We start from the raw sequence: 98,758 nt of genomic DNA, 5'->3' as shown, positions 1-98,758 counted from the left end.
CCCAAAACATCCATAGAGCCATTTTCTTTTATACGCTGTTTTTTCTTTTGCTCTATCTCTTTTGCTAATGTTTTGGGCAATGACTTTTTTGACATATCGACGCCTGTAATAAGTTCCATATCAGCGATAATGTCTTGTTGGAAGTCTTTTTGAAACTCAAGTTCTTCAATCTTTTCCTTTAACTTTTTTATTTCATCGTTTTTACTCATACCTGTATTTTGTTGTACTAAGGTACTGTATTTTCTTAACCAATAGGTAATGGTTGTTCGAGGGACATCGTATTTTTTTGAAGCCTGGTTATTGGATAATTGTCCGCTAAGGATTTGGTCAACGACTAAAAGTTTGGTTTCTAAAGTTGCTTTTTGGTAGCTTTTTTTTCGCCAGTGTTCATTTTTTGTTTTCATAAGTGACTCTAATTAATGGTTTAATTTTTAGTCAACCTATTTCAGGAAAATTCATAGGTCAAAATTGTTTTTAAATAGAGGAAACAAGCCATAAAATAAGATGCCTAGACCTACTGCTAGAAAGATAAAACAGAAAAGAGCAGAACCAATAGAAGGTTTGTAAAGGTATTTAGAACCTGACTTTTTTATAAGTACATTAGTTTTAAAACTAGCTCCGCCTGGTTTTAAAGGTGAAACAGAAACTCTAGCTTTAATACTATCGTCGGTCTTGTCTGAAGTATTTTCTCTAGCTTCTATGACTTCATTACTAAATCCTTTAGGTAAATCCATTTTATAGTTTCTCTTCTAGATATTTTCCGGTTACGGAATTCTTATCTTTTGCAATCTCTTCGGGTGTTCCGGCAGAAACTAATTTCCCTCCATTTTTTCCTCCTTCAGGACCAAGATCAATAATATAATCGGCACATTTTATTAAATCTATATTATGCTCAATCACAATAATGGAATGTCCTTTTGTTATTAATGCTTGAAAAGATTTTAATAATTTTTTAATATCATGAAAATGAAGTCCTGTAGTTGGTTCATCAAAAATGAAAAGCGCATTATCGCTCTTGCTTCCTTTTCCTAAGAAGGTTGCTAACTTAATACGTTGTGCTTCACCACCAGAAAGGGTAGAAGAGGACTGCCCTAAAGTAACGTAGCCTAAACCAACATCTTGTAAAGGTTGAAGCTTGTTTTTTATTTTTGTTTGGTTATGAATTTCGAAAAATGCAATCGCATCATCAATGGTAAGATTTAAGACATCATCGATAGATTTTCCTTCAAACTTAACCTCTAAAACTTCCTTTTTAAAACGTTTACCGCCACAAGTATCGCAAGTTAAATGTACATCTGCCATAAACTGCATTTCAATAGTAACTTCACCTTCACCTTTACAGGTTTCACAACGTCCGGCATCAACATTAAAACTAAAATGTTTAGCGGCAAAATTTCTAATATTACTTAGTTTTTGAGATGCAAATAAAGAACGAATATCATCATAAGCCTTAATATAAGTCACAGGATTAGATCTTGATGAGCGACCAATAGGATTCTGATCTACAAATTCTACATGTTGTACATTGCTCATGTTTCCTTTCATTTCAGAGAATTGACCGGCTTTATCACTAAAACCTGTCAATTTTTTCTGTATTGCAGGAAAAAGAATCTTTTTAACTAAGGTACTTTTTCCACTTCCAGAAACGCCGGTGATAACAGTAAGCATCTCTAAAGGAAACGTAACATCTATGTTTTGAAGGTTGTTTTCGCGGGCACCAACAATTTCAATTTTGTATTTAGAAGTTCTTCGTTTTTTAGGCACTTCAATTTCTAAATCACCATTAAGATATTTAGCGGTTAAACTATCTGCAGCTAAAATCTCTTTAAAATTACCAACAGCAACAACTTCACCTCCTAAGGTTCCGGCTTCCGGTCCTATATCAATAATAGCATCAGCCGCTTTCATAATATCTTCGTCATGCTCAACAACGATCACTGTATTTCCTAAATCTCTTAACGATTTTAAAACCTCAATTAAGCGTTCTGTGTCTTTAGGGTGTAAACCAATACTGGGTTCATCTAAAATATACATAGATCCCACCAAACTACTACCTAAAGAAGTTGCTAGGTTAATACGTTGGCTTTCTCCACCGGATAGAGTGTTCGATTTTCTGTTTAAGGTAAGGTAATTTAGACCAACATTAGACAGGAATTCTAATCGTGTATTTATTTCTATAAGTAGACGTTTGGCTATTTGTGTATCGTATTCATTAAGTTTTAAACCTTTAAAGAATACGGCTAATTCATCTATTGGTAAATCCACTAGGTCTGTAATTGTAGCATCTTCAATTTTTACATAATTGGCTTCTTTACGCAAGCGTTTACCTTCACAAACACTACATTTTGTTTTACCTCGGTAGCGCGATAACATAACGCGATTCTGAATTTTATAAGCTTTAGATTCTAGTTCAGCAAAGAAATCATTTAAGCCTTCAAAATATTGATTTCCTTTCCAAATTAACGCTTTATCAGCATCACTTAATTTAAAATAAGGCTTATGAATAGGGAAATCAAATTGGTGTGAGTTATTAACTAATTGATCTCTGTACCAACCCATACTATCTCCTCGCCATGGAAAAATAGCATTTTCAAAAACAGATAAAGCTGTGTTGGGAATCACTAAATCGTCATCAATACCAATAACGTCGCCATAGCCTTCACATTTAGGACAAGCGCCATAAGGATTATTAAAGCTGAATAAATGCGCATTTGGTTCTAAAAAGGACATGCCATCCATTTCAAACTTATTATTGAAAAGCATTTGTTTATTGTCTGCTAAAGATTCTATGATACAAGTCCCAATGCCTTCATAAAAAGCAGTACCAACAGCATCGGCTAAACGGTTAAGAAAATCTTCATCATTTTTAAAAACAATTCTATCTACAACTAAAAATAAATCATCATCAGTAGTTATTTCTTGCTTTAAAGCATCGTCAATTCTAACAACCTCACCTTTAACCTTAATACGCGCATATCCTTGTTGTTGTAAGGTTTGAAGTTTGTTTTCTAACGTTCTGCCTTCTTCTAAAATAATAGGCGCTAAGAGTAATAGTTTAGAACGTTCTTCAAAGTTAGAGATGTAATTAATAACATCAGAAACTGTATGTTTTTTAACTTCATTACCAGAGATAGGTGAGTAGGTCTTACCAATTCTGGCAAAAAGTAATTTTAGATAATCATAAATTTCAGTGGTTGTACCCACTGTAGATCGTGGATTTGTAGAATTTACCTTTTGTTCAATAGCAATAGCAGGAGCAATTCCTTTAATATAATCTACTTTAGGTTTGTTCAGTCGGCCTAAAAACTGACGCGCATAACTACTCAAACTTTCTACGTAACGCCTTTGTCCTTCGGCATAAAGTGTATCGAAAGCTAAACTAGATTTACCAGAACCCGATAAACCTGTAATAACGACCAATTTATTTCTAGGAATAACAACATCAATATTTTTTAAATTATGAAGTTTAGCACCTTTAATAATGATGTTTTCTTTCGGATTAACGTCTAGGTTAGTAGTGTTCATAGGTTTTTTAGATATCTAAGTTTGCAAAGATACTACAATACCAAATAAACTTTAAAGTATGATTCATAATTCACGAGGATAAATCTGTTAAAAGAAAGCGATTTTACGGCGTTTTTATTGTTTTTAGCTACAAATAATGATACTAGTTTTACATTTATTTAATATTTAATTCATCTGTTTAAGTGAATTTTCATCAGATAAATAGTTAAATTTTAGTGTTATTTTTTGTTTATTAGACAGGAATGTTGTTATATTTGAAACTTATTCATTTAAAAAACCATCTGCTTATCGCATAATATTACTTTAAGAAAACAGCTATAAACCCCAACTTAGTAGGCTACTACTAAGGACTAAAGTAATAATTATGAAAAAAGGACTTATACAAGACTCAGCTCTGGTTACCAACTATATTAATGGTGATGAGAATGCGCTTTCAATTTTAATTCAGAGGCATAAGCAAAAAATCTATAGTTTTATTTATTCAAAAGTTTACGATAGAGATATTACTGAAGATGTTTTTCAGGATACCTTTATTAAGGTTATAAAAAATCTAAAACGTGGTAAGTATAATGAAGAAGGTAAGTTTTTACCTTGGGTTATGCGTATTGCTCACAATTTGGTAATCGATCATTTTAGAAAAAATAGTCGTATGCCTAAATTTGATAATACTGGTGAGTTTAGCATTTTTTCAGTATTAAGCGATTCTAGTTTAAATGCAGAAAAAGTTTTGATAAAAGATCAAGTAGAATCTGATGTACGACGTATCATTCAAGAATTACCAGAAGACCAAAAACAGGTATTGTTGATGCGTATGTATCAAGACATGAGTTTTAAGGAAATTTCTGAACGCACAGGTGTAAGTATAAATACGGCTTTGGGTAGAATGCGTTATGCACTTATAAATATGCGTAAGGTAATTGATCAAAATAATATCATTTTAACAAATTAATACAATAAAGTATTTAATAGTACGTTTTTGCTATATATAAACTCATAAATAGTGAAAATGGCAAAAATTTACTCTAATGCTTCTTCAAAACATAATAACCTACAACCTAAGGATGAAACAGTTCGTTTTATTTTGAATTATTCAAAAGCCTTGTGTGTTATAGATTATAATAACTTGGAGTTTGAAGCACTCTTAAATTAATTAAAACAAAAAATCCTGATATGAAAATATCAGGATTTTTTAGTTAAAAGTAATTCCTCATAGTTTTGAGTCGTAAGGTATTCTTGCTTTAAATCTTTTAAATATTGAATTGTTTTTTCTTTTAAAGGATGTTTGTCTACGAGGCAATTTTTGATGTCTTTGTCATAGATCGTTAAAATAATGTACCAATGGCCGGTTCGTGTTGCGTAATTACCTTCAAACAATCGCGAGTTACCATTTGGCATCAATTACAGCGAATGGTAAATTTACTTTTTCATCAGTACGCTCTGCTTCATGATAGGATAAATATAAAGTTTCATTTTTAAGTTGAAAGGGAACATTATAACCAACATCAACATGATTTAGTTGGTGTTTTTTATTGATATAATTATAGAACTCTTCTGCTTCTTTTGAATCTTTAAATATAAAAGAAGTTTCTCTTGGCATATCTTTATGAAACTTCTTTGCCAGCATTATTTTGTAATCTTGATTTTTAAAACGCGGCGCAATTTTAACAGGTATACAAGATGTAAAAGAAAATACGACAGCAATAGCTAAAAGTTTTTTCATCGATTGATGATTTTCTAAAATAAGTCTCAAAAATTGTTCTATTTCTTCTTTTTATAATAATCATCTAAGACCGTTTTACGACCTATGGTTTTTGTAATGATATCTTTTTCCATATCCCATCCACGAGCAGGTGAATACTCTCTACCATACCAAATCATTTGAAGGTGTAAATCATTCCAGAGTTCTTCTGGAAATATGCGTTTAGCATCTTTTTCGGTTTGTACCACGTTTTTACCATTAGTTAAATTCCAACGGTACATTAAACGATGAATATGGGTATCTACCGGAAATGCAGGTATACCGAATGCTTGAGATAATACAACGGCAGCTGTTTTATGTCCTACAGCAGGCAATTCTTCTAAACCTTCATAAGTTTGAGGTACTTCTCCATTATACTTATCAATTAAAATATGTGATAAACCATAAATTCCTTTACTTTTCATAGGTGATAATCCCACAGGTTTTATGATTTCTCTAATTTCTTCAACACTCAGCTTAATCATGTCATAAGGGTTATCTGCCCGTTCAAATAATAAGGGAGTAATTTGATTAACACGCACATCTGTACTCTGCGCAGACATCAATACAGCGATCAATAAAGTGTAAGGGTCTTTATGGTCTAATGGAATCGGGATTTCAGGATAGAGTCCTTTTAACGTATTTATAACAAAGTCTACCTTTTCTTGTTTAGTCATTTCATCGTATTTTTACAGAAAGACAAATTTAAGCATTATGACGCATTTAAAAGTAGGAGATAAGGCTCCAGATTTTTCAGCATTAGATGAACAAGGAAATACCATTTCACTTTCGGATTATAAAGGAAAGAAATTGGTTGTATTCTTTTATCCAAAAGCAAGTACACCAGGTTGTACCGCAGAAGCTTGTAATTTAAATGACAATTATGACCGTTTTAAAGCTCAAGGTTATGAGATTTTAGGTGTTAGTGCAGATAGTGCTAAAAGGCAAACTAATTTTAAAAATAAATACGATTTTCAATATCCTTTATTAGCCGATGAAGATAAAGCTGTTATTGAAGCATTTGGTGTTTGGGGACCTAAGAAATTTATGGGAAAAGAATATGATGGGATTCATAGAACAACCTTTATTATTGATGAAAACGGTGTGATAACAGATGTTATAGCTAAAGTGAAAACTAAAGCGCATACAGATCAAATATTAACGGAAGAATAATATTTTTTACAGTATAAAAAAAGCGACTATTCACTATGAATGGTCGCTTTTTACTTTTATATAATTTTGTTTTATCGCTTATGCATTACTTCTTCAGCTTCCCAGCCAAATAAGCTTTCTTCTTTTATTAGATCATCTACACCTTCAGGTAACATTGCTTCCCAACCATCTTCGTTATCTACAATCATTTTAAGGACTTTTCTAGAAAACACAGATAGATTTGAAGCGTCTACATCAGAAATGTCTACGACCTTACCATTGTATTTGAAGAATTTGAATAATTCCTTCATTCTTGGATGTACTTTAACGTTTTCGCTAGTTGTTAAGGTTCCATCCTCATTTTCCATAGGGTATAAGTAAACACGTAGGTCTTTGTAAAATAATTTTCCAAAGGCTTCTAAGATGCCACCACTTAAGTGACGGTAATATTTCTCATCAAAAATATCAACAAGGTTATTAACTCCCATTGCTAAGCCCATTCTGTTCTTAGTGTATTGAGAGAAATACTCAACTAATTTATAATATTCTTGGAAGTTTGAGATTAATACAGTTTGTCCTAACGAGCATAATAATTTTGCACGATCCATAAAATCTTGCTCATCAATTTTACCTTCAGCTCTCAAGTTAGACAAAGTGATTTCGAAAATAACTTGCGTTCTATCTTTTTCTACTTTATTTTCTTTAACAAACATTTCTAGAGACTTCTCTAGCATGTCCATATTTACTTTAGTAACAGGTCTAAAACTACCTCTTAGCGCTAAAATATTCTTTTTATAAAGCACACGAGCCGGTAAAACGTTATTACCATCTGGTGAAAACATTACAGCATCAGTCATACCATTTTTAACCAGTTGTAAACTCATTAAACGGTTATCTACATCTTTAAATACAGGTCCAGAGAAATTAATAGTATCAATTTCTAATTGATCTTTATCTAAGTGATCGTATAAGTAACGTAATAGTTTACGAGGCTGATTGTATTTGTAAAAAGCACCATAAATAAGGTTTGTTCCTAATTTACCTAGCGTTTCTTGTTGTAAACGAGCGTCTGTTTCTTTAAATCTAATATGAAGAACAATCTCATTATATTCTTGTCCAGAACCAACTTGATATTTTATTCCAACCCAACCATGACCTTTATATTGCTTAGCAAAATCTATAGTTGCAACGGTATTAGCATAAGAGAAAAATATTTTATTAGGATGTCTTTCTCTAGTAATGCGCTCCTCCATTATATTTACTTCGTGATTTAGCATTTTACGAAGTCTTGCCTCTGTTACGTAACGACGATCATCTTCAATACCATATATCGCATCACTAAAATCTTTGTCATAAGCAGACATCGCTTTAGCAATGGTTCCAGAAGCACCACCTGCTCTGAAAAAATGGCGAACCGTTTCTTGTCCAGCTCCTATTTCAGAAAATGTTCCATAAATATCAGCATTAAGATTGATGCGCAATGCTTTATCTTTAAGAGATGGAATATTTTCGAAATCAGTATCGCCTGTATACGTTATTTCCTTCATAGAGTTTAGGTTTCTGTCCTTTAAGCAAAGGTAAGGTTTTACTATTGCAAACAAAAAAATAAGCTTATTTTTGTCCTACCATTTACGACTTAAAATTATATGATAAAAAATAGGTGTGTTTTTTATTTTATCGTGAAATAATAAGTAAAAAATAACATTTTTATTGCGGTTTTTTTAATTCTAGATGGGTCTTACTAAATTGAAAAGGTTTGAAAATTACATTTTTAGGCACTGGTACTTCTCAGGGGATTCCCGTAATAGGAAGTGATCATCCTGTTTGTTTAAGTGAAAATTTTAAGGATCAACGCTTGCGAGTTTCTGTGTTGGTAGAGTGGGAAGATTATACTTTTGTAGTTGATTGTGGTCCCGATTTTAGACAACAAATGCTTAGGGCAAAAGTCTCTAAAATTGATGGGATTATTTTCACTCATGAGCATGCAGATCACACCATGGGGTTAGATGATATTCGTCCATTTTTCTTTAGGCAAGGTGATATTCCTCTATATGCCCATCAACGAGTTTTTAAAGCTTTAGAGCAACGTTTTGATTATATTTTTACAACAGAAAATAAATATCCAGGCGCTCCAAATGTGATAAAAAATATAGTAGAGAATCAGTCTTTTTTAGCAGGAAATATTAATGTAATGCCTATTGATGGTTTGCATAATAAACTTCAGGTTTTTGGATATCGATTTCGAAATTTCGCCTATTTAACGGATATGAAAACGATAGCAGATGAAGAAGTTGAAAAGCTTTATGGCTTAGAAGTTTTAGTCGTGAATGCTTTGCAGATAGAACCACATATGTCGCACTTTAATTTAGAAGAAGCACTCACTTTTATTGCGCGCGTAAAACCTAAACGCGCTTATCTTACACATATTAGTCCTTATTTAGGATTTCATGATGAAGTAGAGAAAAACTTACCAGAAAACGTTTATTTAGCATACGATAATTTAAAAATTACCATTTAGAGATGAAGAGCAAAATTTTAATGTATTTATTTATTTTTTCAGTATTATTATTAATATTTCAATATGTGAATTCAAAAAACATACTTGATAAATATGAGGCAGATATTGTTAAGGTAAAGGCTAAAGTTGTTGAGAAGAATAAAATTATAAAGTCTTTAGAAGATAAAAACTTTGAATTAAATTACTTTAATATTGAAGGAAATGAAGATGCTCTAGGTTATTTTGAAGCGTTTGGTTATGATACTGAAAAATTAATACCTGCTATCCGAGATGGTCTTTATAGTATGAATGATTACGAAGGTGACGAACATCCTATAGTACCATATGTATCGATGACGGATTCTAAATTATTGATTAATAAAGTTAGAATTTTAAATCACAAATGGATTATTGCCAATTTTACAGACGGCAAACATTGGGGTGAAATTTTGGTAAGCTATTCTATTGACGAAAACAATGATCTTAAATATAAATTAGTGGAATACTTAATGTATCCTACACTTAATTAAAGATGTGAAAGTTTTCAAACAGAAATCGTAACGACGGTTTCTGTTTGAAATTTCAATTTTTTAGATATGGTTTTCTAACCAAGCTTTTAAATCATGGAAATTTTGAGGCGCAACACCATGTCCTACAGGGTATTCTGTAAATACATTATCTATTCCTAAAGTTGTTAAGTATACAGGTGCTTTTTGTGCCCAATCTACAGGTATTACTTGATCTACTGATCCATGCGAGCAAAAGAAATTTAAGTGAGATATACGATCTTTATCAATCACTTCAGGTAACATATCTTCGCTGATATAACCACTTAAAGCAATTACATTTTTAACTTTTTCGGGATAAGTAAGTGATACCGCATAACTTAAAATTGTTCCTTGACTAAAACCTAAAAGGGTTACGTTTTTAGTGTCAACAGGGTAAGTCTTACAAGCGTAATCTATAAAATCAGAAATTAAACCGATAGACTCCTTAGCTTGTGGTACATCGTTCCATTTACCTCTTTCTGCATCAAAATTAATTGCATACCATGCATTTCCATAGGGTTGCATTGGGTGTGGTGCTCTCACAGAAATAATAAATAATTCTTCTGGTAACTCTGAAGCAAATGAGAATAAATCATTTTCATCACTTCCGTAACCGTGGCACATAATTAATAATGGTGCGTTTTCTTTTAAAGTTGAAGGTCTTGTAATGTAGTGTAGTTGAGACATATTATTTATTTTCCAAGTGATTTAAATTTGTTTTGAAAAAGGTCACCAAGTATTGGAATTTTGTTACATTTTCCTGTAATGGCTCCAAAAAGACCATAGAAATATAGTATTGAAAAGAAAATCCAGAAAGACATGCTAATCATCATGCTGTCTAAACTACTAATGACCATAGCAATTAGGATGTAAATTAAACCTAAGCCTAAACCTTGTCTTACATGAAAAGATGTAAATGGGTTTCGTTTTTCTTGGTTCATAAAAAAAGCAATCAAAGTACCAAATAATGTTAAGTAGGCTACTAATCCTAGCGTTTTTCCTTCGTTAATAGTATTTTGATCCATTATTTTAAGGCTATTTTATAATTAGCAATAATACCATAAGTTTCACCTTTAAGTTTTGAACCTAAAAACACACTGTTCTTAGATTTTGATGAAATATGAGTGTTATTGAATTCGTATTTTTTATCAGGATTAAACAATGTTAAATCCGCTATTTCACCTTCTTTTATCGATGATTCCGTAACACCAAATCTAGACTTTCCTTGCGTTAATAAACTAACTGTTTTTTTAGTCGTAAAGATGTTCTGTAATGCACCAAAAGCAGATTCTAAGCCAATGGTTCCGTATTTAGCAAAATCGAATTCAATTTTTTTATGTTCAATATCAATAGGGTTATGATCAGAAGTAACCATGTCAATAGTTCCATCTTTTAAGCCTTCTATTAAAGCATCACAATCGGTTTGTATTCTTAAAGGAGGAAGCACTTTAAAGGTGGTGTTAAAATCGTGTAAAACATCATCTGTAAACACTAAATTATGGATAGCAACACTACAAGTTACATTTAGATTCTTAGCTTTTGCAGCTCTAATTAACTCAACAGACTTTGCAGTAGAAATAGTTGGTATATGAAGTTTTCCTTCAGTGTATTCTAATATAAAGAGATCTCTAGCGACTTGTAACTCTTCAGCTAAAGCAGGGTTTCCTTTTAAGCCTAACTTAGTGCTGTTAATATGTTCATTTACAACACCAAGTCCAGAAATTTTAGACTCTTGAGGAAAAGAACAGATTAAACCGTTAAAATTACTAGCGTATTGCAAAGCAATTTTCATTAAATTAGGATTAGAAATAGGGTGTTGATAATCGTAAAAGGCAACAGCGCCAGCATTAGTCATATCATACAGTTCAGCTAAATCTTCACCTTTACTCATTTGGGTTAAAGCGCCAATAGGGTAGAGGTTAACTGCATTATCCTGAGCTTTTGATTTTACAAACGAAATATGAGAATAACTATCAATTACAGGATGCGAATTAGCATTGAGTGCAACAGAGGTAAAACCAGAATTTGCTGCCGTTTTTAAACCATTAACTATGGTTTCTCGATCTTCGTAACCCGGTTCTCCAAAAGAAACACTACTGTCAAACCAACCTTGTGAGACATGTAAATTGTCAAGTTTTATTTCTTGGTAATTATTAGGATTGTCAAGGTCTTTAGAAATCTTGGATATCAGACCTTTTTCAATTAAAATATCAACCGTTTCATTGTGAAAATCACTTTTAGAATCAACTATGGTTGCAGATTTTATGAGTGCGTTCATTTAAGATATTTTAGAAGTAACATTTCTACTATTAAAAATGCTAACGCAAAAATAATAAACCATTTCCATAGCGCATTAACATTTGTATTACTTTTTATATTATTAATTGTTGTTTCTAAGCTAGACTCAATATCTGTATTTTTTAAAGTGTTTAAGTCATAATAACTTAGGTTGCTTTCTGCTCTGTTATAATTAAAACTTAAATTTTGAAGTACTTGATTTTTGTTTTTTACATTTAAAATTCCGGCTGTATCAGGAAAATCTTCCGTTTCTAAAACCACAGATTTGCTATATGTTTTTTGAAGCGGAATGACAGAATTGTTCTCTTTATATAAAGTTAAAATGTCATCTTGACCAATTGATGTTTGTATGGCAATCTCATTTGGTTGCCCTATTGTGTAGTATAATTTTGAAAGTTTTAAGCTCTGTAATCCTAAATTATATAACACAGGAATTATTAATTGTGAGTTTCTAAAGTTTGAATTTTCTGAGTTTATTGCAGAAGAAAAAGCATAGGTATTTGCGTTTCCAACTAAGAAAGGAGAACCATCTTCGTAAGATAAAACACTATTAGAATTCGAATTAAATTGATAAGAGTTTTCTACTTTAGGATATTGAAAATTTGTTACTTTAGCATAGAATGCATTAGCTAAAAGTGGATGGTTATAGTTGATACTTGTAATGCGTTTTTGAATATTATTTATATTAGAGTAATAGTTTAGGTTTAGTTCTTTAAGTAATTGGTTATAAGAATTTAATTCAATTTTATTTTTAGGTATAACTAAAAGTTTTCCTCCGTCATTTTTAAATGTTTTTAAAGCAGTCTTCAATGCGTTTGATATCTCATTGAGTTCATTAAGTATAATAAGGTTTTGTTCTGTGATTAGGTTGAAATTAAGAGCATTTAATTTGTAACTTTTAAAGTCAAATTCATCATCTGTATAGATTCGTTTTAAAAATGAATCATCTGTAATTTCATTTATTACAAGAACCTTAATTTTTGGTTTCGAGTTGATATTAAAATAAAAAGTATTGTCGTATTGTAACCCAGAATCTTCAATCTGTAACTTCCCATTTATAACATTATTATTTGTAACGGTAAATGTATTTTCTACTTCTTTGTTAATATCAACCGCACTTTTAGTTAGCAATACATCGTTATTAAATAATGAAATAGTAACATTATCAAGAGGCTTTCCTTCGTTGCTTAATTTTACATTAAGGTCAAAAGTTTTAGATGTGGTATTAGAAACATAAATACTATCAATACTAATATTAGAAACTAAAGTAGATTTGGGTTGTACTAATTTTAATTGAATATCACTTTCATTTTCAAAACTTAATAAGTTATCTTTTTGTTGAAAATCAGAAACTATAATCAAATTCTTAGTTGCTTCATCTTTGTTTGAAAATAATTGTTTCCCTTTTAAAAAAACAGCCTCATAATTGAGTTGCTTTGGAGAATATGATAATTGTATTAAATCATTTTTTAAAGCTTTTACAGTTGTATTTCTAAAGCTTTTATCATTAGTAAATAAACTAATCGCTTCGTCTTCTGGTAAGTTGTTTATAAGATCTTGTATGGCTTCGTTTAGTAAGGTGCCATTACTTCCGTTAGCTTGCATACTAAAAGAATTATCTAAATAAATAACGGTTTCTTGGGACTCATTAAAATCTTTAGTGTTAGGAATAAAAGGTTGAGCAAAAGCAATGATAACACAAGCTAAAAGCAGTATTCTGGTTAGAAGTGTAATCCATTTTTTTAACTGTGAGCTTTTACGAGTTTGAAGTTTTACTGATTTTAAAAACTTAACGTTTGTAAACTGAACTTTCTGAAAACGACGTAATTGAAATAAATGTATAAGAATAGGAATAATCAGTAAAAAAAGGGCGTAAAGTAATTCGGGATTTTTAAACTGCATTCTTTATTTTATGTTTGCTGATTAAGATGTTAATTTGAACCTTTAAGTTAAGTCAAATACTCTTTTTTTATTAATTGCTAAAGAATTCCGACTGCGTTAAATGTGGCATTTATATATTTCAAATATAAGTAACGCTAAGTTATTACTTCGTTTCGCTTTTGAGAAATTTAACAGAAAAAGAAATAATCAATCATAGATTTCATTTTTTGTGTTTCAAAATAACTTGTAATCTCTTGCTGTGCTTCGGTATTAGCTACTGTTACAATACTTTGTGGATTGTTTAATTCTGCTAAATAATCAAAATTAAATAGCTTTTGACCATATATATGTTTCCCTATTTTTTTTGGGTTGTCGCAAATCCAATAAAAAGGGATGTTCTTTTTCAAAAGTATTTTGGCTAAAGTTTTGCCTTTTTTTCCTGCTCCCCAAATAGCTAAAGGTCTAGAAGCATCATAATTTAGTTCTAAAAAATAGTCAACTTTAAGATCTAAGAAAGAATTTTCAGCATAATGCTCGTGTGTTCGTGATGTTCTTGTACTGTAATCTCTCCAATGCAGTAATACTTTATCGCAAGGAATACATTTGTATTCAGTTTTATAAAACCGGAAAGCTAAATCATAGTCTTCTGGGTAGGTTTCTGAGTTAAAACCTCCGCAGGCATCAAAATCTTCACGGTGCAACATCCAACAAGGTGATGGAATTACACACTCTTTATAGATTTCAGAATAGTTGTTTCCTTTAACCGTTAATTTATTCAACCATTCTTCGTAACGTGCAAAGCCATCACTAAGTCCATCTGCTCTAAAATATTTTACTTGTCCAACAGCGAGGTGTTTTTTACCTTTATTCTCTAGACTCATAACCATGGTTTTAAGGCGTATCGGTATCATTAGGTCATCACTATCCATTCTAGTAATATAACTTCCATTGCTATGTTTGTAAGCTGTTTTTAAAGCTTCAATTATTCCATTGCCATTATTTCTGTATAATTTTATTCTAGAGTCACTTTTTCTATAATTTTCTACAATTCTGTACGATTTGTCTTTAGAATTATCATCTACAAAAATAGCTTCCCAATTACGATAAGTTTGGTTTAAAATAGACCTAATACACTCATTAATAAATGTGTCGGTGTTCTTAAATGGAATTACTATACTAACGAGTGGTTGTGGCATACTGCGAATTTAACAAAACCTTTAGGTTTTTAATAGTAACACATTGTAGATTTGTGAGACTATTATAAAAACAAAAACTTAAACATGAAGAATTATTTAGCCATTTTTGGACTAAGTGTCGTTTTGGTAGGTTGCGGATCAGCAAAACCAAACAGCGATGATTTAGCAGTAAGCAATCCTATTGAGACCGCTTTAGATTTAACAGCAGTTAATAACGATAGGGTTCCTGTAACTATTAATCCAGGTCGTTTTACTACTGAAACTGTAACATATAGGTTGCCAAGAGTTGTGCAAGGAACGTATTCGGTTAGTGATTTTGGTAAGTATATTGATGATTTAAAAGCTATTGATTATGATGGAAATGAATTATCGGTAACTAAAGTAGATGATAATACATGGACTATTACTGATGCAACTAAATTAGATAAGATTCAATATTACGTAAATGATACTTTCGATATTGAGCAAGTTGGAGGAATTGGAGGAGAACAACCTTTTTCACCTTCAGGTACAAATATTGAAGAAGATAATTACGTCTTAAATCTTCACGGATTTATTGGGTATTTCGATTCTTTAAAAAATAATCAATATGATGTAGCTGTTACTGCTCCAGCAGACTTTGTAAGAACTTCAGCTTTAGAGGTAACAGGAACAACAACTAGTGAAGATGGTAAATCTATAACAAGTAATTATTTTGCGCCGCGTTATTTTGATATTACTGATAATCCTATGATGTATGGAGATTTAGATGTTGAAGAATTTATGGTTGGTGACATTAAAATTGTTCTAAGTGTATATTCTCCAAATAAAGTACATACAGCAGCAAGTCAGAAAGAGACTGTGTTTAAAATGATGGAAGCTCAGAAAGCGTATTTAGGTGATGTAAATAGTACAAAACGTTATGATATTTATTTGTATTTAGCTGATGGAACTGAAACAGCACCAAAAGGTTTTGGAGCTTTAGAGCACCACACGTCTACCGTAGTTGTTTTACCAGAATCTTCTACTAAGGAAGGTTTAGCTGCATCGATTGTAGATGTTGTTGCACATGAATTTTTTCATATTGTAACTCCATTATCTGTACATTCTGCAGATGTTCATTATTTTGATTATAATAAACCTACATTTTCTAAACATTTATGGATGTATGAGGGTGTAACGGAATATTTTGCACAACATTTTCAGGTGTATGAAGGTTTAGTTGATTCTCAAACATTTTACAATACGGTGAATTCTAAAATTCAAATATCAAAACGTATGGATGATGCTATGAGTTTTACAATTATGAGTGAAAATGTATTAGAGGAACCTTATGCATCTAACTATTATAATGTCTATCAAAAAGGTGCTTTAATTGGTATGTGTATTGATATTTTAATGCGTAAAGAAAGTGATGGACAAAGAAGTATGTTATCTTTAATGAAGGAATTATCTGCAAAATATGGTGAGAATAAACCATTTGATGATGATACTATTATTGCAGAAATCACAGCTATGACCTATCCAAGTGTTGGTGAATTTCTAAAAACACACGTTGAAGGAGATTTACCTATTAACTATAATGAGTTCTTTACTATGGTTGGTTTAACACAAGGTGAAACGCTTTTAGAAACAAACTATATTTTTGCTGGAGGACAGAACATTATTTTTGATGCAGATCAAGAAAAAGGTGTGCTTTTCTTTTCTTCAATGGCTTTAAATAATTCATTTTGGAAAGAGCAAGGCATACAAGAAGGAGATATTATTAAAAGCGTAAATGGAGAAGCGTTAACTTTATTAAATGCAAATGAAGTAATACGTGGAATGTTTTCATGGCAAGAAGGTCAAGAAATTACTATGGATTTAGAGCGAAATGGTGAACCTGTTGAGATAAAAACAACTTTAACTAAAGCATACGCGTCGTCAGATAGTATTGTTGAAGATGAAAATGCAACAGATGCTCAAAAAGCTTTAAGAGCAGCTTGGTTAAAAGGATAATTAGCTTATAATGCTATAAAAAGTAAAAAGCTGATAAACAATTTATTTATCAGCTTTTTTTATTCAAAATATTTAGGCGATTGTAAAACTAAAAGTACTTCCTTTTCCTAATTCAGATGTAACAGATATTTTTCCGTTCAGCTTTTCTACTAAATTCTTTACTGTACTTAATCCAATACCAGTTCCAGTGTTGCTAAAACTATTTTTTACAGTTTTAAAAATTTCAAAAATTTGTTCTAATTCAGCTTCCGGAATACCAATACCATTGTCAGTTACACTAAATTTATGATGAGAATCTTGTTTCTCATAACTTATTTCAACGGTGCGGTTAAGTTTGTCATTGTATTTAAGTGAATTATCTGCCAAATTCATTAATATTTGAGTTACTGCAGCCTTATTTACTTTATGGATAACACTATCATTATATAGAATTTTCACATTATCAGCAACGTGAATTTGTTTAATTCCTTCTACAATAGATTTTAATTCAACATCTTCTTTTTTAGAGTTTAAAAGTTCATTTGCGGTATAATATAATAACATTCCGTCAATATAATCTTTTAAGATTGTTGTAGATTCTTCAATATATTCTAAATATTGAAGTGAATCTTTTGATAGATTATTTTGATTTTCTTCTTTAAGTAAATCTGTTAAAGATATGATATTAGATAAGGGTGATTTTAAATCGTGTGAAACTAAGCTAGCAAATGATTTTAGTTGATCGTTACGTTGCTCAAGTTCTTCTCTTATAGCATTTAAATTGTCATTCTTTTTTTTCAATTCAAACAAATTGATAACTTGTTTTCCAAGTGTCTTAAGTGTCTTTATTTGCGACGCATTTAATTTTTTGGGTTTAAAATCGTAAACGCAAATTGTACCTAACTTATATCCAGATTCATTTATTAAGGGTACGCCAGCGTAGAAACCAATATTATATTCCTTGGTTAAAGGATTATCAAAAAAGCGTTCATCTTTTGTGACATCTTCAACAATAAAAATATCATCTTCTAAAATTGCATGCCCACAAAATGATACATTTCGAGGTGTTTCGGTTAATTCTATACCATAATGCGATTTAAAAAAATTACGATTTTTATCTAAAATAGTAATAAGCGCAATGGGGGCATCACATATTGTGGCTGCTAATTCAGTTAGGTTATCATAGTCACGTTCAGGTGGGGTGTCTATGATATTGTATGAGTTTAGAGCAAGTAATCGCTCAGTTTCATTATTAGGGGATTGGGGACTTTTCATAAAAATTAAAATCAATCAGGCATAATATATACGTAATTTATTTAAGTAAGGTTTTGTTATTAAGCACAAAAATACATTAATATTTAGCTGATTTACCATTAGTTAATGAGATTTCGATGAAGTGCCTTAAATCATCATTGGCTTTAATTAGATCTTCATTTCGTAAATACATCATATGTCCGCTTCGGTAACCTTTAAAGAAAATACGATCTTTCATTTTTCCACTTGGGTCAATTTGTGATTGAGAATACTTCGCAGCAAAGTAGGTTGTTGCTCCGTCGTAATAACCAGACTGCGTTAATACTTTTAAATAAGGATTTTGTGCCATAGCTTGGCGTAAATTATCTCTTGTATTATCGTTGTCATTATCCCATCGGCCTGTGTTTCCAAAAACATTATACTTTACATCCGTTTTAAAACCTAATTCATTTTGAATGTAATAATTTATAGCTGGTGTAAAAGAATGAAGCCACGAGGTGAGTTCCGGGCTGTAATCGGGGCTTGTTCCTGTTTCAACTTTATCTAATCCAAGATATCTAGAATCTAATCTTCCTATCGTTTCTCCTGTTTTATCACGTAATAATTCTTTCCAGAAAAAACGAGTAGAGACATCTAGGTTTTGTTGCAAAATTACTTTTTTAGATAACCCGGAATAATAACTCATTTGCTTAGCAATCGCTTCTTTTTCTAATTCTGAAATAAAACCTCCTTTAGCTAGAGCAGGCATTAAATCGTTAATAGCAAAATGTTCTACTTCTGGTAATATATCTAATAAATCTTTATTTTGAAGTGCGTCAGGAAGCATTTTGTGATGCCAAGCTGTAGCTGTATAATAAGGTAAATTTAAGCTTGAAGCTAAAGGACCACCAACTCTTAAAATCTTATAATCTGCTGGTGAAACCATAATTACACCATTTAAGTACATCCATTGGTTATTTTGAAGCTCTAAGGATAACCCCATAACACGCGTTCCTCCATAGCTTTCTCCTATAATATATTTAGGGGATTGCCATCTGTTTTGTCTGGTTGTAAAAGTATTCATCCAACTTGCTAAATATTTAATATCAGCATTAATACCAAAAAACAATTTGTTGTCAGGCATTTTACCATCTTTATCAGCGACTTTTCTAGAGTAACCTGTGTTTACGGGATTGATAAATACAATATCTGCAACATCTAAGATAGAATTTGGATTGTCTTTTACGCCATAAGGTTGAATAGGGTACCCTTCGTCATCAATATTTAAAACTTTAGGTCCAGTATAAGCAATATGCATCCAAAGTGACGCTGATCCAGGTCCTCCATTAAAGGAATAAATTATAGGTCTATCGTTACCTTTTGGGTCATTAGTTCGTTTGTAGTAAGTGTAGTAAAGTGAAGCGATCATTTTACCATCATTATCCCAAACGGGTTGAAAACCTGTTTCTGCTTTATAATTGATTTGCTTACCTTTTATGGTCACAGAATTAGTGGTGACATAAGTAGTATCTAAAGGAATATTTAAATTTTGAGAAAAACTTATAGTGAAACAAGTTACTAATAAAAGGGTGAGTTTAAATTTCATTTATTTAAGGATTTAATAGTAAAAGATATAGTTTTTGTTTGTTTTAACTTCTAGATAACTTTAGATTTAAAAGGAGGATAATACTAGTTAAAGGTATAAAATAGTAAAAGAATTTTAAAACCCTTCAAAAACTCCAAGACCAAACAAGGCAAAATCATATTTAACAGGATCTTTTGCGTCTAACTTTCTTAAAGCTTTATCTAATTCGGCTAAAGCTTTACCGTCATTTTGTTTTCGTTTTAGTAAGTCTAATTTACGTGCTACATTTCCAGAATGCACGTCTAAAGGACAACTTAATGTTGAAGGAGCTATGGATTTCCAAATCCCGAAATCGACTCCATTATTATCATCTCTAATCATCCATCTTAGGTACATGTTAATACGTTTCGCTGCCGAATTTTTAAGTGGATCACTAATGTGTTTTTGTGTCCGTTCTAAATGCGGGATTTCAAAAAAGACTTTTTTAAATTCATGTATGCTTGTCTGAAGTGAATCTTTTTCGGCATGTTGTGAAAAAATAGTTTCTAAACCACCATGATTTTTATAAATATGCTTTAAACTTTTAATAAACTGCATAAAATCATAACCGTTAAAAGTTCTATGCACAAAAGGTTCTAAGCGTTCTAAATCTGTTTCTTTATGTTGCGTAATAAATTGAAAAGGGGAGTGGTCTAATAGCTCCATCATTTTATTAGCATTATTAATGATACTTTTTCGGTTTCCCCAAGCAATAGTAGCAGATAAAAATCCGGCAATCTCTATATCTTCTTTTTTTGAAAATTGATGTGGAATTTGAATAGGATCACTCTCAATAAACTTAGGATGATTATAGAGGTCAACCTTTTCGTCTAAAAAGTCTTTGAGTTCTGATTTTTTAAGTTTCAATATCTAATTATTATATTAAAATTAGTAATTAATTTGAAGGATTATTTTTTATTTACCTATTTATTATAAACTTGGTTTTCTTGCTCGGCCACACGAATAAAAGTAGTGCGTTTGGTTAATTCTTTTAAACGTTCAGCACCAACATAAGTACATGTACTTCGTAAGCCTCCTAAAATATCTTGCAAAGTGTCTTTAACATCACCTTTGTAAGGAACTTCTACCGTTTTTCCTTCGCTAGCTCTGTATTCTGCGACACCTCCAACATATTTATCCATTGCAGTTGCAGAACTCATACCGTAGAATTGTTTGTACTGTTCGTTATTTCGCGTAATAAGTTCTCCGCCACTTTCTGTATGACCTGCAAACATACCACCAAGCATTACAAAATCTGCACCAGCACCAAATGCTTTAGCAACATCTCCAGGTGTGGCACATCCACCATCACTAATAATTTGTCCACCTAAGCCGTGAGCCGCATCTGCACATTCTATAATAGCAGATAATTGAGGATAGCCTACGCCTGTTTTAACACGTGTTGTGCAAACGCTACCAGGCCCAATGCCTACTTTTACAATATCTGCCCCAGATAATAGGAGTTGTTCTACCATTTCTCCTGTAACAACATTGCCCGCAATAATAACTTTGTCGGGATAAGACTTACGTGTTTGCTGAAGAAATTCTACAAAATGCTCAGAATAACCATTAGCGACATCAATACATATAAACTTTAGTTCGGGATGATGTTTAAAAACTATTTTTAGTTTTTCAGAATCTTCTTCGCCAGTACCAGTACTAATAGCGATGTAATTTGTAATGTTTTTAGGAGACTTATTTAAAAAGGTAGTCCATTGTTTTGCTGAATAATGTTTATGGATAGCCGTAAAAAGCTTTTGTTCAGATAAGGTTAAAGCCATTTCAAAAGTACCAACAGTATCCATATTAGCTGCCATGATCGGAATTCCTGTCCAATCTTTTTTGCTATTAAGAAAGCTAAAATTTCGTTCTAATGAAACTTGAGACCTGCTTTTAAGAGTTGAACGCTTTGGGCGAATCATTACATCTTTAAAGCCTAATTTTATATCATTTTCAATGTGCATCTTTTGAAGTAAATTTGGTTACTTTCAAAAATACAAGTTATTTAAAAAAGTAACTTGTTAATTTTAAAGATGCTATATGGTTTTATTAACAATTGTTTATATAAAACCATATTTCATGAATATAAATCAATTATTTTACAGCAATCATACTAATTTCAACATTTACAAACTTAGGTAAATTTGCGACTTCAACAGTCTCTCTAGCTGGCGCTGTAGCTTCTTCAAAATAATTACCATAGACTTCATTAATTTGAGTGAAGTTATTCATGTCACTGATAAAAATTGAAGACTTTACTACGTTTTCAAACGTCATGTCAGCAGCTTCTAAAACAGCCTTCATGTTTTCCATAACTTGCTTTGTTTCTGTTTTAATATCATCTATAACTAACTCCATTGTTTCAGGATTTAAAGCTATTTGACCCGAAGTATATAAAGTATTTCCTGTTAAAACAGCTTGATTATATGGACCTATTGGAGCAGGAGCGTTAGTAGTGTTTATTATTTTTTTCATCTTAAGAAGTGTTTGTTTATTCCTCTTTGTGTAAAAAAGGTTTTTAATGATTGTATTATCATCTCAAATTTAATACAATATTATTAAGAAAATAATAGTAAACTGAAAGAAATTATAATAAAAATAGAATAGGGGTTTTTAATTATAATTGTTGGTCGGATTGCTTTTGTTTATCGTATTTTAAATCTTTAAGAAGGCTTGATTTTATACCAATAAAGAAATTCCAAGAGCTATTATCACTAAAAGGTATCCAAGAAAAATTCATACGCCAACTTAGTAAGTCGCGTTCAAAACGTAATTGTGTGTATGTAAATCCATCATTTACAAAATCGTAACCCGATGATGCACCAACACTCCATTTAGGTGAAATATCAATATCTCCTGAGAACATTAATGAATGTGATGATATTTGGTCTTGGCGTTGAGTATTGGTGTAATTAGCTGTATATGCTAGTCTTAAACTCCAGGGGAGTTTGAAATTATAGAATTCGTTATTTTCCTCTTCTTCCTCACCTTTATCATCTTGATCAGAGAGTCGAGTATTTGCAAAACTTTCAGATCTTCCAAATAAGTCATCAGTTCTACCTCCTGATCGTGCAGATTCTTGTGCGGAAGCATCTTTTTCATCATTATTAGCACCTTTTTTTCCTGAAAAAGTTTCGTTAGATAAGGTATAGCTCATGCTTGCGTTAGCTGATGTTAATCTAAATAAGCTTCCTCCGTTGTTTATGTTAAATGTATTTACAACTTGATTGTTGCTGTTTAGAGCATAAGGGTTTAAGGTCATCCCGAAGTTGATACTCATTTTGTTATTTAAAATTTGAGTTCCTCCTGTTAAATTAAGTGGGCTCCATTTTAATGAATCTGCAGCAATGTTGTAAGCGGTAGAAAAATTAAGACTATTTAGTAGTGTTATTTTTTCAGACTCTGTTTTTGTAGAATCTTTTGCTTGAATTTTAGCTTCAACATTATTACTTAAGCTAAGACCAATACTGCTTGAAAACGAATTGCCAGGTGCTCCGTATAGTGAATTTTCGAAACGAGAATATTCTACTTGATCTGAAGTTGTACCATCTGCATCAATAACATCATAGGTTTCATAATACTGATCAAAAGCTGGGCTAATAGTGTAACTAATAGAAGGGCGCATAACGTGGCGTATTGCTTTAATTTTTGCATCCTTAGCTTCGTTTTCAAAATCATACATACCGTATATTGTTGTCCCGATACTTGCTCCTGCATTATAAGTTAAGAAACGATCAAAACCATTTTGATTTACTGTAATAACTTCTTCGGAAGCTTGATCGTAATAACGACTTATAGTTTTTAACGTCCAGTTTTCTTGAAGACTGGCACTTGTGCTAACACTAAAATAATCAAATACTTTAAAATTTGTTGTAACAGGTATGCTGTGCGTCATTCCTATTTGAGCATCATCAAACATTTCACTTTTACCAAAAATAGAATCATTTGTTTGAATATTATATTCGCCTCTGGTGGTTAGTTGAAAATTAATATTTTGAATAATTCCTTTTTTAGTTCCATTTTTTGGAGCAAAAGGGTATACTCTTCCTACTGAAGCCTGAACTGTAGGTAGGGTTAAATTAATGTCACCTGTATTTGTATTTTGACTGTGTGTTGCTGTTAAACTTAGGTTTACCTGAGGATCACCTGCAAATGTCTTAGAATACGAAACTGAAGATGCTAAAGTATTATTTAAAAAATTCGATTGATTTAATTGATTAATGGATTCTTGATAATAAGAGCTACTTCCTAAGTTTACAGAAGCTGAAAAATAAGAGTTAGGGTTTGCTTTAGAGTCTCGACTGTGCGACCACTTTAAATTATAAATAGTGCTCTGACTAAAATCAGGAAATCCACGTTCTTCATTTAGTAAGTTCTCATACCTGAAGCTTACATTACCTTTGTATTTATAGCGGAGGGCATAATTGTTTTCAATACTAAAACCATAACTACCATTAGTATAGTAGTCTCCAAGTACTGCTAAGTCTAAATAGTCGCTAATAGCAAAATAATAACCCCCATTTTGTAAATTATAGCCTCTGTTACTATCTTCTCCAAAACTAGGAATAATTAACCCTGAAGTTTGTGTTTTTGTCATAGGAAAAAATGCAAAAGGTAAAGCAATTGGTGTTGGTACACCATAAATTTCCATGTATGTAGGTCCTACAATAACTTTTTTGTTGGGTACCAATTTCATCTTAGTTGTAACAAATTGGTATTCCGGATCTTCTTCATCTTCAGCCGTTGTAAAACGCCCTTTTTTCATGAAATAAACCGAATCATTTTCTTTTTTAGTAATAGGAGAATAAACCTTAAAGCCTTGTTGTTCAGTTCTAGAATTGAAAACTAATGCTTTTTTAGATTCTGTATTAAAAATGATAGAATCTGGTTCAATAACATTTTCTCCTTGAGTAAAAACAGGTCTTTGGCTGTAACCAGTTGAATCTTTTAGACGGCCAGCATAAACTAAATTTTTGCTGTAATCGATAACAATAACACCTGCTTTTATTTCCATATCTTGGTATAGAACTTCTGCTTCGTTATATAAATAGATTTTTTTCTTTTTCTGACTAAGAGAAACATAATCGGTAGCTGTATAAGTTACAGTTCCTTCTAGTAAGCCTTTTTGTTTTATGGAGTCTTTTTTTGTGGAGTCAATTTCTGTGATATTTACCTCTTGCTTAGCAATAGAGTCTAGAGAAATAGAAGTACTATCTCTCTCTTGCTCAACAGGAATAGTACCTTGTTTTTTAGGTAATTCTTGAGCGAAGCTTAATGTGTTAATAAACACTGTAAAACTAAGGGCGAAAAGTATGTATAAGCTTTTTGTCTGCAATGCTTTTAAATGTATTTTTGTAAAAGTATGGCTCGGTTTTTGAAATGCCAAAAGTACAGCTATTTTTTTGTGATTAATAGATTAAAGCTATAAAATGAAAAATGCTGTATTATCAATTGGTGCTTTATAATAAACCAAGTTTATAAACCGTTAAATTTAAATATGCAAACGACACAAAAACCAACAATAGTATTATTCATTCTTTTATTTATAACTTCTTTAACACCTTATGCTGCATTACATGCGCAAGAAGACAAGTTTGTAGTTGTTTTAGATGCAGGACATGGTGGCCATGATTCTGGGAATATAGGTAATGGTCATAGTGAAAAGAATATAGCACTTAAAGTGACTTTAGAAGTCGGTAAGGAGCTTGAGAAAAACCCAAACATAAAAGTGATCTACACACGTAAAACAGATGTGTTTGTAGAATTGCACGAGCGTGCAAATATTGCAAATAAGGCAGATGCAGATTTGTTTGTGTCTATACATTGTAACGCACACAGCTCTCAAGCAAGTGGTACAGAGACTTTTGTTTTAGGTGAAAAAAATACGGGTCGTAATTTTGAAGTAGCAAAGCGTGAAAATGAAGTTATATTTAAAGAAGAAAATTATGAAGATCATTATGAAGGGTTTAATCCAAGTTCACCAGAATCGAGTATTGCTATTGGTATAGAACAAGAAGTTTATGTAGAGCAAAGTATTGTTTTAGCACGTAAAATAGAAGATAACTTCATTAATAAAGCAAAACGTAAAAGTAGAGGTCTAAAACAGGCAAGTCTATTAGTTATTCGTAATACTTACATGCCAAGTGTTTTAGTAGAGGTTGGTTTTTTAACTAATAATAGTGAAGGAAAATACCTAAATACAAAAGCCGGTCAGCTAAAAATGGCAAATGCTATAAATGTTGCTATTTTAGATTATAAGAAAGAACTTGATCAAAATGTTGGTAGTCATATTCTGCAAGTAAATGCAGAAACGATGACAGAAGAAAAAGAAGAACCTAGAATTATTGAAGGTGTTATATTTAAAGTTCAAATTTCAGCGAGTTCAAGAGCTTTAGAAACTAAATCCTATAATTTTAAAGGACTTTCTAATATATCAAGAGAGAAATCTGGTGATATCTATAAATATTATAGTGGAGAAACATCTGATTATAATGAAGTTAAACAACTACAGAATAAAGCGAAATTAGCAGGGTATTCTGGTGCTTTTGTTGTAGCTTTTAAAGATGGAAAAAAGATAGATATTTCTGAAGCCTTAAAATCTGCTACGAATTAGAAACTTTATTAATATATTTATTCCTAATTTTGTTTGTAATCTAAATAAAGCCCATTGAAAATATCAAGAGAAATTAAGACCGCAATACTAGTCCTAGCTGGTATCGCTTTTTGCATATATTTATTCAACTTTCTTAAAGGTGAAGATTTATTTGAAAATTCAAACACCTACTATACAGAATTTGAGTATAATGCCTTAAGTATGTCATCTCCGGTGACAATTAAAGGTAATAAAATAGGGAAAATAGAAGAAATCATTTATGATTTCAAAACCGGAAAAACACGTATTTCGTTTACCGTTAACCCAAAATTAAAATTTTCTAAAAACAGTACTGTTAGACTTTATCAAGATGGTTTAATGGGCGGTAATGCATTATCTATTGTTGAAGGTAGTGGAGGAGAAAATGCTAAACCTGGTGATTTTATAGAATCGGAAGTGAAACCAGGAATGGTATCGTCTTTAGAGAAAAACTTTTCTGGAATTAGTGAAGATTTAGGATCAACACTTCGTTCTTCCGATAGTTTATTAGGGAATCTTAATTCTCTAGTAATGGATGATTCCGAGGATGGATTAAAGCAAACTATAGCAGAATTAAATTCTACATTAAAATCATTTAAAGGAGTTGCATTTGCGGCAAATAACTTAATTAGTAAAAATGACGAGAAAATAGCGTCATTATTAGAGAATTTTGACAAAACAAGTTCAGAGTTAACTATATTAATTAAAGATTTAAACGAAGCAAAGCTTTCTAATACAGTAGAGAATTTAAATGAAATGGTAGCTAAGTTAAATCAACTTGCTACAGGACTTGAAGCTGGTGAAGGCAGCATGGGTAAACTCTTAAAAGACGATTCACTCTATAATAATTTAGATAATGCATCTAAAGAATTAGAACTTCTGCTTTTAGATATTAAACTACATCCTGCAAGATATAGACGTATTTTGTCTAAAAAAGAGATTCCTTACGAGGAACCAACACAAGAGGAATTAAACAATAATTAGACTCATCAATTATGGAATACTTACCTAATATCATTTTTGCTGTTATCCTAATATTAGGTATTGGCTATTTTGCACGTAATGTTCAAAAATTGATTCGTAATATTAAACTAGGACAAGATGTTGATGTTAGTGAAAACAAATCTCAGCGTTGGAAAAATACTATAAACATAGCTTTAGGTCAGAGTAAGTTAGTAAAACGACCTGTTTCTGGATTTCTGCACGTTATTGTTTATGTCGGATTCATTATTATAAATATTGAAGTCTTAGAGATTATAATCGATGGCCTTTTTGGGACACATAGAATAGGACAAGAATTATTACCGGCAGCTTTATATGGTTTCCTTATTGGAACCTTCGAGGTTTTAGCAGTTTTAGTTTTAGTCTCTGTAACTGTGTTTTGGATACGAAGAAATGTAATTAAAATTAAACGTTTCTTAAGTTCAGAAATGAAAGGATGGCCAAAGAGTGATGGTAATATTATTCTTTATTTTGAAGTGGTATTAATGGGGTTATTCTTAATCATGAATGCAACCGATACTGTTTTTCAAGGTGCTAATTCCGGAAATGTTATTTCACAATTTATCGCACCGTTATTCAATGGTTTTTCTATTGAAGCGCTGCATACTGTAGAACGTATAGCATGGTGGTTACACATTGTTGGTATTTTAACTTTCTTAAATTATTTATATTTCTCCAAGCATTTACATATTCTATTGGCTTTCCCTAATGTTTATTATGGAAGTGTATCTCCAAAAGGGAAATTTAATAATCTAGATGCTGTTACGGCAGAAGTAAAATTAATGATGGATCCAAATGCAGATCCTTTTGCAGCACCACCTGAAGGAGCAGAAGATGAAGTACCTGCTAAGTTTGGAGCAAGTGATGTAATGGATTTAACAAAAGTTCAATTGCTTAACGCGTATACATGTACAGAATGTGGTCGTTGTACAAGCGAATGTCCTGCAAATCTTACCGGTAAAAAATTATCGCCTCGTAAGATTATGATGGACACACGAGATCGATTAGAAGAAGTAGGTAAAAATATTGACGCTAATAAAGGTGAGTTTAAAGATGATGGAAAACAACTTTTAGGAGATTACATCACAAACGAAGAACTTTGGGCATGTACAACATGTAATGCTTGTGTAGAAGCTTGTCCGGTGAGCATTAACCCTTTGTCAATTATTATGGATATGCGTCGTTATTTAGTTATGGAGCAAAGTGCTGCACCAACAGAACTGAATACTATGATGACTAATATAGAAAACAACGGAGCACCTTGGCCTTATAACCAAATGGACCGTTTAAATTGGAAAGATGAGTAATTTACTTGAGCGTTTAAGCCCTAAAACAAGATTGATATTAGGAATCTTAGGAGTTCCTATAGCTTTAGGTTTGTATTACATTATGGATAAATACGAAACCGGTGGATTTGTAGGGTTTTTATGTGGATTTATTTCAGCATTTTCTTTTGTTATGTTGGTAAGTTATAAGTCCAATGCAATTTTTAAGCGCAGATAAATTACTTTAAAATTTTTATGAAATCCTTGTAATGTTGAAAGGATTTATTTTTAAGATAGAAAAATTATGAGTGAAGAACCAAAAGTGCCAACCATGGCAGAGTATATGGCAGAAGGCAAACAACCAGAAATTTTATTTTGGGTGGGTTCTGCTGGTAGTTATGACGATAGAGCAAAGAAAATAACCAAAGCTTTTGTAAAGATTCTAAATAAAGCAAATGTAGATTTTGCTGTTTTAGGGACTGAAGAAAGTAATACTGGTGATGTTGCAAAACGTGCAGGAAATGAATTTTTATTTCAAATGCAAGCCGTTATGAATATTGAAGTTCTTAATGCTTACGAAGTAAAACGTATTGTAACTTGCGATCCACATTCTTTCAACTGTATTAAAAACGAATATCCAGGTCTTGGTGGTCATTACGAGGTAATTCATCATACGCAATTTATAGAGCAATTAATCGCTTCAGGTCGTTTAACATTAGACGGTGATGTCTATAAAGGAAAGCGTATAACATTTCATGATCCTTGCTATTTAGGAAGAGCAAATAGTGTTTACGATGCACCGAGAGATGTACTTAAAAAAACAAATGCGACTTTAATTGAAATGAAACGCCATAAAGGAACTGCTTTATGTTGTGGAGCAGGAGGAGCACAAATGTTTAAAGATGCAGAACCCGGGAATAAGGAAATTAATATCCTTAGAACTGAAGATGCTTTAGAAACCAAGCCAGAAATTATTGCAACAGGCTGTCCATATTGTAATACCATGATGACTGATGGTGTAAAATTTAAAGAAAAAGAAGCGGAAATTAAGGTTATGGACATTGCCGAGTTAATTGCAAATGCGTAATTATAAGTAACGATGGAAGAAAACAACATCAAGAAAATAACCATAAAAAAAAGGATTATCACAGGTGTTTTTAGTGGTGTTGTTTTTGCTATTTTTATGTCAGGTTTCGATTATTTTGATGGTACTGTATTTTCTTTACCTAAGTTTATATTTCATGCTTTGTTTTTTGGATTATTTATGGGTATTGCGCTTAAATACAAAGTTCCTAAGAAGAGAGATTAAGACCTAATTACATTTCTTTAAATAACCATTATAAACTAATGACCTTTACAAACCTTCAAATAGATACAGAAAGTATACCTAGCATTGATGATGTTGTTTTAAAACCAATTTCTAAAGCTTATTTAAAGATTATAGCGCTTAATAAGCTAATGATTTGTACGGTTTTAATAAGTGCTGTTTTTTTAGGAAAATATTTTATTGAAAAGAACGAAGAAAGTTTACCAATCAATTTTTGGTATGTTTTAGCTGCTGTCATTGTTTTTTGTATTGTAAATTTAATAGTCAGTTTTTTAGCATTTAAAAAACGTAAGTATGCCATTAGAGCGCATGATGTTATATATGCTAAGGGATTAATTGTTCACTCAATCGTTACGGTGCCCATGTCTCGGATTCAACATGTTGAAGAATCTAGAAGTTGGTTGGCCAGATCTTTTGGATTGGCAACACTCAATATTTATACAGCAGGAGAATCAGGTAGTGATTTAAGCATAAGAGGTCTGCCGTATTTAGAAGCTACACAAATTAAGGATATTATAAGTGCTAAGGTTAATGGAAATGACTGATTTTTCAAAACCAATAAGGCAGTCTTCAAAAGGTATTATTATAATTTTTGCATTTAATACAGTTAAATTCTTTAAGAAGTTTTTTGTAATACTTGTTGCTTCTGGTGTTTCTATTCTTAAAAGTAAATCTTTAGGAAACATAACACCAACCATGTTAATTTTGGGTGTTTTAGGTATATTAATTACCATTCTTGTTATTGCAATATTAAAATACCTCAATTTTAAATTTCATTTAAGTGAAGATGATTTTCATTTAGCTTCAGGTATTATTAATAGGGATAATACCATTATTCCAAAGTCTAAAATTCAGAATGTTTACATTAAACAAAATTTTTTACAGCAGATTATAAATGTTGTTTCTGTAAAAATAGAAACTGCAGGAGATAAAAAATCTGAAATTGAAATTAGTGCCTTAGATAAACCCACGGCTTTACTTTTAAAAGAAAAATTATTTTCTAAAAATATATTAGAGAACGAAATAAAAGAACCGGTTAACGAGCGTGATGTTTTTTTTAGTGTTTCTCCAAAACGATTACTGTTAGAAGGTTTGTCTCAAAATCATTTTAAAAGTTTTTTATTAATTACAACCTTTGTTTTTGGTTTATATAGTGAGTTTGAATCCTATTTAAAGGAACTAAAGTTAGATAAACAAATTGATGATTTTGTAAATCAAGAAGAATCTACAATCCTTAATTTATTGATTACAAATGCTATTATTGTTATTAATGTTGTATTAATTTCACTATTGTTTTCTGTAATAAAAACGTTTATAATTAATTTTAATCTCGAAGTTGTAGAGCATCAAAAAACTGTTGAAATTAATAAAGGACTTTTTAATAAAGTATCGCTGAGTTTAACTCCAAGTCGTATTCAGAATTTGGTGGTGACTACAAATCGTGTGAAGCAATATTTAGGTTTACATTCTTTATCAGTAAAACAAGCTATGGTTGATGCTAAGCAACAAAAGAACTTTAATATTGTTGCATTAGAAAAGGAACAACTTAATTATTTAATAGATAAGCTTTTATTAAATTACACAGAAGATCAAGGTGAACTAGCAAAACCGAATCGTTATTATATGCGGATTTCAGCTTTAGAAATTCTGTTATTTTTAATTATTGCAAATGGTTTATCCATTGCTGCATTCGGACTCGTAATGTTATGGATTAATACTGTTTTTGTTCCATTAGCTGTGCTATATGTTTATTTCGCTTACAAAAAAGCCTATTATAGAATTTCGGATGATTTTGTTACCATTGGGAGTGGAGTAATTGATACGACAACAAATATTCTTCAAATTCATAAAATTCAAAGTGTCAAAATAAAGCAGACTATTTTTCAGAAACCAAAATCTATAGCTTCGTTAGTGATTTCTACGGCTTCAAAGTCTGTTACAATTCCATATATCTCAAAACAGGACGCTATTTCTATTTATAATCTTTTGTTATATAAGGTAGAATCTCAAGATAGAGATTGGATGTAATATTGTATTTTTGTTTTCATAAAAAATAAAGATATGCTAGTCGATTTTAATACATTACCAGAAGAATCTAGAATTTGGATTTACCAAGCTAACCGTTCATTTTCAGACGAAGAATTAGAACAGTTAAAAGGACAATTAGATACGTTTATTGAAGCTTGGACGGCACACGGAAAAGATTTAAAAGCAGGCTATAAACTTGTTTATAAACGATTTATTGTTATTGCTATGGATCAAAGTTTAAATAGTGCTACAGGATGTTCAATTGATGCCTCTGTTACTTTTATTCAGCAATTAGAGCAACAATACAATGTAGATTTAATGGATAAAATGAATGTCTCTTATAAACAAGGTGAATTTATTGCTTATAAGCCATTAATCGATTTTAAAAAAATGGCACAACAAAAATCAGTATCAAAAAATACAATTGTATTTAATAACTTGGTAACTAATATTGCAGAATTCAATGAAAATTGGGAAGTTCCTGCAAGTGAAAGTTGGCATAATAGGTTTCTTAAATAACACTTCACATTAAAAACTTTCATATTTCAAATAGATTAGTCACTTTTACAATACATAATAAAGGACTAACGACAAAACTTACAAAGTGGCTACAGATATTTTCTTATTAAACATTTCAGGACAAGATAAACCAGGATTAACTTCAAGTTTAACAAGTGTATTAGCAGAGTACGATGCCAAGGTTTTAGATATCGGGCAAGCTAATATTCACGATACATTATCCTTAGGGATAATGTTCGAAATTAAATCGGGTAAAAAATCTGCAGCGGTCCTTAAGGATTTATTATTTAAGGCTTATGAGTTAGATCTTAGAGCAAAATTTTCACCAATATCACTTGAAGATTATGAAGATTGGGTGAGTCTGCAAGGAAAAGATCGTTATATCATTACTATTGTAGGAGAGAAATTAGCAGCCGTTCAAATTTCAGAAGTCACTAAAGTTATTTCAGAAAAAAACCTGAATATAGATTCTATAAAACGTTTAACAGGAAGAACTTCATTAGTTCATAAGGAAGAATATGCTAGAGCATCTATTCAACTTTCAATTAGAGGAAGAATAGAAGATAAGTCTGATTTTACGGAGAAAATGATGGCTATATCTAGAGAATTAGATGTAGATATCGCTTTTCAAGAAGATAATATTTTTAGGCGTAATAGACGTTTGGTTTGTTTTGATATGGATTCAACTTTAATTCAGACTGAAGTTATAGATGAATTAGCAGAATTAGCAGGTGTTGGAGCAGAAGTTAAGGCAATTACAGAAGCAGCAATGCATGGTGAAATTGATTTTAACGAAAGCTTTAAAAGACGCATGAAATTGTTAGAAGGTTTAAGCGAATCTGTTTTACAAGAAGTAGCAGAACGTTTACCAATAACTAAAGGTGCAAAGCGTCTGATTGATACATTACATTATTACGGATTTAAGACCGCTATTTTATCTGGTGGTTTTACTTATTTCGGAAAATATTTACAGAAAAAACTAGATATAGATTACGTTTATGCCAATCAATTAGAGATTAAAGATGGTGCTTTAACAGGCGGATATCTTGGTGATATTGTAGATGGGAATAAAAAAGCAGAATATCTTCAGTTACTTGCAGATGATATGAACATTGATATAAGTCAAACTATTGCTATCGGTGATGGTGCTAATGATTTACCTATGCTAAATTTAGCAGGTTTAGGGATTGCTTTTCATGCAAAACCTAAAGTAAAAGATAGTGCTCAAAGTTCTATTTCGAGTATTGGTCTCGATGGTGTGTTATATCTATTAGGTTACCATGATCGTCAAATAGATTTAGTTTCTTAAGTTTATATGTACCTTTTCATTTATAAATCTATCTTAAAGTCTATCAACTTCTTTTTTAATATGCTAATTTGGCACAATATTCGTTGTCATTTTGTGTACTAAACTTAAAAATCTATAAAGATTACTAATGCGTTATTTTTCCCTTATTTTTATTTGTGTTTGTTTTCAATTTAATTTTTCACAAAACATATCAGATCATCCACTTCAGTCTAAAGATTCAGTTCAGCAGCAAAAATGGGTCGATAGTTTATATACATCAATGTCCGTAGAAGAGCGCGTTGGTCAACTTTTTATGGTTCAAGTATTTTCAAATAAAGGAAAAGCATATGAAAATAAAATAGCTCATTTAATAAATCATCAACATATAGGTGGTTTAATTTATTCAAACGGCGGACCTGTACGTCAAGCTAAATTAAATAACGAATTACAAGCGGCTTCTAAAATTCCATTATTAATTGGTATGGATGCAGAATGGGGTTTAAGTATGCGCTTAGATTCTACTTATGCGTTTCCTTGGAATATGACACTTGGTGCTATTTCTGATAATAAATTAGTAGAACAAGCCGGAAGACAAATCGGAGAGCATTGTAAACGTTTAGGTGTGCATTTTAATTTTGCGCCAGCTGTAGATATTAATACCAATCCTAAAAATCCTATTATTGGTAACCGTTCTTTTGGTGAAGACAGAGACAATGTTACCGACAAAGGTTTAGCTTTTATGAAAGGAATGCAAAGTGCCGGAACATTGGCAAACGCAAAGCATTTTCCTGGTCATGGAGATACAGAGGAAGATTCACATTTAAAATTACCAACGATTAATTTTAGTGCAAAACGTATCGATTCTATTGAATTGTATCCCTACAAAAAACTTATAAAAGAAGGTTTAGCGAGTGTAATGGTAGCACATTTAAACGTGCCAAGTTTAGAGACTCGAAAAGATTTTCCTTCATCTTTATCTAAACATATTGTTACAGATATTTTAAAAAACAAATTAGGTTTTAATGGTTTAATATTTACTGATGCTTTAACCATGAAAGGCGCTGCTGATTATGTAGAAAATAATGTAAATAACTCTAAGAGTTTAATAAAAGGTGGTGAGATTGATTTAATGGCTTTTTTAGCAGGAAATGATGTAATGCTAATGTCTGAGGATCCTGAAGTTGGAATAGCAAAATTTGTAGAAGCTATTACGAATGGTGTCATTACAGAAGAGCGTTTAGCATATTCTGTAAAGAAAATATTAATGGCTAAATATAAAGTTGGACTTAATAATTATTCGCCAATAGGAATTTATGATTTAGAGAAAGACCTTAACAGATTAAAGGATGATCTCTTGTATGAAGAACTTATGGAAGGTGCAATTACGGTTGCAAAAAACACCAATTCTTTATTGCCTTTAAGGGATTTAGAAACTAAAAACATTGCTTATATCGCTTTAGGAGATGATAGTGGTTCTCCTTTTTTAGATGAATTAAAAAAATACACTAAAGTTCATGAGATAAAAGCAGATAAGCTTGATGAAGCTATTGATAAACTTCAAAACTATAATACTGTTGTCGTTGGTTTTCATAAATCTAATGCCAATCCTTGGAAAAGTTTTGAATTTACTCAACAAGAAATGGCTTGGTTGTATGAAATTGCTAGAACAAATACCGTTGTATTAGATGTTTTTGCAAGACCTTATGCTTTAAACGATTTACTGTCTGTAGAAAATATAGAAAGTGTAGTAGTAAGTTACCAGAACAGTAAAATAGCGCAAGAGAAATCTGCTCAGCTTATTTTTGGAGCTATTGAAGCTAAAGGGAAATTGCCTGTAACAGCAGGCCCATTTTTTCCGGTTGGTACAGGTGAAACTTATAATTCAATTATGAGTTTAAGTTATGGTTTACCAGAGCGTGTAGGGATGAGTTCTGATTTATTAAACAGAATAGATTCTATAGCAAATTATGCTGTTGATGGTAAAATGACACCAGGAATTCAATTAATTGTTGCCCGAAGAGGTAAGGTTGTTTATAATAAGAATTTTGGCTATCACACTTACCAAAAGAAAAACAAAGTAGATTTCGATGATATATACGATGTGGCTTCTTTAACTAAAATATTAGCAACACTTCCTGTTTTAATGGAGTTAGAAGAGCGTGGTTCTGTTTCGTTAGATGATAAGTTGAGTGATTTAATGCCAGAATATAAAAACACTAATAAAAAGAATATTACACTTAAAAAAATGTTGTCGCACTACGCACGTTTAAAGCCATGGGTACCTTTTTATTATGCGACGTTAGATTCTGTAACAAAATTACCAGATCCTAAGTATTATAGATATGAAAGTACTGAAGGGTTTAGAACAGAAGTTACTAGTACGCTTTTTATGCGTGATGATTACCAAGATTCGATTCAGAAAATTATTAGAGACAGTGATTTATTACCAAGTTTAAGATACCGTTACAGTGATTTACCATATTACATTCTGAAGAAATATCTTGAAGGTTTTTATGATAAGTCTTTAAGTGAAATTACTGAAGATCGATTTTATAAATCACTTGGAGCCAATTACACAACTTATAATCCACGAAAAAAATTCAGTCTAAAAGATATTGTTCCAACTGAAATAGACAACTACTACCGCTATAAAAAAGTACATGGTTATGTACATGATATGGGAGCAGCAATGCAAGGTGGTGTTGGCGGACATGCTGGTATTTTTAGTAATGCCAATGATGTTGCTAAAATAATGCAGATGTATTTGCAAAAAGGTTTCTATGGAGGAAAGCGTTACCTTAAAAGTGAAACGATAGATAAGTTTAATTACTGCTATTATTGCGGAAATAATAATAGAAGAGGTATTGGTTTCGATAAACCTCAGTTAGGTGAAGCAGGACCAACCTGTGGATGTTTATCTATGACAAGTTTTGGTCACTCAGGATTTACTGGGACTTATGCTTGGGCAGATCCAGAAGAAGAAATTGTATATGTCTTTTTAGCAAATAGAACATACCCAGAAGCTGGAAAAAACCTTTTGTTAAGAGAAAATATTAGAACTGAAATTCAACGTTTAATCTATGAAGCAATTATAGATTAACATTATAAATTATAAGCGTTGACGTCTTATTTTAATTTATTTTCTTAATTCGAAAGGATTAAAAAAATAGAACGACTATAGTCAAATAATAAACCATGGCACTTATAATTTTAAATATTTAAAACTAAAATGAAAATAGGAATAGTTTGTTACCCAACATTTGGAGGCAGTGGAGTTGTAGCTACAGAATTAGGTTTAGAACTTTCAAAACGTGGTCACGAGATTCATTTTATAACTTACAGTCAACCTGTAAGATTAGAATTGTTGAGTAATAATGTTCATTTTCATGAAGTTCATGTTCCTGAATATCCACTTTTCTTATATCAACCTTATGAGCTAGCATTGTCTAGTAAATTAGTGGATATGGTAAAGTTATATGGTATAGAGTTATTACATGTACACTATGCGATTCCTCATGCTTATGCCGCTTATATGGCACAGCAAATGTTAAAGGATGAAGGGATTTTTGTACCTATTGTAACTACATTACACGGTACGGATATCACCCTAGTAGGGAGTCATCCATTTTATAAACCTGCAGTAACATTTAGTATTAATAAATCTAATGCGGTAACTTCTGTTTCAGAAAGTTTAAAGAAGGATACTCAAAGATTATTCGACATTAAAAGGGAAATATCTGTTGTGCCTAATTTTATTGATCTCGAAAAGCACGAACATAAATTTACAGATTGTCAACGTGGTATGATGGCAGATGATGATGAGCGTATTGTAACACATATTAGTAATTTTAGAGAGGTAAAACGTATACCAGACGTTATAAAGATCTTTTATAATATTCAAAAAGAACTACCCGCAAAACTAATGATGGTAGGTGAAGGGCCAGAAAAAGAAGCAGCAGAACATTTAGTTGAAGAATTAGGAATTAGTGATCGTGTTATTTTCTTAGGAAATAGTAATGAAATAGATCGTATTTTATGTTTTAGTGATCTGTTTTTATTACCATCACAAACAGAAAGTTTTGGTCTGGCAGCACTTGAAGCTATGGCAAGTAGTGTTCCTGTTATTTCTACTAATTCAGGAGGGTTACCAGAAGTTAATGAAGATGGTTTTTCTGGGTATTTAAGTGATGTTAATGCCATTAAAGATATGTCTGTTAACGCTGTTAAAATCTTATCTGATATTAAAACATTAGAAAAATTTAAGGCGAATGCTAAAGTGCAATCTCAGAAATTCGATTTAAGAAATATTGTACCGATGTATGAGAAAATTTATGAAGAAACACTAAAAGAATTTTTAGTAACAGAATAAAATAGTTATTCATTTTCTTATCTAATTTTGAAAGTGATTAAACACAAAAAAGTCTTCCAAATTGGAAGACTTTTTTGTGTTTAAATAATATGATTTCTACCACATTTCACTTACTTCTTGCTTTATATAAGCCAAAGCAGCACTACTCGGAGCAGGGTTTTCCATTAGGTGAGTTAAAACAACTTCTCTAAGCTTATTCGCACTATCTGTTGTTTCTTTCATAGCGGCTTTTCTAATTAATTGAATTGTTGCATTTTTTGCAGCCAATGTAATAGACCAACATTGATCACTTACATAAATTTGTTGCGATATATTATGTTCTAATTCTTGTTCTATAGTTGCAATTAATAAACTTTCGTAATCTGTTTTATTAGAAGACGTAGGGTTAACTCTTGTTAAAAGTTTTGAAGGTGAAATTCGTTCTAAAAAAAGTGATAAACGCTCGTAAGCTTGTAAGCGTAAAGGGAAGCTTTCCTTTTGTAAATCTTTTTTCAATAAAAAATGTCTTCGTTTGTTTTCATTCTCTACATGTTCTCTAAAGAAATAATATGCAATTGCACCAACGATAGCAGCAGGTGCTATATTAAAAAGTAGTTCGATAATCTTATCAATATCCATGGCATAAATTTAGAATACAAACTTAAAACCTTTCAATCTATTGTACAAACAAAACCGTTAATTGAATGAGTGTTGTTTTTGGTTGAATGAAACTGCATCAAAATCTAATGGCTATATGTTAATTCTGCCTATTGGCTTAATTTTATAATACTATAAATTAGTGAGGGGAATAATCGTCAGTGGTTAGATTGTCAACTATACCACTGGCGATTTTCATTAAAATCTTAAATTAATTTCTTCTTAAATAGAATTTCAATTTATCTAGAAGTACATCATAAAATTTATAGTTCCCTTAGCTGATAAAAACATTACAAATAATATAGGTAATAATGTTAATGCACAAATTCATATCACATTTACGCAAGTAATTATATGTAACTAATACAAGTTGTAAATAAAAAAGCATTTATAGAGGTAACAATTTTATGAGTTATTTGATATAAGGGTGAGTATCGGTTTTCAAAGTGTAAAACTGATTTATAAAAATAGAATATTTCTTAAAATCAAATTTTAAACCTAAACGAATATGAAATTAAATTTTAAATTATTTGTATTGCTTTTTATGGCAATGACAATGTTTAACTGTGAAACAGATGATTCTGGAGATTATGGATCGTCACAAGGAATTAACCAAGAATTTGAATTTGGTGCTATAATCCAAAAAGACTTTATAGGAACTGTAGTTGACGAGTCTAACATAGCTATAAGTAATGCTACAGTTATTATAGGAGTAAAAACAGCGCAAACGGATTCTAATGGTGTCTTTATAATAGAAGATGCAGATGTACAAGAGAAGTTTGCCTATATACAAGTAACTAAAACAGGTTACTTAAATGGTATGAAATCTGTAGTGCCAACAGAAGGTGGTAATTCTGTTGCTATTATGCTTTTAACAGAAACAGTACAAGCATTAACAGCTAGTAATGAAATATTAATGCCTAATGGAACTAAAGTGACTTTTAACGGTGGTTTTGAAGATGCTGCGGGGAATTTATATTCAGGTTCTGTTCATTATTCTATTAATCATGTAGATCCTTCAAGTCCTACAATAGCCAAGGAAATGCCAGGAATGTTATTAGGGAAAACGACTTCAGATGAATTTGAAGTCTTAGAAACCTATGGAATGCTTCATGTAAGTTTAACAGATGCTTCTGGTAATGCCTTACAACTAGCAACAGGAAGTACAGCCGAAATTAGAATGCCAATTCCTACAGAATTAACTGGAGCTCCAGACACAATACCCTTATGGAGTTTTGATGAAGGTGCTGGTTATTGGGTAGAAGAGGGGTTTGCTACAAAAACAGGAAGCGAATATGTTGGTATGGTATCTCATTTTTCATGGTGGAATTGTGATGCGAGCTTTCCAACGACTGAGTTTTGTTTAAATGTTGAAGATGATAATGGAAATCCGTTAGCAAACGTACAAGTTAATTTAAGTTTCGGTATTAACCCTTTCCCTGTAGTAGGTGTTTCAAGTTCAGAAGGTCAAATTTGTGGGTTAATTCCTGTAGGTGAAACGATAACCTTAGTTGCTTATGATTACTGTGGTAATGAAATCTATACCAATTATATTAGTTCTAGTTTTACTGGCTCAAGTCAAACTATTGTAATTTCAGCAGGTAGTGCTCAACCAACAGTTATTACAGGTAACTTTTTAGATTGTGATTATAATCCTATTACAGAAGGTTACGTACAATTAAATTACGGAGCTCTTACAAGTTATACTGTAATTGAAAACGGAACCTTTGAAATTAGTACCTTAATCTGTAATTCAGATACTAGTATTTCTATTGAAGGGATTGATTACTTAACGACACAATCTACAGGAGAAATTCCATTTACATTAGCACAGCCAATTACTGATTTAGGAACTGTTATTTCTTGTAATGCGGTTGATGAATTTTTTACTTACCAAGTAGATGATGAAACACCTATAACATCCATAAACGTAATGGGGTATAGTGATACAGAAGGAGGGTTTAATATTAACGCAGTATCTGGAGCAGGAGAATTACATTTTAGTATTGATACTACAGTATTAGGGACGTATACTTTGGCTGATTTTGATGCCTTCTTGTACATCGCAGATATCAATTTAGATACAGATATAACTACAACATCAAATTTTCAATTTGTAATAACAGGTTACGATGCTATTGGAGGCTACATTAGTGTTACTTTTTCTGGTGATTATATAGATGATGCAGGTGTAACACATTCAATTTCTGGAACCATACATTCTAGGAGAGATTCTTAAAGCATAGAAAATTCAAAAATTAATTTAATCAAAACTCAAATTATTATGAAATCAATTTTAAAAACAATTTTATTACTAGCCATTACACTTACTCTATTTAACTGTGATAATGATGATGGTAATGCTCCAAACATAAGTGTTTGTAATTATGAAGGACTTACAGCAGACATACAAGGGACACTAACTTTAATACCTGAATCGGACTTAGTTACAGATTATTTTCCAGATAATGATGGGCCAGGTATTCCTGCTGTTGAGGTATATCACTCGGTCAATCCAGGAAGTACATTTGTAGTAACAAGAGCACTTACGGTGGGGGCTGTAGATTCAAATCCACAAATAGTAATCAATGGTACAAATCATTCAGGTGTGGTAACTTGTCAAAGAGCGGGAAGTGCAGTAGGAGATGAGCTTCGATTAGACATTGTACTAGCCTCAGGTGAAGAGGTAGAATTATGTGTTGTAATTGATTATGTAGCCCCTTAAAAAGCAAATTATGAAATCATTAATAAACAACGTATTGATGTCGGTTATAGTATTGACTTTTTTTAGCTGCGATAATAACGATGATGCGACGTCAGCAGCTTCAACAGATGGATTTACAATAAATTCAACATTTCACGAAACGGTAAATGCTATATATCTATTGATCAATCAGACAATAATGCAGATGGTTATCCTGATCACTATAATTTTATGTTTACAGATGGTAGAATCACGGATTCTTTTGGAGATGTAGGTGTCGGTTATGAATATGCTTATTCAGTTGATAGTACTTCAAAATTAGCATTAATAAAAGTTTTAGTAACTGATAATATTAATTTAGGTACTGGATTTATTTCAGCAGGAAACACTTATATAGGTTCTAGTATAAGTACTGGTACTCCTAATTTTTCAGCAGATTCTTTAATAGCTTATGATGGGGTCGTTTCAGCTTCCTTTGGAACAGAAAATGGAATTGAATATAGCAACCTTCCTGAAACCAGTGGGGTTTGGTATTATGTAGGAACTGTAGGTCCTACGGTGATAATAAATGCTATAAATATTGATTACAATACGCCTGCTAACAGCACTATCGATATTGATTATACTTTTTTAGCCTCAGATAGTACATCAATTACAGGGCATTATGAAGGTACTTTAGGTATCATATTAGATTAAATATTAATCTTTGAAGGCGTATTTTTCTAAAGACTAATTAATTCAAACATAAAATAAAAGACATGAAAATAATTAAAAAGTTAAGCATAATTGCTATAATTTGTTTGGGGTTGGTTTCGTGTGATAATGATGACGATAATGCAACTAATATTGCTGAGTGTAATTATGAGGGATTTTCTTATTATGACGCTAATAATGATGATCAGCTTATATTAGCAGAATCAGAATTAAATACGCAGTATTTTCCAAATGATAGTAACGGACCTTATGGTGCGTCAGGCATAGAAATAGCTTCTTTTACAAGTTCTCCTACTATATTTTTTACAACAAATGTGCTAATCGAAAATGAAACAGGTATAGGTTGGATTTCTGTAAATGGAAATCCAGATCAATTGGTAACTGTAACCTGCCAACGTACAGGGAGTGCTGTGGGTGATGAAATGAGATATGACGTTACCTATGGCAGTATAGAAGTTGAATTTTGCGTTGTAATAGATGAAGTTTTATAATAGTAAAAACTATAGAATGTATTTCTTACTGAAAAAGAACTAAAAACTAAATTTACGGCTATATTTAACTATAGTATTCGTAATAAATTAAGATCGCCAATTATATTGAAACAAAACAAACTCCATATCACAATTTATTTTCTTCTGATATGGAGTTTTTCATTCGCACAACAATATACCAATTACGCTACAAAGGACGGTTTACCTAGTAATCACGTCTATACTATTATGCAAGATGCTAAAGGCTTTATGTGGTTTTTAACAGATAAGGGGATGGTTAGGTATAATGGAAAAACATTTAAAACTTTTACAACCAAACAAGGTTTACCTAATAATGATGTATGGGATGCGTTTCCTACACCAGATGGTAAAATTTGGTACATGTCTAAATCCGCACGTTTAGGATATATAGAAAATGATAGTGTTTATTCTTTTCCGAGTAAAAATAGGGAAGAGACTTTAAATCCTATATACACTATTCAGTTGAATAATAATGTTTATCCTGGTGGGCCAAAAAATGTTTATCATTTAAAAGACAATGTTTGGCACAGTTATAAAAACACGCCTAAAGCCAATAAATATGAAGATTATACCAAAGTTTTTAATGACAAAGTAGCTTACTTAGGTGTAAGTTTTGAAGATGAAAGTCTGACTGTTTATGATAAAAAAAATAATCTATTAAGCAAGAGCTCTACTAAACATATTATCAATCAAAATAGTACTAAAGGTCAGATAGGTGATAGCTTATTTTTTTGGGTGTCTGAAAAATCATACAGCTTTTTAAATCTAAAAACATTCGTTTTAAAAAGTTTTAAATTCAAAGATGAAGTTGGTATAGAAACACTAAAATATCCTAGAATTAATTTAGTAGGAAATTCAATTCAAATCAGTGGAGACCGTTTTGTTGCGACATTAAATAAAGATCTTCATATTATAAATCCTTTTATTTTTCCTTTAGAATTGAATGTACATTTTGGATATATAGATAGGCAGAATACCATATGGCTATCTACATTTACAAATGGTGTTTATAAATTACCGCGTATAAAACAAAATATAGCTTATCGTTTTAATAATGAGAAAATTCAAGATTTAAAATTTATTGAAAGTCATCTGATTGCTAGTGTATACAATAAGGGATTCTTTAAATACAATGAGATTAATAAAACTTTTCAATCTTATATAGTGTCTAACGACTATAATTTTGGATCTGTGTATATAGATAGCCTCAAACGTACTTTCTTCTTAAAGAAGTCTGGTTTAATCTCTGAAAGTAACGGAAAAAGAGATATTATAAACTTTACCACAAGCGGAAAACAATCGTTGTATATTAACTCTTTAGTAAAGAAACTTACATTTTTTAACTCTAACTTATATGGGATTTATTCTTTCGGGATTTTTAAAATAGATTCTAAAACCTTTAATATTAAAAAAGATATTATTCTTAAAGGCTCTAATGACTTTTTAGTTTTTAAGTCACGTTTAATTATAGCAACTAATAATGGTTTAAAGGAATTAGAAGATGATACCATTAAAAAAGTAGATTTTAAAAATAAAAATTTCAATAAACCTATTTTAAGTATAAAACCACTTTCACAGACCGAAATATTAATTAACACAGATGGTTATGGAAGTTATATTTCAGATTTAAAAACAAATACAGCTTTAGATAATTCAGAGTTTTTAATTGTTCAAGATGCATTTATAAATGAAGATAATATTTGGTTAGCTACTAATTCAGGTGTTTTACGTTATCGTAAAATCAATGATAAGTATAAACTTATAAGGTATTACGATGTCAATGATGGTTTGCCAAATAATAATGTTAACACAGTTTATGCTACAGAAAAAGACTTAATTATTGGTACTAATAACGGATTAGCCATTATACCTATAAATCAGACAAGAAAAGATTTGTTAATTGATGTTTTTATAAATGAAGCAACCTATAATCAGCAGCAGATATCTAAAAGTAATTCCGTGTTTGATTATGTGAATAATAATACAATACAATTTAAATTTGAAAGTATTGATTTTTCTGAAGATAAGTTAAAGAATGCGGATTATTTATATAAGCTAGAACCATTGCAAACCAATTGGGAGAATACAGCAATTAACACCGTAAACTTTAATAATCTTAAACCAGGTGATTACACGTTTAATATTCACAATAAATCAATTTCTAAAAAAATAAGATTTAAAATAGAAGCCTTGTGGTGGCAAACCTTGTGGTTTAAAATCATAATTGTTGGAGTAAGTGTGTTTGTTGTTGCATTAATTTCAAGATTTTTTGTGAAGCGTTCTCAGTTTAAAAAGAATAAAAAGGTATTTGAAGATAAACGACTAATTGAATTACAGTTAAAAGCCTTACGTTCTCAAATGAACCCACATTTTGTGTTTAATTCTTTAGCAGCTATTCAGTTTTATATTAATGAAAATGATTTTGAAGCATCAGAAAGGTATTTGGTGAAATTCTCTAAACTAATAAGACAATTTTTCGAACTCTCTAAAGAAAACGAAATCTCATTAGCTTCAGAAATAAGCTTGCTTCAAAGTTATTTAGAAATAGAAAAACTACGTTTTAAGGAGAAATTGAATTTTGAAATTAATGTAGATAAAAATCTTTATATAGAAGATCTGAAAATTCCAACGATGACACTGCAACCTATTATTGAAAATGCTATAAACCATGGAATATTCAATAAAGAAGACAACGGAATAGTTACCGTTAATTTTAAAAAAGGAGAAGGAGATATTGTAATTGTTGAAATTATAGATGATGGTGTTGGATTTGTAAATACTAAAAAAGGTCATCGAAAAGGAGTGAAATCATCTAGTGTTTTAAAAGATAGACTTCATTTTTTAAATAACTCTAAAAAATGGAATATTTCATATACAGAAGAAGAATTACATCCTGAGCAATACGAAAAAGGGAATAAATCCACATTTATAATGCAAAAACTATGATAGAAGAATTAACAGCTATAATCGTTGACGATGAAATATCGAATATCAAAGGTTTGCAGAAAAAGCTTAAAAACTTATTTCCAAATATAACTATTGTTGGCAGTTACCAAAAACCAGAAGCCGCTATTGTGGCTATAAAAGAGTTGAAGCCACAATTGGTGTTTTTAGATATACAAATGCCTAGAATTAATGGTTTTGAGTTGTTAAAAGCTGTCGATGTGATCGATTTTCAGGTCATATTTGTAACAGCTTACAGCGAATATGCGATACAAGCATTTAAGCAAAATGCGATTGATTATATTCTAAAGCCGATTGACAACATAGAATTAAAGTTGGCCGTTGAGAAAGCGATTAAAAGCGTGGAAGCTCAAGAGAATGTAGAACTGAATTCAAAGTTGTTAAAGTTAATTTCAACTACAGTTACAGAAAATAATAAGCTGATTGTTCCTACCGTTAAGGGCTTATCCTTTATTCCTCAAGATGAAGTTTTACATATTGAAGGCTATGAAGGTTATACTAAAATCCATTTAGAAGATAATTCTACTTTAATGAGTTCTTACAACTTAGGGAAGTTTGAAAAAGTGGTGTCCTCTAATTTTTTTAAATGCCATAAATCGCATATTGTAAATCTTAATAAGGTGAGACATTTTGAAAACGAAGGGTATTTAGTATTAGAAAATAAACAACGTATTCCAATTTCTAGAGCCAATAAAAAAGCGTTTCTAGAGCTATTTAATTAAAGATGTACTTCAAAATATTATTAAAGCACAATACAATATAAAAGCGTTGATTATAAGGGTGTAATAATAAATTTTTTAAAAAATAGGGTAACAAATCGAAGCTTGTTTTGATATAAGGGTGATAATAAATTAACAACACTCTTAACTCAAAATAATATGAAAACAAGACAAATCATTTCAAGAATTTCACTAGCATTAGTTCTAGTGTTTAGTGTACTATTTACTTCCTGTGAAAAAGAGGAAGGTTTCAACGATACATCTTCTGGCAGTGACCATAATAACATAGGTGCTATAGATCAAGGCGCAAGTATTCAAAGGGACTTTATGGGTAAAATAATAGATGAATCTTCTATGCCTTTAAGTGATGTAAGCGTCGTAATAGGAAGCAAGATAGCGACAACGGACGCCAATGGTATTTTTATGATTAAAAATGCTTCTGTTAATGAGAGACAAGCTTATGTAACAGCAGAAAAAGCAGGTTTTATTACAGGCTTAAAAACCGTAGTACCTACAGAGGGTATAAGTAATGTGCGTATTATGCTTGTTTCTAAGGGTCTAACAGGTTCTGTGTCTTCAGGAACAAATAGTGAAGTGTCTCTAGGTAACGGTGCTAAAGTAAAGTTCGATGGTGCTTTTAAAGATGAAGATGGAAATGCGTACTCTGGTAATGTTGATGTGTATATGTATCATTTAGACCCTGCGCATGCTAATGTATATGATGTAATGCCTGGAAATTTACAAGCTATAAACAATGACGATGATGAGCAATTATTAGAAACGTATGGTATGTTAAACGTGGAATTAAAAGGTGATTCTGGTCAGAAATTAAACATAGCAGACGGTCATTTGGCTGAAATACATATGCCATTAGATCCTGCACAAAGTGGAGTAGCACCTTCAACAATTCCATTATGGCATTTTGATGAGGTCAATGGGTATTGGGTAGAAGATGGTGAAGCTCATTTAATAGGAGGGGTATATATTGGTGAGGTATCTCATTTTTCGTGGTGGAATTGTGATGCTCCTTTTCCAACGGTATCGTTTTGTTTAAATGTTGTAGATGATAATAATATGCCAATCTCTAATGTAAAAGTAACATTAGAAAGAGCAGGTGAAATCTATCCTAGATATGGGTTCTCAAATGCAAATGGTGAAATCTGTGGGTTAATTCCTGCAAACGAAACCATAACGTTAATGGCTTATGATCAGTGTGGAGCAGTCGTATTTTCAACACTTATAGGACCATTTTCTACAGATACTAATTATGGTGATATTGTGCTTTCAGGGGCTGTAACCGAAACAATATCAGGTAATTTAGTGAATTGTAGTAACGCTAATGTTACAGATGGTTATGTAAATTTAACTTACGGAAATCAAGATGCATCAGTTGAAGTTACTAATGGCGCTTTTGCAATGAATATTATTAAATGTGCTTCCATAAATACGTTTTCTTTAGAAGGAGTAGATTACGATGCGTTTCAATCAACAACCGTTTTACCTTTTAATTTAAGCACTCCTAACGTTGGTAGTATTATGGCTTGTAGTGCGGTTACTGAGTTTATATCTGTTCAAGTAAATAGTGATCCGGCAGAATATCATTTAATAAATATCTATGCGTATCAAGAAGGACCTGCAGGAGGTATGTTTGTGGTAGCTAGTCAAACTTCAGATGGTTCAATTGGAGCAGGTGGTAATACAACAACACCTGGAACCTACACAACTTCAGATTTTTGGTTTGAAACGTCTGACATTAATATGGATTATAATGCACCAGATACGTTACAATTTACCTTATCAAATTTTGGAGCCATAGGAGGTTATATCGATATGACTATAACTGGGACCTATACGGATACGAGCGGTGCCGTAAAAAACTTAGCAATCACTATTCATGTACTAAGAGATAGTTAATAGAAAAAGAAGAATAATACCTAAAGAGCCATTTCATATTTTGAAATGGCTCTTTTTGAGTTAACATAAATAGGGTATTGGTTAATAGTTTTAAAAGCGTTTAAGTAGATTCATCCATAATATTTCAGGACTGAATAAAATGACAAAACCAAAATATAAAAAAGCGATCATTGTAATAGCTATTGTTGTAATCGTTACTGTGCTACTATCATTCTTAGCAAATAGTTTTATTGAACAAAAAATAGGAGAGCAGCTTCATAATGTATCCGAATCCACTAAAATCGAATACACATCTATTAATGCTAATATATGGACAGGTCATGTTGAGGTGGAATCCCCAACAATCCTTGTCTCAGAAGAAACAACCAACAAAACCATTTTAGACGCAAAACTTAAATATATAGAAATCAATGATGTTGGCTATTGGGATTTACTTTTTAATGATAAAATAACAATAGAATCCCTTGTAATCGATGAGCTTATTGCAAAATACAAACATAATTCAGTCGTGAAGAATGAGGATTATCAAAGTAGTTTTCTAGATAAGATCAAACAAATTATTCATGCCGAAAAAATCGCAATTACTAAGGCCGATGTATTAATAACGAATTATGAAAGTGATTCTATAATTTTGAGTATTCCTAACTTTAATTTCGAAGTTCTCGACTTTCAAATAGATCCTGAGGCATCCACAGCAAACAAGAAAATTACGTATAATGATTTTGAATTAAAGGCTGAAAATCTAAAATGGGCAACCAATACTTGCGATGATATTTTAGTTGATGACATTCATTTCACTAATAACAGCGCAACACTTAAAGGTTTCAAATTAAAAACAAAATATTCAAAATCAGAATATTCTTCTATTTTAAATAAAGAACGAGATCATTTCAATATTACATTAGCAGAGTTGAGGTTAAATGATTTAAATTTTGGTATTGATAATGGCGAAAAGTTTTATTTCAATTCAGAAAAAGTACATCTAAAATCTCCTGCAGCAGAAATTTACAGAGATAAATTAGTTGCTGATGACACCTCAAGGAAATTATTATACGGAAGAATGATAAGGGAGTTAGATTTTAATTTAGGTTTAAAATCTCTAGAAATAGAAAATGGTAAAATTTCATACTTAGAAAAAGTAAAAGTAGGTGAAGAGACAGGCCGATTAGATTTTACAGAAATGAATGCTAAAATTTCAAATTTAGGAAACACGTTCGGAGATCAAGAAACTACAATCGCTATTCAAACTAAATTCATGAAAAATTCATCTTTAAAAGTCGATTGGAATTTTAAAGTTTCAGATACCACGGATCAATTTATGTTTAAAGCAAATCTTGGAACATTTAATGCAACTCAACTAGCACAGTTTACCAAGCCTAATTTAAATGTAGACTTAAATGGTGAATTAAATCAGACTTATTTTACAATAAGTGGAGATCCAAACACATCTCGAATAGATTTAAAAATTAAATATGATGATTTTGAAGTTTTAATTTTGAAAAAAGATGGGAGAGAGAAGAATAATTTTTTATCAACTTTAGTTAATTTATTTGTTTCAAAAGATAGTGATGAAGATAAACAGAATTTTAGGTATGGTCAATCAGATCAAGTCAATCGGGATGTTACAAAATCTGTTTTTAATTTTATTTGGTTAAATGTTAAGGATGGTTTATTGTCTGCAATAGCAGGTGATGGAGAAATGAGAACTAAATAAGTTATTGATTTTATAAGATTCTTAATAATTAATCTCAATTCATTGCAGAAAACTATGAGACAATCCGTAATTTTACATCTTCAAAAATTTTTAGATTGGAAAAGTATCTTAGTCAGCTTAATGAGGCTCAATTAGCGCCTACCATACAGATTGATGGACCAATGATTATCATTGCTGGTGCAGGATCTGGTAAAACACGTGTGCTTACATTTCGTATTGCTTATTTAATGAGTAAAGGTGTAGATGCCTTTAACATCTTAGCATTAACCTTTACAAATAAGGCTGCTAAAGAAATGAAAGGCAGAATTGCAGACATCGTTGGTGATAGTGAAGCTAAGAACCTTTGGATGGGAACTTTTCACTCAGTTTTTGCAAAAATTCTACGTTTTGAAGGTCATCATTTAGGGTTCCCAAGCAATTTTACAATTTACGATACACAAGATTCTCAAAAATTAATGGGTTCTATCATTAAGGAAATGGGGCTTGATAAAGATATTTATAAAACAAAACAGGTTTATAGCCGTATTTCATCTTACAAAAACAGTCTTGTAACTGTTAAAGCGTATTACAAAAACCCAGATTTAATGGAAGCAGATGCTATGGCGAGGCGTCCAAGAATAGGGGAGATTTATAAAGAATATGTAGATCGTTGTTTTAAAGCTGGTTGTATGGATTTTGATGATTTGTTGTTAAGAACCAATGAACTTTTAACACGTTTCCCAGCTGTTTTAGCACAATACCAAGATCGTTTTAGATATATATTAGTAGATGAGTATCAAGATACAAACCACTCTCAATATTTAATTGTACGTGCTTTAGCAGATCGTTTTCAAAATATCTGTGTGGTAGGTGATGATGCGCAAAGTATCTATGCTTTCCGTGGTGCAAACATTAGTAATATTTTAAATTTCCAAAAGGATTACGACGGTGTAAATATGTACCGCTTAGAGCAGAATTACCGTTCTACAAAATGTATTGTAGGTGCTGCAAACTCTGTAATAGAACATAACAAAACAAAATTAGATAAAATAGTTTGGACCTCTAATGATGTTGGAGAAAAGGTAAAAGTACACCGTGCTTTAACCGATGGTGATGAAGGTCGTTATGTAGCGAGTACTATTTGGGAAACCAAAATGAATGAGCAACTAAACAATAGTGATTTTGCTGTTTTATATCGTACCAACGCACAGTCTAGAGCTATTGAAGATGCTTTACGTAAGCGAGATATTCCTTACCGTATTTATGGTGGATTATCATTTTACCAACGTAAAGAGATTAAGGATTTAACGGCTTATTTACGTTTAATTTTAAATCCTTCGGATGAAGAAGCATTAAAACGTGTTATTAATTATCCAGCAAGAGGAATTGGTCAGACTACAGTAGATCGATTAATTGTAGCTGCTAATGGTTACGGTAAAACGATTTTTGAAGTTCTAAAAAACCTCGATAAAATTGATATTAATATCAATGGAGGAACAAAGAATAAATTAAGAGATTTTGTTACGCTTATTGAAAGTTATCAAGTAATGAATCAGACTGCAAATGCGTTTGATTTAGCAGAACATGTAACTAAAACAAGTGGATTAGTAAAAGAACTTAATAAAGATGCTACGCCTGAAGGTGTTGTAAAAATGGACAATGTCCAAGAATTATTAAATGGTATTAAAGATTTCGTTGAAGGTCAGTTAGAGTTGGCAGATGCAGGAGATTCTTTAGCTGAATTTTTAGAAGATATTGCTCTGGCAACAGATTTAGATGGAGACAAAGGTGATCCAGACCATGTAGCTTTAATGACCATTCACTTAGCTAAAGGATTAGAATTTGGACATGTCTTTATTGTTGGTATGGAAGAAGATTTATTTCCAAGTGGCATGAGCATGAATACGCGTAGTGAATTAGAAGAAGAGCGTCGTTTATTTTATGTAGCATTAACAAGAGCCGAAAAACAAGCCTATTTAACTTATACCTTATCGCGTTACCGATGGGGAAAATTAATAGATGCAGAACCAAGTCGATTTATTGAAGAAATTGATGAGGAATTTGTAAATATAGTAACACCCTTAAAACAACAACGTGTCAATCCAATGTTAGACAATTCTATATTTGGAGACATTGAACCAAATCGCATTCGTTTTGCGAAACCAAAAACAGCAAAAATTTTGAGAAAAGACTCTAAGAAGAAACCTGAGAAATTTCAAATTAGTACACCAAAGAAAATGAAACCTCTTGCAGAAACTGAAGATGCACCAAGCTCATTTGATACTAAATTAGTCGTAGGAAATACCGTAAATCATGATCGATTTGGTAGGGGACAAGTAATGAGCCTTGAAGGAACAGGTGCAGATGCTAAAGCTGAAATTAAGTTTCAGAATGGTGATGTTAAAAAATTACTATTGCGTTTTGCAAAACTTAATATATTAAGAACAAAAAATTAAGTTTAAACTGTATTTTAAAAAAGCAGTTTTATAACTTTAGAATTATATTATTCACAAATAACTTTAACCCAATTTATCTCCTTTTTAGGATATAAATTGGGTTCGTTTGTATTACTAATTTATTGATTTTTAACATTAACTGTTATATCTTTATACCTTGTAAGTGTTATTTAATAATATGAACTGAGATTTATGTTTTATCATAATTTCCAAGACTATTTTATATTTTGATCATTCATATTTAAAATAGAGTTACTTTATATTGCTTATTTGAAAGACTAATATTATGGCTGAATTTATTAAAATATATCCTGAAAATCCGAATCCAAAGGAAATTCAAAAAGTAGTTAAGGTGTTGAAAAATGGTGGATTAATTATCTACCCAACAGATACTGTTTATGGTTTAGGTTGCGATATTACTAATATGAGAGCCTTAGAGCGTATAGCACAAATTAAAGGTGTAAAGCTCGAAAAGTCTAATTTTTCATTTGTATGTGAAGACTTAAGTAACCTTAGCGACTATGTAAAACAAATTGACACAACCACTTTCAAGATTTTGAAACGTGCTTTACCAGGACCTTATACATTTATATTACCAGGTTCTAAAAATCTTCCAAACCCTTTCAAAAAACGAAAAACAGTAGGGATTAGAGTTCCTGATAATTCTATTGCTTTGGCTATTGTTGCAGCATTAGGTAATCCTATTGTTTCAACATCGATTAGAGATGAAGATGATGTTTTAGAATATACTACAGATCCCGAATTAATTCATGAAAAATGGGATAATCTAGTTGATCTTGTTATTGATGGTGGTTACGGTGATAATGAGGCTTCTACAGTTGTAGATTTATCAACAGATACTCCAGAAGTTATTAGAGAAGGAAAAGGTAGTATAGATATTTTTTAAAACTTTTATACTCTAACTCTTACCGGTTTTTTTACACTATAAAATAAAATTAAACCGATAATTCCTGTGATGAAAAAGCCTAAAAATAGCGGTAATACAGAGGTTTTAATAAAGCTACCAATAAAGTTAGCAATTGGTACAGCCATTACTGTAGATATAAATCCGTTTAATGCAGAACCAATTCCAGCAATGTGTCCCATTGGTTCCATAGCTAGTGCTCTGTAGTTTCCAAATAAGAAAGCAACACTAGCAAACTGAACCATTAAAAACCCTATTAAAACTCCGATAGGAGGGTTGACGCCTGACCAGAAAATAATGACATAAGTAAAAGAAGATATTATAAAAACGATGAGGGCAACGTGTACTAAATTCCACATACCAAATCGCATAACAATAGCACTATTTAAAAATGTAGATAAGCCAATGGTTACTGCTAAACTCGCAAAAATATAAGGGAAATATTCTCCCATATCATATTGCACTTGAAAAATTTGTTGAGACGTACTCAAATACACCATAAAAGAGCCTGTTACTAAACCAGATAGTAAAGTATAAACGACAGCTGATTTTATTCTAAAAAACGTAATAGATCCCGATTTAAATATAGAAAGGTGAAATGTTTTTTGATAAGATTTATGAAGTGTTTCTGGTTGCCGCTTCCAAAACCAAAATATCACTAAAGACCCAAAAATTAAATTGACGGTAAAAATTGATTCCCATCCAAAATGCATCAATAAGAATTGTCCTAACATCGGAGCTATAACAGGAACCAAAATAAATGTCATAGTAACAACAGAAAGTATTTTAGCCATATGATCTCCATTATATGAATCTCTAACGATGGCAATACTCATTGTTCTAGGTGAAGAAAGCCCTACACCTTGTAAGAAACGACCAAATAACATCATTTCAAAACTATCTGTAGTCATACAAATAATCGATGCAATTATAAATATTCCGAAACCAAAATAAACCATTGGTTTACGTCCAAAGCTATCCGAAAGTGGTCCAAAAAGAAGTTGTCCAAAGCCAATTCCTAAAAATATAGTCGTTATAAGTTTTTGATTTTCAGTATCTCCTGTGCTATTTAAATAACGACCCATTTCAGGTAAAGCCGGTAATACGGCGTCAATAGCAATCGCTACCATAGCCATTAATGCGGCCATTAGTGTTACAAATTCTAGTTGCGATCTTTTTTGATTTTGCATTGTGCAAAAGTAGTTTAATTCCTGACGAATTTTTAATAGCTAAGACACTAAAATAAGATTTTTGGTTTGTGCGATTAAATATGAACGCTCACTAAAAGATGAAACCCTTTATTATTCATTTAAAACAAATGACTAGAGCTTATATTTGCATAAAAATTAAGCGAAATGCAGCATTTTAAAGAAAGTTCTAAGAGTCCGAAAAATAAGAAACCTAAAGTAACAATGAAATCGGCTTTTAAAACCATTATTTGGCCAAGACGTAAATTGGTGTTCATAGGATTAATCCTTATTGTTATCCGTAGTTTATCGGGTTTTATTTTGCCTTGGCAAAGTAAAGTGCTCTTAGATGATGTGGTGCCAAACAAAGATTTTAATGGACTCTATACTCTAATAGGTGTTGTTATTACTGCTATTTTGGTGCAATCTGTTTCTTCATTTTTATTAACACGTATTTTGAGTGTACAAGCACAATATTTAATTTCAGAATTACGTGCGCAAGTACAAAAGAAAGTCCTTTCGTTACCTATTAGCTTTTTTGATAATACAAAATCAGGAGCATTAGTTTCTCGTATTATGAGCGATGTTGAAGGTGTTCGGAATTTAATTGGTACAGGTTTAGTACAGCTTGTTGGTGGTACGTTTACAGCAATAATTTCATTAGTCATTTTAATAAAATTAAATGCATGGATGACTTTGTTTGTCTTTGTACCGCTTTCATTATTTGGAATTGTAGCTTTAAAAGCTTTTAAATTTATACGACCAGTTTTTAGAAATCGCGGAAAAATTAATGCTGAAGTTACAGGAAGATTAACGGAAACCTTAGCAGGTGTGCGTGTTATTAAAGCATTTAATGCAGAAGAGCAAGAAAATAAAACGTTTGAAGTAGGTGTAGAACGCCTATTTCAAAATGTAAAAAAGAGTTTAACAGCAACGGCTATAATGACGAGTTCTTCAACATTTTTGATAGGTGTGGCAACAACCGGAATTATGGGAATTGGTGGTTATTACATGATTATTGGAGATATGACTACAGGTGAATTTTTGTCTTTCACGCTTATTTTAGGTTTTATGATTGCGCCAATTGTACAAATGAGTAATATTGGTAGTCAATTAACCGAAGCTCTAGCAGGTTTAGATCGTACGGAGGAGTTAATGAATATAGCAGCAGAAGATGAGCAAGAAGACCGAACTATTCAATTAGATAAAGTTAAAGGAGATATTAAATTTAATAATGTGTCTTTTGCTTATGAGGAAGGAAAACCGGTGCTTCATAATATAGATTTTTATGCACCTTCTGGTTCTGTAACGGCATTGGTTGGAAGTTCTGGTTCGGGTAAATCAACAATTGCAGGTTTGTCAGCTACATTTTTAAATCCAGAATCGGGAGAGATTACAATTGATGGTCAAGATTTATCTAAAGTTGTATTAAGTAGTTTTAGACAGAATTTAGGTGTTGTTTTACAGGATGAATTTTTATTTGAAGGAACTATCAGAGAGAATATTATGTTTCCGAGACCTAATGCAACTGAAGCACAATTGCAAAATGCAGTAAAAGCAGCTTATGTTAATGAGTTTACAGATCGTTTTGATGATGGTTTAGAAACTTTAATTGGAGAACGTGGTGTGAAACTTTCAGGTGGACAAAGACAACGTATTGCTATTGCTAGAGCAATTTTAGCAGATCCTAAGATTATTATTTTAGACGAAGCAACTTCTAATTTAGATACAGAAAGTGAAGGTTTAATTCAGAAAAGTTTATCAGAATTAACAAATGATAGAACAACTATAGTTATTGCCCACCGTTTAAGTACGATTAAAAAAGCAGATCAGATTTTAGTGATCGAAGCAGGAAAAATAGCAGAACGAGGAACTCATGATGAACTTCTTGAAGCAAAAGGACGTTATTACGATTTATATACGTTTCAAGCAAAAATTTAAAAAAAATAAACCTTTCAGACTTATAAAAGTCTGAAAGGTTTTAATTATTGTTTAATAAGCTTACGATTACAAAGGAATATTTCCATGCTTGCGATCTGGCTTCGCAACATTTTTGTTTTCAAGCATACTGAATGCTTTTATTAATTTACGTCTTGTATCTTTAGGTAGAATAACTTCATCTATAAAACCACGTTCTGCAGCACTATACGGATTAGCAAAAAGTTTAGCATATTCAGCTTCTTTTTCTTTCAATTTAGCCTCTTTATCTTCCGCATTAGAAATCTCTCTTTTAAAAATTATTTCAGCAGCACCTTTTGCTCCCATAACAGCAATCTCTGCGTTAGGCCAAGCAAAATTCATGTCTGCACCAATATGTTTAGAGTTCATAACATCATAAGCACCACCATAAGCTTTTCTGGTAATAACAGTAATTCTAGGAACTGTAGCTTCACTAAATGCATATAATAATTTAGCACCATTAACGATGATTCCATTCCATTCTTGATCTGTTCCTGGTAAAAAACCTGGCACATCTTCTAAGACTAATAAAGGAATATTAAAACAGTCGCAAAAACGAACAAATCGTGCAGCTTTCTTAGAGCTATTCACATCTAAAACCCCAGCTAAAAACATCGGTTGGTTAGCAACAATACCGACACTTTTTCCGCCTAAGCGTGCAAAACCTACAATGATATTTTCGGCATAATCTTTATGGATTTCGTAAAAGGAATCTTCATCAATAATACCTGTAATAATCTTATGCATATCATAAGGTTTATTTGGGTTTTCGGGAACAATAGTTTCTAAATCATCTCTAAGTTCTTCTTTAAGTTCAAACGGAATAGCGACTGGTTTTTCCTTATTACTTTGTGGCAAGTAGCTTAATAATTTTTTGATATCTTCTAAACATTCTACATCATTTGTAGATGTAATATGAGCAACACCAGATTTTGAAGAATGCACACTTGCACCTCCTAACTCTTCACTAGTAACTTCTTCATTCGTAACCGTTTTTACAACACTAGGACCTGTTACAAACATATAGCTTGTGTCTTGTACCATCACTGTAAAGTCGGTCATTGCAGGAGAATACACAGCGCCACCTGCACAAGGTCCCATAATGGCAGAAATTTGAGGAATGACGCCCGAAGACTGAACGTTTTTATAAAATATATCTGCATATCCACCTAAAGATCGCACACCTTCTTGAATACGTGCGCCACCAGAATCATTAAGACCAATTAAGGGCGCACCGACATTAACTGCGATATCCATAATTTTACAGATTTTTTCGGCATGAGTTTCGGATAATGATCCTCCAAAAACAGTAAAATCTTGCGCAAAAACATAAGTTAATCTGCCGTTTACAGTTCCGTAACCTGTAACGACTCCGTCACCGTAAAACTGTTGGTCTGCCATTCCAAAATCTTTAGTTCTATGGGTTACTAAGGCTCCGATTTCTTCAAAAGAACCTTCATCTAAAAGATATAATACACGTTCTCGAGCTGTTAGTTTTTTCTTTTGGTGTTGTTTATCTATTCGTGCTTGTCCACCTCCAAGCTTTGCTAAAGCTATTTTATCGTTTAATATTTTTATTTTGTCGTCCATGCTTATTTTATTATTCCAAAACCATTAAGGATGAAAACTTATAGAATTCTGGTACTGTTTTAACTGAAATGATTAGATGAGTCTATACACATTGCTTGCTAATGACTAACAATGATTAATTAGGAACTCGTAAAATTTTATGTTCTTTTAAGAAATGCTTTAATGCAATTTTTGCTGCAATTTCAGACTCTAATAAATGTTGTTCTTTTAATAAATTAAATGAGTAATAATTTTTTACAAAATGGGTGTCAAAATTTCCACTTCTAAAAGCATCATGTTCACAAACAAAACGGCCAAACGGTAATGTGCTGTGTACCCCTTTTATTTGGTAATTATTAATTGCAGTTATCATAAGTGCAATTGCTTCCTCTCTGGTATTACCATAAGTTATCAGTTTAGCTAGCATTGGATCGTAATAAATAGGAATATCCATGCCTTCCTCATAACCATCATCGACTCTTATATTGTTTCCTTCAGGAAGTTTATAAATTTCTAAATTACCAACACTTGGTAAAAAGTCATTCATGGTATCTTCAGCATAAACACGAAGTTCTAAAGCGTGACCTTTAATTTGTAAATCTTCTTGCTTGATGTTTAATTCTTCACCTCTCGCAACTTTTATTTGAAGTTCTACCAAATCGACTCCAGAAATCCACTCGGTAACAGGATGTTCAACCTGAAGTCTGGTATTCATTTCTAAGAAGTAGAAATTGAAGTTTTCATCTAAAAGAAATTCTACCGTTCCTGCACCAACATAATCACATGAGCGCGCTACATTTATCGCAGCTTGTCCCATTTTCTCTCTTAATTCTGGCGTTAATACTGCAGAAGGGGCTTCTTCAATGATTTTTTGATGACGACGTTGTATTGAACATTCGCGTTCAAAAAGGTGAATTATGTGTCCATGAGTATCTGCCATGACCTGAATTTCTATATGTCTTGGTGAAGCCACATATTTTTCAATAAATACAGAACCATCACCAAATGAAGATGTAGCTTCACTTATGGCTCTATTCATTTGTGATTCAAACTCGACTTCATTTTCAACAATACGCATTCCTTTTCCGCCTCCTCCAGCAGAAGCTTTTATAAGAATAGGAAAGCCTATTTCTTTTGCTATTTTTTTAGCTTTAGGAATATCAGTGATCGCCTCATCTGTTCCTGGTACCATGGGAATATTATAATCTTTTATCGTTTCTTTTGCTGCTAATTTGTTACCCATTAGCTTGATGGCTTTAGAACGCGGGCCGATGAAAATAATATTATTTTCTTCGCATAATTCTGCAAAGTCAGCATTCTCACTTAAAAAACCATAACCAGGATGAATGGCATCTACATGAAGTGATTTTGAAACTTCTATTATTGTATTTCCTTTTAAATAGGATTCGTTTGATGGAGCAGGACCGATACAAACAGCTTGATCTGCATATTTAACATGTGGAGCATTACGGTCTGCTTCCGAAAAAACAGCAACAGTTTTAATACCCATTTTTTTTGCTGTTTGCATTATTCTAATGGCTATTTCTCCTCTATTGGCTACTAGTAATTTTTTCATATTATGCTGAATTTATTTCAGTATCTTATTTTGATATTCTAACTGGAAGTATTTTTAATGTAATTTCAATTATTCATTTGTCGTTCAAAGATTGTAATTAAGGTTATTATTTACTTACAGGTTCTCGATATATTCAAACAAAAAAGGCTGAATACTCAAACTAACGATAGAATAATAAATGGGGCTTTAGCGTCACTTTGAGTGAAATTATTTTATGAATTTTATTATTCGATGGACCTCAATAGAACGATATAGAAGCTTTGTGGTAAAATGTTTTTCTATACATTTTTCTGAAGCTTCACAAAATACTCGAACTGACGTTTAAGTTATTCAAATTCAATTAAAAGGGTGTTTTTGTCAACAGTTTGCCTTTCTTTGACTTGAATAGATTTAATAACTCCTTCTCGTGGAGAGTGAATGACGTTTTCCATTTTCATGGCTTCTAAAATTAATAAAACATCATTTTCTTTGACTTCTTGTCCTACGCTAACGTTAATTTCTAATATTAATCCAGGCATTGGAGCATTGATTTCATTGACTTGCTTAGAAGCGCCAATTTCAAAACCTAAAGCTTCAATTTGCTGATCTAGAATATCACAAATATTCACTTCAAAAATATTATTGTTGACTTTAACAGCATATAATTTCTTGTTGAAATCAGCATTTAAAACTTCGGCTTTAATTGTGGTATTATCTTGAAGAATGTGATAATGATTAGGTGCTGTTTTAATAGCGTCTAGTGTTTCCATACTTTCTTTTGTGACATCGAAAGTGTGAGAAGCGTTGACTTTAATTTTGTACATAAAGTAGAGAGTTTACGTGATTAGTTGTTTATCGCTTAATATATTGCAAAATAAGAAATATTTAAGGTGAAACGCTAAATATTATTTAAAATATAGGATAAACTATAAAATGTAGATTCTCTATGCTTTTTTTAATATGAAAGTTTTCGGTGTTTTATTAAGCTTTAAAGTGTGAATTATCTTGATGTGCTTTAATCGCTTTTTTAGATAAAATAATCCCTATTATTAGGGAAACAAATGCACCAATAGAAATCCCTGGGATAAAATTAATGAACAAAAAGAAGTCGTAAGCACCATGAAATAAAATGGCTAATAAAAGACCTGTAAAATTAAGTAAAACTCTGTTTTTTGAGAATTTTGCCTTGCCCATAAAATAGCCCATCATAACACCAAAAACAGCATGCGCTGGGACCGCTGTGAAAGCTCTTAAAACTGCAACTTCGTAACCGCCGCCGCCAATAACATACATAATGTTTTCTGTACAAGCAAAACCCATAGAAACCATTACGGCATACATAATGCCATCGTAAGGTTCATTGAATGCTTTTTTAGTTTGTGCATAGTATTTTACAATGACGTATTTACTGAATTCTTCAGCCAGCGCCACAACTACAAATGCTTGTATAAATTGCTGCCAAATACTAAACTGGTCAGTTATTGGGATTAATCGTCCGGTGAAAAAATAGAGAGAGAATACAATTAAGATGCTTACTATAGCGCCTAATAGAAAACTAATGATGAGTAATTTTTTAGGTTCTTTATCATATTTATCTTGAAAATAGACATATAAAATGATACTAAAAACGGGAGCAATGGCTAGTAAGAGTAAATTCATGAATCAAAAATAATTAAAAAAGAGATAAGAGTTGTTTTCTGCTTTTACGGTCTAAAAAGATAAATAATATATTGGTTATAAAATGACTTGCTAAAACCGCAATCGCAGCACCTGTAACTTGCCAAATAGGAATTAATAAATAGCATAAAATAATATTAGAAACACAGCCAAGTATAAATCGATACACGTTTTTTTGAAGATCATTAGTGTTGATTAAGTGTTTTTCATAAATCATACCTATAAAAATAAAAAGCGGTGACCAGCAGAAAATTAATAATGGTATTTGTGCTTCTGTATAATCTTCTGTGAAATAATTATTCAAGATAAGATTTCCGAAAAAGGAATAAAAAACACCTATTAATAATCCCAAAAAACACATGATTTTTAATATTTTTTTTACTTTTTTCACATACAGTAAACTATTATTTTGAAAGGATTCTGCAAGGGAAGGATATAGAGCATTAATGATAGAAAACCCAACATTCCAAGTTAATGCTATGACTAAAAACTGAACTGTAGCAAAGATTCCGTTGGCATGATCGCCTAAAAAATATTTTAAAAAAAGTTCGTCAATAGTAATGTAAAACATAATTAGACCATTAGACAGTATTAAAGGAAATGACATCTTTAATAAAGATTTTGCTAAGTCTCCTGAGAATCTCCATTTCTTAAATGAAAATGTCTTTTTATACTTTAAAATTAGGATATAAATCCCCCCCTGAATCAGGAAGTCTAGAATTATAAGTTTGGCAAAATAGTTAACATCCAAATGGTTTTTAACACCATAATATTGTAAAGTGACAATAATAATTAACGTACTAATTTTACTGATAAATATGATCTTTGTCCATTTTTTAGCTAATAAATAATATTCAAAAACATCGGTGAGTTTAAATAAATAACTAAAGGCAATGATTAGATATAAGCTAGTAAGTGGGCTATTTTTAGATAAGCCATAATAAATAGCAATTCCGATAAAAATAATAATCCAGCTTATGAGTCTAAGATAGAAAGCTGTGGCTAAAATTTGTTCGCTTCGTTTTGGGTTAAAAACAATTTCTCTTATACATATGGCAGATAGTCCTAAAAATAATAGGGGAGTAAACATGCCTAGTATAGATTCTACAAATTTAAGTTTACCAATATCTACGGTACCTAAGGTGCTAAATATTTGAGGAACAATAAATACACCTGTGATTAATTGTATTAATTTCTCTAGAGTAAACCACTTCGTTGCGATAAAATCCTTTTTACTAAAAACCGATGTCATGTAGTGTATTTGGTTTTCAAATATATAAAAACAGTTTACTTTTAGTCGTTTGAAACTTTATTATTAAATTCGTTTTTTAATCCCTGCTATGACCCCAGAATTTCTTCGCCGCTATTATATTTTACGTATCATTTCTAACCCTAAAATTTACGGTATTGATAAAAATGGATTTGTGCCATTAGAAGATTTGCAGCGAGCATTAGATCATATTCGTGCAGACAATAATGAGGATGCCTTATATGATAAACTGAATCTGCATAGTCAAAAAACGATTAAACGTGATTTGGATAAAATTAAATCCTATTACCAAGCTATTGTTTTACATAAGCGCAACTATGGTTATTTTGTAGATGGATATGAAATAAGTGAAGCTTTAAAAGAAATTTATGAGAAAACAGAATTATATCTTTTGCATCATCATGCACATGCTTGGAAACCGTATGTTACTACAGCACGCAGTTCTTTAAGTTCTCAGGTAGATTTAGTACCGCTTATTCATGCGATAGAGCAAAAATATTTTATCGAAATTGAATATCAAGGTTGGTATGATGACAGTGGTTTTCAAACACTTTCTGGTTTTTTTCAACCTTTACATATTAAAGAAATTAATAAAGCATGGTATTTAATAGCTCACAACAATGAATATGGTATTTATGCTTTTTGTTTGGATGATAGAATTAAATCTCTAAAAATCAGTAAACAAATTGTTAGAGAGCCTGTTAGTTTTAATTCTTCTGAATATTTTAAAAATGCTATTGGAATATTAAAAACAGATATGCAACCTGAATGGATTTATATTCAAGTAGCCAATCATCATTTTAAGTATTTAGAGTTAAATCCGATTCATCATAGTCAAGAAATTATCTTTCGCCCTAAAAAAATGGATACTGTAGCGTTAGATTATTTAAATTCAGATATTTGGGGTGAAATAAAGATTTTTATTGAGCCTAATTATGAGTTTTTAATGGATATTTTAAAATATAATCTTTGGGTGAAGGTGGTTAGTCCATTACGTGTTAAAGCATATGTAAAGCATCATTTGGGGTTAATGTTGGGTTATTATGAGTAGATTCCTTTAATTACATTCTCCTTGTCTAGTTTTCTCCTTTAATGTTTTTATGTCTTATAAAGACAGTCTAATTTCATGTCCTTAAAAACATATTTTTGAAACGGACATATTTTGTCGATTTCAAGAATAGATTTGAGCATTATTAGAAATTACCCCAAAATAACCAACCTATGGCAACTTATAAATGCAGTATCTGTGGCATCCACAAAAATGATACTGTCACTTCTCAATTAAATACGAGTATTACTTGTAAATCTTCAGAAAATACTGTTGAAGTTGTGTTTCATAAATGGGTGTAGATTTCTGAGGATGATTTAATGATTCACTAATTTAAAAAAATACAATGGCAACATTTGAAATTAAAACAAAATGTGCAATAAATGTACAGGGCGAGTATGTAGATGCAGGTTTATCTGTACAGGTAAGTAGTATGTTTTCTAATCCTTTTGACGAGGTGGATAAAATACATAAGGCTTTTAAAAGAGTTCATGGAATTGACTTAAAACCTGAAGGGTATTTGAGTTTGGGGTATTTAGAGTATAAACGTGTTTGACTAAATTAAAATTTCAAATAATTCCTTCCTATTATCACTATATACAGTTTAATAAAAAAAAACACATGAAAGAAATTGATATTTCAATGAAGTTTTCTGATAAATATTCTAATGAAGAAATTGCATCTTCAATAGCTAAAATAGCAAGAGAAAACTTTGCCAATAAACAACCTAGAACTAATGAGCCACTTCGAATTTCTAGACGTGCATTGGTGAGTTTACTTAATGAAAAGCATGACGATTTAAATTTAGCTGATACAATAGAATTTAACGCATTAGTAAGGTTGAGTTACGAAATGAGCTCTAATATTGTTCAAGAAGCTATTGTTGAGACAATAAAGGAGAATATAGGAAATGATGCTGTTTATAATCCTAAACGTTTGTATTCTTCTAATCATGTATCTCAATTTTCAAATAATGAAAAGGATAGCTTAACCAAAAAAGTTAAGCTTTTAAAATCAAATGCTACTGAAATAAATAATGAAGACTCTAAAACTAGGATAGAAACAACACTTGTAAGTACTCAAAAATTAGAATTCAAGAAAGAATTTTTAGGTATTGGTAATGCCGATAGTGCAAAAAAATACGCTAAAAAAGTTCTTGAAGGATATGAAGCGATGATTGGTGAATACGATAAGATAAAGAATGTTAATTTAAACTTAATTAATGATTTCAATATTTTAAGAAATGAACTTAAATGTGAAAGAGACGATGTTGTGCAGCTATTGATTGATTTATTTGGAAATCGTGCAAAACAGCAATATCCTGAACTCTTTGATTTTGATCAGATAGAATGGTTAGATTTTGAAAACTCTTGGAACGAACTTAATTTAAGTTACAATAAAATTAATGAACAACATCAAGAGTTTTTAAATACAGTCGATGTTGCTTTAAATAACTTTGGTAATTCTGTTTCTGCTGAATCTAGTGAAGCATGGAAAAATTTGAGCTCTATTTCAAAAAAAAGAGACTTAAATAAAGGTGATCTTATTGGTGCTGGAATTCAAGTTGCTATTGCAGCAGGTGCAGCTGCCATCATGGGAGGTATAGATACAAGGAATAAATCAAAAGAAGTTGTTGCGTTAATTAAACGTGATGTTGAGATTCTAAAGCATAAAATGAGTGAAGATAACGAACTTATTATAGCAGATATTTTTAGATTAGGAAAACTGTATTCTAAATTATCTCACTCAATTATACCAAATTATAATACTTTTATTAAAAGTAATTCAGAAATAATAGTTTCCGATTTTAAACCTTTATATGATAGGATTTTGGAAAATCCAACTATTAATAAAGCTAAAGGCGAAAACAATAAATTAATTAAAAAACAAAGATTTTTAAATCAAAAGATCATTGATTTACATAGTAATATAAAGTATTCAGAAGAAGAAGAAATAAGACTCGGTGAAATTTTAGAAATTAAAAAAGAAGAATATTTCATAGCACTTTCATTAAAACCTACTAAACCTTTCATTTTAATTGAATTATTTACTTTAGGTAGAGCATCAACAGTATATTATTCTACTCTGCAAGAATGGACAAATTACTGTAAACCTGTTGTTGAAGATTATGAATATATACAAAGTTTAAAGAATGATGAGATAGAGAAACGCGAAACAATAAATCAATATATCTCTGAAAGTGAAAATGAGTTAAGTGAAATAAATCAACGAATAAATTCAAACTCTGAAGTAATAATGACTGAATTTAATAAAACACCTAATTCGGAAGAAGAATTGACTAAATTAATTACAGTGGTAAAAAGAATAATTAATGCTAGTAGAAATGTGCTAGAGATTGAACTAGATCAAGAATTACAGAAAAAAGCTGTTGTATGGAATTAAAAAATAAGAATATTATATTAGTTGGAGAAGAGATAAGGGCGGTTATAGAAGACGTTAGCACTAGGAGGGAATTATCAAAAAGTGTGATTACGGCATATAGAGATTTTGAAACCGAAAATGTGAATGGACAATTACATGAAGTTTCGTCTAAATTAGAAAATGTATTAAATATATATTTAAACGAAAATCCTGATGCAGAAACAAAAATAATTTCTAAAATTGAGTCATATTTATCAAGTTTGCCTATGCCCAAGAGTATGGATGTTGTTAAGGCAAATAAATTTAAACGCGATTTAGCCAAAGTAGGATTAGAGACCTTACGTGTAGAATTAAAAGTTTTTAATTTAAATCAAGAGACCAAGTCTCTTAATAAGGCGAACGAACTCAACGAGCAGCTATTAGCTGATAAGATTTTAAATTATGCTGAAGATTTAAAAAGAAATATCAAACTGAATAAGGCAAATCATGATGATGTTAAAAAGGTCTTATCAGAAAAGAATATTGAAGGACTTGAAAAAGCAGCTAAATTAATTAACCCTAACGCTAAAAATTTTAATGAAAATTTAGATCAAGAAATTGATAGTTTTCTTAATGGTGCTGACCTAATACTATAACTTATGAATAACGTAAAATTTGGATTAACAATGAAAGAGGCATGGAAAGACCTGCTTTTAGGAAGAGATAATACAAACTATAGAGAATACGAGAAAGTTCATCATAGTTTAGAAGATTTAAGAATTCGACTTTATAAATACAATTATTATTTATTTATGTTATTAATATTCGTTGGTTTTTTCTTTTCTAATAGTTTTATAATTCTATTATTTAGTTTTTTATGGTATAAACCGTTATGTCACGCCCTGCATCTAAAAAATAGAGTTAAACGGAAGAATATAGAATTATTTAAAGGTTAAGGATACAACGAATATAAAAATCAATGAAAAAATTATTATTTTTTATTATTCCGTCATTATTGTTGACGTCTTGTTTAGATCATTTGCTTGAATCAGAGAAGAAAGATCTTTCTGAGGAAAGAATTAATATTGAAACGGATAGCGAATCTGATGATTATGAGAAGAATATTGTAGAAATTGATAAGAATAGCTTGGGGCTTTATCCATTTACTTCGCATAGATTACTTACTCTTTCTGAATTAAGAAATAAGAAGTATTCAGAAAATAACTTGAAAATTATGCGCAATGAGATTTTTGCGCGTCATGGGTATATTTTTATGTCAGATAGTGAGATGGATCATTATTTCAGAAAGCAAAACTGGTACAAGCCAATGCATAAAGAGGTTATTACTCTTTTATCTAAGGTTGAGAAAAATAATATTGATTTAATAATATCAGTTAGTAATAAAGATTTTGTCCTTGACAATACCCCTTTACTTGAAGAAGAGGCTGGTGGCTTTGGTTATATTTTAGTAGAAAACTTAAGATTAAGAGATAAACCTAATTTAGATGGAGAAACTATTGAATTATTAAAAAAAGATTCATTTGTTAATGTTGATAAAATAAGTAGTTTTAAAACGACTATTGAATTGAACGGTAATGAGATTTCAGACGTTTGGTTTGCAATTATTTCCGAAACAGGTAAATCAGGATGGGTTCATGGCTGCTGTATTGACGTAACTTGGCCGTAACTTTTTAAGTAGATAAGGTTGGTCAGGATATAATGATTTAAAATTGGTAATATTAAAATGCAAAACCCAAACCGCCCATACCACCGCAAAGAAATCGACCTTCTTTTCACCAAAGTAAAAGCACAAATGCATCAACAAGCTTTAACTAGAGGTGGAGATGGTATAGCGTTATATACAGATTGCTATACCGGAGAAACTTTACGAGGTGGAGATAGATATGATTACGAGCACATACGCTCATCAGAAGACGTTTTTATGACCTACCGTGATCGTTTAACGAATGCCGAAATTGCACAAGTGGTTAATTGTCCAGAAAATGTAGCAGTGACGTTGAGAACGATTAATCAATCGAAAGGAAAAATGCGTATGGAAGATTGGATGGCTAATTTAAGACATATTTTGAATCATAAAATAGACCTTATATCAACTAATAAATCATTAGTGAATGCAGATAAAGGAATTAAATATAAAGTTGATAAAATATTATCTAAGCTATAAACCTATGTGTTAATAATTTAACAATATTATTTTATTTACAGCAATAAATAATTAACATTAATTATAAAAAGGACAGGTTTTGTCTATTTGATGTGTATTTTTGAAATACTAAATAAAAGAAAGGTATTTTATATATCATGTTCTAAATTTTTTGAAAGGTCATAATTTGAAGCCATAAAATAGGATGTAGGGATCGCTATTTGTCTAAGGGGGCTTTGATGGTTTCAAGTTTGACTAGCTTTAAAAACCTCAGCTAATCTATTAGTTGGGGTTTTAATTTTTTGATAAGAATTAAAAAATTAGAACCTTGTTAAGGTTCTGAAATGTGTTTTTAAATACTAGTATAATTAAAGCTTATTCTTTACTGTTTCTAGTACTTTTAAATAATAGTCGCGATTACTCGCTACAAAGTGCATGTTAGTTTCACTATTGTTTAATAAATTATAAAACTCTTCGAGCGATACTAATTTTATAGCTTCAACTTCAGAGTCTTGTATTACTAAAGTGTTTAATGGAACGGTTAATTCTGCAATAAATACTTGATGAAATTCATTATCTTGAATTTTACCTTCAGCATAGCTACTTTCATGAAGAAAGGTTCCAATTTTGGTGAGATCTTTTGGTTCTAATTCTAAACCTAATTCTTCTTTTGTTTCCCGTAAAGCTGCTGTTATAAATGTTTCTCCAGCATCTATATGTCCTGCAGCAGAAACATCCCAAAGCAATGGGTAAATTGATTTTTTGTGAGAGCGTTGCTGTAGTAATATTTCACCTTTAGAGGTGTACAGCCATAAGTGAATGGTATTGTGATACAAGCCTTTAGAATGCGCTTCAGATTTTAGTGCAGTTCTTCCTGTTGGTTTACCGTTTTTGTCAACGATATCTAAAATTTCATCCATAAAATAAAATAGACCTGTCAGGTTATAAAAAACTGACAGGTCTGATATTTTCTATTTAAAATAGCTAAACGTTTCTCCGTCTTCTATTTTTAATAAAGTTTCATAAATTAATTTAATAACATTCTCAACATCATCTCGATGCACCATTTCTACAGTAGTATGCATATAACGCAATGGTAAAGAAATTAAAGCAGAAGCAACACCACCATTACTATAAGCAAAGGCGTCTGTATCTGTTCCGGTAGCTCTAGATAATGCAGCACGTTGAAAAGGAATTTTCTTCTCATCAGCTGTATCCGTAATTAAATCACGTAATTTTTGTTGTACGGCAGGTGCATAAGCAACAACAGGACCTTTTCCAATTTCAGCATAACCTTGCGTCTTTTGGTCAATCATAGGTGTTGTTGTATCATGGGTAACATCTGTTACAATTGCTACGTTTGGCTTAATGGTTTGTGCAATCATTTCAGCGCCACGTAAACCAATTTCTTCTTGTACAGAGTTGGTAATATATAATCCAAAAGGAAGTGTTTTCTTATTTTCTTTAAGTAAACGCGCCACTTCAGCAATCATAAAACCACCCATTCTGTTGTCTAACGCACGACAAACAAATTTGTCTTTATTCAAAATATGAAATTCGTCAGGGTAAGTAATTACACAACCAACATGAACTCCCATTTTTTCAACTTCTTCCTTATCTTTTGCTCCTATATCAATGCAGATATTATCAGGCTTAGGCGCTTGTTCTTTTGCTTTACTTCTGGTATGAATTGCTGGCCATCCAAATACACCTTTTACAATGCCATTTTTTGTATGAATGTTTACAACCTTACTCGGTGCAATTTGATGATCACTACCACCATTTCTGATAACATAGAGTAAACCGTTATCCGAAATGTAATTCACATACCATGAAATTTCATCGGCATGCCCTTCAATAACCACTTTATATTTTGCTTCAGGGTTTATAACAGCAACAGCAGAACCGTAAGTGTCTGTAATAAATTCATCTGCATAGGGTTTAAGGTAATCCATCCAGATTTTTTGCCCTTCCCATTCGTAACCTGTTGGTGAGGCATTATTTAAATATTTTTCAAGAAAATCGAGTGATTTTTTATTAAGTATGCTCTTAGAAGCCATATGTAGATATTTGATTTATGTAAAAGTAAAAGGATTTATTCAGCTTTTAGAAGCTTTTAGATTTTTTTGTAACAAATTCATCTATTTTAATACTAATAGAATTATAATCTAAAACCATACTTTATGAAGCTTGTAATAAAGAACCTTACCAAAACTTATAAAAATGGTGTTAAAGCCACAGATAATCTAAATCTTGAAATCGGAACAGGAATGTTTGGACTTTTAGGACCAAATGGTGCAGGGAAATCGTCTTTAATGAGAACTATTGCAACATTACAGAGTCCGGATTCTGGATCTATTATGTTTGGTGATATTGATGTTTTAAAAGATAAAATGGCTTTACGTAAAGTTTTGGGTTATTTACCACAATCTTTTGGTGTGTATCCAAAAATGTCTGCTGAAGATTTACTAGATTATTTTGCAACCTTAAAAGGTATTCGATCTAAATCAGACAGAAAAGCTTTAGTTAAAGAGGTTTTAGATATTACCAATCTTTATGACATGCGTAAAAAGCATGTCGCAGGTTATTCTGGTGGTATGAAACAGCGTTTCGGAATTGCTCAATTATTATTAAATAATCCAAAATTAATTATTGTAGATGAGCCAACAGCTGGTTTAGATCCTGCAGAGCGTCATCGTTTTTTAAATGTGTTGCGTGAGGTTGGTACCAATTGTACAGTAATTTTTTCGACACATATAGTTGAAGATGTCAAGGAACTTTGTAACGATATGGCCATTTTAAATGGTGGACGTATTTTAAAACAAGCCACACCATCTCAGGCAAGAATAGAATTGCAAGGTCGTATTTGGACTAAAATTATAGATAGAGATGATTTAGAAACGCACGAAGCACAATTCAATGTGTTATCTTCTAATTATAACGAAGATAACTCTCTTAATATCCGTGTGTTTAGTGAGGAACAACCTAGTGAGGATTTTAAATCGATTGAGCCACAGCTTGACGATGTGTACTTTATTGCACTAAAAGAGGACGAACCTGTAACTGCAGTTTAATCCTAAATCATTTAAAAAAAGTACATCTATGTTTTCTACTATATTTTTTCACGAATTAAAGTACTGGTTAAAACGACCAGCGACTTATATTTATATGGCCATATTTTTTATGTTGGCATTGTTAATGGCGGCAACTACTGCTGGTATTTTCGATAGTATTACAGCAACAACTGGCTCTTCTCGGATAGTAAATTCACCTGTTGGAGTAAATGGTCTTTTTAATGGTTTAACAATTTTAATCTTCTTTTTATTTCCATCCATTATTGGTGCTTCAGTAAATAGAGATTTTAAAAGTGAAATGCATTCCATTCTCTATTCTTATCCATTTACAAAAGCGAATTATCTATTTGCTAAATTCTTTAGTGCTATTACCGTTGTATCTCTTATTGTGTTTACAATAGGTATCGGTATGTTTATTGGTTTTAGATTGCCTGGCATAAATTCAGATTTGGTTATTGCGTTTGATATTCAATCGTATTTTAATGCTTATTGGCTTTTTATATTGCCTAATATTTTATTGTTTGGAGCTATCGTTTTTGCAGTAGTTACCTTTTCTAGAAATATTGCTGCCGGATTTATAACTGTGATTTTATTGTTGTTTATTCAAAGAATAACAGATAATTTTTTATACGACCAAGACAGTCGTTATTTAGCTTCGTTATTTGATCCTTTTGGATCTTCTGCTGTTAGTTATTATACCCGTTATTGGACGGTTTACGAACAAAATGAATTACAAATTCCTATTAAAGAAGTCATCGTTTATAACCGTTTATTATGGTTAGGTGTTGCAACAATTGTATTTGGTATTGTTTTTAAATTATTTACATTCAGTCAAAATGCCATGTCGTTTTCATTCTTTAAGAAGAAAAAAGGCGAACGTTCTACAAAACGAAACTTTGGTGGTATTACTAAAATTAACTTACCAAAAGTAGGGTATGATTATTCTTTTATTCAAAACTTAAAAGCCACTTGGAAAATAGCTCATATAGAATTCAAATATATTGTAAAAAGTTGGGCGTTTATCAGTATTGTTTTAGTGGGGCTTATTATTGTTTTAGTTGCATTATCTGAAGCCGGAAGCCAAGTTGGTGCATCATCATACCCAAGAACATGGTTAATGTTACAAGGTGGTGGAGTATTTGTGATTGCTATTAATATATGTACATTTCTTTATGCCGGAATGTTAGTAAATCGCAGTAAGATTTCTAATATGAATGGTTTAGAAGATGTAACACCAATTCCAAACTGGTCTCTATTTTTATCTAAGTTTATTGCTATTGTAAAAATGCAGATGTTATTACTTTCTGTCATTATGGTTGCAGGGATTTTATTTCAACTTTACAAGGGCTATTATGATATTGAATTAGGTTTATACATTAAAGAATTATTCGGATTAAAGCTGATTAATTATATCATTTGGGCCTTTTTAGCTTTAATGGTTCAGACTTTAATAAGAAATCCATATTTAGGCTTATTTGTATTATTAGTTGTTTCTATAGGAATTCCTTTTTTAACTCTAGCTGGTGTAGAACAACCTTTATTTAAGTATAATGAAGGTTCGGGCTTTAGTTATAATGATATGAATGGTTACGGAGATTCTTTAGCTAGGTATTTAATTTATAAATTCTACTGGGTTCTTGGAGGATTAGTTTTAATGCTTATTGCAGCTTTGTTTTGGGTACGTGGTTTACCAAGTTCATTTGCAGAACGCATTGCAATTGCAAAAGAGCGTTTTAAAACACCTATTGCTATAGCTTTAGTTGTGTTTTTAGGTGGTTTCTTAGCGATGGGTTATACCATTTATCATGCTACAAATATTAATAATGATCTTTATTCTTCAAAAGAACGAGAAGAATTACGTGTTAATTGGGAGAAGAAATATAAGAAATACGAAGATTATGCACAACCTAGAATTGTTGCAGTAAACGTTAATTTAGATTTATTTATAGATGAACGAAATTTTGAATCTTCAGGTGAATACACCATGATTAATAAAACCAATAAGGTTATTGATAGCATTTTCTTAAATCATAATGATTACGAGAGTACTTTCAAGTTTAATCGTGAAAACACGCTTGTTTCTGAAGATACACTTTATAATTTCGATATTTATAAGTTAAAACAACCAATGCAACCTGGAGATTCATTGATTTTGAATTTTACAGTAAAAAATAAACCCAACACATTGTTTGTTTCTAATTCACCAGTTATAGAAAATGGAACTTTTATTAATAATACACAACTGTTTCCTAATTTAGGTTATAATGGAGGTGAACTTTCAGACGATAAAACACGTGAGAAATACGGATTAGCACCTAATGAGCTAAGACCACATCCTTCAGATTCTACGGCTTTAGGTAATACCTATATTTCAAAAGATAGCGATTGGATTGATTTTGAAACGACCGTAAGCACAAGTGAAGATCAAATTGCAATTGCACCGGGTTATCTTCAAAAAGAATGGGTAGAAGATGGAAGACGCTATTTTCATTATAAAATGGATAGTAAAATCTTGAATTTTTACGCTTATAATTCAGCTAAATATGAAGTGAAAAAAGACAAATGGAAGGATGTAGATCTTGAGATTTATTACCACAAAGGACACGAGTATAATTTAGAAAGTATGATGGATGGTATGAAGGCTTCGTTGGCTTACAATAGCGAAAATTTTAGCCCTTATCAGCATAAACAACTTCGAATTGTAGAATTTCCAAGTGGAGGTTTTGCGCAATCATTTCCTAATACAATTCCTTTTTCTGGTGATGCAGGTTTTATAGCAGATGTAGAAGATAATGAAGATGGGGATCTAAATTATACCTACGCTATTACCGTTCACGAGGTTGCACATCAATGGTGGGCACACCAAGTCATTGGGGCCGATGTTTTAGGAGCAACAATGTTATCTGAAAGTTTATCGGAATACGTAGCGTTAAAAGTGTTAGAAAAAGAATTAGGTAAAGCACAAATGCGTAAGTTTCTAAAAAAATCATTAGATAGTTACCTTTTCCAAAGAACCTTTGAGCGTAAGCGTGAAAACCCATTAATGTACAATGATGGACAAGGCTATATTCGTTATGAAAAAGGATCATTAGTCTTTTATGCACTTAGTGATTATCTTGGGGAAGAGGTCTTAAATAGCGCATTAAAAACGTATGTTGAAAAAGTAAAATTTCAAGAGCCACCTTATACAACGTCTATAGATATGGTAAATCATATTAAAGCAGTTACGCCAGATAGTTTACAATATGTTATAAAAGATATGTTTGAAACCATAACGGTTTATGACAATAGTATTAAAAATGTAACGTCTACCGAATTAGACAACGGTAAATACAAAGTAGATATTGAATTTGATGTTAGTAAATACAGAAATGATGAAAAAGGAAAACAATTATTTTCTGAAACAGGAAGAGATTCAATCTCATACTTGCCAGAAGGTAAGACGAAACCTATTTTATCATTACCGCTTCAAGATTATATAGATGTCGGAGTGTTTACAGAGCATGAAGTTGATGGTGAGATGAAAGAAAAGCAATTGTATTTAAAGAAACATAAAATCACTTTAATCGATAATAAAATTTCTATTACTGTTGATGAAAAGCCTACAGAAGTAGGAGTAGACCCTTACAATAAATTAATTGATAGAAACTCTGGAGATAACCGTCAGAAACTCTAATTTTATTTTATAAATTTTTAGAAAGACCTTTTAAGTGTAATTCATTTGAAAGGTCTTTTTTTATGTCTTAATTTTAATGATCTTTAAAGCTTCCATATAAATAGAAGATTTTAAATAATATTAATAGGGATTTAAGCTTATAGATTTTAAATATTAGTAATTTTGAATTTGTATAAAATGAAAGATTGGAACGATTTTAGCGTTAAGTAAATTCATGAAATATATTCTTTATATAACATTGTTTTTTTCAGTTGTATTAAATGCACAAGAAGAGAATCCGGTAAAACAAGATTCTACGGCTGTATATTATATGATTATAGAAGGAGACTCTATTCCTGTTACTTCGGTAGATCTTAAAGAAGTTTTAGTATTGCCTAAGTTGAGTTTTGTAGACAGAGAAGCAAGAATTCGTTATATCATTTTAAGACGAAAAACCTTAAAGGTTTATCCTTATGCAAAGCTAGCGGCAGAACGTTTAGAAGCATTACAAAACCGATTAGATAGCTTGGAACGTAAACGAGACAAAAAACGATATACTAAAGTTATTCAGAGGTATATTGAGGATGAATTTTCTGCGGAATTAAAGAAACTTACCAAAACTGAAGGTCAGATTCTAGTAAAATTAATACATCGCCAAACGGGTAAAACAACTTTTCAACTTATTAAGGAATTACGAAGTGGTTGGCGTGCTTTTTGGTTTAATAGTACGGCTAGTTTATTTGATATTTCTTTAAAACGAGAGTTTATCCCTATTGATGTAGAGGAAGACTATTTAATTGAAGATATTTTGCAACGCGCCTTTCAGGTTGAGCGTTTAAAACGACAAGAACCTGCTTTCGAAATTGATTTTTACGACTGTGTAAATAAATGGTCTAAGCAAAAATCAATACCTCTAAATACAAAAAAACAAAGATGAGAATTCCTACGCAACGCGAAGAACAATTAAATACTTGGACGCATGGTTTTGGTGCTCTTTTAGGTATTGTAGCTTTAGTTTTACTAATCTTAAAAGCAGATAGTCTTACTCCTTGGAGTCTGTTTAGTGTTATTGTTTATGGGCTTTCAATCATTATTCTATTTTTAGCTTCAACATTTTATCATGGCGTAAAAGGAGAAAAACGAAAACATTATTTTAGAATTGTAGATCATTCTAGTATTTATTTGCTTATTGCAGGGACATATACACCTGTTGTATTATTACTCTTAAGGGATAGTTTAGGCTGGGTTCTTTTTGCTACAGTTTGGGGGATTGCAGCTTTTGGTCTAATTTTAAAATTGTTTTTTACAGGAAGATTTGAGATTTTTTCAACCCTTTTATATTTAGTGATGGGATGGCTAATTGTATTAGATTTTTCTAATGTATCACAAGGTCTTGGTCCAGATGGTATACTTTGGTTGTATGCTGGAGGTGGTTTCTATACTATTGGTATTATTTTTTACGCATTAAATAACATGCTATATAACCATGTTATTTGGCATTTATTTGTGTTAGCCGGTGCAATAAGTCATTTTTTTATGATCTATTGTTATGTATTGTAGGTAAGAAATATTTAAGACTAATTAATCATTACCATAAACAAGATCTATAAAATCTGATTTTTCTATTTTTCCAAAATAATTCTCTATAGATACATTTTCTAAAGCGTTACTGATTTCATTTTTATCATAAGGAACACCAATAAGTAAATCTTCTAGATCCGTTACAGGTTGTCTTCCAAAGAAATCACCAAAGATTTTAAATTCTGAAATCAATCCCTTTTCAACAAAAATACGAAGGTCTATTTCTCCAATAGAGAAACGTTTATTTCGTTGAATATTAAACTTAGGAGAACGGCCATAATTCCAATCCCATTGATCATACTTCTCTGCTTTTAATTGATGAACCGCTTTCCATTCATCTTCTGTAAGCTTATGGATTTCAAAAGGTTCACTCGCTTCATATAATCCATTCAGTAATTGGTTTTTAAAATCACCCATAGAAATAGGTGTTTTTAAAAACTCACTAATGTTTGCCACACGACTTCTAACAGATTTATGCCCTTTAGACTGTATTTTACTCATTTTTACCTGAAGCGCTTTTGCAACTTCACTCATGTCAGTATCAAATAATAAAGTTCCGTGACTAATCATACGTTTTCCTGTAGAAAATTGTGCTGTACCAGAAATTTTCTTTTCATCAACCTGAATATCATTTCGTCCTTTAAGCTCTGCAGTAACGCCCATAGCGTTTAAAACACGAATTACAGGAGCCGTAAACTTCTTAAAATTACTAATACTTTTTCCATCATGATTAGTAATAAAACTAAAATTTAGATTTCCTAAGTCATGATAAACAGCACCACCACCAGAAACACGGCGTACTACATGGATGCCATTAGCATCTATATAATCTTTGTTAATTTCTTCTAAGGTGTTTTGGTTACGTCCAATAATAATTGAAGGCTCATTAATATAGAATAATAAATAATCTGTAGAAGTGTCAAAGTTTCTTAAAGCATATTCTTCTAACGCTAAATTTAATTTAGGGTTTGTGTTTCCTTCATTATCTATAAAAATCATAAAGCTTATTTTGGTTTGGTAGCTTCAAAGATAAAGAATTTGTATGGGCTGTTTTAAATAGATTTTAAGTATTTATTGTAATATTTTTTTTGTTCAAACTGTAAAATTAAATAATCAATTTTAGGAGCTCTTTTTTGAATATTTTTCAATTCAAAATATAATAAAAAATAATCAGTGGAATTATCAAAATCAAATTAATGTTAGGGTATTTTTCAGGGATAGATATAAAATTGTTGCAAAAAATACGATTGTTATTTCATTTTATGATATCTGTCATGTTATAAAAACTTAGTCTCGCCTAAATTTGTTAAAAATTAAACATTTTAATTATGAATATATCACATATAGAACATTTAGGTATAGCAGTTGATAATCTAGAGGAATCAATAAAATATTATGAAGATGTATTAGGGTTTAAGTGTTATTCTATAGAAGAGGTTGTTGATCAGAAAGTGAAGACAGCCTTTTTTTTTGTAGGTAATACAAAAATCGAATTATTAGAAAGCACTTCACCAGATGGCCCTATTGGGAAGTTTATCGCTAAAAAAGGACAAGGTATTCATCATATTGCTTTTGCTGTAGATAATGCTACAGAGGCTTTAAAAACGGCAGAAGAAAGAGGGGTTAGATTAATAGATAAAGTTTCTAGAAAAGGAGCTGAAGGTTTAGATATCGGTTTTCTACATCCAAAATCAACCTTAGGTGTTCTTACTGAACTTTGTTCTAAACAAAACTAATCTCAACTAACATAAATTTATAAGTAAATACAATTTTTATGGCAAATCAAGATAAAATTAACGAGCTCATTGAAAAAAGAGCGAAAGCAAAGTTGGGAGGAGGAGAAAAACGTATAGATTCTCAACATGCAAAAGGTAAACTAACGGCACGCGAGCGTATAGATATTCTTTTAGACGAAGATAGTTTTGAAGAATTTGACATGTTTGTAACGCACAGAACAAAATCTTTTGGTTTAGATAAACAAATTTATCTCTCAGATGGTGTTGTTACAGGTCATGGAACAATTGACGGAAGAATAGTTTACTTATTCGCACAAGATTTTACCGTATTCGGTGGTTCGTTATCTGAAACTTATGCCTTAAAAATTTGTAAGGTTATGGATATGGCCATGAAAATTGGAGTTCCTGTTATTGGATTAAATGATTCAGGTGGGGCACGTATTCAAGAAGGTGTTAGATCTTTAGCTGGTTATGCTGAGATTTTTCAACGTAACATTATGGCTTCAGGAGTGATTCCTCAAATATCTTCAATATTAGGGCCTTGTGCTGGTGGAGCAGTTTATTCTCCAGCATTAACCGATTTTACTATTATGACAGAAGAAACAAGCTATATGTTTGTAACAGGTCCTAAAGTTGTAAAATCTGTAACAGGAGAAGTTGTAACCGCAGAAGAATTAGGTGGTGCAAAAATTCATTCAACAAGATCTGGTGTTTCCCATTTCTTAGCAGAGAATGACGAAGAGAATTTATTGTTGATACGCAAGTTATTAAGCTATATGCCTTCAAATAACTTAGAAGAAGCGCCTATAATTACGAGTAATGATCCTGTTGATCGTATAGAGGATGCTTTAAATGATATTATTCCTGAAAATCCAAATCAACCTTATGATGTTGTAGATGTTATTTCAATACTTGCAGATAACGGAGAATTTACAGAAGTACATAGAAATTACGCACGAAATATTTGTGTTGGTTTTGCAAGATTTAATGGTCGTCCGGTTGGTATTGTTGCCAATCAACCAAAATATTATGCAGGTGTTTTAGATATTGATGCTTCAAGAAAAGCAGCACGATTTGTTCGTTTCTGTGATGCTTTTAATATTCCTATTGTAACGCTTGTAGATGTGCCAGGTTTCTTACCAGGAACGGGGCAAGAATATGGAGGAATCATTCTACACGGTGCAAAATTACTATTTGCTTATGGTGAAGCTACAGTGCCTAAAGTAACGATTACACTACGTAAATCTTATGGTGGTGCTCATGATGTTATGAGTTGTAAACAATTAAGAGGTGATCTAAACTACGCATGGCCAACTGCAGAAATTGCGGTAATGGGAGCAAAGGGTGCTGTAGAAGTTTTAGAAGGTTCTAATATTAGAAAAATTGAAGACGACACAGAAAAAGAAGATTACATCCAGAAAAAAGAGGATGAATACACTCATAAATTCGCAAATCCTTATCAGGCAGCAAAATATGGCTTTATAGATGATGTTATTGAACCTAGAAATACAAGATTCAGAATCATTAGAGCTTTAGAATTACTTCAAAATAAAAAAGATGTAAATCCACCTAAGAAACATTCAAACATTCCATTATAATGATAAATATACTATTAACCACAGACCCAATAAGTGAAGGTTACGTTATACTAATTACGGGATTGTTAATTGTTTTTGGTGCACTTGTAACATTAGCTCTTTTCTTTAATTATGGTTTACCCGTAATGCTTTATTTATATAAAATAATTACAAAAGGAAAAGATAAAAAAATCAGTGAAATCGCTGTTAAAGGCGATGAAGATTTTACAGGTGAAATTTCTGCAGTAATCGGAGCTTCAATTCATATGTATTTTAATGAACAGCATGATCATGAAAGTGGAATTTTAACTATAAAACAAGTTAAAAAAACATACTCACCTTGGAGTTCTAAAATTTACGGTGTTCAAAATAAATTATAATATATATGAAACGAGCTTGTTCAAATTCTTTCATTAATAGAAATGATTTATGAGAACAGCATGTGACTGTAAAACCAATAAATAAAACCACATGAAAAGTTATAAATTCAAAGTCAACGAAAACGGATATACCGTTAATATAAAATCACACGAAGATAATATTATCAATTTAGAGGTTAATGGTACGTCTTATGATGTGATAATGAAATCAGATGTTAAAACGACTAAAACACCAACCTTAGTGCGTTCTGCTTCAAAACATCCTGCAGTACCTTTAGATGTTAAACCAAAATCAACGACCTCTAAAATTGTGGCGCCAATACCAGGTGTTATTCTGTCTTTAAATGTCCAGGTAGGTGATGTTATTAAAGAAAATGACCAACTATTAGTATTAGAAGCCATGAAAATGGAAAATAATATCGTAGCAGAAAAAGCAGGTACCGTAACAGCTATAAAAGTAACGGTTGGGCAGCAAGTACTTCAAGATGCAGTAATGATTGAATTTGAATAGAGGTAAAACTTCTATTTCATTCAATTAAGAATTATAACCATTAGTTAAAAGAAAAAAAATGAAAAAACTAATAATAATATTTAGTGTCTTGTCAGTCCTGATTTTTATTAAACCAGTACTTGGATTAGGTGCAAATATAAACTCAGTAGATAATGCTACTGTTTCGACAGCTCAAGTTGATATTTCAGAAGATGAGAATGTTTTTGAAGGTGCATTTAAAGGGATCGAGAAATTTTATAATTATACTGGATTTGCAAATGCAACTTCAGGACATATAGTTATGATTTTTATCGGAATCATTTTTATATACTTAGGAATTAAATACGATTACGAACCCTTGTTATTAATACCAATTGGTATCGGTGTTATTATAGGAAATATTCCATTTGTAGCAGGAAATCAAACAGGTATTTACGAAACAGGATCTGTTTTAAATTATCTTTATTTTGGGGTCGTCAAAGGGATTTATCCGCCACTTATTTTCTTAGGGATTGGGGCAATGACAGATTTCTCATCCTTAATAGCTAATCCTAAATTAATGTTATTAGGTGGTGCTGCTCAAATTGGTGTTTTTGCTACATTTTTAGGCGCACTTTATTTAGGGTTTAATCTTCCAGAAGCAGGAGCGATAGGTATTATTGGTGGTGCAGATGGACCAACAGCTATATTTCTTTCTTCTAAATTAGCAAACGGTGTAAATGTGCTTGCAGATGGTACAACGGTTAAAAATTTAATTGGCCCAATTGCTATTGCTGCTTATTCTTACATGGCATTAGTTCCTGTAATTCAACCGCCATTAATGCGTTTGTTGGTTTCAAAAAAAGATAGAAAAATTAAAATGAAACCACCAAGAGCGGTAACACAAAAAGAGAAAATGATTTTCCCTGTGGTTGCTCTAATTTTAACTTTATTTATCTCTCCAAGTGCCTTACCTTTATTGGGTATGCTATTCTTTGGTAATTTATTAAAAGAATCTGGTAGAACAGAACGTCTTGCAGAGACTGCAAGAACAAAACTGATTGATATTGTAACTATTTTGTTAGGTGTTACCGTTGGTGCTTCTACACAGGCTGATATATTTATTACTAAAGATTCAATGTTGATTTTTGGACTTGGTGCAATATCATTTGTTATTGCAACTATGGGAGGATTGCTCTTTGCTAAGTTTATGAACCTTTTCTTAAAAGAAGAAAACAAAATAAACCCTTTAATTGGTGCAGCAGGGGTTTCTGCAGTACCAGATAGTGCAAGGGTTGTTCATACAGAAGGCTTAAAATCAGACCCTAGTAATTACTTGTTAATGCACGCTATGGCTCCTAATGTTTCTGGTGTTATTGGCTCTGCTATTGCGGCTGGTATTATACTGAGTTTCTTAGGATAATTAAGAAGACGAATTAAATAATTTTAATATTATAAATTATTATGAATACTAAAAACAAACCACTTTTTTCAGATTTCCCACCTGTTTCTAAAGAACAATGGATGGAAAGAGTGACCGTAGATTTAAAAGGTGCAGATTTTGATAGAAAACTTGTTTGGAAAAACTTAACAGGTCTAAATATTCAGCCCTGTTATACGAGTGAAGACAGTATAACTCAACTTAAAAATACAGGTGAAAATTCTCAGGCTTTAGTCAACTATAGAAGTATCATTGTTGCATCTGCGGCTAATGGCAATGCATTAGCATTGGTAGCTGTAGAGGAAGGTGTTAACGGTATTATTTTTGAATTAAAAGAGAATGTATCGGTTGCAGAATTATTAAAAGGGATTAATTTAAATGAAATCTCGGTATCTTTTAAATTAGATATTGATGCTGTGACTTTTACGAAAGAATTAGTCGCCTTTTCTAAAGGAGAAAACTTAAAAGGTTTTCTTGATATAGGTTTAGTTTCTAATTATGTGACGACAGGTTCTTTTGATGAAAATAAAATTGAAGTCATTGCCGAGTTAATACCATTAGTAACTTATTTTCCAAACTTTAAAGTTCTTACAATTTCAGGAACAGAGTATTTAGACTCTGGTGCTAATCAAGTTCAAGAAATAGCTTACACGTTAAGTTCTTTGGTTTTTCTAATTGAAAAATTAAAAGAAAAAGGTGTTGCTGTTCAAAGCATATTTGATCATTTAAATATAGAATTAGCTATTGGTTTAGAATATTTTGTTGAAATAGGAAAATTTAGAGCCTTCAATAACTTATTAGGTGAAATTTCTGCTAAATATAATGTGATAGATTTCTGTAATACAATTACGGCTAAAACTTCTATTTGGAGTAAGTCTATTACTGATCCTGAAACAAATTTATTACGTTGTACTACAGAAGCCATGTCTGCTATATTAGGAAATGTAGATGGTGTTTTAATTGATGCTTATGATAAAGAGTTTAAAAACCCTTCTGATTTTTCAAGTCGAATTGCAGGAAATATTACAACCATTTTAAGAGAAGAATCTTATTTTGGCAAAGTATCAAATCCTGTTGATGGTTCTTACTATATTGAAGAAGTCAGTTCTAAAATAGCAGAAAAAGCTTTAGAGTTATTTAAAGCAATTGAAAGTGGCGGTGGTTTCTACACCGCTTTTGAAAACGAAACCATTCAACAACAAATAGCAGAAATTCGTTTAAAAAAGCTAAAATTAATTAGTCAACGTAGAACACTAATGGTTGGGATAAATAAATATCCAAACCTTATGGAAACTGTAGACAAAAATCTTCTTTCTAAAGGGGCTACTTCAAACCCAAAAGTATTAACACCACGACGTGCATCTTTAGAAATAGAGGCGATGCGTAGAGTTACTGAAGAGTTAGTAGATGAAACCAATGTGCGTCCTATTGTTCAATTAGCGAGTTATGGTAATTTAACAATGCGTAAAGCGAGAGCCGCATTTGCTTACGATTTTATTGGCGTTAGTGGTTTTGATGTTCACCAAGAAGAAAGCTTTGAAAATGCTAATGTAGCGGCTACCGAAAGTGCAAAATCAGAAGCGCATGTGGTTGTAATTTGTAGTTCTGATGAAGATTACGATGCTACAGCATTAGAGTTTATAAATACATTTAGGAAGCTTAATAAAGACAAAGTATTATTGTTAGCAGGCGCACCAAAAAACATGGACGAATTAACTGAAGCGGGCTTAGATGGTGTTGTTAATATGAGAACAGATGTTCTTGTAACACTTTCTGCTATTCAGAAAAAACTCCAAAAAAACCTTTAAATCTTTAGAAGTATGAAATCGCTTTTGCGAATGCATGTAACTATTGAAATCTCTAAATAAAAACGACATGAAACCCGATTTTTCAGATATAACATTAAACTCAGCTGTAAAACATACAGTTGAAACTAAAGAAGAGACTAAAGACGTTTGGAATACTCCTGAAGGCATACCTGTAAAAAAACATTTTACAAAAAAAGATATTTCAGAAGCTGAACATTTACATTATACAGCCGGTGTGCCTCCTTTTTTAAGAGGACCTTATAGCGCCATGTATGCAATGCGTCCTTGGACAATTCGTCAATATGCCGGATTTTCAACCGCAGAAGAGTCAAACGCTTTTTACAGAAGAAATTTAGCTGCAGGTCAAAAAGGACTTTCAGTAGCTTTTGATTTAGCAACACACCGTGGTTATGATTCTGATCATCCACGTGTAACTGGTGATGTTGGTAAAGCAGGTGTTGCTATAGATTCTATATTAGATATGGAAATTTTGTTCGATCAAATTCCATTAGATAAAATGTCTGTTTCTATGACAATGAATGGTGCTGTATTACCAATTATGGCATTTTATATTGCAGCGGCTAAAAAACAAGGTGTATCTTTAGATAAGCTTTCAGGAACCATTCAGAATGATATTCTAAAAGAATTTATGGTGCGTAACACTTATATTTATCCACCAGCACCTTCTATGCGAATTATTGGTGATATTTTTGATTATACGACTAAAAATATGCCTAAATTCAATTCCATTTCTATTAGTGGTTACCACATGCAAGAAGCTGGTGCAACCGCAGATATTGAATTAGCATATACTTTAGCCGATGGAATGGAGTACATTAGAACTGGATTAAAGTCAGGTTTAAAAATTGATGAATTTGCGCCTCGTTTATCATTCTTCTGGGCCGTTGGTATGAATCACTTTATGGAAATTGCAAAAATGCGTGCGGCGCGTATGCTTTGGGCAAAAATCATAAAAACGTTTAATCCTAAAAACCCAAAATCAATGGCATTGCGTACGCATAGTCAGACATCAGGTTGGAGTTTAAGTGAGCAAGATCCTTTTAATAACGTAGCTCGTACTTGTATAGAAGCTATGGCAGCAACTTTAGGTGGTACACAATCATTACACACTAATGCTTTAGATGAAGCGATTGCTTTACCAACAGATTTCTCAGCAAGGATTGCACGTAATACCCAGATTTTTATTCAAGATGAAACCCAAATGACCAAATCCGTGGATCCTTGGGCTGGTTCTTATTATGTAGAATATTTAACGCAAGAAATTGCTAAAAAAGCATGGACACTTATTGAAGAAGTTGAAGAGCTTGGTGGTATGGCAAAAGCGATTGAAACCGGAGTTCCTAAATTAAGAATTGAAGAAGCGTCTGCGCGTAAGCAAGCACGTTTAGATTCTGCTCAAGATATTTTGGTTGGTGTAAATAAATTTAAAACCACTGAAAAATCCAATATTGAAATTTTAGATATTGACAATACTGTAGTAAGAGATTCGCAAATTGCACGTTTAAATAAAATGAAAGCAGAACGTGATTCTGACGTTGTGGCTGCCAATTTAAAAGCATTAGAGGATTGTGCAGGAGGTAAAAAAGGAAACTTATTAGAACTTGCCGTAGTAGCTGCAGAAAACTTTGCCACTTTAGGTGAAATATCAGATGCTTTAGAAGTACACTTCGGAAGACATAAAGCGGCTACAAAATTAATAAGTGGTGTTTATGGAAAAGAAGTTAATAATGATTCTACTTATGAACGTGCACAGAAATTAGCAGATAAATTTGCTGAGATTGAAGGTCGTAGACCAAGAGTTATGATTGCTAAAATGGGTCAAGATGGTCATGATAGAGGTGCTAAAGTTGTAGCGTCTAGTTTTGCAGATTTAGGTTTTGATGTCGATATGGGACCTTTATTTCAAACACCAGAAGAAGTAGCTAAGCAAGCTATAGAAAATGATGTGCATTTTGTAGGAGCATCAAGTTTAGCAGCAGGACATAAAACTTTAATTCCACAATTAATTGGAGAATTAGAAAGATTAGGAAGACCAGATATTATGGTTTTTGCAGGTGGAGTAATACCAGCTAAAGATTATGACTTTTTACTAGAACGAAAAGTAGTTGCTATTTTTGGACCTGGTACTGTGATATCTGAATCTGCAATTACTATTATGGAAAAATACTTAGAGAAAGAATAAGCTCTATATCAAATTGTCACATTGAGCAAGGTCGGATGTATTTAATACTTGAGGAGGGTAAATGCTTTTCGGCTTAGCTCAAAATGACATTCTTTAAAATTTATAGATCAATAATAGAAAAGCCTAAACATAAATGATGTTTAGGCTTTTTTATATTTTTGAATATAGTTTGATTAATACTTTTTCCATAAAGTTGTTGCTGTAGCACAAACTTTATCACTGCCTTTTACTTTTATAGTGTGTTGAAAACTATTTGGGGTATCCAGCGTTTTTGTTAACGAGATAACAGTATCACCAAATTGAGCTTCAGAAATAAAACGTCCATCAATAACATGTAAAAAGTGTGTGTTTACAATATCCTCGGGTATAGATTCTATAACCCATTGCAAATATTTAATATTATTAACATGTTTATTCATGTCGGTATCAAATCTATGAACTTTAAATTTTCCGGAGTAATCGGCATTTTCTACAGCCTTTATTTTTCTCTTAATATTTGTAGTTATAGAACTTTCATTAAAGCAAGACCATTTTTCTTTAATTTCATCAAAAATAGGAGTGGGCTTTCTTTTTTCAATATCAAAAAACACCCATAATCCTTTTGCACGACCAATAATGTTTTCGTGTTCATCAAAAATTAGATTCTCTCTGTAACCTTTAATGGTGGAGTAGCTAGATAACCAAGTTCTAATCGTTATTTTTTCTTTGTAATTAGGATAACGATCCATCTCTAAGACACCAGAAAATAAGACCCATCCTATATTTTTTTTAAATAGATTAAATAAACTATAATCTATAGAAAAACAATGTTCTGCTGCGGTTTCTTCAAGTAAAGCTAACATTATAGCAGGCGTTGCGATGCCTAATTCATTCATTTCAAAATAGCGTAATTCAAACTGCTTATCAAAATAATTATTAAATGCCATAATTAGTAGTTTTGAAGATTTGAATACAGTTTATTCTAAAAAGGATTTTTTAAATTTATCAATAATCTGAAGTGCTGCTTTTACGGGTGAAATTTCAGAAGATACGATCTCTTTTTCTAATTGAGAAAGTTCACTCTTTATATGTTTAGAACCATAAAACATATGTTTTAATTCTTCGTTGATATTATTATACATCCATTTAATTTGTTGATGGTTTCTGTTTTTAATAAAATATCCATTCTCATCAACTAGCGCTTTATATTTTAGAACTTGATCCCAAACATTTGATATTCCAATATTTTTGGTAGAGGAAGCTGTACTTACAACAGGACTCCAACCAGATTCTGAAAGCGGAAATATATGTAAGGCGTTTTGGTATTGTCTTTTTGCTATTTTACTATTGGTAATATTATCGCCATCAGCTTTATTAATAACAAGCATATCAGCCATTTCCATAATCCCTTTTTTTATGCCTTGCAATTCATCACCAGCACCAGAAAGCATTAGGAGTAAAAAGAAATCCGTCATGCCATGTACTGCAGTTTCAGATTGTCCTACACCAACAGTTTCAATTAAAATAACATCATAACCATTAGCTTCGCAAAGCAACATGGTTTCCCCTGTTTTATTAGCAACACCACCTAATGTATCTCCAGAAGAGGAGGGTCTTATGTAGGCTTCTTCTAAAACAGATAATTCTTCCATACGTGTTTTATCACCAAGAATACTACCTTTTGTTCGCTGGCTACTTGGGTCAATAGATAAAATGGCCACTTTATGCCCTTGTTTTACAAGATATAAACCAAAAGCCTCAATGAATGTACTTTTTCCAACACCAGGAACACCAGTAATACCAATACGGATAGATTTTCCTGAATTTGGTAATATGGACTGAACAATTTCTTTTGCTAAAGCTTTATCACTTTCTAAATTACTTTCAATAATGGTAATGGCTCTAGATAACATTACGCGGTCTTCAGCTAAAATACCATCGATGTAAGCTTTTGCTGTTAATCTATTTTTTGGTTTGTAATTTTTCATTTTTGTGATATAAAGATCAGAAGTTTCGATAAAATTCAGGGCTCTAACAAAGATACTGATAATGAAAAAAACAGCATAACATAAGCCGTGTTTTTAAATGCTTTTTTTACTTCATAATAAGTATTGTTTTCTAACAGATCTGCGCTTAATTTTTTTCAAATTAGATATTAAAATAATCCTTCAAATTCTGTTGAGAAATTACATATTTAAAAAATCTCGTCGATAAAATATAGTGATTTGTATAGGTGATTAATGCTAACTTATATTAGGATTTTAGAAGTGACTTTATAATTTCATCTTTGATGTGTACAATTAAAACACTATACAATGAAATCATATATCCTCATCTTAGTTTTACTTCTGGCAAAGCTCAGTTTTGCACAAGAAACACCAGGGACTTTTGTAAAAAAAGTATGGTCGTTAGAAGACTGTATATCTTATGCTATAGAGAATAATATTACAGTAAAAGAAGCGAATTTAAATAAAGAACTTGCTGAGGTTGACTATAACGCAACAAAGTCTTCTAGATTACCTAATTTATTTGGAAGTGCATCTCAAAGTTTTTCTAGCGGAAATACTATTGATCCTATTACTAGTGATTATGTAACGGATCAAATTCACAGTACAAATGTAGGCATCAATAGTTCTGTAACTTTATTTCAAGGGAATCAAATTACCAACCAGATTAAGCAAAGTAAATTATTGTTAGATCAAAGTATTCTTCAAGAAGATGTAGAAAAAAACAATATTATTCTAAATATTTTAGAAACCTATTTACAAACGCTTTACAGTAAGGAAAGCATTACAATTGCAGAAAACAATCTAGAAGCCTCAGAAAACGAGGTTGCAAGAGCTAAAGCGCGTTTAGATGCCGGAACTATAGCTTTAAGCGATTATACAGAAGCACAAAGCCAAGCGGCAACAAACAGATACAACATTATTGCAGCTAAAAATGATTACCAACAATATATCATTACTCTTAAACAGTTATTAGAATTAACACCTGCAGATGATTTAGAAATAGAGCGTATTTCTGAAGATATGGATGTGGTAAATCTAGAATTAGATAAGCTCGATATTTACAATAAGGCTTTAGGTATTTTACCTGAAATTAAAGCTAGTGATGTTAGCATTGCAGCTACAGAGAAAGAATTAGATATTGCTAAAGGTGGGTATTTGCCAACTTTAACATTATCTGGAAGTTTAGGATCGGGTTACACAAGTATTAATGATAATACATTTTCAGATCAATTTGATGTTAACTTTAATCAGCAACTAGGTTTGTCATTGAGTATTCCAATATTCAACAGAAATCAAACTAAAGCTGCAGTGCAAACAGCGACGATTAATATTGAAAAAGCACAAATTCAGAAACAATCTACAGAAAAAGATCTTTACAAACGTGTAGAGACCGCTTATCAAAATGCAATATCTGCACAAGAGCAAGTTATTGCAGCAGCAGCTTCTAAAGATGCCGCAGAGCAATCTTATGAATTAGCACAGAAAAAATATGAATTAGGAGCCTTGAGTACTACTGATTTAGTCATTAGTCAAAATACGTATACTAACACACAACAGAACTATTTACAATCAAAATACTTAAACGTTTTGTACCATCAACTTTTACAATATTACCAAGGAAACGAAATAAAACTATAATCAAAACAAGTATATACGGCACATTTTTATATGTGAAATGTTAGTATTTAATAAGAAACGATAAACAAAACCATCATGAAAAATAAAAAGAAAATAATTATCGGTAGCATTGTCTTAGTCGGGCTAGCTATTGCAGCTTTCAGCTTTTTTAAAGGTGAAGATGCCATCATTATAGAAGCTAAAACGGTTGTTGCTAAAACAGCGAATGTAACCACTATGGTTACAGCAACTGGAACGATTGAACCTATTAATCAAGTCGATGTTGGTACACAAGTTTCTGGTGTGGTAGAAAAGGTACTTGTAGATTATAATAGTGAAGTTAAAGAAGGACAACTTATCGCAGAATTAGATAAAACAAATCTAAAAGCATCACTTACACAAGCACAAGCGTCTTATGATAATGCTGTAAGTCAAAGAAATTACACGCAAACTATTTACGAAAGACAAAAAACATTGTTTAACAATCAGGTGATTAGTAAATCTGATTTCGATGATGCAGAGTATAGCTATCAAACAGCAAAAGGAACCGTAACACAACGTTTATCAGATTTACAATCTGCAAGAACCAACTTAGGTTATGCAAATATTTATTCGCCAATAGATGGTGTTGTATTATCTAGAGATATAGACGAAGGACAAACCGTGGCTGCAAGTTATAGTACACCAACTTTATTCACCATTGCTCAAGATTTAAAACAAATGCAGGTTGAAGCAGATGTTGATGAAGCAGATATAGGAAGTGTAAAAGAAGGGCAACGTGTAGAGTTCACTGTAGATGCTTACATCGGTGAGACGTTTAATGGAGAAGTAACACAAGTACGCTTAGATCCTACAGTGACTTCAAACGTCGTCACCTATACGGTAGTTATTAAAGCTGATAATGAAGATTTAAAATTAAAACCAGGATTAACGGCTACCATTTCAATTTTCACTTTAGAATTAAATGATGTGTTAACAGCTGAAGCTAAAGCTATCAATTTTAAACCTGAAACAGAAACTCTAGCAACTTATAATGCGCATCATAATTTACAAAGCGGAACAACAAGTGCTTCAGCAGATAGTAAAACACTTTGGGTACTTGGCAAGGATAGAAGTATTACTGAAAAAACAGTGACTCTAGGTGCTAGTGATGGTGTAAATGTTCAGATTTTAAGCGGAATTAATGAAGGTGATAAGTTAGTTTATAGTTTAAAAGGGGTTTCTAAATCAGAAGCTAATCCTGCTGGTACAAGCGAAAGTCCATTTATGCCCCAACGTCCAGGAGGAAAGAAAAAGTAAAGAGCCATGAGTAAAGAAATAATTAAAATAGAAGACTTAAAGCGTCAATTTACGATGGGAACTGAAACAGTTCACGCACTAAGAGGAATTTCATTTAGCATTAACGAAGGAGAGTTTGTGACCATAATGGGATCTAGTGGATCTGGTAAAAGTACAATGTTAAATATTTTAGGCTGTTTAGATCAACCAACTTCAGGTCTTTATGAAATTGATGGTGTAAAAGTAAAAGACTTAAGTCGAAATGAATTGGCCACCATACGAAACGAAAAGATTGGATTTATTTTTCAATCGTATAATTTATTAGCAAGAACATCTGCTATAGAAAATGTAGAATTACCCTTATTATATAATAGCAAAGTAACTTCTGAAGAGCGAAGGGAACGCGCAGTCAAAGCCTTAGAGATGGTTGGTTTAGGTGATAGATTGCATCATACACCTTCGCAACTTTCGGGAGGACAACAACAGCGTGTTGCTATTGCCAGATCATTGGTAAACAACCCTGTAATGATTCTTGCAGATGAGGCTACAGGAAATTTAGATACAAGAACCTCTTACGAGATCATGTCTTTGTTTCAAGAGTTAAACAAAAAAGGAATTACAATTACGTTTGTAACACACGAGCCAGATATTGCAACATTTAGTAATAGAACAATTGTGTTAAAAGATGGAGATATTATGCAAGATTATTTAAATCATAATATTCAATCTGCAGCAGACCAATTAGCTAAATTACCTAAACAAGACGATTAATTATGAGACTATTCAATTTATTCAAAATCGCTACAAAGGCAATCATTCTTAATAAAACAAGAACATTGCTAACTATGTTAGGTATCATCATTGGTGTGGCATCAGTCATCGCTATGTTAGCGATCGGAGAAGGTTCTAAAGAAAGTATAAGAACAACAATTTCTGCAATGGGTTCTAATATGATAACTATTAGACCTGGTGCTGATGATAGAGGTCCTGCAAGAGGAAGTGGAGGAGATGTACAAACCCTAACACTTGATGATTATAATGTTATAAAAGAAGAAGCTACGATGTTAAGTTACATTACACCTGTTGTAAATGGCGGCGGACAAGTAATTAACGGTTCTAATAACTGGCCAAGTACTATTTATGGTGTTAACCCAGAGTATTTAAATATAAAAGTTGTGGATTTACAAAGCGGAAGTATGTTTACTGATGCTGAGGTTCAATCGGCTTCTAAAGTCGCTCTTATTGGGCAAACTGTTGTAGATAATGTGTTTCCTGATGGTAGAGAACCCGTAGGGCAAATGATTCGTTTCGATAATATTCCTTTTAAGGTCATTGGAGTTTTAGAAGAAAAAGGAGAAAACACCTTTGGTCAAGATCAGGATGATGTGGTTATAGCACCATACACCACAGTTCAAAAACGTATTCTAGCCATTGATTATTTAAATCAAGTCATGGCTTCAGCAGTGAGTGAAGATGATGCGCCAGAAGCTGTAACTCAAGTGACTGAAATTTTACGCTCTCAACACAAATTGATGGATAATGAAGATGACGATTTTAGTGTACGTTCTATGGAAGAGTTAATTTCTACATTTAGTTCAACAAGTGAGATGTTAACCATTCTTTTAGTCGCAGTTGCAAGTATATCGTTATTGATTGGTGGTATTGGAATTATGAACATTATGTATGTGTCTGTTAAAGAAAGAACCAAGGAAATTGGACTACGTATGGCTGTTGGTGCTAAAGGTGCAGATATCTTAATGCAGTTTTTAATTGAAGCTATTTTAATCAGTATTACAGGGGGAGTTTTAGGTGTTATTCTAGGGCTTGGAGCAACTGTTTTCATAGAGAAGTTTTTGAATTGGCCTACCAGCGTCGCTTTGTATTCTATTATAATATCTTTTGCTGTATGTGCGATTACAGGTATCTTTTTTGGTTGGTATCCTGCAAGGAAAGCTTCTGCTTTAGATCCTATTACAGCGTTACGTTACGAGTAATTAAATTCAAATTAATAATAAAACATATGAAATCAATAATCTTTAATTTTAAAGTTTTAATACTTTCATCTCTAGCAATATTTGCTATGTCTTGTAAAAGTGATAAAACAACAAAAACACAAGTTGAAAACACACAAGAAACTGAAATGGCCAAGAAGAGCTATGTGCAGGTAGCAACAGGACAAGTATCTCTGTATGATGAAGATGGAAATATAACTACAGATTTAAAGCCAACGGATTCATTATTCGGTCAAGATGCCAATTACTTAAAAGGTAAGAAGATGGCATATCTTAACAATGGATATGGTACTATTAAAGATCTCAACACAGGATTATCATGGCAAGAAATACCAACGACAGAAGGTTTTAATTGGCAAGATGCTAAGGATTATACCGAAAACCTAGAGCTTGGTGGCTATGATGATTGGAGGCTACCAACAGCTAAAGAATTATATGCTATTAGCGATTTTAGTGAAGGTTGGCCATATTTAGATACAACTTATTTTTCACTTGTAAATAACGAACATGTCGATAAAAGTGAACAATATTGGGTGAGTGATACTTATGTTGGGCATACCGAAGAAGGACAATATACAGCTGCATTTGGAGTCAATCATGCCACTGGTCATATTAAAGCCTATCCTGGTGAAGCACCAAAAGATCGAGGAGAGCGCAAAGGTCCACCTCCTGGAGATCAAAAACCACAAGGTTTAGATAGCGAAAATAAAGAAAAAGGAAATAGACCTCCTCCTCCTGGTAATGGAGAGCGACCAACAGGCAACCCAATGTTAAAACATGTTCGTGCTGTGCGAGGTGATGCTTATGCTGTTAACAATTTTAAAGATAATGGAGATGAAACCATTACAGATAAAGCTACGGGCTTAATGTGGTCTAAAAATGATAGTCGTAAAGGCTTAGATTGGAAACAAGCCTTAATGTATGCAGAAGACTCTAAATTAGCAAATTATAGCGATTGGCGTTTACCAAACATAAAAGAATTACAAGGCATCGTTAATTATGATTATGCACCAGGAGCTCAAGATGCTTCAAAAGAAGGTCCAGCCATAGATCCAATATTTAATACATCAGAAATTACAAATGAAAATAGCGATTTAGATTATCCTTATTTTTGGTCTAGTACTTCTGCAAGATTCCAAAAAGGGAAACCGTATTATTATGCGTGGTATGTGGCTTTTGGACGAGCCGTAAACAACGAAGGCTTAGATTTTCATGGAGCAGGAGCAGTGCGATTTGATACAAAACACGAAAACGGACCAGCAAGTGAAGGCGGAGAGCGTTATTATAACTATGTACGCTTGGTTAGAAATATAGACTAAATTATATTTTAGATAATAAAAAGCCTCAATAGAGGCTTTTTATTTGAGTGATTTTTAATACTTATTATTTCTAAAGTAATTCTTTTTTTGGTTAGGCATGAAATGCAGTCATTTCTTATATGCGCAATTTTAGTTCGTATATTGCTACTTATAATTTATCTGAAAAATAAAGGTTTAGTATTTTATAAATTCTGAAAAATTTTCATCTTTTAGTGATTTCCATTCGTCTTTAAGGATACTATAATAGACCTCATTTCTACTTTTTCCGTTTGAAGCAACATAGTTGTTTCTCAAAACGCCTTCTTTTTTAGCACCTAAATTTTCTATTGCTTTTTGAGCTCTTAAGTTATCTTGATCTGCACTAAATTGTATTCGTTTAAAACCAATAGTTTCAAAACCAAATTGCAATAATTCAAACTTACACGCTTTGTTTAATCCTGTGCCTTGAAATTCTGTTCCGTACCAAGTCCAACCGATTTCTCCTTTTTTATTAGCAGAATCTACATGACTATATCTTGTACAACCAGCGACTTTATTAGTTTCTTTATCGATAACTAAAAAAGGATAAATTAAACGGTTGTTTTTGTCCTTAATTGTTTTTGCAATATAGTTTTTAAGACCTTGTTCGTTGCTTACGCTGATGCCCATAAACTCCCAAATTTCTTTATCGAAGATTATATTTTTGAGTTCTTCATTTCTTTTGTTATCAAATGGTAGAAGTAATACTCTGTCGTTTTCAAGCTGAATACTTGATTTTAGAATTTTAATTTTCATTTTAGAAGTTTATTGCCTTGTTTGTGTAAGATTATTTACTAGCGTACGAAGGTATGAAAAAGGAATGGCGTGGTTAAAATTCAATCCGATTTGATTCCGATTATTTAAAAACGATAATGCAACCAAAATATTAAATTGTATTAGGTGAGGTATTTTGTCTATTCTTTAGCTTTTTAAATAAAGTAAAGAAAAGAACGAACGGAGATGATCATTATATGGTTGGTTACGTGGTTAAGCGACTAAGATAGAAAATTAATATAGAGTATAAAGTCTGCAGGTATTTTAGTCAGTAGGAGTGAAGTTGGCTATATATTTTAGAGGGTACTAATAGATGTTTTTATTCTATTTCAGTCAAAGTAAAGTTGATTTTTCTTTTGTCAAAAGCACTTAAATATATCGTATTACCTTTTTTGCTTTTTATAATATAAGGAAGCGTATATTCCATAAAAATGATATCAAACCCGAAGTGAGAAGTCCTTTCCCAATTTAAGTCCGTATTTTTAGTTTGTTTAGCCAGAAAAGTAGTGTTTATAAAAACAGAATCGTTAACAAACGTTAGGGTATCTATCTGTTTGTTAAATTCTCGAATAAATGATTTTCCGGTTAGTTGTATTTGGTTTGATTTGTTTTTTAGAGAGTCGTTTAATTTTTTATAAACTCTTTTTTTTATAAGACCGATTTCATCTATTAATACTAAACTATCTTTTGTTAAAGGATCAATTAGGTTTCCTACAGACCAATAATTATCATAATCACTAGAATTTCTATATGTTTTTAATCTTCCATTTTTAAATTCGTATTTATTTCGGGCTATTTCTTCATACCAAATAAACTTAAACTCTTTTAAGGTATAATAATCTTTTTCGAAAGTGATTACTTGATTAAAACGAATCCCATCTAAATTTGTTAAGGTATCTTTTGAGTTAAATTCATATGCCGAAATCCAAGTTCCTTTTAAACCTTTATTTTGCTTACAAGACAAAAGTATTAAAGAACAAATTAATAATATGTAAAATGTTTTTCTCAAGTGATTGTTTCTTTTTACTTGTTTAAGCATCTAATTTAGCAAATTAGTCACGAATAGAAAATCTGACAATATTTTAGTAAAGAGACGAGAACCAAGCAACTAATTAGACACGTTTTATGCCCTTTTTAAACTAAATTGCTTTGTTGCGTATTTTTTCTTTTAATACCATAGCAGCTCTAGTGTAACCACTACTACCGCCATCAACAAAATGGATATGTTCTGCTTTTCTATTTCTAACGTTGCAGGATATTATACTGTTTTCACTAACATAAATCCCATAAATAATTAGTCCTCTTTCTTCTAAATGATCTAAATATTTAGATAACAGTTTTCTTTGTTTTTCAGAACCAGAAATCACCATATTAATTCTTCCATCAATGACAAGAATATCAGATAATTGCGTTAATTCTTTTAAGTATTTTTGACCTTCATTATTAGGTAAATAAAAGTATTTGCCAATCAGTCCATTGATCCAAATTTTAAAAAAGCTGATAAAGTTAAATTTATGATTACTAGCCTTCAATTCTGTTTTTATCATTCGATAACTGAAGTTTAACTTTAATTTAGGCACAGAAATAGGGTTTCTTTTATTTAAAGGGCCATATATTTTATCTGTTTTTTCCAAGATTTTTTGAAATACAGAAGCCTGTTTTGATTCTTCTAGGGTATTAATTAATAATGAAACGACTTCTTTTGAATTTTCGGGAGGTGAAATATTATTCCATCTGCATTCCATTCCTTCTAAATCTAAATGAGTTGTTGTTTTATCCGTATGATCAAAAACAATATCTCTAGACTTTATTAATTTTTCGGCAAATTGTAAACCATTTCCTAAAACTACCGGAATTGTAAGCAATTCATTAACGCTTGCTTTTATTATTTTTAATTCTTGGTTGTTTTTGTAAACTTCAGCAACTGAAACATTTCCTACTCTTAATTTAATGTCAAATTCTTTTTTAATGTTTTCTTGATGTAAAATCAAAGCTTCCATTGTTTCTTGTAGTAAAATTGCAGGAACTAATATCGTAGCTCCATCTCCACCAAAGAAAAAAGGAATATCAATTTTGTACTTTTTTGCAATGTTTAAAGTTGCAACAATACTTCCTGTAGCTATTAAATTTACTAATTGAGATAACCCTTTTTTTACACTAGCAGTTGAATCTTTAATATCTGTTATTACAATGTACCAATCATCAGGGACTTGTTGAAAAAGGTCTGTTTTTGAAAGTAATTTATTTATGGGCTCTTTATGATTTACAAGCTTTGTGTAAAACATAGTAGTTTTTTGAATATTCTGTTTTTGAGTCATTTAATAGAGTAAAATCTTTAGACTTTATAAGTTTCTTTCAAGAAGCTTTAATTACCAAGCTATGATTTTTTACATGTTGTGAATACTAAATATAACAAATAAATCACAGATAGAATATTTTGCAGTAATGTTCGTAAGTCGGCAGTGACCTAGCAATTTTCTGTTGCGTTCTTAGTCTTTTGTAGAAGGCTTGTTTAGAAATCCCAAAACATCCATAGAGCCATTTTCTTTTATACGCTGTTTTTTCTTTTGCTCTATCTCTTTTGCTAATGTTTTGGGTAATGACTTTTTTGACATATCGACACCTGTAATGAGTTCCATATCAGCGATAATGTCTTGTTGGAAGTCTTTTTGGAACTCAAGTTCTTCAATCTTCTCCTTTAGCTTTTTAATCTCATCGTTTTTACTCATACCCATGTTTTGTTGTACTAATGTACTGTATTTTCTTAACCAATAGGAAATAGTTGTTCTAGGAATATCATATTTTTTAGAAGCTTGGTTGTTTGAAATCTGACCATTTAAGATTTGGTCAACGACTAAAAGTTTGGTTTCTAAAGTTGCTTTTTGATAGCTTTTTTTTAGCCAGTGTTCATTTTTTGTTTTCATAAGTGACAGTAATTAATTGCTTAATTTTTAGTCAACCTATTTCAGGAAAGTACAAGTATTTAATGTTCCACAACGTGTTTGTGTATGGTTAGTGGCGTGGTTAAGTAACTAATTTAGCAAAATTTTACGAACCCGTGAATATTCCGCAGGAATATTCGCAAGTAGGGAAGAACCTAGCAATTAATTATACACGGTGTCGTACACTGTTTTTATTATTCGGATTTTATTTTTTAAGGTCACTTATGTTTATTCTAAGGCTATCTATTTTATCGCCATTAAAAATTAGATAATAATTCAATTTATCGTAATATGACAAATCTGTCAAATTATGCTCAAGTTTAGTATTTATTTTTTCACTATCATTTTTAAGTTTTGCTTTTCGTTCTGTAGAGCTAAGCTTTTTACTATTGTATAATTTAATCTTGATTTCTTTTTTATTTCCAGTCAAATTATAACCATAAGTCCAACCAAATGATACACTATCATTGTCAGCTTTTAACTCATTCATTAAATTTTGATTTTCATTTAGTTCAAAAACTTCTGATAGATTTTTCATTTCGTTTTTTTCACTTTTACAACTTAGTGATATAGATATAAGTAATAAAAATATAAATTTCATTTTCATAGTTAGTTTTTTAAATGTGTGGCAACGTTGTTGTATATGGTTTGTTGCGTGGTTTAAGCACGTAATTTAGCAAATAAAAACCGAATAGAAAATCCGCAAGGATTTTCGTAAGTAGGCTAGAACTAGCAATAAATTATATACGGCTTAAGTTAGCATTTTAATAAAAACACTAAAT

Annotated in this window: 87 protein-coding genes; 53 read left to right on the top strand and 34 right to left on the bottom strand. The window is 31.5% G+C overall.

The genetic code is table 11. The features are described 5' to 3' along the window. The 3 genes from HSX10_RS15730 to uvrA all read right to left on the bottom strand — a co-directional run. Nucleotides 1–404 (bottom strand): helix-turn-helix domain-containing protein (locus HSX10_RS15730; protein WP_173589203.1); only part of this gene is annotated, 404 nt, incomplete at its 3' end. A 51-nt stretch (nt 405–455) separates the two neighbouring features. Beyond that, entirely contained in the window at nt 456–734 is a 279-nt protein-coding gene (locus HSX10_RS15725; RefSeq protein WP_173589202.1) for a hypothetical protein, read from the bottom strand. Between the two features lies 1 nt (nt 735). Beyond that, entirely contained in the window at nt 736–3,525 is a 2,790-nt protein-coding gene (gene uvrA / locus HSX10_RS15720; RefSeq protein ID WP_173589201.1) for an excinuclease ABC subunit UvrA, read from the bottom strand. A gap of 364 nt (nt 3,526–3,889) precedes the next feature. Between uvrA and HSX10_RS15715 the strand changes: the two genes are divergently transcribed. Together HSX10_RS15715 and HSX10_RS15710 are read left to right on the top strand one after the other, a co-directional pair. Further along, a complete protein-coding gene (locus HSX10_RS15715) occupies nt 3,890–4,474 on the top strand; it encodes an RNA polymerase sigma factor (RefSeq protein ID WP_173589200.1) in 585 nt (194 codons plus the stop codon). A gap of 57 nt (nt 4,475–4,531) precedes the next feature. Next, nucleotides 4,532–4,675: a hypothetical protein gene (locus HSX10_RS15710; protein WP_173589199.1), complete on the top strand. Its 144-nt coding sequence runs from the start codon at nt 4,532–4,534 to the stop codon at nt 4,673–4,675. Between the two features lie 231 nt (nt 4,676–4,906). Here the strand turns inward: HSX10_RS15710 and HSX10_RS15705 are convergent, their stop codons facing one another. Together HSX10_RS15705 and HSX10_RS15700 are read right to left on the bottom strand one after the other, a co-directional pair. Beyond that, nucleotides 4,907–5,245: a hypothetical protein gene (locus HSX10_RS15705; protein ID WP_173589198.1), complete on the bottom strand. Its 339-nt coding sequence runs from the start codon at nt 5,243–5,245 to the stop codon at nt 4,907–4,909. A 38-nt stretch (nt 5,246–5,283) separates the two neighbouring features. Further along, nucleotides 5,284–5,940: an endonuclease III domain-containing protein gene (locus HSX10_RS15700; RefSeq protein WP_173589197.1), complete on the bottom strand. Its 657-nt coding sequence runs from the start codon at nt 5,938–5,940 to the stop codon at nt 5,284–5,286. 37 nt (nt 5,941–5,977) lie between these two features. Here HSX10_RS15700 and bcp point away from each other — a divergent pair, with 37 nt between their 5' ends. Beyond that, nucleotides 5,978–6,436 carry a thioredoxin-dependent thiol peroxidase gene (bcp, locus tag HSX10_RS15695; RefSeq protein ID WP_173589196.1) on the top strand — a complete coding sequence of 153 codons (459 nt, stop codon included), beginning with the start codon at nt 5,978–5,980 and terminating at the stop codon, nt 6,434–6,436. Between the two features lie 71 nt (nt 6,437–6,507). Here the strand turns inward: bcp and HSX10_RS15690 are convergent, their stop codons facing one another. Continuing rightward, on the bottom strand, nt 6,508–7,962 hold the full coding sequence (locus tag HSX10_RS15690; protein WP_173589195.1) for a TonB-dependent receptor: 1,455 nt from the start codon (nt 7,960–7,962) through the stop codon (nt 6,508–6,510). Between the two features lie 209 nt (nt 7,963–8,171). On the opposite strand from HSX10_RS15690, the gene HSX10_RS15685 reads away from it, so the two are divergent. After that, nucleotides 8,172–8,933 (top strand): MBL fold metallo-hydrolase, encoded by a 762-nt coding sequence (locus tag HSX10_RS15685; RefSeq protein WP_173589194.1) that lies wholly within the window; start codon nt 8,172–8,174, stop codon nt 8,931–8,933. A 2-nt stretch (nt 8,934–8,935) separates the two neighbouring features. Continuing rightward, nucleotides 8,936–9,442: a hydrolase gene (locus HSX10_RS15680; RefSeq protein ID WP_254453253.1), complete on the top strand. Its 507-nt coding sequence runs from the start codon at nt 8,936–8,938 to the stop codon at nt 9,440–9,442. 60 nt (nt 9,443–9,502) lie between these two features. Here HSX10_RS15680 and HSX10_RS15675 read toward each other — a convergent pair whose 3' ends face one another. The 5 genes from HSX10_RS15675 to HSX10_RS15655 all read right to left on the bottom strand — a co-directional run bounded on the left by HSX10_RS15675 (nt 9,503) and on the right by HSX10_RS15655 (nt 14,835). Continuing rightward, on the bottom strand, nt 9,503–10,147 hold the full coding sequence (locus HSX10_RS15675; RefSeq protein ID WP_173589193.1) for an alpha/beta hydrolase: 645 nt from the start codon (nt 10,145–10,147) through the stop codon (nt 9,503–9,505). A gap of 5 nt (nt 10,148–10,152) precedes the next feature. Then, the gene (locus HSX10_RS15670; protein ID WP_173589192.1) at nt 10,153–10,485 is read right to left on the bottom strand and encodes a hypothetical protein; all 333 of its coding nucleotides are present in this window, start codon (nt 10,483–10,485) and stop codon (nt 10,153–10,155) included. Next, the gene (locus tag HSX10_RS15665; protein ID WP_173589191.1) at nt 10,485–11,738 is read right to left on the bottom strand and encodes a dihydroorotase; all 1,254 of its coding nucleotides are present in this window, start codon (nt 11,736–11,738) and stop codon (nt 10,485–10,487) included. The genes HSX10_RS15670 and HSX10_RS15665 overlap by 1 nt, the downstream gene beginning before the upstream one ends. Further along, on the bottom strand, nt 11,735–13,660 hold the full coding sequence (locus HSX10_RS15660; protein ID WP_173589190.1) for a BatA domain-containing protein: 1,926 nt from the start codon (nt 13,658–13,660) through the stop codon (nt 11,735–11,737). Before HSX10_RS15660 ends, HSX10_RS15665 begins: the two co-directional genes overlap by 4 nt. A gap of 167 nt (nt 13,661–13,827) precedes the next feature. After that, entirely contained in the window at nt 13,828–14,835 is a 1,008-nt protein-coding gene (locus HSX10_RS15655; RefSeq protein ID WP_173589189.1) for a glycosyltransferase family 2 protein, read from the bottom strand. An 84-nt stretch (nt 14,836–14,919) separates the two neighbouring features. On the opposite strand from HSX10_RS15655, the gene HSX10_RS15650 reads away from it, so the two are divergent. Continuing rightward, nucleotides 14,920–16,812 (top strand): M61 family metallopeptidase, encoded by a 1,893-nt coding sequence (locus HSX10_RS15650; RefSeq protein WP_173589188.1) that lies wholly within the window; start codon nt 14,920–14,922, stop codon nt 16,810–16,812. Between the two features lie 72 nt (nt 16,813–16,884). Here the strand turns inward: HSX10_RS15650 and HSX10_RS15645 are convergent, their stop codons facing one another. The 6 genes from HSX10_RS15645 to HSX10_RS15620 all read right to left on the bottom strand — a co-directional run bounded on the left by HSX10_RS15645 (nt 16,885) and on the right by HSX10_RS15620 (nt 25,034). Then, complete coding sequence (locus HSX10_RS15645) at nt 16,885–18,066, bottom strand: sensor histidine kinase (RefSeq protein ID WP_173589187.1); 1,182 nt, start codon at nt 18,064–18,066, stop codon at nt 16,885–16,887. A 76-nt stretch (nt 18,067–18,142) separates the two neighbouring features. Continuing rightward, complete coding sequence (locus HSX10_RS15640) at nt 18,143–19,630, bottom strand: S10 family peptidase (RefSeq protein WP_173589186.1); 1,488 nt, start codon at nt 19,628–19,630, stop codon at nt 18,143–18,145. Between the two features lie 114 nt (nt 19,631–19,744). Then, nucleotides 19,745–20,515, bottom strand: a complete 771-nt coding sequence (locus HSX10_RS15635; RefSeq protein ID WP_173589185.1) for a TIGR02757 family protein — start codon at nt 20,513–20,515, stop codon at nt 19,745–19,747. Nucleotides 20,516–20,571: 56 nt separating this feature from the next. Beyond that, complete coding sequence (locus tag HSX10_RS15630) at nt 20,572–21,612, bottom strand: GMP reductase (RefSeq protein WP_173589184.1); 1,041 nt, start codon at nt 21,610–21,612, stop codon at nt 20,572–20,574. Nucleotides 21,613–21,742: 130 nt separating this feature from the next. Further along, the gene (locus HSX10_RS15625; RefSeq protein ID WP_173589183.1) at nt 21,743–22,123 is read right to left on the bottom strand and encodes a RidA family protein; all 381 of its coding nucleotides are present in this window, start codon (nt 22,121–22,123) and stop codon (nt 21,743–21,745) included. A 142-nt stretch (nt 22,124–22,265) separates the two neighbouring features. Then, a complete protein-coding gene (locus HSX10_RS15620; RefSeq protein WP_173589182.1) occupies nt 22,266–25,034 on the bottom strand; it encodes a putative LPS assembly protein LptD in 2,769 nt (922 codons plus the stop codon). Between the two features lie 111 nt (nt 25,035–25,145). On the opposite strand from HSX10_RS15620, the gene HSX10_RS15615 reads away from it, so the two are divergent. The 12 genes from HSX10_RS15615 to bshA all read left to right on the top strand — a co-directional run bounded on the left by HSX10_RS15615 (nt 25,146) and on the right by bshA (nt 38,077). Further along, complete coding sequence (locus tag HSX10_RS15615) at nt 25,146–26,261, top strand: N-acetylmuramoyl-L-alanine amidase family protein (protein WP_173589181.1); 1,116 nt, start codon at nt 25,146–25,148, stop codon at nt 26,259–26,261. Nucleotides 26,262–26,315: 54 nt separating this feature from the next. After that, nucleotides 26,316–27,263, top strand: a complete 948-nt coding sequence (locus HSX10_RS15610) for an MlaD family protein (RefSeq protein WP_173589180.1) — start codon at nt 26,316–26,318, stop codon at nt 27,261–27,263. An 11-nt stretch (nt 27,264–27,274) separates the two neighbouring features. Next, a complete protein-coding gene (locus HSX10_RS15605; protein ID WP_173589179.1) occupies nt 27,275–28,588 on the top strand; it encodes a 4Fe-4S dicluster domain-containing protein in 1,314 nt (437 codons plus the stop codon). Continuing rightward, complete coding sequence (locus tag HSX10_RS15600; protein WP_173589178.1) at nt 28,581–28,784, top strand: hypothetical protein; 204 nt, start codon at nt 28,581–28,583, stop codon at nt 28,782–28,784. Before HSX10_RS15605 ends, HSX10_RS15600 begins: the two co-directional genes overlap by 8 nt. 66 nt (nt 28,785–28,850) lie before the next feature. After that, on the top strand, nt 28,851–29,633 hold the full coding sequence (locus HSX10_RS15595) for a (Fe-S)-binding protein (protein ID WP_173589177.1): 783 nt from the start codon (nt 28,851–28,853) through the stop codon (nt 29,631–29,633). A 12-nt stretch (nt 29,634–29,645) separates the two neighbouring features. Next, nucleotides 29,646–29,855, top strand: coding sequence for a hypothetical protein (locus HSX10_RS15590; RefSeq protein WP_173589176.1), 210 nt, complete (start codon nt 29,646–29,648; stop codon nt 29,853–29,855). 38 nt (nt 29,856–29,893) lie between these two features. Then, entirely contained in the window at nt 29,894–30,418 is a 525-nt protein-coding gene (locus tag HSX10_RS15585; RefSeq protein ID WP_173589175.1) for a PH domain-containing protein, read from the top strand. Beyond that, complete coding sequence (locus tag HSX10_RS15580; protein WP_173589174.1) at nt 30,411–31,901, top strand: PH domain-containing protein; 1,491 nt, start codon at nt 30,411–30,413, stop codon at nt 31,899–31,901. The genes HSX10_RS15585 and HSX10_RS15580 overlap by 8 nt, the downstream gene beginning before the upstream one ends. 33 nt (nt 31,902–31,934) lie before the next feature. Next, complete coding sequence (locus HSX10_RS15575; RefSeq protein WP_173589173.1) at nt 31,935–32,420, top strand: ABC transporter ATPase; 486 nt, start codon at nt 31,935–31,937, stop codon at nt 32,418–32,420. A gap of 85 nt (nt 32,421–32,505) precedes the next feature. Next, the gene (gene serB / locus HSX10_RS15570) at nt 32,506–33,729 is read left to right on the top strand and encodes a phosphoserine phosphatase SerB (RefSeq protein ID WP_173589172.1); all 1,224 of its coding nucleotides are present in this window, start codon (nt 32,506–32,508) and stop codon (nt 33,727–33,729) included. 127 nt (nt 33,730–33,856) lie between these two features. Then, entirely contained in the window at nt 33,857–36,808 is a 2,952-nt protein-coding gene (locus HSX10_RS15565) for a serine hydrolase domain-containing protein (RefSeq protein WP_173589171.1), read from the top strand. 129 nt (nt 36,809–36,937) lie between these two features. Further along, the gene (gene bshA, locus HSX10_RS15560; RefSeq protein ID WP_173589170.1) at nt 36,938–38,077 is read left to right on the top strand and encodes an N-acetyl-alpha-D-glucosaminyl L-malate synthase BshA; all 1,140 of its coding nucleotides are present in this window, start codon (nt 36,938–36,940) and stop codon (nt 38,075–38,077) included. A 96-nt stretch (nt 38,078–38,173) separates the two neighbouring features. Here bshA and HSX10_RS15555 read toward each other — a convergent pair whose 3' ends face one another. Then, on the bottom strand, nt 38,174–38,695 hold the full coding sequence (locus HSX10_RS15555) for a DUF7935 family protein (protein WP_173589169.1): 522 nt from the start codon (nt 38,693–38,695) through the stop codon (nt 38,174–38,176). 526 nt (nt 38,696–39,221) lie between these two features. Here HSX10_RS15555 and HSX10_RS15550 point away from each other — a divergent pair. The 10 genes from HSX10_RS15550 (at nt 39,222) to HSX10_RS15505 (ending at nt 53,296) form a co-directional block, all read left to right on the top strand. After that, entirely contained in the window at nt 39,222–40,952 is a 1,731-nt protein-coding gene (locus HSX10_RS15550; protein WP_173589168.1) for a carboxypeptidase-like regulatory domain-containing protein, read from the top strand. Nucleotides 40,953–40,997: 45 nt separating this feature from the next. After that, nucleotides 40,998–41,438 (top strand): hypothetical protein, encoded by a 441-nt coding sequence (locus HSX10_RS15545; protein ID WP_173589167.1) that lies wholly within the window; start codon nt 40,998–41,000, stop codon nt 41,436–41,438. Nucleotides 41,439–41,648: 210 nt separating this feature from the next. Further along, complete coding sequence (locus tag HSX10_RS15540) at nt 41,649–42,113, top strand: hypothetical protein (protein ID WP_173589166.1); 465 nt, start codon at nt 41,649–41,651, stop codon at nt 42,111–42,113. Between the two features lie 62 nt (nt 42,114–42,175). Beyond that, a complete protein-coding gene (locus HSX10_RS15535) occupies nt 42,176–42,622 on the top strand; it encodes a hypothetical protein (RefSeq protein WP_173589165.1) in 447 nt (148 codons plus the stop codon). 105 nt (nt 42,623–42,727) lie between these two features. Beyond that, nucleotides 42,728–45,589: a sensor histidine kinase gene (locus HSX10_RS15530; protein ID WP_173589164.1), complete on the top strand. Its 2,862-nt coding sequence runs from the start codon at nt 42,728–42,730 to the stop codon at nt 45,587–45,589. Next, on the top strand, nt 45,586–46,329 hold the full coding sequence (locus HSX10_RS15525; RefSeq protein WP_217363306.1) for a LytR/AlgR family response regulator transcription factor: 744 nt from the start codon (nt 45,586–45,588) through the stop codon (nt 46,327–46,329). Before HSX10_RS15530 ends, HSX10_RS15525 begins: the two co-directional genes overlap by 4 nt. A gap of 156 nt (nt 46,330–46,485) precedes the next feature. After that, on the top strand, nt 46,486–48,240 hold the full coding sequence (locus HSX10_RS15520; RefSeq protein WP_173589163.1) for a hypothetical protein: 1,755 nt from the start codon (nt 46,486–46,488) through the stop codon (nt 48,238–48,240). 139 nt (nt 48,241–48,379) lie between these two features. Continuing rightward, on the top strand, nt 48,380–49,954 hold the full coding sequence (locus HSX10_RS15515) for a hypothetical protein (RefSeq protein ID WP_173589162.1): 1,575 nt from the start codon (nt 48,380–48,382) through the stop codon (nt 49,952–49,954). A 95-nt stretch (nt 49,955–50,049) separates the two neighbouring features. After that, nucleotides 50,050–52,389: an ATP-dependent helicase gene (locus HSX10_RS15510; RefSeq protein WP_173589161.1), complete on the top strand. Its 2,340-nt coding sequence runs from the start codon at nt 50,050–50,052 to the stop codon at nt 52,387–52,389. Between the two features lie 286 nt (nt 52,390–52,675). Further along, nucleotides 52,676–53,296 carry an L-threonylcarbamoyladenylate synthase gene (locus HSX10_RS15505; RefSeq protein WP_173589160.1) on the top strand — a complete coding sequence of 207 codons (621 nt, stop codon included), beginning with the start codon at nt 52,676–52,678 and terminating at the stop codon, nt 53,294–53,296. Between the two features lie 5 nt (nt 53,297–53,301). On the opposite strand, the gene HSX10_RS15500 is transcribed toward HSX10_RS15505, so the two are convergent. Next, the gene (locus HSX10_RS15500; protein ID WP_173589159.1) at nt 53,302–54,504 is read right to left on the bottom strand and encodes a multidrug effflux MFS transporter; all 1,203 of its coding nucleotides are present in this window, start codon (nt 54,502–54,504) and stop codon (nt 53,302–53,304) included. 165 nt (nt 54,505–54,669) lie between these two features. Here HSX10_RS15500 and HSX10_RS15495 point away from each other — a divergent pair, with 165 nt between their 5' ends. Next, nucleotides 54,670–56,442, top strand: coding sequence for an ABC transporter ATP-binding protein (locus HSX10_RS15495; RefSeq protein WP_173589158.1), 1,773 nt, complete (start codon nt 54,670–54,672; stop codon nt 56,440–56,442). 66 nt (nt 56,443–56,508) lie between these two features. On the opposite strand, the gene HSX10_RS15490 is transcribed toward HSX10_RS15495, so the two are convergent. The 5 genes from HSX10_RS15490 to HSX10_RS15470 all read right to left on the bottom strand — a co-directional run bounded on the left by HSX10_RS15490 (nt 56,509) and on the right by HSX10_RS15470 (nt 62,513). Further along, nucleotides 56,509–58,050, bottom strand: a complete 1,542-nt coding sequence (locus tag HSX10_RS15490; protein ID WP_173589157.1) for an acyl-CoA carboxylase subunit beta — start codon at nt 58,048–58,050, stop codon at nt 56,509–56,511. Between the two features lie 115 nt (nt 58,051–58,165). Next, the gene (accC, locus tag HSX10_RS15485; protein WP_173589156.1) at nt 58,166–59,605 is read right to left on the bottom strand and encodes an acetyl-CoA carboxylase biotin carboxylase subunit; all 1,440 of its coding nucleotides are present in this window, start codon (nt 59,603–59,605) and stop codon (nt 58,166–58,168) included. A gap of 326 nt (nt 59,606–59,931) precedes the next feature. Beyond that, a complete protein-coding gene (locus HSX10_RS15480; RefSeq protein ID WP_173589155.1) occupies nt 59,932–60,408 on the bottom strand; it encodes a biotin/lipoyl-containing protein in 477 nt (158 codons plus the stop codon). A gap of 157 nt (nt 60,409–60,565) precedes the next feature. After that, nucleotides 60,566–61,243: a PrsW family intramembrane metalloprotease gene (locus HSX10_RS15475; RefSeq protein ID WP_173589154.1), complete on the bottom strand. Its 678-nt coding sequence runs from the start codon at nt 61,241–61,243 to the stop codon at nt 60,566–60,568. Between the two features lie 13 nt (nt 61,244–61,256). Next, nucleotides 61,257–62,513 carry a flippase gene (locus HSX10_RS15470; RefSeq protein WP_173589153.1) on the bottom strand — a complete coding sequence of 419 codons (1,257 nt, stop codon included), beginning with the start codon at nt 62,511–62,513 and terminating at the stop codon, nt 61,257–61,259. An 88-nt stretch (nt 62,514–62,601) separates the two neighbouring features. Here HSX10_RS15470 and HSX10_RS15465 point away from each other — a divergent pair, with 88 nt between their 5' ends. The 8 genes from HSX10_RS15465 (at nt 62,602) to HSX10_RS15435 (ending at nt 68,125) form a co-directional block, all read left to right on the top strand. Further along, nucleotides 62,602–63,582 carry a helix-turn-helix transcriptional regulator gene (locus HSX10_RS15465; protein ID WP_173589152.1) on the top strand — a complete coding sequence of 327 codons (981 nt, stop codon included), beginning with the start codon at nt 62,602–62,604 and terminating at the stop codon, nt 63,580–63,582. A gap of 170 nt (nt 63,583–63,752) precedes the next feature. Continuing rightward, nucleotides 63,753–63,881: a hypothetical protein gene (locus HSX10_RS18835; RefSeq protein ID WP_302476793.1), complete on the top strand. Its 129-nt coding sequence runs from the start codon at nt 63,753–63,755 to the stop codon at nt 63,879–63,881. Between the two features lie 44 nt (nt 63,882–63,925). After that, entirely contained in the window at nt 63,926–64,135 is a 210-nt protein-coding gene (locus HSX10_RS15460; RefSeq protein WP_173589151.1) for a DUF6140 family protein, read from the top strand. Between the two features lie 65 nt (nt 64,136–64,200). Then, nucleotides 64,201–65,982, top strand: a complete 1,782-nt coding sequence (locus HSX10_RS15455; protein ID WP_173589150.1) for a hypothetical protein — start codon at nt 64,201–64,203, stop codon at nt 65,980–65,982. Further along, a complete protein-coding gene (locus tag HSX10_RS15450) occupies nt 65,973–66,596 on the top strand; it encodes a hypothetical protein (protein WP_173589149.1) in 624 nt (207 codons plus the stop codon). Before HSX10_RS15455 ends, HSX10_RS15450 begins: the two co-directional genes overlap by 10 nt. Before the next feature lie 3 nt (nt 66,597–66,599). Then, complete coding sequence (locus tag HSX10_RS15445) at nt 66,600–66,896, top strand: hypothetical protein (protein WP_173589148.1); 297 nt, start codon at nt 66,600–66,602, stop codon at nt 66,894–66,896. Between the two features lie 23 nt (nt 66,897–66,919). After that, nucleotides 66,920–67,627 (top strand): YARHG domain-containing protein, encoded by a 708-nt coding sequence (locus HSX10_RS15440; protein WP_173589147.1) that lies wholly within the window; start codon nt 66,920–66,922, stop codon nt 67,625–67,627. Nucleotides 67,628–67,684: 57 nt separating this feature from the next. Continuing rightward, nucleotides 67,685–68,125 carry a hypothetical protein gene (locus HSX10_RS15435; RefSeq protein ID WP_173589146.1) on the top strand — a complete coding sequence of 147 codons (441 nt, stop codon included), beginning with the start codon at nt 67,685–67,687 and terminating at the stop codon, nt 68,123–68,125. A gap of 347 nt (nt 68,126–68,472) precedes the next feature. Here HSX10_RS15435 and HSX10_RS15430 read toward each other — a convergent pair whose 3' ends face one another. Then, nucleotides 68,473–69,024, bottom strand: coding sequence for an NUDIX hydrolase (locus tag HSX10_RS15430; RefSeq protein ID WP_173589145.1), 552 nt, complete (start codon nt 69,022–69,024; stop codon nt 68,473–68,475). A gap of 51 nt (nt 69,025–69,075) precedes the next feature. Further along, complete coding sequence (locus tag HSX10_RS15425; RefSeq protein ID WP_173589144.1) at nt 69,076–70,164, bottom strand: M42 family metallopeptidase; 1,089 nt, start codon at nt 70,162–70,164, stop codon at nt 69,076–69,078. A gap of 123 nt (nt 70,165–70,287) precedes the next feature. Here HSX10_RS15425 and HSX10_RS15420 point away from each other — a divergent pair, with 123 nt between their 5' ends. The 4 genes from HSX10_RS15420 to trhA all read left to right on the top strand — a co-directional run bounded on the left by HSX10_RS15420 (nt 70,288) and on the right by trhA (nt 76,393). Further along, nucleotides 70,288–71,178: an ABC transporter ATP-binding protein gene (locus tag HSX10_RS15420; protein WP_173589143.1), complete on the top strand. Its 891-nt coding sequence runs from the start codon at nt 70,288–70,290 to the stop codon at nt 71,176–71,178. A 28-nt stretch (nt 71,179–71,206) separates the two neighbouring features. Then, nucleotides 71,207–74,854, top strand: a complete 3,648-nt coding sequence (locus tag HSX10_RS15415) for an ABC transporter permease/M1 family aminopeptidase (protein WP_173589142.1) — start codon at nt 71,207–71,209, stop codon at nt 74,852–74,854. A 214-nt stretch (nt 74,855–75,068) separates the two neighbouring features. Then, nucleotides 75,069–75,770 (top strand): DUF4294 domain-containing protein, encoded by a 702-nt coding sequence (locus tag HSX10_RS15410; protein WP_173589141.1) that lies wholly within the window; start codon nt 75,069–75,071, stop codon nt 75,768–75,770. After that, nucleotides 75,767–76,393 carry a PAQR family membrane homeostasis protein TrhA gene (trhA, locus tag HSX10_RS15405; RefSeq protein WP_173589140.1) on the top strand — a complete coding sequence of 209 codons (627 nt, stop codon included), beginning with the start codon at nt 75,767–75,769 and terminating at the stop codon, nt 76,391–76,393. Before HSX10_RS15410 ends, trhA begins: the two co-directional genes overlap by 4 nt. Nucleotides 76,394–76,414: 21 nt before the next feature. On the opposite strand, the gene lplA is transcribed toward trhA, so the two are convergent. Then, nucleotides 76,415–77,413, bottom strand: a complete 999-nt coding sequence (gene lplA, locus HSX10_RS15400) for a lipoate--protein ligase (RefSeq protein ID WP_173589139.1) — start codon at nt 77,411–77,413, stop codon at nt 76,415–76,417. 329 nt (nt 77,414–77,742) lie between these two features. Here lplA and mce point away from each other — a divergent pair, with 329 nt between their 5' ends. From mce to scpA, 7 genes are all read left to right on the top strand, one after another. Beyond that, nucleotides 77,743–78,150, top strand: coding sequence for a methylmalonyl-CoA epimerase (mce, locus tag HSX10_RS15395; RefSeq protein WP_173589138.1), 408 nt, complete (start codon nt 77,743–77,745; stop codon nt 78,148–78,150). Between the two features lie 38 nt (nt 78,151–78,188). After that, the gene (locus HSX10_RS15390; protein ID WP_173589137.1) at nt 78,189–79,748 is read left to right on the top strand and encodes an acyl-CoA carboxylase subunit beta; all 1,560 of its coding nucleotides are present in this window, start codon (nt 78,189–78,191) and stop codon (nt 79,746–79,748) included. Next, entirely contained in the window at nt 79,748–80,107 is a 360-nt protein-coding gene (locus HSX10_RS15385) for an OadG family protein (protein ID WP_173589136.1), read from the top strand. The genes HSX10_RS15390 and HSX10_RS15385 overlap by 1 nt, the downstream gene beginning before the upstream one ends. Nucleotides 80,108–80,198: 91 nt before the next feature. Further along, on the top strand, nt 80,199–80,618 hold the full coding sequence (locus HSX10_RS15380) for a biotin/lipoyl-containing protein (protein ID WP_173589135.1): 420 nt from the start codon (nt 80,199–80,201) through the stop codon (nt 80,616–80,618). Nucleotides 80,619–80,676: 58 nt separating this feature from the next. Beyond that, nucleotides 80,677–81,999 (top strand): sodium ion-translocating decarboxylase subunit beta, encoded by a 1,323-nt coding sequence (locus tag HSX10_RS15375; protein WP_173589134.1) that lies wholly within the window; start codon nt 80,677–80,679, stop codon nt 81,997–81,999. 41 nt (nt 82,000–82,040) lie between these two features. Beyond that, nucleotides 82,041–83,825 (top strand): methylmalonyl-CoA mutase family protein, encoded by a 1,785-nt coding sequence (locus HSX10_RS15370; RefSeq protein ID WP_173589133.1) that lies wholly within the window; start codon nt 82,041–82,043, stop codon nt 83,823–83,825. 67 nt (nt 83,826–83,892) lie between these two features. After that, complete coding sequence (scpA, locus tag HSX10_RS15365) at nt 83,893–86,028, top strand: methylmalonyl-CoA mutase (protein WP_173589132.1); 2,136 nt, start codon at nt 83,893–83,895, stop codon at nt 86,026–86,028. A 173-nt stretch (nt 86,029–86,201) separates the two neighbouring features. Here scpA and HSX10_RS15360 read toward each other — a convergent pair whose 3' ends face one another. Together HSX10_RS15360 and meaB are read right to left on the bottom strand one after the other, a co-directional pair. Continuing rightward, nucleotides 86,202–86,954 (bottom strand): acyl-[acyl-carrier-protein] thioesterase, encoded by a 753-nt coding sequence (locus HSX10_RS15360; RefSeq protein ID WP_173589131.1) that lies wholly within the window; start codon nt 86,952–86,954, stop codon nt 86,202–86,204. Between the two features lie 30 nt (nt 86,955–86,984). Continuing rightward, nucleotides 86,985–87,995, bottom strand: a complete 1,011-nt coding sequence (meaB, locus tag HSX10_RS15355) for a methylmalonyl Co-A mutase-associated GTPase MeaB (RefSeq protein ID WP_173589130.1) — start codon at nt 87,993–87,995, stop codon at nt 86,985–86,987. Nucleotides 87,996–88,322: 327 nt separating this feature from the next. Here meaB and HSX10_RS15350 point away from each other — a divergent pair, with 327 nt between their 5' ends. From HSX10_RS15350 to HSX10_RS15330, 5 genes are all read left to right on the top strand, one after another. Further along, the gene (locus tag HSX10_RS15350; RefSeq protein ID WP_173589129.1) at nt 88,323–89,654 is read left to right on the top strand and encodes a TolC family protein; all 1,332 of its coding nucleotides are present in this window, start codon (nt 88,323–88,325) and stop codon (nt 89,652–89,654) included. 75 nt (nt 89,655–89,729) lie between these two features. Beyond that, the gene (locus HSX10_RS15345; RefSeq protein ID WP_173589128.1) at nt 89,730–90,932 is read left to right on the top strand and encodes an efflux RND transporter periplasmic adaptor subunit; all 1,203 of its coding nucleotides are present in this window, start codon (nt 89,730–89,732) and stop codon (nt 90,930–90,932) included. A 6-nt stretch (nt 90,933–90,938) separates the two neighbouring features. Continuing rightward, the gene (locus HSX10_RS15340) at nt 90,939–91,682 is read left to right on the top strand and encodes an ABC transporter ATP-binding protein (RefSeq protein WP_217363304.1); all 744 of its coding nucleotides are present in this window, start codon (nt 90,939–90,941) and stop codon (nt 91,680–91,682) included. Nucleotides 91,683–91,684: 2 nt separating this feature from the next. Next, nucleotides 91,685–92,905: an ABC transporter permease gene (locus HSX10_RS15335; protein ID WP_173589127.1), complete on the top strand. Its 1,221-nt coding sequence runs from the start codon at nt 91,685–91,687 to the stop codon at nt 92,903–92,905. Between the two features lie 26 nt (nt 92,906–92,931). Continuing rightward, nucleotides 92,932–94,242 carry an Lcl C-terminal domain-containing protein gene (locus HSX10_RS15330; RefSeq protein ID WP_173589126.1) on the top strand — a complete coding sequence of 437 codons (1,311 nt, stop codon included), beginning with the start codon at nt 92,932–92,934 and terminating at the stop codon, nt 94,240–94,242. Between the two features lie 174 nt (nt 94,243–94,416). Here HSX10_RS15330 and HSX10_RS15325 read toward each other — a convergent pair whose 3' ends face one another. From HSX10_RS15325 to HSX10_RS15305, 5 genes are all read right to left on the bottom strand, one after another. After that, complete coding sequence (locus tag HSX10_RS15325) at nt 94,417–95,016, bottom strand: GNAT family N-acetyltransferase (protein WP_173589125.1); 600 nt, start codon at nt 95,014–95,016, stop codon at nt 94,417–94,419. Nucleotides 95,017–95,353: 337 nt separating this feature from the next. Further along, nucleotides 95,354–96,043 carry a hypothetical protein gene (locus HSX10_RS15320; RefSeq protein ID WP_173589124.1) on the bottom strand — a complete coding sequence of 230 codons (690 nt, stop codon included), beginning with the start codon at nt 96,041–96,043 and terminating at the stop codon, nt 95,354–95,356. Between the two features lie 130 nt (nt 96,044–96,173). After that, entirely contained in the window at nt 96,174–97,319 is a 1,146-nt protein-coding gene (locus tag HSX10_RS15315; RefSeq protein ID WP_173589123.1) for a DUF3095 family protein, read from the bottom strand. 204 nt (nt 97,320–97,523) lie between these two features. Then, nucleotides 97,524–97,958, bottom strand: a complete 435-nt coding sequence (locus tag HSX10_RS15310; protein WP_173588735.1) for a helix-turn-helix domain-containing protein — start codon at nt 97,956–97,958, stop codon at nt 97,524–97,526. A 223-nt stretch (nt 97,959–98,181) separates the two neighbouring features. After that, on the bottom strand, nt 98,182–98,583 hold the full coding sequence (locus HSX10_RS15305; protein ID WP_173589122.1) for a hypothetical protein: 402 nt from the start codon (nt 98,581–98,583) through the stop codon (nt 98,182–98,184). Between the last annotated feature and the right edge of the window lie 175 nt (nt 98,584–98,758).

This window comes from Winogradskyella undariae (assembly GCF_013285155.1).
GTDB classification, from domain to species: Bacteria; Bacteroidota; Bacteroidia; order Flavobacteriales; family Flavobacteriaceae; genus Winogradskyella; species Winogradskyella undariae.
The sequence above is the reverse complement of the archived record's forward strand: the minus strand, read 5'-3'. Positions and strand labels throughout refer to the sequence as shown.

Bases quoted from the DNA above. Each gene is read 5' to 3' on its own strand.
- HSX10_RS15725 (WP_173589202.1), bottom strand. From the start codon at position 734: ATGGATTTACCTAAAGGATTTAGTAATGAAGTCATAGAAGCTAGAGAA.
- uvrA (WP_173589201.1), bottom strand. From the start codon at position 3,525: ATGAACACTACTAACCTAGACGTTAATCCGAAAGAAAACATCATTATT.
- HSX10_RS15715 (WP_173589200.1), top strand. From the start codon at position 3,890: ATGAAAAAAGGACTTATACAAGACTCAGCTCTGGTTACCAACTATATT.
- HSX10_RS15710 (WP_173589199.1), top strand. From the start codon at position 4,532: ATGGCAAAAATTTACTCTAATGCTTCTTCAAAACATAATAACCTACAA.
- HSX10_RS15705 (WP_173589198.1), bottom strand. From the start codon at position 5,245: ATGAAAAAACTTTTAGCTATTGCTGTCGTATTTTCTTTTACATCTTGT.
- HSX10_RS15700 (WP_173589197.1), bottom strand. From the start codon at position 5,940: ATGACTAAACAAGAAAAGGTAGACTTTGTTATAAATACGTTAAAAGGA.
- bcp (WP_173589196.1), top strand. From the start codon at position 5,978: ATGACGCATTTAAAAGTAGGAGATAAGGCTCCAGATTTTTCAGCATTA.
- HSX10_RS15690 (WP_173589195.1), bottom strand. From the start codon at position 7,962: ATGAAGGAAATAACGTATACAGGCGATACTGATTTCGAAAATATTCCA.
- HSX10_RS15680 (WP_254453253.1), top strand. From the start codon at position 8,936: ATGAAGAGCAAAATTTTAATGTATTTATTTATTTTTTCAGTATTATTA.
- HSX10_RS15675 (WP_173589193.1), bottom strand. From the start codon at position 10,147: ATGTCTCAACTACACTACATTACAAGACCTTCAACTTTAAAAGAAAAC.
- HSX10_RS15670 (WP_173589192.1), bottom strand. From the start codon at position 10,485: ATGGATCAAAATACTATTAACGAAGGAAAAACGCTAGGATTAGTAGCC.
- HSX10_RS15665 (WP_173589191.1), bottom strand. From the start codon at position 11,738: ATGAACGCACTCATAAAATCTGCAACCATAGTTGATTCTAAAAGTGAT.
- HSX10_RS15660 (WP_173589190.1), bottom strand. From the start codon at position 13,660: ATGCAGTTTAAAAATCCCGAATTACTTTACGCCCTTTTTTTACTGATT.
- HSX10_RS15655 (WP_173589189.1), bottom strand. From the start codon at position 14,835: ATGCCACAACCACTCGTTAGTATAGTAATTCCATTTAAGAACACCGAC.
- HSX10_RS15650 (WP_173589188.1), top strand. From the start codon at position 14,920: ATGAAGAATTATTTAGCCATTTTTGGACTAAGTGTCGTTTTGGTAGGT.
- HSX10_RS15645 (WP_173589187.1), bottom strand. From the start codon at position 18,066: ATGAAAAGTCCCCAATCCCCTAATAATGAAACTGAGCGATTACTTGCT.
- HSX10_RS15640 (WP_173589186.1), bottom strand. From the start codon at position 19,630: ATGAAATTTAAACTCACCCTTTTATTAGTAACTTGTTTCACTATAAGT.
- HSX10_RS15630 (WP_173589184.1), bottom strand. From the start codon at position 21,612: ATGCACATTGAAAATGATATAAAATTAGGCTTTAAAGATGTAATGATT.
- HSX10_RS15625 (WP_173589183.1), bottom strand. From the start codon at position 22,123: ATGAAAAAAATAATAAACACTACTAACGCTCCTGCTCCAATAGGTCCA.
- HSX10_RS15615 (WP_173589181.1), top strand. From the start codon at position 25,146: ATGCAAACGACACAAAAACCAACAATAGTATTATTCATTCTTTTATTT.
- HSX10_RS15605 (WP_173589179.1), top strand. From the start codon at position 27,275: ATGGAATACTTACCTAATATCATTTTTGCTGTTATCCTAATATTAGGT.
- HSX10_RS15600 (WP_173589178.1), top strand. From the start codon at position 28,581: ATGAGTAATTTACTTGAGCGTTTAAGCCCTAAAACAAGATTGATATTA.
- HSX10_RS15595 (WP_173589177.1), top strand. From the start codon at position 28,851: ATGAGTGAAGAACCAAAAGTGCCAACCATGGCAGAGTATATGGCAGAA.
- HSX10_RS15590 (WP_173589176.1), top strand. From the start codon at position 29,646: ATGGAAGAAAACAACATCAAGAAAATAACCATAAAAAAAAGGATTATC.
- HSX10_RS15585 (WP_173589175.1), top strand. From the start codon at position 29,894: ATGACCTTTACAAACCTTCAAATAGATACAGAAAGTATACCTAGCATT.
- HSX10_RS15580 (WP_173589174.1), top strand. From the start codon at position 30,411: ATGACTGATTTTTCAAAACCAATAAGGCAGTCTTCAAAAGGTATTATT.
- HSX10_RS15575 (WP_173589173.1), top strand. From the start codon at position 31,935: ATGCTAGTCGATTTTAATACATTACCAGAAGAATCTAGAATTTGGATT.
- HSX10_RS15565 (WP_173589171.1), top strand. From the start codon at position 33,857: ATGCGTTATTTTTCCCTTATTTTTATTTGTGTTTGTTTTCAATTTAAT.
- bshA (WP_173589170.1), top strand. From the start codon at position 36,938: ATGAAAATAGGAATAGTTTGTTACCCAACATTTGGAGGCAGTGGAGTT.
- HSX10_RS15555 (WP_173589169.1), bottom strand. From the start codon at position 38,695: ATGGATATTGATAAGATTATCGAACTACTTTTTAATATAGCACCTGCT.
- HSX10_RS15550 (WP_173589168.1), top strand. From the start codon at position 39,222: ATGAAATTAAATTTTAAATTATTTGTATTGCTTTTTATGGCAATGACA.
- HSX10_RS15545 (WP_173589167.1), top strand. From the start codon at position 40,998: ATGAAATCAATTTTAAAAACAATTTTATTACTAGCCATTACACTTACT.
- HSX10_RS15540 (WP_173589166.1), top strand. From the start codon at position 41,649: ATGTTTACAGATGGTAGAATCACGGATTCTTTTGGAGATGTAGGTGTC.
- HSX10_RS15535 (WP_173589165.1), top strand. From the start codon at position 42,176: ATGAAAATAATTAAAAAGTTAAGCATAATTGCTATAATTTGTTTGGGG.
- HSX10_RS15525 (WP_217363306.1), top strand. From the start codon at position 45,586: ATGATAGAAGAATTAACAGCTATAATCGTTGACGATGAAATATCGAAT.
- HSX10_RS15520 (WP_173589163.1), top strand. From the start codon at position 46,486: ATGAAAACAAGACAAATCATTTCAAGAATTTCACTAGCATTAGTTCTA.
- HSX10_RS15515 (WP_173589162.1), top strand. From the start codon at position 48,380: ATGACAAAACCAAAATATAAAAAAGCGATCATTGTAATAGCTATTGTT.
- HSX10_RS15505 (WP_173589160.1), top strand. From the start codon at position 52,676: ATGGCTGAATTTATTAAAATATATCCTGAAAATCCGAATCCAAAGGAA.
- HSX10_RS15500 (WP_173589159.1), bottom strand. From the start codon at position 54,504: ATGCAAAATCAAAAAAGATCGCAACTAGAATTTGTAACACTAATGGCC.
- HSX10_RS15495 (WP_173589158.1), top strand. From the start codon at position 54,670: ATGCAGCATTTTAAAGAAAGTTCTAAGAGTCCGAAAAATAAGAAACCT.
- HSX10_RS15490 (WP_173589157.1), bottom strand. From the start codon at position 58,050: ATGGACGACAAAATAAAAATATTAAACGATAAAATAGCTTTAGCAAAG.
- accC (WP_173589156.1), bottom strand. From the start codon at position 59,605: ATGAAAAAATTACTAGTAGCCAATAGAGGAGAAATAGCCATTAGAATA.
- HSX10_RS15480 (WP_173589155.1), bottom strand. From the start codon at position 60,408: ATGTACAAAATTAAAGTCAACGCTTCTCACACTTTCGATGTCACAAAA.
- HSX10_RS15475 (WP_173589154.1), bottom strand. From the start codon at position 61,243: ATGAATTTACTCTTACTAGCCATTGCTCCCGTTTTTAGTATCATTTTA.
- HSX10_RS15470 (WP_173589153.1), bottom strand. From the start codon at position 62,513: ATGACATCGGTTTTTAGTAAAAAGGATTTTATCGCAACGAAGTGGTTT.
- HSX10_RS15465 (WP_173589152.1), top strand. From the start codon at position 62,602: ATGACCCCAGAATTTCTTCGCCGCTATTATATTTTACGTATCATTTCT.
- HSX10_RS18835 (WP_302476793.1), top strand. From the start codon at position 63,753: ATGGCAACTTATAAATGCAGTATCTGTGGCATCCACAAAAATGATACT.
- HSX10_RS15460 (WP_173589151.1), top strand. From the start codon at position 63,926: ATGGCAACATTTGAAATTAAAACAAAATGTGCAATAAATGTACAGGGC.
- HSX10_RS15455 (WP_173589150.1), top strand. From the start codon at position 64,201: ATGAAAGAAATTGATATTTCAATGAAGTTTTCTGATAAATATTCTAAT.
- HSX10_RS15450 (WP_173589149.1), top strand. From the start codon at position 65,973: ATGGAATTAAAAAATAAGAATATTATATTAGTTGGAGAAGAGATAAGG.
- HSX10_RS15445 (WP_173589148.1), top strand. From the start codon at position 66,600: ATGAATAACGTAAAATTTGGATTAACAATGAAAGAGGCATGGAAAGAC.
- HSX10_RS15440 (WP_173589147.1), top strand. From the start codon at position 66,920: ATGAAAAAATTATTATTTTTTATTATTCCGTCATTATTGTTGACGTCT.
- HSX10_RS15435 (WP_173589146.1), top strand. From the start codon at position 67,685: ATGCAAAACCCAAACCGCCCATACCACCGCAAAGAAATCGACCTTCTT.
- HSX10_RS15430 (WP_173589145.1), bottom strand. From the start codon at position 69,024: ATGGATGAAATTTTAGATATCGTTGACAAAAACGGTAAACCAACAGGA.
- HSX10_RS15425 (WP_173589144.1), bottom strand. From the start codon at position 70,164: ATGGCTTCTAAGAGCATACTTAATAAAAAATCACTCGATTTTCTTGAA.
- HSX10_RS15420 (WP_173589143.1), top strand. From the start codon at position 70,288: ATGAAGCTTGTAATAAAGAACCTTACCAAAACTTATAAAAATGGTGTT.
- HSX10_RS15415 (WP_173589142.1), top strand. From the start codon at position 71,207: ATGTTTTCTACTATATTTTTTCACGAATTAAAGTACTGGTTAAAACGA.
- HSX10_RS15410 (WP_173589141.1), top strand. From the start codon at position 75,069: ATGAAATATATTCTTTATATAACATTGTTTTTTTCAGTTGTATTAAAT.
- trhA (WP_173589140.1), top strand. From the start codon at position 75,767: ATGAGAATTCCTACGCAACGCGAAGAACAATTAAATACTTGGACGCAT.
- lplA (WP_173589139.1), bottom strand. From the start codon at position 77,413: ATGATTTTTATAGATAATGAAGGAAACACAAACCCTAAATTAAATTTA.
- mce (WP_173589138.1), top strand. From the start codon at position 77,743: ATGAATATATCACATATAGAACATTTAGGTATAGCAGTTGATAATCTA.
- HSX10_RS15390 (WP_173589137.1), top strand. From the start codon at position 78,189: ATGGCAAATCAAGATAAAATTAACGAGCTCATTGAAAAAAGAGCGAAA.
- HSX10_RS15385 (WP_173589136.1), top strand. From the start codon at position 79,748: ATGATAAATATACTATTAACCACAGACCCAATAAGTGAAGGTTACGTT.
- HSX10_RS15380 (WP_173589135.1), top strand. From the start codon at position 80,199: ATGAAAAGTTATAAATTCAAAGTCAACGAAAACGGATATACCGTTAAT.
- HSX10_RS15375 (WP_173589134.1), top strand. From the start codon at position 80,677: ATGAAAAAACTAATAATAATATTTAGTGTCTTGTCAGTCCTGATTTTT.
- HSX10_RS15370 (WP_173589133.1), top strand. From the start codon at position 82,041: ATGAATACTAAAAACAAACCACTTTTTTCAGATTTCCCACCTGTTTCT.
- scpA (WP_173589132.1), top strand. From the start codon at position 83,893: ATGAAACCCGATTTTTCAGATATAACATTAAACTCAGCTGTAAAACAT.
- HSX10_RS15360 (WP_173589131.1), bottom strand. From the start codon at position 86,954: ATGGCATTTAATAATTATTTTGATAAGCAGTTTGAATTACGCTATTTT.
- meaB (WP_173589130.1), bottom strand. From the start codon at position 87,995: ATGAAAAATTACAAACCAAAAAATAGATTAACAGCAAAAGCTTACATC.
- HSX10_RS15350 (WP_173589129.1), top strand. From the start codon at position 88,323: ATGAAATCATATATCCTCATCTTAGTTTTACTTCTGGCAAAGCTCAGT.
- HSX10_RS15345 (WP_173589128.1), top strand. From the start codon at position 89,730: ATGAAAAATAAAAAGAAAATAATTATCGGTAGCATTGTCTTAGTCGGG.
- HSX10_RS15340 (WP_217363304.1), top strand. From the start codon at position 90,939: ATGAGTAAAGAAATAATTAAAATAGAAGACTTAAAGCGTCAATTTACG.
- HSX10_RS15335 (WP_173589127.1), top strand. From the start codon at position 91,685: ATGAGACTATTCAATTTATTCAAAATCGCTACAAAGGCAATCATTCTT.
- HSX10_RS15330 (WP_173589126.1), top strand. From the start codon at position 92,932: ATGAAATCAATAATCTTTAATTTTAAAGTTTTAATACTTTCATCTCTA.
- HSX10_RS15325 (WP_173589125.1), bottom strand. From the start codon at position 95,016: ATGAAAATTAAAATTCTAAAATCAAGTATTCAGCTTGAAAACGACAGA.
- HSX10_RS15315 (WP_173589123.1), bottom strand. From the start codon at position 97,319: ATGTTTTACACAAAGCTTGTAAATCATAAAGAGCCCATAAATAAATTA.
- HSX10_RS15310 (WP_173588735.1), bottom strand. From the start codon at position 97,958: ATGAAAACAAAAAATGAACACTGGCTAAAAAAAAGCTATCAAAAAGCA.
- HSX10_RS15305 (WP_173589122.1), bottom strand. From the start codon at position 98,583: ATGAAAATGAAATTTATATTTTTATTACTTATATCTATATCACTAAGT.